We start from the raw sequence: 115,343 nt of genomic DNA, 5'->3' as shown, positions 1-115,343 counted from the left end.
GACCGCGACTACTGGGACGAGGCCGCCCCGTGGGTCTCGGCCTGTGCGGACGTGGGGCACTCACGAACCCGGTCGGTCAGCTGTCGAGTGGTCGTGGCCGTGCGGCGCATCTGTGGCATCGCGCTGGCTGTGAGTGGTGCAGGTCCGGTCAGCGGCCCGGCATCGCCAAACCCACCACCGCCGGGCGGGCTGTGGCGGACTCCCAGGCCAACACAATCACCGAGACGCCGCGACCGCCCGCGGGAGGCCATCGTCCGCGCCTCGTTGTGATGGCCTGGCGATCCGGTCGACGGCGCGCAACACCCACGGAACCGACCAAAGCGCCGGATATCCCGTCAATGGCGTGCAGGGCAGGTACGGCGGGTCACTCAGGGCGGGGATTGCGGCGGCGTCCGGGGCAGCGGGCTCGGCTGGGACTCGGACGGCGGCGTCCACGGGATCAGGCTCTGCTCGGATGCGGCGGCGGCGCCCGCAGGGTCAGGCTCGGCTGGGACTCGGGCAGCGGCTGTGCACGGGGTCTGGGGACAACTCGACAGGACGTGTCTGCGTCGGGCCGGCGGAAATAGGCTCACCCGACCCGCCGCCGGCTCCCGAGTGGACGTATACGTCCTGTCGACCTGCACATGCGGTGCGTCTGCGGATCCGGGGTCACTCCCGCCAAGAGTGTTGCGGCTCGTAGCCGAGGAGCCGGCGGGCCTTGTCGATGGACAGGAGCGTCTCGTTCGGGCCGAACGGCCGCTTCACCGGTACGCCGGGGAACACCTCGGCGAGCAGTTGCTCGTTGGGCCGGGACATCACCGTGTCCGCGTTGGCCACGATGAACACGTCCGTCCCGGTCACGCCGTACTCGAGCGCCTTGCGGACCGCCTGGGCGCCGTCGCGGGCGTCGATGTAGCCCCAGAGGTTCCACTTGCGGGCGTGCGCGTCGGCGTTGAAGGACGGGAAGCGGACGTAGTCCTCGGGATACATCACGTTCGAGAACCGCAGGCCGATCAGCTTGAGGTCCGGATGCCACCGGCACAACTGCCGGGCCAGCTCCTCCTCGAGCGTCTTCACCAGGGAGTACGTGCTGTTCGGCCGCGGCGGGTAGTCCTCGTCCACCGGCACGTACGGCGGGAACTCGTCGAACGGCAGTCCGAGCACGGTCTCGCTGGACGCCCACACGATGTTCCGGACGCCGGCCCGCAGCGCCGCCGAGAACACGTTGTAGGTGGCGGTCATGTTGTTCTGGAACGTCGCCGCGTTCGGCCGCAGCCCGGGCGCCGGGATCGCGGCCAGGTGCACCACCGCGTCGACCCCGTCATGCCGGTCGTCGATCCCGGCGATCGCCTCGTAGGTCTGACCGAAATCTGTCAGGTCGAGCCGCGTCGACACAACATCGGCCCGCGCCGGCGCGGCCTGGTCGAGGGCGACCACGTCCCAGCCGTGGTCCGTGAGGTGATCGACCACCGCCCGGCCGAGCTTGCCGCTGCTCCCGGTCACCGCTACTCGTGTCATGCGTTCAGACTAGGGTGGAGCCTGTGAAGCTTGCTGGGCGGATGGAACGTCTCGGGACCGAGTCTGCGTTCGAGGTGCTGGCCAAGGCGAAGGCGCTGGAGGCGAGTGGGCGGGAGGTCGTGCATCTCGAGATCGGGGAGCCGGACTTCGACACCCCGGAGCACGTGATCGCCGCCGCGCAGCAGGCCCTGGACAAGGGCTTCACGCACTACGTGCCGGCGCCCGGGATCCCGGAGTTGCGGACCGCCGTCACGGAGTTCCTCGAGCGCACCGGCCGGATGACGACCACCCCGGATCGGGTGCTGATCACGCCGGGCGCCAAGCCCATCATGTTCTTCACGATCATGGCGTTGTGCGAGGAGGGCGACGAGGTCCTCTACCCCGACCCCGGCTTCCCGATGTACGCGTCGATCGCCGCATTCGCCGGCGCGAAGCCGGTGCCGGTGCCGCTGCGCGAGGAGAACGGGTTCGTCATCGACCCCGACGAACTGCGGTCGCTCGTCACCGACCGGACCAAGCTGCTGATCCTCAACTCCCCGCACAACCCGTGCGGCAGCGCGTCGACCCCCGAGCAACTGCGGGCGATCGCCGAGATCGCGATCGAGCACGACCTCGTCGTCCTCAGCGACGAGGTCTACTGGGCGCTGCGCTACGACGGCGATCACCACAGCGTCCTCGACCTCGACGGGATGGCCGAGCGGACCATCCTCCTCGACGGCTGGTCGAAGACGTTCGCGATGACCGGCTGGCGGCTCGGCTTCGGCGTCTTCCCGCAACCCCTGGTCGAGCCGGTGACCCGCCTGCTGATCAACTCGGTGTCCTGTACGTCGGCCTTCAGCCAGTACGCCGCGATTGCCGCGTTGGAAGGCCCGTGGGACGACGTCGACCGGATGCTCGCGGCCTTCCGCGAACGCCGCGAGGTCATCGTCTCCGGCCTGAACGCCGTACCAGGCGTTTCCTGCGTCGAGCCCGGCGGCGCGTTCTACGCCTTCCCCAACATCAGCGAGCTCGGCGTGTCCGCGGCGACCCTGGCCGACCGCCTGCTCGACGAAGCCGGCGTGGCCTGCCTCCCCGGTACGTCGTTCGGCGGGTACGGCGAGAACCACCTGCGCTTCTCCTACGCGAACTCGGTCGACAACATCCGCCGCGCTCTCGACGCCTTCACGGCACTCGTCAGCTGAAAGCCTCCTCCGGGTGGATGAGCCGTTGTCCCGACGGACGCTCAGGGCTGGGCGTGATGGCCGGGACGCTCTCTCCCGCCTCGGTCATCCGCCGCGCGAGCCGCTCGCGCAGCCGCTCGGCGACGTGCACGTGCGACTGGTAGCCGATCAGGTTGTCGAGCTCGTCCGGATCCGCCATCAGGTCGTAGAGATACGCCTCGTCGTACCGGTCGGCGCCGGGACCGTCGTCCGCCGCGGTCACGCCGTACTTCCACCGCTGGGTGCGTACGGCGCGAGCCGTCTCCGACTCACTGACCTGCACGAAGATGTCGTCGGGCCAGTCCGCGGTGCGATCCTGCAGCAGCGGCACCACGGACCTGCCCTGCAGCTCGTCCGGCACCGGTAGGCCGGCCGCGTCGAGAAGTGTCGGCACGAGATCGATGTGGCTGATCAGCTGGTTCACCTGACCGCCGCCGGTGAAGACCCCGCCGGTCGCCACCGTCGGCACCCGGATCGACGCGTCGTGGACCGACCGCTTGTACTCGTCGTTGCGGGTCTTGAAATGATTCCCGTGGTCGGAGGTGAACAGCACGATCGTGTCGTCGCGCAGCCCGGGACTTGTCATTGCCTCGAGCAACCGTCCGTACGCCTCGTCGATCCGCTTGATCATCCCGTAGTACCCGGGCAACTGCCGGTGCGCTGTCCCGCCTAGGGTCGCGAGGTCCGGCGGCGTCCACGCCCCGCGGTAGCGCTCGGCGTACCCCTCGGGCGCGGGATAGTCGTCCCGCCGGTTCTGGTGATGCGGTTCGAGCAACGACACGAACAGGAAGAACGGTTGCTCCCGCGGTACGGCGACGTACCGGATGGCCGCGTCCGTCACCGCGTCCACCCGGTACCCGGGCAGCTTCACCCGCGCCCCGGTTCCGTCGTACACGATCGTGTCGTAGGCGTCCGACGTGTGCTCGAGCGCGTTGGCCGCGAGCCAGTACTCGTAGCCGCCGCGGTAGCGCGGGTCGACCGGTCCACGCGACGCCGGGTCACCCAGATGCCACTTGCCGATGTACGCCGTTTCGTAGCCGGCGGCACCGAAGTGGTGCGCGATCGTCGTCGAGTCCTCCGGCAGCGGGATCCCGTTGCGCCATGGCCCGGCCGTCGTCGGATAGAGGCCGGTCTGCAGCGTCGCGCGGGCCGGTGTGCACAGCGGTTGGCAAGTGAACGAGTTGGCGAAGTGTGTCCCGGCCCGGCCGATGCGGTCCAGGTTCGGGGTGAGGTCCAGTGGATTGCCGTGCAGGCCGGTGGTGTCCCAGCGTTGCTGATCGGTGAGGAAGACGACGACGTTCGGACGGGAAGGCATGCGGGCCATTCTCAGCTGCCGGAGAACGCTTGCCTAACCTTTCGGGCCGCGGTGCCGATATCGGCCAGCGCTTCCTCGCCGGCCATCAGCATGCTCTGCCGGATCCAGACCACCGAGTCCGCGGCCGCCTCGGCCACTGGGCACGGCTGCAGGTCGGTGTACGCCGAGAGAGCGCCCTCGCGAGACAGCGAGCGGTAGCCGGTGTCGAGGGGGATGCCCTCGGCCGCCATCGCGGCGATGAAGTCGGCTTTGCTGCGGCCCCGGAAGGCTCGCGGGTCGTAGCGCACCAACGCGAGGTGATGACTGCTTCTGGTCGTACCCGCAGGTGCCGGAAGGATTTCGAGTTCCTGGCGCAGGTAGTCGACCGCGCGCTCCCTGGCCCTGATCTGCTCGTCGAGCACAGCGAGCTGCGGGAAGAGGACCGCGGCCTGGAACTCGGTCATCCGCAGGTTCCACCCGACATCCGGATGCTCGTACCACCCGCCCTCGATGCTCCGGCCGACGTTGTGCAGCGCCCACAGCTTGCGGTACACGGCCTCGTCGGCCGTCACGACCAGCCCACCCTCGCCGGCCGTCATCGCCTTGCTGGACTGGAAACTGAAGCATGCCGCATCACCCAGCGTCCCGACCGGCCGGCCATGCCACGTCGCCCCATGCGCCTGCGCCGCGTCCTCTACGATCGGTGCGCCGTACCCCTTCAACGCATCGACATCCGCCGGGGCGCCGGCGAGATGCACCGGCATGATCGCCTTCGTGCGCGGCCCGATCAGTCGCTCCACTGCGGCCGGATCGAGATGCAGTGTCTCCGGCGTGACGTCGGCGATCACCGGGCGCGCACCGGCGAGCACAACCGCGGTCGCGCTGGCGACGAACGTGTACGCGGGCACGATCACCTCGTCGTCCCGTCCGACCCCGAGCGCCCGGAGCGCGAGGAAGAGCGCGACCGTGCCGTTCACGACCGAGACGCCGTACGGCGCTCCGATCGACGCGGCGAACGCCTTGGTGAACTCGCCGACCTTCGTGCCGGACGTCGCACCCCACGCGCCACTGTCCAGCACCTCGAGCAGGAGTTCCCGCTGCTCGGCGGTCGCGGGCGGCGGCCACGACGGCCAGCCGTCCGTGCGAACCGGCGTACCGCCATCGATTGCGAGTGTCACGGACGTCCCTCCAGGAGCCGAGTCATCGTGCCGAAGAGCAGCTGGTCGCGATCGGGCTGAGAGATCGGCGCGAGCTGTACCCGGCCGAGGCCGACGCGGAGATCGAGGAACAGCGCGTCGGAGCCGAAGACCATCCGGTCCGCGCCGACCTTGCCGACCAACCAGGCGAGGTGGCGTGCGGTCATCCTGGAGCCGCAGACCTCGAGCGTCACGTTCGGGTACTGCGACGCCACCTCGGCCGCCGCGGGGAAGCCGGCCGGGAGGAGCCCGGCGTGTCCCATCAGCACCTCGACCGACGGGTGCCGCGTTGCGACGACCGCGAACCGCTCGGGACCACACCACGGCGACCCGAACATCCCGTGCGCGAGGACGATGCAGCCATGCTCAGCCGCGAGCTTGAACGCAGGCTCGTATCCCGGCCCGTCCACCGGATGCTCGTGCGTGTCTGGGTGCAGCTTGAGGCCGACGACTCCCGATGTCGCCAGCAGGTCGGCCGTTCGCTCCACCGCCTCCGAGTCGTGCGGGTCGAAGACGGCGTACCCGAGGAAGCGGCCGGGGTGCTGCGCCATCTCCTCGAGCAGCAAGGCGTTCCCGGCCCGAGAGTCGGGGCCGATCGCGAGGAGATGCGAGACGCACATCGTCGCCACGCCGCAGCGGTCCATCACCCGGACCAGGCTCGCGGTCGAGCTGTCGGGGATCGCGAACGCGAACCACGACCCGAGATGCCCATGTGCGTCGATGATCATCGGAGCAGCTCCAGAACGTTGCCGCTGGCAATCAACGCGACGTCGTCCACGGGCAGCTCGAGATGGTCGAGCTGGAACCGCGGCCCGGCGTCGTCGGTCAGCGGTGCCCCGGTGCCGAACAGCACCCGGTGCGCGCCGTACCGCCGTACCACCCACTCGACCGACAAGTGCCCGCACAGCGTCGCGGTGTCCACGTTCAGCTCAGGATGGACCTCCAGCAGATCCGCGAGCTCGCGGAGCGCACGGTAGCCGGTGTTGATCAGCACGATCCGCAACGCCGGCACCTCACTCGCGAGCCGATGGATCTCCCCCGGATCCTCCAACGTGAGCAGCACCGTGATGCCACGCTCCGCCAGCTCGCGCGCCGCCTCGATCCCGTGCGGGCCGGTCAGCCTGAACCGGTGCTCGGACGGACACATCCGCACCAGCTTCGCCGTCTCCGGCACGGCCGTGCCCAGCGGCCCAGGTACGACGACTGGCACGCGGACCAAGCGTGGATCGTCCGGTACCTCAGCCGCTGTCGTCGGGTCGTAGTACAGGTCACGCGAATGCACGACGCACGCGGCATCGATCGCCAGCCGGTCGAGCTCGGCCAGCAGTCCCGCAGCGTCGGTGCTCGGCACGTCACCCGTCGGCACCGGACCGACGATGCGGTTGACGTCGATCACTCTCATGCGGTCAGCGCTGTCTGGACAGCAGATCGTCGGACTGCTTGGCTGCGGCGTCCAGGGCCTGCTGCGGCGTCTTCTTACCGGTCAGGACTGCCTGGATCTCGACGGCGAGCAACGCCATCACCTGACGGGCCGCCGGGTTGACCTCGCCGGAGTACGCGTACTGCAGGGCCTCCTCGAACTTCTTCGCCTGCTCGTCGTTGGCCGGCACCGGCGCGTCGGTTCGCGGGGACAGGAAGTTCGCCGCGGTCCCGAGGCTGATGACCTGCTTCGGCTGCGTCATGAAGGTGAGGAACTTCTCCGCCGCCTCGATGTCCTTCGACCCGGCGTTCACGGCGAGCCCACCGGGCAGGCCGAAGCCGACGCGCTTCTTGTTCTCCAGCGGTACGCCGACGATCACGTTCGCGGCACCCCAGCTCGCGGTCACCGTCTTGGCGTCGATCAGGGTGTTGGTGAAGCCCATCGCCACCTGCTGCTTGCCGAGCGCCTGGTCGGCGACCACGTTGGCGTTGCTCAAGGCACTCTTCGGGATCGCGCCCGCGTCGTACAAGGTCTTGAGGAACGTGAGCGCCTCGACGCCCGGCGCTTCGTTGAATGCCACCTTCTTGCCATCCGAGGCGAACACCGAGCCGCCGGCTTGCCAGAGCAGCGGGTAGAAGCTGAGGTTGAGCGAAGTCTCCGGCGAGGCGGAGTAGTCCAGCGTCGCGACGCCCGCCTGCTTGAGCTTCGGCGCGGCCGCCCTGATCTCATCCCAGGTCTCCGGCGGCTTCGTGATGCCGGCCTTGGCGAGCAGCTGCTTGTTGTAGATCGTCGTCGTGACTGTGTGGTAGATCGGCGCCGCGTAGAGCTTGCCGTCGACGGTCAGCGCGTCCAGCGCACCCGGCAGGAACTTCGCCTTGTCCGCCTCCAGCACCTTGTCGATCGGCTCGAGCGAACCACTCCTGACGAACTGCGGAATCTGGTCGGGACCGAGCAGCAGCACGTCCGGCCCCTTGCCACCGGAGAACGCGGTCGCGAGTTTCTGGTCCCGGTTCGCCCACGGCTGCTGCTCGATGCGCAGGTCGATGCTCGCGTTGGCCGCCTCGAAGTCCTTCTCGACCTGCCCCCAGTACGCCGTCGCCGCCTGATCGTCGGCGATCACCGGATACATCCACACCGTCACAACCGCCTTGCCCGACGACTCCCCCGAACCGCCACACGCACTCACCGCGGCCACCGCCAGCACCCCGAGCACGCCCACCAACCGTCTGACCTTCATCGGACCTCCCAGGTTCGCTTTACGGCCATGACCGAAACTACCGCGCCGACGGGAGGTCACGTCAACCCTTCACGCGGATCCGGCTGTGGCAGAGTGCGGTCATGGAGCTGCATGGGCATACGCATCGGCTGGACCTCGAGGATGCTTCGGTGCGGGAGTGGGATGCGACGGTGGTCGGGGTCGATCCGGAGCGTGGGATCGTGCTCGACCGGTCTGCCTTCTATCCGGGTGGGGGCGGGCAGCCGCCGGACGAGGGTGTGCTGTTGTGGGGCGGGGTGCGGGCCCGGATCGTGGGGACGGTCAAGGGGGACGATCTCTACCTGGTACCACAGGAGGGCGACCCGGTGCCGCCGGTCGGGACCGCCGTCCGTGGGGCGCTGGACGACGAGCGTCGCACGGCGTTGATGCGGACGCACTCCGGTCTGCACGTGCTGACGGGCGTGGTGTTCCGCGACTACGGCGCGCTGGTCACGGGCGGGAACATGGAGCCGCTCACCGCCCGGATGGACTTCGACCTGTCCGAGGTGCCGCCGGACTTCAAGGACCGCGTCGCCGAGGCGGTGAACGCGGAGATCCGTACCGACCGCCGGATCACGGTGAGCAACCTGCCCCGGGACGAGGCGTTCGCGATCCCGGACATCATCCGCACCGCCACGAACCTCTTGCCACCCGACATCGAGGTCGTGCGCATCGTCGACATCGACGGTCTGGACACCCAGGCCGACGGCGGTACGCATGTCGCCTCGACCGCGCTGATCGGCCGGATGGACGTGGTCAAGATGGAGAGCAAGGGCCGGGGTTTCCGCCGCCTCCGCGTCCGCCTCAGCTGACCCGCGTACGACGAGACGACTGCCTCGTCGCCGCCTGCTCGCCGGAGGTTGGTCAGGAGCGCGTCTTCTTCTTCAGCTCGGCTTCTTGCCGGCGGACCTCGGCCTGCGTTGCACGTTCGTGCTCCAGCCAGTCCGGGTTCTCGGCCCGGATGGCCTCGATGTCGTCCGTGGTCAGCGCCTCGGTGATCCCGGCGCGAGCGAGGCCACTGATCGAGACTCCGAGCCTGGCCGCCACCACCGAGCGCGGGTGCGGTCCGGTCCTCCGGAGCTCGCGCAGCCATTCGGGCGGATCCGCCTGCAGCGCATTCAGCTCGTCGCGCGACACGACGCCCTCCTGGAACTCGGCAGGGGTGGCCGGGAGGTACACGTCCAGCTTCTTCGCCGCCGTCGCGGGCTTCATCGTCTGGGGTGTCTTACGCGCTGTCATGGCAGCAGCGTAGTCCGTGCCGTGATCACGCCCGGTAACCTGACTGCCGTGACCGGACAATCCTCCTTCCGGCTGGGCTACGTGCCCGGCGTGACACCCACCAAGTGGGTGCGGATCTGGACGGAGCGGTTGCCCCGGGTCCCGCTGGAACTGATCCAGGTCACCGCCGCCGACGCGCCCGCGCTGGTCCGCGGCGGCGAGGCCGAGGCCGTCCTGCTCCGGCTGCCGATCGACCGCGACGGCCTGCACGCCATTCCCTTGTACGTCGAGCAGACGGTGGTCGTGGTCCCGAAGGACCACGTGGTCACGGCGGCCGACGAGGTGACCACCGCGGATCTCTCGGACGAACTCATGCTGCACCCGCTGGACGACGTCCTCGGCTGGGACCGCCCACCGGGGCGGATCATCGGCGAACGTCCGGCCGGCACCGCGGACGCGGTCGCGTTGGTTGCCATGGGCACCGGGTTGCTCGTCGTACCGCAGTCGCTGGCCCGGCTGCACCATCGCAAGGACCTCACCTACCGGCCGCTCACCGACGCACCGGAGTCACAGGTCGCGTTGTCCTGGCGTGACGACGACTCCTCGGAGCTGGTGGAGCAGTTCATCGGCATCGTCCGCGGCCGGACGGTCAACAGCACCCGCGGCCCGGCTCCGGCCGAGAAGCCGGCCACGACCGCGGCGAAGAAGTCGGCCCAGAAGGGCGCGCAGAAGAGCGGGCAGAAGAGCGGCAAGCAGGCGCCCGCGGGCGGGCGGCGGAAGCCGTCGCGCCGGCGCTAGTATCAGATTGAGTTCTCAACTACCATCGCCTCATGGCGATCTTCCGGTTGAATCACGCGGTGCTGTACGTCCGGGACGTGGCCGAGAGCGTCGCGTTCTACCGGGACGTGCTCGGCTTCGGCTACACCGAGGGCGGTGACGCGATGCAGGGCGCGGCCTTCCTCCGGGCGCCTGGGTCGACCAACGACCACGATCTCGGGCTGTTCCAGATCGGATCGGAGGCCGGTCCGTCCGGTGCCGGCCGGTCGACGGTCGGCCTCTATCACCTCGCCTGGGAGGTGGACACCCTCGGCGACCTCGAGGATCTGGCCACGACGCTGAGCGAGCACGGCGCCCTGGTCGGCGCGTCGGACCACGGTACGACGAAGTCGCTGTACGGCAAGGACCCGAACGGACTCGAATTCGAGATCGTCTGGATCATCCCGGCGGACCTGCTCACCGACGAGGACCGGCAGAAGGCCGGCGTCGCGCGGCTGGACCTGCCCGCCGAGGTCGCCAAGTACGGCCGCGACGCCCGCAGTGGCGTCGGCATCTCCCGCATCCTCGGCTGACCCCCCAGCCGTCTCCCGTCGCCGTGTCTCCCGTCGCGGCGTCTCCCGTCGTTGCGTCCGAAGATCCGAGGGTCAGGAACCTCACTTCTTCGGACGTAACGGGATTTCGGTGAGGTGGTGGGCGATTCGGAGTGAGCCGGCCAGGACCGTCAGCACTGGGTTCACTCCTCCGTTCGTCACGTGCAGCGACGCGTCGGCGATCCAGACGTTGTCATGTCCCCACACCCGCCCGTACGGATCGGTGACCGACCGGGCCGGATCGTCGCCCATCCGGCACGTCCCGGCCTGGTGCTGCCCGCTGCTCGCCCGTCCCAGCGTGCCGACCTGACCAACGGCCGTCCGCACCGCACCGGCCTCCTCCAGCCACTGCCGGGCCTTCGCGCTCATGAAGCCGTGCGCCCGCACATCCTCCGGATGGATCGACCCACTGATCACGACCACCGGGTTCCCGAAGCGATCGAGGACGCGGGGATCGACCCGGACCCGCGACTCCGCCGACGACACCTCCTGGATCGGCCCGACCACGCGCAGCATCCGCCGCGACTCGCGCCGCATCGCCGCCTTCCCCGCCGCCCCGGCGCGCGGGATCAGCCCGGCACCGGCCAGATAGTCGTACGTCGCGGCCGGCGTCGGCACGAACTCGTTGGCCAGCATCCCGCCACCGATGATCCCGTCGTTGCCATGCCGGAAGTCGCAGGTCGCGATCGACGCCCCGGGCCCGACCAGGTCCATGACCTCGTCGTCGAACAGTCCGGCCGCTCCGGCGTACACGTGGGCCTGGAGGTGCCTGCCGACCTGATCCTGGTTGTTTCCGAGGCCGTTCGGCTCGTGCTCGTGGGCGCTGTTCAGCAACAGCCGAGGCGTCTCGGACGCACCCGCGGCGACCACAACCTCCGCGCACTGCACAGTCCGTCGCCAGATCCCGCCGTACCCGTCATCGGCGACCAGTGCGACTCCGGTGACCCGGCCGGACTGGTCGGTGACCAGACGCTCGGCTGTCGTCTCGGTGACCAGCGTGCAGCGACCAGTCGCCAGTGCGGCCGGCAGCGCGGTGTTGTGAGTGCCAGCCTTCGCCTCAACCGGGCAAGCGAAGCCGACGCACTGCCCGCATCGGACGCAGCCGGCCCGCCCTTGGTAGTCGACCGAGTTGATCAGCAGCGGTACGTCGAGAATCCCCCAACCCAACCGGTCAGCGGCCGCGGCGAGGCGGTCAGCCGGACCGGTCCGCGGCAGGGGCGGCATCGGCAGCGGGATCGACCGTGGCTCGTGCCACGGATCCGTTCCACCGCCGCTCACGCCGAACCGTTGCTCGGCCAACGAGTAGTACGGCTCCAGGTCGTCGTACGTGATCGGCCAGTCCGCCAGCGCGCTCCCCTCGGGGACGCCGTACGTCGTGGCCATCGTGAAGTCGCGCGGAACGAACCGCCAAGCCTGCGCGCCGTACACCCGGGTTCCACCGCCGACCGTGAAGGCGTTGTTGCCCCAACCACCATCCGGCGGCAGCACCTGACTCGGTACGCCGTCGACCACGGCGATCCGTGGTCGACCGTGCGGATCGGGGTCGGTCACGGCCGGCAGCCCGGCCACCGAGCGAGGGTTCCGCAGATGGTCGTGCGTCAGCGATGCCGTGGTCGGGTAGCGCCCGGTCTCCACCACCAGCACGGACCGTCCGGACTCGGCCAGCACCTGCGCCGCCGCTCCCCCGCCCGCACCCGAGCCGATCACGACACAGTCGTACCGGTCCGCGAGCGCCGACCGCGGTGTGATCGTCAACTCGGTCTCGACTGCCGGAAAGTCGCCTGTCTGCCAGCCGACCATCGCCCACGCCGCCGGATCCGCGTAGTACCCCTGCTGCACCAGCCGCACGAGCCAAGCACCGTCGTCGTCCGCGAGTACCGCCTCGAGATCCGGCTCCGGCCCGGCCACCTCCAGCGCCCGCTCGACCCGCGCACGCCAGTCCGGCCGATCGAGCGTCAGCACCCGCTCGATGAACTCCACCGCCCCGGCCTCCGCCGCCGACGGGAAATCGTCCCTCGGTACGGCGACCTCCGCCAGCCGCTCCAGCACCATCCGCTGCTGCTCAGACAATCGCACGGACCAACCCAACCAGACGTAGCCTCAGCTGTCGTGGGCGATCTCTTCGTCCGGACAAGTTTGTACTTGCCGGTCCATTTTCGCCGAGCCACTCTGTGGGCATGGCACTTGATGACTATTACCTGCTCGGCCGGTCGGGGCTCCGCGTCAGCCGGCTGGCCCTGGGCACGATGAACTTCGGCACGGCCGGCTTCCACGCGCCGTACGGGAAGACCGAGGACGAGGCACGGGCGATCTTCCGCGCGTACATCGATGCCGGCGGCAACTTTCTCGACACGGCCGACTTCTACACCGCGGGCGAGAGCGAGCGGATCCTCGGCAAGCTGATCGCGGAGTCCGGGATCCGCGAGCGGATGGTGCTCACCACCAAGGCGACCAACAGCGTCGATCCCGGCGACCCGAACGCGGGCGGCAACGGCCGCAAGCATCTGATCCGCGCCGTCGAGGCGTCCCTGCGCCGCCTCGGCACCGACTACCTCGACCTCTTCCTGCTGCACACCTGGGACCGGATCACCCCGGTCGAGGAGGTCCTGCGCACGCTCGACGACCTCACCCGGGCCGGCAAGATCCGGTACGCCGGGCTGTCCGACGTACCGGCCTGGTACGCCGCTCGCGCGCAGACCCTCGCGGACGCGCACGCGATGACGCCGATGGTCAACCTGCAACTGCCGTACTCGTTGGTCGAGCGGACGATCGAGACCGAGCATGTCCCGGTCGGGCAACAACTCGGGCTCGGGATCACGGCATGGAGTCCGCTCGGCAGCGGGTTCCTGACCGGCAAGTACCGGCGGGACGACGCACAAGGCGTGGCCGGCGACGGGCGTCTCACCGGCGATGGCGCGCCGGTGCGGGCGTGGTCCGATCGGCACTGGGACCTGTTGAAGACAGTGGAGTCGGTGGCGGACAAGCTCGGCGTGACGATGGCCCAGGTCGCCATCAACTGGGTCGCGACGCAGCCCGGGATCGCTTCCGCGATCGTCGGTGCGAGCAGCCCGGAGCAACTGCAGGCCAGTATGAAGGCCCTCGACTTCGAGCTGCCGGACGAGCTCCGGACCGCACTCGACGAGGCCAGCGCCGTACCGCCGGAGTCGGTCTACCGGATGTTCACACCGGCGTACCAGGGCTGGCTGGTCAACCCGGATGCAAAGGTCGCCGACAAGCCGGTCGGCTATCGCCCGCCGGTGCTCAATTGGAACTAGCGCGCAGGTAGTCCAGGCACAGATCCAAGGCGTACTCGAGATGCTGGGCCGAGCCGCTTGACATCAGGATGGCGACGCCGCCTTGGATCGAGGCGACCAGCGCCGCGGAGGCACGGGCGGGATCCACGTCGGACCGGATCTCGCCCGCGGCCTTCATGTCCTCGATGCCGGCCTCGATCCGGCCCTGCCACTGCGAGAGCAGCTTGGCGGTCACCGCCTGCGCCGCCGGGGTGTGCCGGCCGATCTCGGTGATCAGTACGCCGAGTGGGCAGTTCACCCCTTGGCGCCGGTACTTCTCGACGACGGCGTCACGCCACTCGTGCCAGGCGTGCCACGAGGTCAACTGCCCGAGGTGCGGCTGCTGATCCTCCAGCACCTGATCGGCCTCGCGCTCCGCCACCGCCAGCAGCAACTGCTCCTTGCCGTCCGGGAAGTAATGGAACAGCTGGCTCTTGCCGGTCCGGCTCCGCCGCCCGACGTCGTCCAGAGTCACCGCGGAGACCCCGCGCTCCCGGATCTCGGCCGCGGCCGCCGCCACGATCCGCTCCCGCGTCGCCACACCCTTCGCCGTCAGCATGCCACCGACTGTACCCTCTAGTCCAATAAGCGACACCCCTCCGGACTCGGCGAACCCTCCACCGTGATGGGCATCCCACCAGTTGGAGGGTTGCCCACTGAGAATCCGAGGGGGCAACCCTCCAGTTCGGTAGGCAAGCCGGGCCGGTCAGGCGCGGGCCGTCAAACGCCGGCCGTCAAGCGCGGGCGAAGGCTTGGCTCGACCACCGTCCTACGGCGTGACCGGATGCGGCCGGTACGGCGCCTCCACGCGAGCGCGCTCGTCGGAGGTCAGGGTGAGGTCAGCCGCGGCGACCGCGTCCTCGACGTGCTGGAGCTTCGTGGCTCCGACGATCGGCGCGGTCACGCCGGGAGCGCCCATCAGCCAGGCGAGCGCGACCTGTGCGGGTGCTACTTCGCGCTCGGCCGCGACCGCACGGACGGCCTCCACCACCGCCAGGTCGCTCTCGCCGTACAGGTCGTCGGCGACCGGGTCGGCGCCGGATCTCGCCGTACCTCCGGTCCGGGCGAGCAGGCCGCGGGCCAGCGGGCTATAGGGGATGACGCCGACGCCCTGGTCGATGCAGAGCGGGATCATCTCGCGCTCTTCCTCGCGGTAGACCAGGTTGTAGTGGTTCTGCATCGAGACGAACGGGATCGGCGCCATCCGCTGCGCCTTCGCGAACTGCCAGGCGAACATGCTCGACGCGCCGAGATACCGGACCTTGCCCGCGCGGACGACGTCCGCGAGCGCGTCCATCGTCTCCTCGATCGGCGTCTCGTCGTCCCACCGGTGGATCTGGTAGAGGTCGACGTACTCCGTGCCGAGCCTGCGCAGCGACGCGTCGATCGCGTCCAGGATGTGCTTGCGGGACAGGCCGCGATCGTTCGGGCCCGGGCCGGTCGGGTAGTACACCTTGGTCGCCAGCACGTAGTCCTCACGCCGGCCGAAGAACTTGCCCAGCAGCCGCCCGGTCAGCTCTTCCCCGGTCCCTTTGGAGTAGGCGTCGGCGGTGTCGAAGAACGTCACGCCGCCCTCGACCGCCCGCCGGACGATCGGCTCGGCAGCGTCTTCACCGAGATGCCACTCCCGCGCTCCGCCGGTGCCGAAGCTCATCATCCCCAGGCAGATCCGCGAGACCCGCAGACCGGTCGCCCCGAGCCGGACCTGCTCCATCTCAGCGCCGCCCGTCGTTCAGCTCGGCGAGCTTCCCGAACACCCGCTTCGGCGTCCACCGGCCGTCGTCGCCGACCGCGACCAGGCCGTACGACGACAGGTCGAGGTCGTGCCGTGGATCGTCGGGACGGTGCTGCAGTTCGTAGCCTGCGAAGCTGAACCAGAACGCGGCCGCGAGCTCGATCCGGTCGAACTCCTCGACGAGCTCCAGCAGGTACTCCACTTGTTCCTCCTCGTCGCGCTCGAAGGTCCCTTTGATCGCCGGCGGGTCGGAACTCCGGTCCACGATCATCCAGCCCGAACCGCCGCGATCGCCCGCACCGCGGTAGGCGCAGCAGCCGAACTCGGTGACCGCCACCGGCTTGCCCCACTTCAGCCGGGCGTGCAGTTCGTCCCGGAAGTTCGCCGCGTTGGCGGCGTCGCGGTAGGCGTCGACACTGACGATGTCGAACAGCTCCCAGTTCACGTCCTCCCACATCCCCGCGGCGTAGGTGATCCGGCCGCCGAACACCCCGCGGGCCGCCGCCACCAACTGCTGCTGGACCTCGCCCCAGCGCGCCAGCCCGGCGAACAACTGCGCCATCTTCTCCTGATCGGTCCAGGTGGCGGGGTCGGCCATCGTTGCCAGCCGCTCCCCCGAGGTCTCGCCCGGGACGAAGCCCTTGCAGAACACGGACAGCTCGCACCCGAGCACCAGTACGACGTCGCCCCGGCCGGACTGCCGCAGTGTCTCCGCCCGGGCGGCGCACTCGGTCAGGAACGCGATGAAGTCGTCCGGCTCCAGATCCATCGGAACCGGCGAGAACCACAGGTCGAGCCCGGCCTCCAGGGCCGCCTCCCCCGCGATCACCAGCCGGTCCGGGTCGTTGCCCGACACCCGGACGGCCGGGGCGTGCAGGTCGTTCGCGATCACCCGCAGCTCGTCCCGGACCGTTCCGGCGTCGAACCGCGTGCGCGTGCTGCGGCCGTCGTACCGCAGGCCGGTGTCGTAGTTCACCCCAACAGGAAGCATGGTCAGCAGCCTAGCAACCAATCTCATACTCAGTACATCTTTTTATCGGGTATGACTCCCCCTATCCTGACGCCTGTGGACCAGCACGCACCGCCCGGCCGCCGGGAGCGGAAGAAGGCCGAGCTCCGGACGCGGATCTCCGAGGTCGCCACCACGCTCTTCCTGGAGCGTGGCTTCGACGACGTCTCGGTGTCGGAGATCGCCGAGGCCGCCGACGTGGCCCGGCCGACCGTCTTCGCGCATTTCGCGCGCAAGGAGGACATGCTGTTCGATCGCTATCCAGAGGCGGAGTCCCTGGTGGTTGCAGCGGTCACCGACCGGGCGCCCGGCACCTCCGCGGTGGCGGCGCTCTCCACCCTGCTGGTCGACCTGGCCGACGCGGGGCATCCGCTGGCCGCGATCCGCGGCCAGTTCGCCCGCTTCTGGGAGGTTGTCGCGTCGTCACGGGCTCTGCAGTCCCGGGCCCGCGAACTGCTCGACCACCTGGAGCAGGCGATCGCCGCCGCGATGGATCGCACCGAGGTGCCCGACGCGCGGCTCACCGCGGCCCTCACGGTCGCCGCCTACCGCACCGTGCACCTCGAGTCGGTACGGCGAATCCTGGCCGGCGACGACGCCGACGAGGTCGCCACCGATCACCGCCGGCGCATCGGCACCGCACTCGGGCGGGTGGACTACCTGAGGTAGCCGGCGATGGTACGGGCGCAGTCGATCGACTCGGCGTGCGCACTGTCGACCTCGACGTCGTACTTCACGCCCTCGTGGACGATCAGCGCCTGCTGCGCGCCCATGCCGACGGCCCGGTCGCCCCGGGCGAGCTCGCGACCCGCCACGACCTCGGGCGCGCACCGGACGCCGACCCAGAGCGTCTCGAGGTCACCGATCGCGTCGCGCCACCGCTGCTGTGAGGCCGCGCCGCCCAGGAAGACGTCGTCGATGATCACCCGGCCACCCGCCCGGCAGATCGCGACCATCCCGGTCACCCACGCCGCCTCCAGCTCCCGGAACGCCGGCCCGACAGAGACCGCGCCGTCCGGGCCGATCTCGATCCCGTCCGCCGCACCTTCCATCGCGGCCGGCATCGCATCGACGAAGTCGTCCACGCTGAAGGCCAGCCACGGCTCGTCCAGCACCGCCTGAAGACACCGCACGATCCCGGTCTTCCCGGAGCTGGATCCACCGTTGATGATCACCAAACGAGCTGCCACGGCGGCAAGGCTAGCTGTTCATCGGTGGTCTCTTCGACGGATTTGCGCCGGCCGGCGACTCCGAACAACGGCTGGAAGCCCGCTGTCCGGGGTCGACCGCGATCAGCGGATCAGCTGATCAAAGGCGAGCCGGTCAGCTGCCAGGTCGTCGAGCCCAGTCCGTCGTCGGTGATGTCGTACCCGACGGTTGCATCGGCGCTCCACCCGCCGGCGGCCAGGCTGCCCGTCTTCTGCGCGCCGATGGAAACGCTGCCCGAGTACTGGGCGTCCACCGATGAGGTGTAGTAGCTGCTGTCACTGGCCTGTACGACGTCGTAGCGCTCGAGGCGGATCTGCAGCCACATCGAGTTCAGGCGTGTCCCGCCGATGTAGCCGTAGTGGCCGGACCAACTGAAGTAGGCCATGGCCTGCCGGTAGGAACCTGACCCACTCACGCACAACGTGATGTTCAGGGTGATGTCCGGCTTGCCGGGCAGGTCCAGACTCCTGGCGTTCGTGTTGCACTGCTCCGCGGCATTGGCCGGTGCGACTCCCACGGTCGCCGCGCCCACCAGGGCCAGGGAGCCCGCCACCATCGCGGTTCCCAGGGACTTGGTAATTTTCTTCCTCACGAAGACTCCTTCGTCGGTAATTGGCTACACCTAAGACGAGGCAGCACCCTGGAATGTGACCGCAGCATGGTTGCCGTCAGCGGCGGGTCCGCTGTGCTTGCGCCCGCGGCGGATCTCCAGCGCGAGGAACGGCAGCGCGAACAACTGGATGACGGCCGTCAGCAGGTACGCCGGGCCGTAGCCCCAGACGTCCGCGGCGCGGCCGAGGGCGGGCTGGATCACCACGCCGCCGGCGGAGCCGAGCAGGTTGTCCGACGACAGCACGGTCGCCCGCTGCGCCGACGGGATGTGGCTGTTCAGGTACGCCTGCCGGACCGGGCTCATGGCGGCGAACATCGTGCCCCACACCATCAGCAGCCCGAGAGCGGCCCAGAACGAGGTCACCAGACCGATCAGCGCGATCACAGCGCCGGAGGTGGCGATGGCCACGACAAGGGTCAGGATCCGGTCCCGGAAGATCCGGGCGATGTACGACGCCGAGGCGCCACCCGCGATCTGGGCACCGGCGACGATCCCGGCGGACAGCCCCGCGATCGCATAGGAGTCGGCGTGGCCGCAGAGCTGAAGGAGATACGGCTGCGCGGCGTAGAAGCCGTACACGCTCGCTCCCGCAGTGAACGGGCCGGCGAGCATCACCCAGCGGACCGACGGGTTCAGCAGGCCGTGCCGCAGCGAGGCCCGCAGGATCCCGCCCATCTCGGCGCGCACCGAGACCCGCGGCTTCGGCGTGAAACCGATGTCGTGCATCGCCCGCCACGCCACGGCGAAGGTGATCACGAGCAGCACCGCGCGAGCGACGTACGGGACGCCGAGGTTCGTCACCTGGGCGAGCAGGCCGCCGCCGATCGAGCCGGCCATCATCGCGATCCCGCCGGCCACCTGCCCTTTGGCGAAGGCCTCGTCGAGCGATCCGCGATAGCCGGTCGCGTGCAGTCCGTCCACCAGCCACGCCTCGGTCGCACCGCTGAAGAACGTGAACCCGAGCCCGAGCAGCGCCGACACCACCGCCCAGGCCGCGAATGGCGCGCGCGTCTGCCACAACAGCAAGTAGAGCACCGTGGACGCGATCAAGGTCACCGTCCCGAGCAGGTACGACGTACGCCGTCCGATCGTGTCCGCCACGACGCCGGTGGGGATCTCGAACAGCACCATCCCCGCGGTGAAGAACGCGTTCGCGGCGAACGCCTGCCCGATGCTCAGCCCCGCGTCGAGCAGGAACAGGGTGTTGATCCCCCAGATCATCGAGGACGCACCCGTCGAGACGACGACCAGCTTGATGTAGGTCCGCAGTACCCGCTCCGGTGTCATCCCGGCACCTCCTCCTCAGTCACCGGGTACGTCGGAACCGGACGTCGCGTCTCGACACGGCTGCATCCCGGGCGCTGTATCGTCCGGTCCCGTGACGGATCATCAGCGGACGGACGTGGGCCATGGCCCGACCGCCCACAACACGGCCAAGCTCGCGGTCGTGATCGGCGCGCTCGGCGTGGTGTTCGGAGACATCGGGACCAGCCCGATCTACGCGCTGCAGACGGTCTTCAACCCCGAGGACCCGCACCCGGTGCCGGTCAGCGATTCGAACATCTTCGGGGTGGTGTCGCTGATCTTCTGGTCCGTGATGATCATCGTCACGGTCAGCTACGTCCTGCTGACGCTGCGCGCCGACAACGAGGGTGAGGGCGGCGTCACCGCGCTGATCACGCTGCTGCGCAGGTGGAGCACCACGCACCCGGGCCGCCGAGGGGCGATCGTGCTGGCGTCGGTGGGACTCTTCGGCGCGTCGCTGTTCTTCGGCGACAGCATGATCACTCCGGCCATCTCGGTCCTCTCCGCGGTCGAGGGGCTCAAGGTCGTCGAGCCGTCGCTGGCGGACTACGTCATACCGATCACCGCAGTGATCATCATCGTGCTGTTCCTGGTCCAGCGCCGCGGCACCGAGACGATCGGCCGGGTGTTCGGGCCGGTCATGGTCGTCTGGTTCGGGGTCATCGGCGCGTGCGGCGTCGGTGGGATCGTCGAGCACCCGGGGATCCTCAAGGCGCTGTCGCCGACGTACGCGATCGGTTTCCTGGCCGGCCATTTCGAGGTCGCGTTCTTCGCGCTGGCCGCGATCGTACTCGCGGTCACCGGCGCCGAGGCGCTGTACGCCGACCTGGGTCACTTCGGGCGCCGCGCGATCACCCGCGGTTGGCTGGGGCTCGTCCTCCCGGCCCTCGTGCTCAGCTACATGGGCCAGGGTGCGCTGATCCTGAAGGATCGGGCCAACATCAGCAGCCCGTTCTTCCTGCTCGTCCCCGACTGGGGGCGGTTGCCACTCGTGCTGCTCGCGACCGCGGCCACGGTGATCGCCTCTCAGGCCGTGATCACCGGAGCCTATTCGGTCGCCTCACAGGCGGCACAGCTCGGTTATCTGCCCAGGCTGCGGGTCGCGCACACGTCCGCGACCACGATCGGCCAGATCTACGTGCCGTGGATCAACTGGCTGCTCTTCGCCTCGGTGCTCACGTTGATCTTCGCCTTCCGCAGTTCGGCCGCACTGGCCTACGCGTACGGCATGACGGTCACCGGCACGATCACGATCACGACGCTGCTGTTCTTCTACGTCGCGCGGTATCGGTGGAACGTCCCGAAGTGGCTGATCGCTCTCGGGGCCGTTCCACTGCTCGCGGTCGATCTGCTGTTCGTCGCCGCGAACCTCACCAAGCTCCTGCACGGCGCCTGGCTGCCGCTGCTGATCGCGATCACCGCGTTCACGATCATGACCACCTGGCAACGCGGCCGCGAGGTCGTCACCGCCGAACGCGAACGCACCGAGGGCCCACTGCGGGAGTTCGTCGACCAGCTCCGCTCCGGTGAGCTGACCGCCCGCACGGTCCCCGGTACGGCGATCTTCCTCAACCGGGGCAACGTGACCACGCCGCTGGCGCTGCGGGCCAACGTCCAGCACAACCAGGTCAGGCACGAGCACGTGGTGATCCTGTCGATCGAGACCCAACCCGTCCCCCGCGTCAGCGCAGACCAGCGGGCCGTCGTCGACGACCTCGGGTACGGCGACGACGGGATCACCTATGTCACCGCGAAGTTCGGTTACATGGAGACCCCCGACGTACCGGCCGCCCTGGCCACGCTCGCCCCGGACGCCACCGAGGGCCCTCTCGACCTGGACAAGGCTTCCTACTTCCTGTCCAAGATCGAACTCCGCCGGGGCGAGGCCAAGACGATGGCCCCCTGGCGCAAGCAGTTGTTCATCGCGACCTCTCATATCACCGCCGACGCGGCCGAGTTCTTCAACCTCCCGCGCGATCGCACCGTCATCATCGGATCCCACATCGAGGTGTAAGGCGAACGATTCGTCCAAGCGTCGCAGGCGATTGCCCGGTGTGCGTCGGTCGAGGACGTAGTCGAGGCGCTCGCGTACGCCAGGCACGCCGGGGCGCACGACTGGCCCAGGTGCTGGGGCCTGAGACAGGAACTGGTGGGCTGCTACAGGCTATTTCTTGTCCCCACCCACCAGAACGTGTCCCATCCTCCGAGAGCCGACCAGCTGTACGGCCCCTCCAGAGCCGGCTGTCTGGCGCAATGGGCCAACTCTCGCTCCGCGACACAGTGTGCGGGTTTTGACGCTTTCCGGAACTTCGCGGTCACATGGCGCACTCTTGTTTCCGGAGATCGCCTGGGGTCCCACCGATCTCACGAGCGAGTGCAACTAGAGCCAGGGCGGCAGCGGCTCGGCCGGTTTCCCGTCCGCTGCGAGCACACCGTCGTACGACCGCCCGGCGAGATACGCGGCCACCTCCGGCAGCGGACCCGTCACCTCGGCTACGTCGCCACGCTTGGCCCGGATGTCCACGGACAGGGCTTCGAGGAAGTCGGCCGGCAGATCGGCGAAGGTCACGCCCGTGCCGAGGTCGACCGCGTGGATCATCACCTCCCGGCTGCGCATCCACGGGGTATCGGACGCAGGGATGTCTCGTCCTTGGGCATTGACCAACGGCCGCTGCCACTGCTCGTCGGTCAGCTCGGTCATCGCGTCCGCGAGCACCCGCGCGGACTCCTCGAACCAGGCGAGCAACTCGTCTGCCGGCCGCACCGCGGCCGCCTCGATGTCCGCGCCGCGCTGCTCGGGCGACGCGTACATCCGGCGCTCCTCGCCGGTCCTCGCCCAGTGCACGAGGTTGCCGATCGCCTCCGCGTTGAGCGACAGATGAGCCGCCACATGCTTGCGGGTCCACCCCGGCAGCAGCGATGGTCCGTCCAGCTCCACGAGCGCTCCCCGGCACAGCGCCGTACCCGCGGCAACCCACTCGTGCGATCGCATCAGCCTGCTCATGGTCGAAACGTAGCGGACCAGGCCAACCTCCGGGTCCGGCGTACGGCGCGGGTTCTTGCGGCGGTGCGGCGATCTGGTGAAACTGAGCCGAACGAAAGAGGGGGCTCCATGGTGACGACGATCGGGGTGGTCGGGCCGTCTGATCTGGTCACCTCCAGCAGCCGGATCGTCGGGGCGCTGCGCGGGGTGGAGGTCGTCCCGCTGCGCTACCGGCGCGAGACCGACACCCCGAAGGTGATGGCCGAGGCGCCGCCGAGCGTCGACGCGTGGCTGTTCACCGGCGTGGTCCCCTATCAACTCGCGGCCGCGCACGGCCTGCTCGACCGCCCGGCGGCCTACGTCGAGTACACCGGCGCCACGCTGATGCGGGCGTTGGTCCAGCTGCTCCGGGAGGGCCGCGACGTCACCTCGATGAGCATCGACGTGCTCGACGAGGCCCAGGTCCGCGAGACGCTCGACGAGGTCGGGTTGCCGACCCGCGGGATCCGCGTGCTGCCGTATCGCCAGGGGCTGAGCTCCGACGACGTGATCGCGTTCCACCGCAAGGCCGGCGCCACTGTCGCGATCACCTGCCTGCGATCGGCGTACGAGAAGCTCCGGACCGAGCAGACCACCCTCCGGCTGGCGCCGTCGGTCCACTCGGTGCGGGCGGCCGTGAACAGTCTGCTGCTCGTCCATGACGCTTTGCGCAGTGACGATGCGCAGATCGCGCTGGGTCTGGTCGAGATCGCCGCCGACGGCGAGAGTGCGCTCAGGCGCGAGGCCGGCTCGCTCGGGGGCAGCGTCATCCGGTACGACGACAAGCGGTATCTGGTCGTGACCACGCGCGGACCGCTCGAGCAGGCGACAGCTGCGTTCACCGAGCTCGGCATGCTGACCAGGCTGAAGGAGCAGTTCGGCCCGGTGCGGATCGGATTCGGTATCGGCGGCTCCGGGACCGAGACGGAGGCGCTCGCCCGGCGGGCGCTCGGCCGCGCGAAGACAGCCGGCCGGACCGCGGCTGTGGTCTCGTTGCGCAACGACATCGATCTCATTCTGGTCGGCGGCGCGGCACCGCGAGCGCAGCAGCGCTCGAAGCTGCAACTTCTCGCCCAGCGAGCAGGGCTGTCCAAGGCGACGCTCGAGCGCCTGCAGGAGCTCGTGCACGCCACGCCGGAGGACGGACTGACGACCCGGACCGTCGCCGACTACCTCGGCATCCAGCCCCGCACCGCCCGCCGGGTTCTCAACCGGCTGGAGCGCGCCGGGCTCGCCGACGCCACCGGCACCCAGCTCGGCAACGGCAGCGGCCGCCCGCTGGTCGTCTACCGCGTTCATCTCTGATCTTTTCCCGGCCTGTTGACGCACTAACGCACGTCCGGCTAATTTCAGCCATGACCGTAATTCGGTGCGCCGCGTCCCGGGAGGCCTTGTGGACAAGCGATTCACACGGGGATTGAGCAGTCTCGTCGTCATATGTGCAGGCCTGGTGAGCGTTTCGGCGTCGGCCCAGGCAGCAATTCCGGACTTGACCGAAACCACCGTCACCAACCTGGGACCCGCCTCCGCGGTGACCTCGACCAGCGTCGCCGAGCAGGTCGGCGACCGGATCTGGACCATCACGTCCGGCGTCTCGCCGGTCCAGGTCGGCGCCTTCGACCCGGCCGGCCGAACGATCGACCGCAAGCTCTCCCTGCCCACCGGCGCCGGCGCCTGGGCGATGACCCATATCGGCACCGATCTGTACGTCGGCCTCTACACCCCCGGCGACGTCTACCGGATCGACACCACGACCGGGATCGCCACCAAGGTGGCTCGGTTCGGCTCGTTCATCTGGTCGATCGCCGCGACACCCGACGGCAAGATCGTGGCCGGCACGTACCCGGACGGTGCCGTGCACGAGTACGACCCGGCCACCGGCGCCACCAAGGAGTACGGCGCCGCCATCGCCGGTGAGCAGTACGTCCGCAGCATCGCCGCCGACGCGACCACGATCTACGCCGGCGTCGGCACCAAGGCCCACCTGATCGCCATCGACCGCACCACCGGTGAGCGCCGCGACGTCCTGCCTGCGAAATACGCCGATCGCACCTTCGTCGCCACGCTGACCCTGGAAGGTACGACGCTCGCCGCCGGCCTCTCGCCGACCGGCACGATGCTGCTGTTCGACACCGCCGACCTGAGCAACCCGGTCGAGGTCCAGACCCCGGGCGGCGATCAATACGTCACCGCGATCACCATCGACTCACCGACCGGCGACATCTACCTCGGCACCCGGCCGTCGGGCACCTTGTACCGGTACCGCGACACCACGCTCAGTCGACTCGGTTCGCCGTACGACGGCGCCTACTTCAACCGGATCTTCGTCGACGGCTCGGCCATCCGTGCGGAGCTGACCAGCCAGGTCGTCGACTTCGACCAGGCATCCGGGACGTTCACCGGCACCGATCTCGGTCAGGCCGGACTGCCGCCCGCACCGGAGCAGGCGATGGCGATCGCCGCCACCGCGACCTCGGTGCTGGTCAGTGGCAAGGCCGGCGTCCAGGTCCACGACCTGGCGACCGGCACGAGCACACGAACCTTCCTTCCGGGCGAGGCGAAGACGCTGACCCCGGTCGGCCGGGACGTCTACCTCGGCGTCTACACGCTGGCCCGGCTGTGGTCGATGAAACCGGACGGCACCGCCCTGCACGAGCTCGGCCAGATCGGCAACGAGCAGACCCGGCCGACCGACGACGCGTACGACGCGCGGTCGCGGACCTGGCTGATCTCGACAGAGCCCGACTACGGCAAGTACGACGGGACTCTCACCGAGCAGCACCTGGATACCGGCGTACGCGAGGTGCACCGGGGCGTCGTACCGCAGCAGTCCGTCCGATCCGTGGCCACAGACGATGGCATCGCCTATCTCGGTGGCGCGACCCGGAACAGTCTGGGGACCGACCCGATCTTGCCGGAGGCAACTGTCGTCGCGTTCGACCTCCGCCGCAACCGCACGTTGTGGGAAGTCGCTCCGCTCCCGGGTGCGCAGAGCTACAGCGATGTGCTGATGTATCGCGGTCGGCTCTATGCGACCACCGACGACGGGCGGCTCGCCGTCCTGGATCCCCACACCGGCAAGGTGCTCGCCACCGCCGTGATCGGGGCCGCGCAGAGCCGGCTGTCGGTCGCCCGAGCCGGGCTGTTCGGGACCGACAGCCAGCGCGTGTTCCAGGTCGTCCCGAGCAAGACGGGCGCGCCGACGGTGACGACGGTCGTCGACGGGCTGGGTGCGCAGATCTACAGCTATCCACTGATCACTGCGTCGCCCACGGGTGACGCGCTCTACACGATCAAGGGCCGCGACCTGGTCCGGATCGAGGGGCTGCGATGACTGTCTCCCGCCGTACGGTGCTGGCCGGCGCGCTCGTGACCACCGCCGCCACCGCGCTGCCCACGACGGCCGCTCATGCCGAGGACGCTCCGATCGACGGCACCACGCTGCCCAGCTTCGGGCCCGCCTGTCTGACCGCGGCCGTGGTCGCGATGGCGGTCCACGACGGCCGCGCGTACGTCATCAGCCGGGGCATCGTGCCACCGCGACTGACCGAGATCGACCTCACGACGAGGCGAGTCACCAGGACGGTCGAGCTCCCGGTCGGTGAAGGCGGCTGGGGTATCACGGTCGCCGCCGGCAAGGTCTACGTCGGCCTCTATCCGGTCACCGACGTCTACTGCTTCGACCCGATCACCGCTGAACTCACCCGGGTCGGCAGCCTGGCCGGAGCCGGCGGCTTCGTCTGGGACCTGGTGACCTCACCCGACGGGCAGGTCTTCGCGGTCAGCTACCCGAACGGCACGATCTGGCAGATCGACCCGGCCACCAACGCCCTCACCCGAATCGGGACTCCGGTGGCGGGCGCGCAGTACGGGCGGTACGTCGGTGCCGCAGGCAACTTCGTCTACGCCGGGATCTACGCCCCGTCGCAGCTGGTCTGCTACGACCGGACGGACGGCAGCTTCCGCGACCTGACGCCGGAGGCGATCCGCGGGCAGAAGTTCGGGCCGTTCGCCGCTTCCGACCGGATCTACGCGGGCACCGATGGCTCGTTGGTGAGCATGGCGCTCGACGGCAGCGACGTACGGATCGTGCCGCTGCCGGCCGGCGAGACGAGTATCGACGCGCTCACGGTCGCTCCGGACGGTACGGCGTACGCGACGACGCGGGGCTCGGGGACCGTCTGGTCGTGTGGGCCGGGCGACACGAGCCTGACCGCGATCGCCACGCCGGCGCCTGCCGATGAACATCGCAAGCTGGAGCTGCTCGATGCGAACACCCTGCTCGGCTCGACCGGGTCGGGCGTGCTGTGGTGGCTCGATCTGGTAACTGGTGAGTTCGAGCTGCTCGATCTCATCGACGCGGGCTTCATCCCCGAGGCCGACAAGCCGCAGTCGATCACGCTCGGCGACCCACACCTGTATGTCGGCGGCCACTGGGTCATCAGCGAGCACGCCGTCGCGACCGGCACCACGCGGCGGATCCGCGTCGCTGGCGAGGCGAAGACGCTCACCTGGCTGCGTGGCGAGCTGTACTCCGCGCTCTATCCGAGCACCGAGGTGGTCCGGGTGAATCCGCGCACCACGGAGGTGCACAGCTTCGGCACGATCGGCCATGACCAGCTCCGGCCTTGGCAGGCGGCGTACGACGCGAAGTCGAAGCTGCTGGCGATCGCATCGGCACCCGGAACGGGGAAGCTCACCGGAGCGCTGACACTGCTCGACGTACGGACCGGCGAGCTGGACGTGCACTACGGCATCCTGCCCGACCAGAGCGTGATGACGGTCTCGATCGTCGACGGCATCGCCTACCTCGGCGGCGACGTGGTCGGCGGGGGCGGCATCACCCCGATCCGGACGTCGGCCGCGATCGCCGCCTTCGACCTGTGCAAGCGGAAGCTGCTGTGGACAGTCGAACCACTCGCCGGTGAACGGTCCATCCAGAGTGTCGCAGTGCGCGACGGGGTCTTGTACGGCGTACTGAAGCGGACCAGCGGCGGCTGGTTCACGTACGACCTCCGGACCAAGACCGTCGTCCGCGGCACGAACAAGCTCTCCGGTTACGGCCAGCTCCACACGGACCGCACCGGGGTCTACTGTGAGACGAACTTCGGCGGGAACCTGTACCAGCTCGGGCCGGGGCTCACCGAGGCGAAGCTGCTGGTGAACAAACTCGGCGACGGGTGGTACACCGTGCCCCAGCTGACGCCGGTCCGCGGCGAGCGGCACAGCGTGTGGGGACTCGCCGACCGCGATCTCGTCCGCCTACCGTTGCCGTGAGCAACATCAACTCCAGGAGGTTAGCAGCGATGGAGAAGACCGTGCTCGCCCGGGACGGCGGCACCGCGGTGCGCACGTCCCCGCTGCCGTCGGTGATGGACGCCAGTGGGCGGCGCTTCGGCGACGACGAGGTCAAGGCAGTGGAGCGGGTCCTCCGCAGTGGCATGCTGTCCGCGACCTGGGGCACCGAGGCGCCTGCGCTCGAGCTGGAGTTCGCCGACCTGCTCGGCGCCGGGTACGCGGTCGCGTGCAGTTCAGGCACGGCGGCTCTGCACCTGGCCGTGGCCGCGGTCGACCCCGAGCCCGGCGACGAGATCATCACCACGCCGATCAGCGACATAGGCACGGTGTTTCCGATCATGATGCAGAACGCCGTACCGGTGTTCGCCGACGTGGACCCCATCACGGGGAACCTCGACCCGGCCGCGGTCGAGGCCGCCATCACGCCGCGGACCAAGGCCGTGATCGTCGTCCACCTGTTCGGCAAACCGGCGCCGGTGCGGGAGTTGCGCGAGCTCTGCGATCGGCACGGGATCCTGCTGATCGAGGACTGCGCGCAGGCCTACCTCGCGCCGGTCGGCGACACATTCGTCGGTCGGATCGGGCACATCGGCTGCTTCAGCCTGCAGCAGACCAAGCACATCAGCGCGGGTGACGGCGGGCTGGCAGTCACCGACGACGCAGCGCGGGCCCGGCGGATGCGGTTGTTCGCGGACAAGGGCTGGCCGCGCGACACCGACGAGCGGACGTATCTGTTCCTCGCCCTCAACTATCGGATGACCGAGCTGGTCGCGTCGGTGACCCGCGCACAACTGACGCGACTGCGTGGCGTCGTGGCAGATCGTCGTACGGCGGCTGCCCGGGCGTCGGCGGGGATCGCGGACCTGGCCGGGATCACGACTCCCCCGGATGGCGGCGATCACGTCTATTGGCAGTACCCGTTGATCCTCTCGCCTGCGGCCGGCGAGCTGCATGAGTGGGCTGCCGCACTCACCGCTGAGGGTGTGCCGGCGAACGGCGGATATCTGACCGGCCCGCTGTACGCCGCGCCGGCGGTCCGGGAGCGGATCACCTACGGACAGTCCGGCTTCCCGATGCAGGACGTCTCGTACCCGGTCGGTCTGTGTCCGAACGCCGAGGAGCTGATCAACAGCCGGCTGCTCGTCCTGCCCTGGAACGAGAACTACACCGAGGCCGACGTCGACGACATCGTCGCCGCGATCCGCAAGGTCCACAGCGCACTGGCCCAGGAGGCCTGATGACCGAGTTGAATGCCGCGCCTCCGGCGCGGGGGTCATGGGGCTTTAACTCCCGCCCTTCCCTCGTCGCTCCAGTCGCTTCGCTCCTCAGTCCAGGCCGGGAGGCCCCATGACCGACGCTCCCCCGCTGCTCGACTGCGACGTACTGGTCGGGCACGACGTGACGACCGGCCGCTGGGGCCGGGCCCAGACGGTGCAGGAGGTGTTCAAGGCCACCGGCATCTCGGGTGGGGTCGTGTCCGCGTTGCGGGCGGTGCACTTCGACGTACCGTCCGGGAACGACGAGGCCCAGCAGGTTGCCGAGAGCAACGGCTGGCCGCTGTGCCCGGTGCTGGACCTGCGCGATGCACTCGGTGCCGAGCGGGAGCTCGAGCGGCAGTTGTCCGCGGCGTCGCCGCCGCGGGCGATCCGGCTGGCGCCGACCGCGCAGAGCGTCGAGCCCGGGTTCCCTTCCTTCGGCCACGTGGTGAAGCTGCTGGTGGAGGCCGGTCTGACGATCTTCGCCGAGGGCGACGTACGGCGGGTCGGCCCGGCGCTGCGTGGACTCGGGGCGCGAGTGGTGTTCCTCGACACGCACTTCTACTACCTCGGCGACTTCGTGATCCTGGCCCGCTCGGAGCCCGGGTTCCACACCTCGACCCGGATGCTCACCGGCCCGGACTCGCTGGAGATCGTCGCCGGCGAGGTCGGCGCGGACCGGTTGGTCCTCGGCTGCCGGACGCCGTTCCACGAGACCCACTCCGTCGTACGCCGGCTGCTCACGTCCAAGCTCACCCCCGCGGAGATCGCCCAGACCGGCAGTCAGAACCTGACCACCCTCCTGGAGCCGACATGCTGATCGCCGTACCCGCCCACTGGTGCCCGAACCGTCTTTTGGAGCCATCGTGCTGATCGACGTGCATGCCCACTGGGGGCCCTGGTTCTTCTCCATGGACGTCGGACCGGTCGACGTCAACATCGAACTGATGGACCGCTTCGGCATCGACATCCAACTGGTCTCCGCGATCGAGGCCATCGTGTACGACGCTCCCGTCGGCAACCGGTCGCTTGCGGCACAACTGCCCGCCGATCCACGACTGCGCGGGATGATCGTGGTCGACCCGCGCCGGCTCGACGAGGCGAAGGCCGACCTGCGCGAACTCCTGGCCGGGGACGGCCGGACGCGGTGGGTCGGCGCGAAAATCCACACCGAATACAGCCGGACGCCGATCGACTCACCCGCGATGCAGGCCGCGATCGAGCTCACCACCGAGTACGGGCTGCCGACACTCGTCCACACCTGGGCGGGCAACGTCGTCGACCTGGCCGACGTCGCGGACCGCGTCCCGGACGCCCGGGTGATCGCCGGCCACATGGGCGCCCCGGGCTGGCCGCTCGTCCCCGAGGCCGCGTCCCGCTCGGACCGCATCTGGTTCGAACCCTGCTGGTCGGCCCCCGACGCCAACCGCATCCGCTGGATCCTCGACCAGCTCGGCCCGTCCCGCCTGATGTTCGGCACCGACGCCACCCTGATCGACCCCTCAGTAGCCATCGGCGCCTTCGAAGCCGCCAACCTCACCCCCACCGAACACGAAGCCATCATGTGGCAAAACGCCACCACCCTCTTCAGGCTCTGACCCCTCACCCCACCCGCCCACGCCCCCACCCCGCCCCCACCCCGCCCCCACCCCGGCCCCGGCTCTGTCCCGGCCCCGCCCCGCCCTGCTCTGCCTCCGCCTCCGCCTCCGCCTCCGCCTCCGCCTCCGCCTCCGCCTCCGCCTCCGCCTCCGCCTCCGGGCGAACCCTCCACCAGAGCGGGCACGCCCTCACCTGGAGGGTTGCCCCTTGGAAATCTCAGGAGGCAACCCTCCGGGTCAAGGGGCAGGCCGGGGCGGAGGTACCAGGTCGGGCCCGGGACAACTGGCGGCGCTCAGCAGCCGCGGTTGACGCCGTGCGGCGGCCGGGACGGCTGCCGGCGCGCAGCAGCCGGAACGACTGGCGCCGCACAGCAGCCGCGACGGCCGCCGGACGGCAGCCGCGAAGACTCCCGGCACACAGCAGCCGGGACGACTGCCGGCGCACAGCGCCGGGGACTTCGGACAGGAGCAGGGGCCTGGAACAGGATGTCGGGACTTGGGACATGTCATGAGGTGTCCTAGGTCCCGACATGGTGTCCGCGCCCCCGCCCGCCAGACGGCACCCGGACGGCCAACACGGATATCCATTCGCGTGCTGGGTTCTCTGGTGGTGTACGAGGAGACAGCGCACCACTCGTGCGGATAACCAGCTCTTCTGCTGGATGTGTGGGCGAGGCCGGCTGGGCGTGCCAGCTCGACAGGTGGTGTCGGTCCAGGGGTACTGGTCGCAGGAGGCATTCACGCCTGGCTCCGGCCGGCCACGCCGGGGCCGGAGCGGACACCTCCTGTCGCGCCGGCACGCCCACCCTCCGGCCGCACCCTCGACAGCCTCCGCAGCCGGACCGGCCGTCGGCCGTGTTCTGTCGGTTGCCGCTGGGGGTGCAGGTCCGGTCAGCGGCGCGGCATCGCCAAACCCGCCACCGCCGCCGCGGCGTGGGTGGACTCCCAGGCCATCACAATCGCCGAGACGCTGCGATCGCCGGAGGGAGGCCGTCGTCCTCGCCTGGTTGTGATGGCCTGGCGATCCGGTCGACGGTGCGGGCAACACCCACGGAATCGTCCGGAGCAGGGGATATCCGGTTATCCCCTGAATGGGCACGCGGTTGGACGTGGCGTTCAGGTGGGTGGTGTTCAGGCGGAGTGGTTGAGGGGTGGCTCGGGCGGAGTGGCTGGGGCCGGCGGGGTGGGGCGATGGGGTGGTGGTCAAGGAAGGTCGGCGGAGGTCGGGGCGGGGGCAGGCGCGGAGGGGTCAGGCCGCCTGGCTGGTTGGGGGCGGAGGGATTAGGCGGCGCCTGGCTGGTTGGGGGCGGAGGGATTAGGCGGCGCCTGGCTGGTTGGGGGCGGAGGGATTAGGCGGCGCCTGGCTGGTTGGGGGCGGAGGGATTAGGCGGCGCCTGGCTGGTTGGGGGCGGAGGGATTAGGCGGCGCCTGGCTGGTTGGGGGCGGAGGGATTAGGCGGCGCCTGGCTGGTTGGGGGCGGAGGGATTAGGCGGCGCCTGGCTGGTTGGGGGCGGAGGGATTAGGCGGCGCCTGGCTGGTTGGGGGCGGAGGGATTAGGCGGCGCCTGGCTGGTTGGGGGCGGAGGGATTAGGCGGCGCCTGGCTGGTTGGGGGCGGAGGGATTAGGCGGCGCCTGGCTGGTTGGGGGCGGAGGGATTAGGCGGCGCCTGGCTGGTTGGGGGCGGAGGGATTAGGCGGCGCCTGGCTGGTTGGGGGCGGAGGGATTAGGCGGCGCCTGGCTGGTTGGGGGCGGAGGGATTAGGCGGCGCCTGGCTGGTTGGGGGCGGAGGGATTAGGCGGCGCCTGGCTGGTTGGGGGCGGAGGGATTAGGCGGCGCCTGGCTGGTTGGGGGCGGAGGGATTAGGCGGCGCCTGGCTGGTTGGGGGCGGAGGGATTAGGCGGCGCCTGGCTGGTTGGGGGCGGAGGGGTTAGGCGGTGCCTGGGTGGTTGGGGGCTAGGAAGACGATGATGTCGTGTTCGGGGCCGCGGGTTTCGGGCTCCTTCCAGCCGATGCGGCGGTAGAAGGCGATCGTGTCGTGGGCCTGGTTCCAGGTCAGCAGCCAGGCGCGCGGGTGTTCCGCGATGGCCAGCGAGAGGAGCCGCCGGCCGAGGCCGGCTCCCCGGGCGTGCTCCGCCACGCCGAGCTCGTCGATCTCGAACGCGCCGATCAGCAGTTCCCTGACCTGCTCCGGACCCAGCCGGTCGAGCACGCTCCCGTACGCGCGATCCCGGCGGAACGGCGCCGGCGTTGTCCAGCCGCTCACGAACCCGGCGATCCGCCCGTCGTCCGACCGCTCGATCCAGGCGCGGAACCCGTGCCGGAGTGCATCGCTGTCCAGGCGCTTCCGGAACGCGATCCGGGTCTGCTCGGGATCCCGGTGGTCCCACGGCGGGGCCGTGAACACCTCGACGTACGCGTCGGTCAGTTCATCCGCGATCCCGAGGATGTCCGCGCCATACGTCTGCATCACCTCAACCGAGCCCTGGGCACACCGGCCGCACCGGCGGCAGCCAGTCCGCGGCCGGTCGGCTCGTGGCCGGACAGTCCGCGCCCGGTCGGTCCGTGGCCGGTCGGCTCGTGGCTGATCAGGTTGTGGCCGGAGTGGGGGTGGGCTCGGCGGGCGCAACCGGCCCCGCGAGGGGGCCGGACGCATCCGGTGCGGCGAGTGGGGCGGGCGCAACCGGCGCAGCGAGTGGGCCGGACGCGACCGGGGCGGTGAGGGGGGCGGAGGCGGTCGGCGCGGCGAGTGGGGCGGACGCGACCGGGGCGGTCCGGGTGGCGGGCGTGGGCAGGGTGGCCGGGGCGGCGGCGATCGACTCCAGCTCGGTGCGGAACTGGGGCAGCATCCATCGGAACGGCTGGTCGAGCACGCGGGCGATGGTTGCCTCGTCGACGCGGAGCAGGCCTCCGATCCGGGTGAGCGCGTCCGGCTCGTCGGTCGCGGCGTACAGGAGATGGACGACCTCGTGCCGGTGTGCGAACACGGCCAGCGCGGCGGCGGCCAAACCTGCATCGATTTCGGGCGGACTGGTGATTTCCCCGTTAACTGTCACGACACCATCAACCCGCGAATGGCCCGGTCGGTTACGTGTCAGTCGTTTCGGTGACCTCGCGCCAGGCTCAGCTCGGCAGCCAGGACACCTTGCCGAGGAGGTAGGTCGCGCCGATCAGGGCGGTGGTGTCCATCAGCGTATGGGCCACCACGAACGGCATGATCCGGCCCCAGCGGCGGTACAGGTAGGTGAAGATCACGCCCATGATCACGTTGCCGGCGAAGCCGCCGAGGCCCTGGTAGAGGTGGTAGGAGCCGCGGAGCAGCGCGCTCGCGGCGGTGGCGCTGCGGACGGACCAGCCCAGCTGGTCCAGGCGGTGGTTCAGGTAGCCGAGGACGATGACTTCCTCGAGGATGGCGTTCTGCGCGGAGACCGCGACGAGGATCGGGATGCGCCACCAGTAGTCGGGCAGTTGGGACGGGTCGACGGTCAGGTTCACGCCGGAGGCGTGTGCCGCGATGTAGAAGAGCAGGCCCGCTCCCCCGATACAGGCGGCAACCGCCGTCCCCCGACCGAGATCGCGCCACCGATCCCTCAGATCGAATCCGATCGCCCGGAGCGACTCACCACCGCGCGCGAACAGATGCGCCACGAGTGCGACCGGCACCAGTGCGGTCACCACCGCGAAGATCTGCCAGGAGAGATCCAGCCAAGGCCGCCCCGGGGCCCGCGACCCCACGATCACGGCCGTCTGCCCACTGATCGGCTTCGCCGACGTCAGCACCCCCACAAACGAAATCAGCGCCGACACCCCGGAAGCTCCCAGGGACAACGCCAGCACCAACCAAACCTCCTGCGTCAGCAATCGCCGACTGACCCCGACCGGCATCGCGACAGACGACGGATCGCCGGAGTCGGAACCGGCGCGCGCTGGGGACGCGGGAGGAGTCGCGGCGGAAGACAGATCGCCGGTAGCGGCGCGGGCTGGGGATGCGGGAGGAGTCGCCGCGGAAGACGGATCGCCGGCACCAGCGCGCGCTCGGGAGGCCGGAGGGGTCGCTGACGGACCGCCGGGACTCGCCGCGTCGGAGGCCGGATCACCGGCGTGGGTGCCGGACGATGACGAGTCGACCCGAGTCGGCGGGGCGGACGATGACGGGTCGGCCGAGGTCGGCGGGCCGGGCGGGTTGAGCTCGGCGGGATCGGCGGATTCGTCGGCGGATCTCGTCATGCGACTACTATCCCCCCGCCAGCCCTCGGACCGCCCTTCAGCACCCAGAGCCAGAATGGGCCGGGTGACAGGTGAGTGGTGGTCGATCGTGGCGGGTGCCGCCGCCGGCATCTTGCTGTTGTGGATAGCGCTGATCGTAGCCCTGTGGTTCGCCCGGCCCGACGAACTGCGAATCCGCGACGCCCTGCGGCTCCTGCCTGACCTGGTGCGACTGCTGCGGCGCCTGGCGGCTGACCGAACGCTGCCCCGCGGGGTCCGGGTCCGGCTATGGCTCCTGCTGGTCTACCTCGCACTACCGTTCGACCTCGTGCCCGACTTCATCCCCGTGATCGGCTACGCCGATGACGCGGTGATCGTCGCGTTCGCACTCCGTTCGGTCACTCGCCGAGCCGGTCCTGCCGCGTTGGACCGGCACTGGCCCGGTACGCCGGACGGCCTGGCCGCCGTACGACGCCTCGCCGGCCTCCCCGCGGCCTGCTGAGACATGCTCACCGATTTCGTGCCCACCCTGCTCGCCGCGTCGGCGGCCGCGTTCGCGTTGGCCGCGCTGTCCGCGGTCGCCGGATTCGGCGGCGGCGTACTCCTGCTGCCGGTGTTCACCGCGCTCTTCGGTCTGCGTGTCGCGGTGCCGATGCTGACCCTGACCCAACTGTCCAGCAACGCCTCCCGGGCCTGGCTCAACCGGCATGAACTCCGCCGGCCGCTGATCGGCTGGTTCGCCCTCGGCGCCGTGCCCTGCGCGGTCGCCGGCGGCATCCTGCTCACCCACGCGCCGCTCGCCGCACTGCAACGGCTGCTCGGGGTGTTCTTGATCGCCGTGGTGGTCTGGCGGCGGTTCAATCGGCGTACCCGCAAGCCCGCCGATCCGGCCTTTGCGGTGGTCGGCGCGGCGTCAGGCCTCGGCTCGGCACTGCTCGGCTCGGTCGGCCCACTCACAGCACCGTTCTTCCTGGCCTACGGCCTCACCCGCGCCGCCTACATCGGCACCGAAGCCGCGAGCGCCCTCACCATGCATCTCACGAAGATCGCCACCTACGGAGCCGGTGACCTGCTCACCCGCCAGGTGCTGCTCTACGGCGTCGCTCTCACCCCGGCGACCCTGCTCGGCGCCTGGACCGGCAAGCAGATCGTCGGCCGCATCAGCGATCGCGTCTTCGTCCTGCTCGTCGAACTCGGCCTGCTCGCCGCTGGAGCACTCTTCCTCATCGGACTCTGACCCGGCACGCCCACGATCAGGGGTGGAGGAGCTGGATCAGGTCGTCGAGGAGGTCGGCGGGCTCGGCGCTCAGGTCGAACTGGGACTGGATCTGGAGGCCGTCGGAGAGAGCGATCACGAGGGTGGCGATGGTGCCGGGGTCGGCGGACGGGTTGATGCTGCCGGCGGCCTGACGGACCCGGACGGACTCGGCCAGGGACTCACGGAGACGCGCGTACCGATCGACGAAGTAGTCGTGGGCGGGGTGCTGGGGATCGCCGGCTTCGGCCGAGAAGGTCGAGTAGAGCTGGACCAGACCCGGTACGTCGCGGTTGTGCCGGATGATCGCGATCAGTTTGCCGATCAGCTCCGACTGCTCGAACCGCTCGACATCCGCCTCGTCCCGCGCCCGGAGAACGGCCTCGAACAGCTTCTCCTTGGACCCGAAGTAGTGCAGCAGCCCGGCCTCGCTCAGCCCGACCGCGGCCGCAAGCTCCCGCGTCGAGGTGTTCCGGTAGCCGTGCCGGGCGATCACCTCGAGCGCCGCCCGCAGGATCTCCTCCCGCTTTGCGACACCTTTCGCGTACGGACCTCTGGAAGCCATGACCAAAACCTAGCACTACTCGGTTTTCGCGCGTACAGTCGTCGCCATGATTCCCGCCGACTTCGACGACCTGCTCGGGCAGCTGACGCTCGAGGAGAAGGTCCGGCTCCTGACCGGACAGGACTTCTGGTCCACCCATCCCCTGCCCGGGATCGGCCTGCGTTCGATGGTGCTGTCCGACGGCCCGAGCGGCGTCCGTGGCGCCGTCTGGGACGAGCGCGACCCGTCGCTCAACCTCCCGTCGGCGACCGCGCTCTCGTCGTCCTGGGACCTCGGCATCGCCCATCGGTACGGCGTCGTCTCGGCCCTCGAGGCCCGGCGCAAGAACGTGGACGTCGTGCTCGGCCCGACCATCAACCTGCACCGGTCACCCCTCGGCGGACGGCACTTCGAAGCGTTCAGCGAGGACCCTGTCCTCACCGCCGAGCTCGCCGCCGCGTACGTCGCCGGCGTCCAGGAGCTCGGGGTCGGCGCCACCCCGAAGCACTACGTCGCCAACGACTTCGAGACCGAGCGCTTCACCGTCGATGTGGTTGTGAGCGAGCGCACCCTCCGCGAGGTGTACCTGCTGGCCTTCGAGAAGGCGGTCACCGAGTCCAAGGCGTGGCTCGTGATGAGCGCGTACAACTCCATCAACGGCGCCACCGCCTCGGAGAACGATCTGCTCGAGACACCACTCAACACCGACTGGGGTTTCGACGGGGTCGTGGTGAGCGACTGGACCGCCGTACGCAGCGTGGAGAGCGCGAAGCACTCACAGGACCTGGCGATGCCCGGCCCGGTCGGCGCGTGGGGTGACGCGCTCGTCGAGGCCGTGCGGTCCGGCGAGGTCAAGGAGGACGCGATCGACCGGAAGGTGCTGCGCCTGCTCGCGCTGGCCGCCCGGGTCGGCGCACTCGAAGGCTTCGAGAAGCCGGCCGACGTACCGCAGGTCGATGGCGTCGCATTCACCCGTACCGCCGCGGCTGAAGGCTCGGTGCTGCTCAGCAACAAGAGCGAGCTGCCGTGGAGCGCCGACGCGCTGCAGCGGGTCGCGGTGATCGGTCACAACGCCCGCGACGCCCGGACCCAGGGCGGCGGCAGCGCGACCGTCATCCCGTCGTCCGTGGTCTCGCCCCTCGCCGGACTGCAACAGGCCCTCCCGAACGCCGAGATCACCTACTCGATCGGCGCCGTGGTCCAGGAAGGCGTCGCCGAGCTCCCGCTCGCCACGATGACCAATCCGGTGAACGGCCAGCCGGGCGCGCGCGTCCGCTTCCTCGAAGCAGACGGCATGGAGCTGTTCGCCGAGAACCGGTTCTCCAGCGCCCTCGTCTACCTCGGCGGCAACGCACCGATCACCGACACCGCGGTCTTCGAGTTCCACACCACCTACACCCCGGCCGAGAGCGGCGACATCCTGCTCGGCTTCGCCTCCGTCGGCCGCGGCCGGATCTTTGCCGACGGCAACCTCCTGCTCGAGGAGACCGCCGTACCGGTCGGCACGGATCTGGGCGCCGCGCTCCTGTCGCCGCCGTCGGTCACGGCTCCGCTCGCGGTGACCGCCGGCCAGCCGATCGACGTCCGCGTCGAGCTCGATCTCCCCGATCGCGAGGGCGGTCTGGGCAACGCGCTGAGCATCACCGTCGGCGTCGAGCCGGACCGCTCGGACCCGCAGGCGCTGATCGACGAGGCCGTCGCTGCCGCCCGAGCTGCGGACGTCGCCCTCGTGGTGGTCGGCACCAACTCGAAGGTCGAGTCCGAGGGCTACGACCGTACAACGCTCGCCCTGCCGGGCCGCCAGGACGACCTGGTCCGGGCCGTGGTCGCGGTCAACCCACGCACAGTCGTGGTCGTCAACGCGGGTTCACCGGTCCTCCTCCCCTGGCGTGACGACGTCGCGGCCTTGCTGGTCACCTACTTCGGCGGCCAGGAGTACGGCAACGCGCTGGCCGATGTACTGCTCGGCGTCGTCGAGCCCGGCGGCCGCCTCCCGACCACGTGGCCTCGCGAACAGGACGACGTACCGGTCATCGACGTCACACCGCAGGACGGCGTCGTCCGGTACGACGAAGGCGTGCACATCGGCTACCGCGCCTGGCTCCGGGCCGGCACCGAGCCCGCGTTCGGCTTCGGTCACGGCCTCGGCTACACCAGGTGGGAGCTCTCCGATCTCCGCGCCAACGACCCGTCGTCCGTCGCCTTGATCGTTCGCAACACGGGCGAGCGCGACGGCAAGCACGTCGTCCAGGTGTACGCCGAACGCCCCGAAAGCACCGTGGATCGCCCGGTCCGCTGGCTGGCCGGGTTCGCCGTCGTACGCCTGGAGGCCGGTCAGGCCCGCGAGATCACGGTCCAACTGCACGACCGCACCTTCGAGCACTGGGACAACGGCTGGACCACCGAGCCCGGTGCCTTCACTCTCCGGGCCGGCTCGGCTGTGTCGGATCTGCCGCTCTCGACCGAACTGCGGATCCGCTAGCTGCCCGGCCGGCCGAGCCTGGCCCGGACTGGTTCGACACCGGTCGTCGTACGACGCGACGGCCGGTGTCGGACTGCCAGTAGAGGACCGAGCGTCCGGACCGCCGTCGCTCCAGCAGTCCGGCGCCGGTCAGCACGCGAAGGTGGTCCGACACCGTGGCCAGGGACAGGCCGGTCGTTGCGACGAGCAGCGTCGTACTGACCGGGCCGGCGGCCTCGACCAGGATGCGCGCGCGGTTGCGGCCCAGCAGCTCGACCAGCGGCTCGTCGGGCGTCTCGGTGCCGGCGAAGATCCCGGTCACCGGATAGGTCAGCGCGAACCGGTCCGGCAGCCGCCAACTGACATGGCCCCGGTTCGTGTGGGCCGCGATGAACATCAGATCGCGGCCACGCACATCCGTCCGCGGGTAGTCCCAGCGGTTCACCTGGATCCGCCCTTCACCGAGCCAGCGGACATCCGGCCCGAGCCCCCGCAGTACGCCGGACCACCCCTGCTCGCTGAGCCGCGACGTACGCGACACGATGTCGGCCTGCAACACGCGCAGCCGTCGCGGCCAGTCAGGCTCGACCGTGGTGGTCCACACCCACCGCAGCAACCCGGCCGCCTGCTCGGCCAGTCCCTGCGACTCGAGCAGCAAGGATGGCAGCGTCGTCCGTACGACGCTCAGGTCCGCGCGGATGTGGTCGTCGTCGAGCGAGGTGAGCAGCTCGAGTTCGTCGGACAACTCGAGGTCCGGCTCGAGCGGTGGCACGGTGAGGAAGTCGGCGAGCCAGCTCCGGCCGAAGGCGTTGTCGAGGATCGCCGCCCAGATCGGATTGTCCGCCAGCTCGCGCTGGAACGCGGTGACGTGGGCGTCCTTCCACGCGCGGTACCAGGGCTCGGCGGGCGTGCTCAGCATCTGCAGCGCCGACACCGTCTCGGTCAGCTGCGAGGTGCCGAACCGGGCGTTCGCCAGCGTGTCGGCATCGACCAGGAACTCGGACAACGTTTCGCCTCCACCCGAAACTGTAGGCCTGGAAGAAGGCTACGCCGAGGCTTCGGGACATGAAGGAGCGAAGCGAGTTCATCTTCAAGCACAGCGCATCTCGTGTCTCATCCGCGCCCGGAGCGAAGCGAGGACGTGGATGAGCACCTATGCGGCGATCTTCGCCAATCGCGAGTTCCGCAATCTGTGGATCGGCAGTGCCCTCGGCAACGCGGCGTCGACGATGACCAGCCTCACGCTCGCGATCATGGTCGACGCCACCACCGGGTCCGCGCTGCTGGCGGCGATGATCATGTTCGGCCCGTCGCTCGCCCAGGTCCTGGGCGTCTCCACGCTGATGTCGGCGGCCGACACCGCCCGGCCGCGCCGGGTGCTCACCCTGCTCGCCGGACTCTCCACGGTCGCGATCTGCGCCCAGGCTGCCCTGGATCTCTCCCCGGGACTCCGGCTCCTGCTCGCGCTCGCGGTTGCCTACGGACTCTCGATCGGCTCCGGCGTCCGCTGGGGCCTGCTCGGCGAGGTGGTCGGCGAGGACCAGTTCATCCTCGGTCGCTCGGCGATGAACCTGTCCGTCGGCGCGATGCAGATCGCCGGCTTCGGCATCGCCGGACTGTTGCTTCAGGCAATCAGTCCGTCGGCGGTGCTCTGGCTGGCGACCGGCTTCTCCGCCCTGACCGTTCCGGTGCTCCGCTTCGGGCTGCGCAACCGCGCGCCCCGGCGAGTCGCGCGGACCGGCCTCGGCGAGACCTGGCGCGGCAACCGTCGTCTGCTCGGGCAGGCGAGAACTCGCCCGCTGCTCCTGGCACTGTCCATCCCCAACGGCCTGATGGTCGGCTGCGAGGCCCTCTTCGTCCCGTACGCCGGTCCGCGCGCCGGCTGGCTGCTGGCTGCCGGCGCTGCCGGCATGATGACCGGCGATCTGGTGGCCGGGCGGTTCCTCACCCGCACCGGCCGCCGGCTCGCAGGCCGCTGGCTGCGGTTCCTGCTGGCCGTGCCGTTCCTCGGCTTCGCCTTCGACCTGCCGATCGCGGTCCTGGGGGTGCTCGTCGCGGTCGGCAGCAGCGGCTATTCGGCGTCCTTGTCCCAGCAGGAGGTGCTGGTCGACCTCACCCCGTCCGATCTCCGCGGCCAGGTCCTCGGCCTGGAGTCCGCGCTCCGGATGACCGCCTTCGGCGTCTTCGCGATCCTGGCCGGCGCCCTCGCCGACCTGACCTCCGCGGCACCGGCCATCACCGCCTTCGCCGCCGCCTCGCTCCTGGCTTCCGCGGTCCTCACCCGCCCGCTGGCACGCGTGATGACCCCCAACGCATGGATAGGCTCGCCGCATGGAAGTAGTACGGCTCCGGAAGGTCTCCAAGCGGTACGGCCGGCGGGAGATCCTGGCGGACGTCGACCTGCGGGTGAACGCGGGTGAGCTGCTCGCACTGGTCGGCGCCAACGGCTCGGGCAAGTCCACCGTGCTCAAGCTGATGGTCGGCCTGTCCCGTCCTTCGACGGGCACGGTCCGGCGCACTGCGCGGGTCGTGAGCTACGTGCCCGACGTGTTCGCGTCGCACGATCGCTTGTCGGCTTCGGCGTACCTGCGGCACATGGGACGGATCCGCGGCCTCAGCGACCGGGTGGCCCGGGACCGGGCCGGCGAACTGCTGGATCGGCTCGCGCTGTCGGGTGGCGCGGACACGCCGATGCGGAAGTTGTCCAAGGGCAACGCGCAGAAGGTCGCGCTGGCCCAGGCACTGCTCGACCCACCGCAACTCCTCGTCCTCGACGAACCCTGGTCCGGACTCGACTCCGCCGCTCACGCGACACTGCGCGAGCTCCTCACCGAGACCGGCGAGCAGGGTGCTGCGGTCGCCTTCACCGAGCACTCCGACCTGGTCGTCCGCTCCACCGCGACCCGAGTCTGCGAACTCCGCAACGGACAGCTTCACGCCACCGAAGGCAGGCCACCGGCCATGCTGACCGAGATCTCCCTGATCGCCGGGGCCGAGCTTGATTGGACCCGGCAGCCAGACGTCCTCGAGGTACGCCGCCACGACACCGGTGTCACGTTGATGCTGCCGACCGGCCGCCACGACGCGGCCCTGCTGACCGCGCTCAACCACGGCTGGTCGGTCACCACGGTCCGGCAGGTGAAGCCCGAGTGACCGCTCTCTACCGCTACCTCATGGCCAGCGTCCTGCTCTCCCAGCGCTACCTCCCGCCGACGCTGATCTTCCTCGCCGCAATGGCCGTCGGTACGACGTCCGACAACGGACCACTCCAGTCGTCGTACGCGTTCTGCGTTCTCGCGATGCTGGTCTGCACGACCTGGCTGACGGTGAGTCTCGTCAACCACGAGGACCCGACCCAGCACAAGATCACCCTGGTCATGATCGGCAGCTCCCTGCGCGTCCTCGTGATCACTGTCACCGTCGTCCTGACCTGGTGCGTCCCGCTGCTCGTGGTCGGCATCGTCTACCCGATCGTCACCGGGAAGCACGTCTTCACGGCCGGCGATCTCGTGGTCGGCTCGGCCGCCCAACTCGCAGCGGCGATGATCGGCATCGCCATCGGACTGCTCTGCTCGCGCCTGGTCATCCCCCGCATCGGCATCGCGATGCTGACCGCGGCCGCCGCCATCCTCGCCGTCCTTCTGCTCCGCTGGATCTCCCCGATCCGTCCCCTGATGACCCTCCTGTCGGATGGACGCACGCCGGGCGGCACCGCCGTACCGCTCACGCTCCTGACCGCCTTGGCCGCGGCCATCCTGATCGCTGCCCTGTTCGCCACGAAGGCGCTCGCCGACCGGAGGGAATGAGTCAGGAGGCGGCGACGGATGAGATGTGGATGGGGGCGGCCGAGCCGCGGATGATCAGGGAGGTGGCGAGTTCTACGTGGTGGGAGGCGACCTTTTCGCCGGCGGCGAGTTGGAGGGCGGTGCGGAGGGCGACGGCGCCCATCTCGCGGAGGGGCTGCTTCACGGTGGTCAGTGGCGGGGACGCGAGGCGGGCTACCTCGGTGTCGTCGAAGCCCACCACGCTGAGATCCTCCGGGACGCGCAGACCGCGCGCTCGAGCCGCCTCCAGAATGCCGAGTGCCACCTCGTCGCTGCCGGCGAAGATCGCGGACGGACGGTCCGGCAGATCGAGGAGCGCACAACCTCCGGCCAGGCCATCGTCGTACAGGAAGTCCTGCAACCAGATGTGCTCGGCCGGCACGGTCGCACCGACCGCCTCCATGGCGCTGCGAAAGCCACTCATCCGGGCTTGGTTGCAGCCCGACGTCGGCGGACCGCCGACGTAGCCGATCCGCCGGTGCCCGAGCGACAGCAGGTACTGCGTCGCTGCCATGCCGCCGGCGAAGTTGGTCGAGCCGACGCTGGTCACATCCGGCTGCGCGATGTTCATCGGGTCCACCACGACGAGCGGCAGCCGGGCCCGCGACAGCGCGGCCAGGTCCGCGGCGGACAGTTCGCTGGTGATGCCGATCGCGGCGCGGCGGCGGTTGCCGATCAGTTCCCGGATCCACCGGGCCGCCCGGCCGACGTTCGACGTCCGCGGATGCCGCGGGTGTGCGTTGAGGATGACATCCACACCGGCCGCCTGACCGGCCTCGACCACGCCCTGGATCACCTCGACCGAGTACGCGTTGACAACGCCCTGGTAGAACAACTCGACGGTGTCGCGCTGGACCGGGTTCGGCCGGCGGCCGACGTACCCGTGCCGCTCCAGGATCTCCTGCACCCGCGCCCGGGTGGCCGGCGCGACGTCGCTGCGACCGTTCAGCACCTTGGAGACCGTCGCCACCGAGACGCCGGCCGTGTCCGCCACCGTCGCCAGGGTGACGCGACCCTTCAACCGCGACATCTCATCACCCTCCTCCGGGATCCTGGACCGTCACCGGCGTCGTCAGCACGCGCTGGTGCCCGACCACCCTCACATCCCCGGTGATCCGGACCGTGGCACGACACGGCAGGTCCAGAGACGACGTGCCGAGCATCACTTCGAAGTCTCCGGGCTCGACGATCCGCCGCAGGTCGGGACCCGTGTACGCCGTCCGATCGGCATGCACCCGGAACGTCACGTCGGCCGCGGCCCCCGGCTCCAGCGACACCCGCGAGAACCCGGTCAGCAACTTCAACGGCCGCGCCACCCGCGCCACCACATCGCGCAGATACAGCTGGACGACCTCGTCGCCGGCGCGTTCACCGGTGTTTCGCACCCGCACCGTCGCGGCGAACTCGCCGTCGTTCCCGATCTCGGTCGCACTCAACCGCAGATCGTCCACCGCGAAACTCGTGTACGACGCGCCGTACCCGAAGGGGAACAGTGGCCGGACCTCGAGGCCGCTGATGCCTGCACTCTCCACGCTGCCGAGAGCCGGCTGCAGGTAGGTACCGGGCTGCCCACCGACGTGCCGTGGGATCTGCACCGGCAGCTTGCCACTCGGCACGATCCGCCCACTGAGGACGCCGGCCATCGCGCCGGCACCCTCCTGGCCGGGAATGAACGCCTGCACCAGGCCGGCGACCCGATCCGCGATCCCGCCGAGCGAATAGGGACGACCCGAGACCACCACGACCACGACCGGTGTGCCGCTGTCGAGCAGCGCGTCGAGCAGGTCGGCCTGGACCCCGGGCAGCCGCAGGTCCTCGGCGTCACACCCTTCGCCCGAGGTGCCGTGGCCGAACAGTCCGGACAGGTCGCCGACGTACGCGACGCAAAGGTCCGCGGCACGCGCTGCCTCGACCGCCGCCGTGAAGCCGGAGCGGTCCTCGCCCATGACCTCGCAGCCCTTCACATGCAGGAGATCCACGCCGGACAGTTCGTTGCGCAGGGCATCGAACGGGGTGGTCACCTGGATGCCGAGATCGCGGTCGGGATACCGCGGCAGGACATGGTTCGGGAACGCGTAGCACCCCATCAGCGTGCGCGCGTCGCCCGCGCACGGACCGACCACCGCGACCTTCGTCAGCTCGCGCGACAGCGGCAACGCCGAGCCGGCGTCGAGCAGCACGACGGACTTCTCCGCGAGCTCCCGCGCGATGGCCCGGTTCTCCGCCGAGTCGAGGTCGACCTCGCCGGTACGGACCGAACCCTCCGGAGTCCACCCCGGATCGAGCAGACCCAGCTCGATCTTCTGCAGCAGCAGTCGCCGCGCCGCGCGATCGATCAGGTCCTCGGACACATCCCCCGACTTCACCTTGTCGAGCAGTCCGGCGAAGCCGATCGTGTCCGGCAGTTCGACATCGGTGCCGGTGGTCAGCGCCAGCACGCCCGCATCGGCGTTGTCGGCCGCGACCCGATGCATCGAGGCGAGGAACGGCACCGCCCAGTAGTCCGACACGACCGTGCCGCCGAAACCCCACTCGTCACGCAGTACGTCGCCGAACAGCCACGGATCCGCACTCGCGGGCAGCCCGTCGACATCGGCGTACGAACTCATCACCGACGCGGCGCCGGCGGTCGCGATCGCGGTCTCGAACGTCGGCAGGATGATGTCGAGCAACTCGCGCCGGCCCATCGACACCGGCCCGTGGTTGCGCCCGGCCCGGGACGCAGAGTAACCGGCGAAGTGCTTCAGCGTCGCCAGCACGCCCGCACTCTGCAGGCCCCGGACGTACGCCGAACCCAGCAGCGCGACCAGATACGGATCCTCGCCGATCGTCTCCTCCACGCGACCCCAGCGATAGTCGCGGACCACGTCCAGCACCGGCGACAACCCTTGGTGTACGCCGACCGCGGCCATGTCCCGCCCGATCGCGGCGGCCATCCGCTCGACCAGTCCGGGATCGAAAGTCGCACCCCACGCGATCGACGCCGGGTAGACGGTCGCTCCGTACGTCGTGAAGCCGGTCAGGCACTCCTCGTGGACCAGGGCCGGGACGCCGAGCCGGGAGTCCTTCAGGACGACCTCATGCTGACGGATCAGCTCGGCCACACCCTCCTCGACGGACAGCGGGACGCTGCCCCAGACCCGGGTCAGGTGACCGAGGCCGTCGCGGCTCGCCTCGGCCAGCGACAGCGAGGCGCCGGTGGCGAACACATCCTCCATCGGCGCGACGTTGATCGTTTCGTCCGCGGGCAGCTCGGTGTCGGCCATGTCGTTGCCGGCCCAGCGGCTCCCCAGCTGGGCGATCTTCTCCTCCAGCGTCATCGCCTGCAGCAGCAGGTCGGCGCGCCGGGCGGCGGACAGCGCGGGATCGCGCCACGGCCGATCACTCGAGGTGGACAAGAAGTTCTCCCTAAATCAGAACTCGGCATGGTGACAAAGTATCGAAAACTTTCGACGATTACGGCTGCTGGTTGCGGTCCGCGGCGGCTTTCGTGATTCTCCTGTGACCACAAGCGAATCCGTGACCTCACTGTGACCCCCGAGTGCCACTAGTTCAAGTCTTGACAGCAGTATCTCCGAAATCTATGTTTCGAAAACAAGTCATATCGACAGGTGCTTCCGCAACCTGTGGGGGCAGCACGGAGTACGGAGATCACAGTGGATCCCATGACGACATCTCGGCGTACCTTCCTCGGCCTGGTCGGTGGCGGCGCACTGGCGGCCGGTCTCGCCGCGTGCGGCAGCTCCGGCCCGAAGAGCACGTCCGGTTCGACCACCGGCGGCGCGGCCGCCGGCAGCGGGACGACGACGTACTGGTTCCTGACCGGTCAGCCGCAGCAGGCGATCCGGGAGGCTCAGGTCAAGCGGTTCAACGACGCGAACTCGAGCAGCACGATCAAGACCACCGAGTTCCAGAACGACGCCTTCAAGCAGAAGATCAAGACCGCCATCGGCGCCGGCCAGGGGCCGACGCTGATCTGGGGCTGGGGCGGCGGCGGCCTGAAGTCCTACGTCGACGCCAACCAGGTCGAGGACCTGACCGGTTGGTTCGGTGACAACGCCGACCTGAAGAACTCGATCTTCCCGTCCGCGTTCGGAGCGGCCACCGTGGGCGGCAAGATCTACGCGATGCCGGTCGAGACCGTCACGCCGATCGTGCTGTTCTACGACAAGCGCTCGTTCGAGAAGGTCGGCGCCGAGCCCCCGAAGTCGTGGCAGGACATCATGAACCTGGTGCCCAAGTTCAACGACAAGGGCATCGCGCCGTTCTCGCTCGGCGGGCAGTCGCGCTGGACCAACATGATGTGGCTGGAGTTCCTGTTCGACCGGATCGGCGGCAGCGAAGTCTTCCAGAACATCTATGAGGGCAAGGCGAACGGCTGGTCCGACCCGTCCGCGCTGAAGGCGCTCGAAGAGATGCAGAACCTGATCAAGGCGAACGGCTTCATCAAGGGCTTCTCCTCGATCACCGCCGACTCCAACGCCGACCAGGCCCTGCTCTACACCGGCAAGGCCGCGATGATGCTGCACGGCGCCTGGACCTACGGGAACATGAAGGCCTCTGGTGGCGACTTCGTGACCGGTGGGCACCTCGGCTACATGAACTTCCCGCCGTACGACGGCGGCAAGGGCGACCCGACCGACACCGTCGGCAACCCGGGCCAGTACCTGTCGATCTCCTCCAAGGCCAGCCAGGCCGACAAGGACAACGCGAAGAAGTTCCTGGCCAACAACACCCTCGACAAAGACTCGGTCGACGCGTGGGTGAAGTCGGGCAACATCGCGGTCGCGAAGAGCTCGAAGGACAGGCTCTCCTCGATCACCGACACGAACGACAAGGACTGGCTGAACTTCGTCTACGACACCTCGGCGAACGCGAAGACCTTCGCCCAGTCCTGGGACCAGGCGCTCAGCCCGACCCAGGCCGAGACGCTGCTCGACAACATCGCCAAGCTGTTCCAGCTGTCGATCTCCCCGCAGCAGTTCGCCGACCACATGAACGCGGTGATCGGCCAGTGACTGTACTTTTGACCGCGCCTGCGCTCCTCGATCAAGGCTCGGAGATCCCATGACCGTGACCGCTCCGCCCGTCGCATCGTCGACTGGCCGCCGCCTGTCGTTTCACTCCGGCTCGACCCGCGTCGGGCGGAGCGGTCCGGTCGCCTGGATGGTGCTGCCGGCCCTGGTGATGTTCGTGGTGTTCGGCGTCGTCCCCCTGGTCGGTGTGTTCGTGCTGAGCTTCACCCAGTGGGACGGACTCGGCCCGATCCATCCCGCCGGCGTGACGAACTGGCAGGTCGCGCTCAAGGATCCGGGGCTGTACCACGCACTGTGGGTGACCTTCGAGATCATGATCCTGTCCTGGCTGGTCCAGACCCCGATGAGCCTGCTGCTCGGGGTGTTCCTGGCCGGCCGGCAGCGGTACCGCGCGTTCCTCGCCGTCCTGTTCTTCATCCCGCTGCTGCTCAGCTCGGCGGCGATCGCGATCACCTACAAGGCGCTGCTCGACCCGAACTTCGGCCTCGGCCCGGGGCTGCACCTCGGCTTCCTGACCCAGGACTGGCTCGGCCAGGCCAACCTCGCCATCGCCGTGATCATCTTCATCGTGTCCTGGCAGTTCATCCCGTTCCACTCGCTCATCTACCAAGGCGGCGTCCGGCAGATCCCGGTCTCGATGTACGAGGCGGCCGCGATCGACGGCGCGGGGCGGGTGCGGCAGTTCTTCAGCATCACCGTGCCGCAGCTGAAGTACACGATCATCACGTCGTCGACACTGATGGTGGTCGGTTCGCTGACCTTCTTCGACCTGATCTTCGTGCTGACCGCCGGTGGACCGGGCGACTCGACCCGGGTACTGGCGCTGCTCATGTACCAGCAGGGGTTCATGTCCAACCAGATGGGTCTGGCCAGCGTGATCGCGGTCGTTATCGTCGTCCTGGGCCTGCTCCTGGCGCTGCTGCTCCGCAGACTCGGCGGCAGCACGACGGCCAGCCAGTTGGAAGGAATGTGACATGGCCGTGGTGATCGGGGAAACGCCGGCGACGACGGCGCGACCGGCCGGGCGCGGTGGCGCTCCGGTCGGGCGAAAGCTGCGCCAGATGAACTGGCTCGGCGGGATCGCGGGCTGGCTGTGGCTCCTGGTCGTGATGATCCCGCTGTACTGGATCGTCGTCACCAGCTTCAAAGACCAGACCGTGTACTTCACCCACAACCCGCTCTCGCTGCCGACGGAGCCGACGCTCGCCAACTACCGACTGGTGATCGAGTCCGATTTCCCGCGGTACTTCGTGAACAGCGTGATCGTTGCCGCCGGCACCGTAATCCCGGCGGGCGCGATCGCGTTCATGGCCGCGTACGCGATCGTCCGCGGTGCGGGCAGCCGGTTCCTGGGGGCGACGAACGGGTTGTTCCTGATGGGCCTCGCGATCCCGCTGCAGGCGACCATCATCCCGGTCTACCTGCTGATCATCAAGATGCACCTCTACGACAGCCTGATCGCGCTGATCCTGCCGTCGATCGCGTTCGCGATCCCGCTGTCCGTGCTGGTGCTGACCAACTTCATCCGGGACGTACCGAAGGAACTGTTCGAGTCGATGCGGGTCGACGGCGCCACCGAGTGGGGAATGCTGCGGAAACTCGCGCTGCCGCTCACCCGGCCGGCCCTCGTCACCGTCGGCATCTACAACGGCCTCGCGGTCTGGAACGGCTTCCTGCTTCCCCTGATCCTGACCCAGAGCCCGGAGAAGCGGACACTTCCGCTCGCACTCTGGACCTTCCAGGGCCAGTTCAGCGTGAACGTCCCGGCGGTGCTCGCCTCGGTCGTGCTCACCACTCTGCCGATCGTCATCCTGTACGCCGTCTTCCGTCGGCAACTGCTCAGCGGCCTGACCGCCGGCTTCAGCAAGTAGCTACAACCGCCTCGTCCTGGGCCGGAGGGCCCAGGACGTCAGCGTCAGGACGGCGAACGCGGCAGGCGCGATCATCGCGGTGAACTGGTGCACGGCGGCGTTCGACGCCGCCGCGCCGGTCATGTTGATCATCACGCCCGCGTACGCCCATTCCTTCAGCCGCGGCAGCCGGGGCGCGAGCAGCACGACCGCGGCGGCGAGCTTCGCCGTCCCGAGAATGGTGGCGAAGTAGCTCGGATACCCGAGATCGATCATCATCGGGTAGAACGGCGCCAGCCGCAGCAGGTCCATCGTGCCGCCGACAGCGCTCTCCGTCACCACGATCGCGGTGGCGACCCAGTACGCAGTTCTCCTCATCGGATCACCAGCTATCGAAACGATCCCGTACTCTTATCTATCGATACGATAGCGTTTCGATGGAGGTGGATCAATGGCAGCTGCGTCCCGCGGCGACGGCGCCCGGCAACGGGTGCTCGCGGCCGCGCTCGAGGTGCTCGACGAGTCCGGCCTGGCCGGCTTCACGATGGAGGCGGTCGCGCGGCGGGCCGGGGCGAGCAAGGCGACGCTGTACCGGCGCTGGCCGACCACCGGCGCGCTGCTGATCGACGCGATGGACGCCACCTTCCGGCCGTTCCCGCAGCCCGACACCGGCCGGGTGACGAGCGATGTCGCCGAGATCCTGACGGCGTTCGTGGCGATGCTCGAGCACACCCCGTTCCCGCGACTGCTCGCCGCCTTCATCGACGCGGCCGAACGCGATCCGGCCTTGTCCCGCCTCCACACCGACCTGACCAACCGCCGCCGCGAACCACTTCTCGCCGTCCTGAAACGCGGCCGCGAGCGCGGTGAGCTCGGCGCCGACACCGATCCCGAGCTCACTACGGATCTGCTCACCAGCCCGTTCTTCTACCGTCGCTTCGTTGCCCACCGCCCCATTCCGCGCGGCATGGTCGACGAGGTGATCTCCCGGGTGCTGTCGCCGTAGAGCCGGCGCGTGCCGTCGCTGAGGATCACCAGGCCGGTACGCCTGGGGCGGGACCGGAGCCAGGTCAGTGCGTCAGACCCCAGGGCGAAGGCCGCGGTGGCGTCGATGTCGGCTTGGGTCAGGGTCGGGTAGATGACGGTGACCGAGGCCAGCGTGGTCGGCGTGGTACCGGTACGCGCGTCGGTGATGTGGTCGCCGCGCCGGTGCAGGGCCGAGGTGGCGATCGCGCCGTTGCGGATCGGGACGACAGCGGCCAGCTTGTCCGGGTCGTGCGGATCCTCGATGCCGATCCGCCAATCAGGCGAGTCCGGCGTGGCGACGTGACATGTCATGTCACCGCCGGCGGACAGGCAGTAGTCCGTTTCCGGCAACTTGTCGAAGGCGTGCGCGGCGCGTTCGACCGCCCATCCCTTCACCACCCCACTCGGGTCCAATCCGTGCTCGCGCCGCACGTCGAACGCACCGCCGGACTCCAGTCGGGCGCGTTCGCCCAGCTCGAGGACTTCGGCGACCTCGGGCGGACAGTCCGCGACGGCCAGCTCGCCGCGGTTGAGGCGGGAAATGTATGAGTCCGTGCGGTAGGTGCTGAAGACGCGGTCGGCTGCGCGGAGGATGTCGAGCGCGTCGGCCCACGCGTGCGCGGCCAGGTCGTCGTCGGTGTGGCGGCCGCGCAAGGCCAGGCTGATCGGCATACCCATCACGTGGTCGACGTACCGGCTGGTGGTCATTTCGCCTGGTCCAAAGCGCTTTGCAGGGAACGGATGTAGCCGTCACTGGTGACCGTCGCGCCGCTGACCATGTCGATCTGCGCGCTCTGCGCCTGCTTGGTCTCGTCGATCAGGATCGGCAACGCATAGTCGTTGATCTCGGCGTCACGGTGATTCCCGTTCGGGTACTGCAGGACGCTGACGTCGGTGATCTTTCCGCTCTGCAGAGTGAGCTGGACCTGGACGGGTCCCCACTGCGTCGAGGCGACGTCCCCGGTGACCGTGGACGAGGACGACGAAGGCGTTGCCGACGGCGAGGGCGTGCCGCCGGTATCGGTCCCATCACCGCCGGACCCGGCGCCGGCCGCGGGGCTGGGCGTCGGCGTGCTGCTCACCGAGCCGCTACCGATCGGCGGCGCCACGGCCTGCGGCCCGGAGGTCGAGGTGTGGTAGCCGAACAGCAGCACGACAACAGACGCCGTACCGAGGAACCAGAAGACGATGCGTTTCACGGGGCTCACCACTTGAACGTTTCGAGATGGAGGCGTTCGGGCGGCAGCCCGGCGGCATCGAGGGTGTGTTTCACCAGTTGGGTCCAGTTGTCGGGGCCGCACAGGTAGACGTCGCGCTCGGCGATGTCGGGGATCCAGAGCAGCAGGGCCTGCAGGTCGTCGAGGCCGTCGACCCCGGGGCCGAGCCACGAGTCGGGACGCCGACGATGGCCGGGCACTGTCAGCAGGTCGAGACCGCGCTGGTGGCGCAGTGCCTGGAACTCAGAGGAGAACAACGGCTCGTCGGTGTACCGCTGGACCAGGATCGCGTCGCGCGGGGCGTAGCTCAGACCCTCGGCGAGAGCTCGCAGCGGCGTGATGCCGACGCCGGCGCCGATCAGGGCGATCTTCCGCTCGGTCCGGGCTCGCGGACTCAAACGCCCGTACGGACCCTCGACAAAGACGCGGGTGCCGGGCCGCACCGCGCGGAGTGCCGCGCTGCCGTCACCTGCCTCCTGGACGGTGATGCGCAGACCGCGCCCGTCCGGCGCGGCCGACAAGGAGTACGGGTTGGCCCGCGTCCAGCCGGGCCGGCCGAGGAACCGCCAATGGAAGAACTGCCCGGCCTCGGCTCGCAGCCGGTCCAGTCGCCGGCCCGCGACGTACACCGAGACCACGCGATCGGCCTCCGGTACGACGGCTGTCACGCGCAACCCGTGCCGTACGTTGCGCCAGATCGGCACACCGACCCGGTAGACGAGGATCGTCGCTGCCGCGACCGCCCAGGCCGTCCACCAGAACACGGTCCGGCCGGTCGACGACAGGAACTCCTGGCCCGTCCAGAGCTGGTGCGGAAGCGCGAGTCCGACCCCGAGATAGGCATACAAGTGCAGGAGGTGCCATGACTCGTACCGGATCCGCCGTCGCGCGGCCTTGATACTCGTCACCACGGTCACACACAGGCAGACGGTGCCACCGACCGCCAGCAGCATGCCGGGATAGTCGACGGTCAGATCCCACAGCATCGCGGGTGTCCTGCCCAACTCCCCCGCGGCGTACCCCCAGGTGATCGTGACAAGATGCGCCAGCATCAGATTGAACGACGTGAATCCCACCAGCCGGTGAATGCGCGCCAGGCGGTCCTGGCCGAACGCGGCCTCGAGCATCGGCACACGGGCCATCAGGACAACCTGGGCCAGCAGCAGCACCGCGGCCACCAACCCGGTCAGCCGGCCCAGCGAGGTGAGCCCGGTGGCCCAGCCGCCCAGCTCCTGCACCCCGCCGCCGGCCACCCACCAGTAGCTGACCAGCAACAGGCTCAGCCACAGCACGGCGAGGGCGCCGAGCCGCACCGCACCGTCGTTGCGAGCCCGTCGTCCTGGCAGCACGAGGACGGGTGTCTCGATCATGGCGGCTCCTGGGATGTGGCGGGTCCACCCCAGTGTCGAGTGGCCGTCTGAGCACAACCTTCGGCTTCCCTGTGAGCCTGCTGTGAAACGGTCGTTCCACATCGGCGGGCATTGCCCGTGGCGACGGAATTCGCTACCGTTGAGTGTTTTGTGGCGTAAAACAAAAAAGATGCCCTGGAAAGGCATCTGGCAACAGATTATCAGGAATTCGGGGATTCTGCAATCACGAATCGGGGGCAGGATGACGGATCAGGTGCTGGCGCGCGAGATCGCCGCCGAACAAGGCCTGGTGACGGCGATGTACGACCGGCTCGACGTGCTGCGGGAGCGGGCCCGGGCGGAACTGCACCGTGTCCAAGGCGAGGAAACCACGCAGAACAATCAGTCCTACACGGAGCGCGAATCGTTCACGGACTTGTTCTCCGGCCGACTCTCCCAATTGTCGTCGGTGGAGCGCGGATTGTGTTTCGGGCGGATCGACGAAACCGCCGGCGACCGGTTCCACATCGGCCGGATCGGATTGTTCGACGAGAACTACGACCCGATCCTGATCGACTGGCGGACGCCGGTCGCGCAGGTCTTCTACCGCGCCACGTCGGCCGACCCGCTGGGCGTCAAGCGGCGGCGGCACATCCGGCTGCACGGCCGGACGGTGGCCGGCGTGGACGACGACGTCCTCGCCCTCGCTGCGCTCGGTGACGCCGAGCGCAGCACCCTGATCGGCGAGGCCGCGCTGCTGTCGTCGCTCGGCGCGAGCCGCACCGGCCGGATGAACGAGATCGTCGCGACGATCCAGTCCGAGCAGGACGAAATCATCCGCTCCGGACTCCCTGGCGTCCTCGTCGTCCAAGGTGGTCCGGGCACCGGCAAGACCGTGGTCGCGCTGCACCGGGCGGCGTACCTGCTCTACACGTATCGCGAGCAGCTTGCGCGCAGCGGCGTACTGGTGGTCGGGCCGAACAGCACGTTCCTGCGCTACATCGACCAGGTGCTGCCCTCACTCGGCGAGACCGGCGTGGTGCTGGCGACGATCAGTGAGCTGTACCCGGGTGTGGTGGCGACGGCGCCGGAGTCGGCGGCGGCCGCCCGGATCAAAGGTGGCGTGGCCATGGCCGACGTCATCGCGCAGGCGGTCCGCGGCTTCCAGCTGGTCCCGGGCGCGCCGATCAGGCTCAAGGTCGACCAGCACGAGCTCGTGCTGCGGCCGGACGTCGTACGCAAGGCGCAGACCAAGGCCCGGGAGTCGGACGAGCCGTACAACCAGGCGCGCGGGATCTTCGTCGGGCGGATCCTCAGGACGTTCACCAACCAGATCGTCGACCGGCTCGGACGCCAGTACGTCGGCGCGGAGGACATCGAGGACATCCGCAAGGAACTGACCGAGGACGACCGGGTCCAGGCGCTGCTCGACCGCCTCTGGCCCGAGCTCACTCCGCAACTCCTCGTCTCGGTGCTGTTCTCCTCACCCGAGCGACTGGCCGCGGCGGCACCGCACCTCACCGACGAGGAACGCGCCGCAGTGCTCCGGCCGCTGGACGCGGACTGGACGGCGTCCGATGTCGCGCTGCTCGACGAAGCGGCCGAGCTGCTCGGTGACACCGACGCAACTGTTGCCGCACGCAACCGTCAGGCTTCCGATGCGGACGCTGCCGAGGCGGCCAACCGGGAGTACGCCCGCGGCGTCGTCGCCATCGAGCTGACCGCGGAGCGGATCGAGATCATGCCGTGGGAGATCGAGCAGTTCGCCGATCTGGTCGCCCGCCGGACCCAGCTGATCGAGAACCCGGTCACCCTGGCGGAGCGCGCGGCCTCCGATCGCACCTGGGTGTTCGGGCATGTGATCGTCGACGAGGCGCAGGAGCTGTCCGAGCTGGACTGGCGGATGCTGATGCGCCGTTGCCCGCGTCGCTCGATGACACTGGTCGGCGACATCGCCCAGACCGGGTCGGCGGCGGGCGTGCGGTCGTGGGCCGACCTGCTCGACAAGTACGCGCCGCGGCGGTGGCGCAGCGCGGAGCTGACCGTCAACTACCGCACACCCGCGGAGATCATGACCGTCGCGGCCGACGTCCTCGCCGCGATCGACCCATCCCTGCAGCCGCCGGCCTCGGTGCGCGAGACGGGTATCGAGCCGTGGACCCGGAGCGTGTCTACCGAGCAGTTCACCGATGCGCTGATCACCGCGATCAAGGCCGAACGCGAGTCGATCGGCGACGGCCGTCTCGCCGTCATCGTCCCGGCGCCCCGGTACGACGAACTGGCCGCCGTACTCACGGATGTTGCCCACGGCCACGATCCGTCCGTCCTCGACGCGGACGTCGCGCTCCTCGACGTACTCCAGTCCAAGGGACTCGAGTTCGACGCCGTGCTGATCGCCGACCCGGCCGGCATCATCACCGAGTCCGACCGCGGCCTCTCCGACCTCTACGTGGCGGTCAGCCGCGCTACCAAACACCTCGGTATCCTCAGCCCCGGCGACCTCCCGGAGGTGCTCACGCAGGTACGACGTACTCGGCTTCCGTGACGTGGTCGCCCCACTCCGTCTCCGGTTCGTCGGAGCCGGTGCCTTCCCAGATAGCGGTGTGGACCATGAAGTTGTCCGGGGCACCGCCGTGCCAGTGCCACTCTCCCGGCGGGGTGTAGATCACGTCACCGGGGCGGATCAGGGTGACCTCGCCACCGCGGGACTGGATCAGGCCGACGCCGTCGGTGACGTGGAGGGTCTGGCCGTTCGTGTGCCGGTGCCAGGCGGTCCGGGCACAGGGCGCGAACCGGACGGTGTTGACCCGCACCCGGGACGGCGCCTCGCCGCGGATCACGACGTCGAACCAGACGTCACCGGTGAACCACTCGGCGGGGCCTTTGGCGGTGGGGGTCTTGGGGAGGATCTGCACAGCTATTCCTTGTCTTGAGCAACGATTTCGGTGGGCCGATCCTGGGTGGCGGCCCAGCTGGCCAGCAGCTTGAGCGCGTCCGCGGTCGGCGTACCGGCCGGCGCGGTGTAGACGAGCAGGATCAGGCCCGGGTCGGACGGGAACTCCATCGCCTCGAAGTCGAGGTCGAGGTCACCGACGACGGGATGGTGCAGCTTCTTCTTGCCGGTCCGGTGGAAGCGGACGTTGTGCGCGGCCCACCGGGTCCGGAAGGTCTCGCTCCGGGTGGACAGCTCGCCGATGAGCTCGGTCAGCGCCTTGTCGTGCGGGTTACGGCCGGCCTCCAACCGCAGGATCGCCGCGATGTCGTCGGCCGCGCGCTCCCAGTCGGCGAAGAACTCCTTCGACGCCGGGTCGAGGTAGACGAACCGGGCGGTGTTCGCCGGGCGGCGTGGGTCGGCGAGCATCGGCGCGTAGAGGGCCTGCGCCATCGGGTTCGCAGCCAGCAGGTCGTGGCGTCCGTTGCGGATCCAGGCCGGCGCGTCGGTGATCGCGTCCAGGACCTGCTGGATCGCCGGCCGCACCCCCTTCGTCGCCGCACGCCGCCGGACCGTGGGACTGGGATCGGACTCGCGGGCGAGGGTGAACAGATGGGCTCGCTCGGCATCGTCGAGTTGCAGGGCGCGGGCGAGCGCCTCGAGCACACTCTCGGACGCACCGGCCAGGTGCCCTCGCTCGATCCGGACGTAGTAGTCCACCGAGACACCGGCCAGCAGCGCCACCTCTTCCCGCCGCAACCCCTTCACCCGGCGGTTGCCGCCGTACACGGGCAGGCCGGCCTGCTCCGGGGTCAGGCGTGCACGCCGGGAGCTGAGGAACTCCTTGATCTCGGCTCGGTGGTCCATGCCGCCAAGGTTACGGACCGTCGCCGGGAGGAGGGAGGCACTGGCATTACCTGGATCCGCAGTGACTCCCGCGCGGCTGGAACGTGACCTTTACTGAGACCATGCGAGCGACTTACATGTACGGCGCCGGAGATGTGCGGGTCATCGACGTACCGGATCCGGTGATCCAGCAACCCACGGACGCCCTGGTGCGGGTGGTCAGGTCCTGCATCTGTGGCAGCGACCTGCACCCGTATCACAACCTGCCCGCGACGCCGGAGGGGAAGTCGATGGGCCACGAGTTCGTCGGCGTGGTCGAGGACGTCGGCGGTGAGGTGACGACGGTCCGCGCGGGCGACTTCGTCATTGCGCCGTTCGCCTGGTCCGACGGCACGTGCGACTTCTGCCGCGAGGGCCTGCAGACCTCCTGCCGGCACGGCGGCTTCTGGAACGCGAACGGCGTGTACGGCGGCCAGGCCGAGGCCGTCCGGGTACCGCTCGCCGATGGCACGCTGGTGAAGGTGCCAGTGGGTGAGGACTCCGCGTTGGTCCCGTCCCTGCTGACCCTGTCCGATGTTTACGGCACCGGCTACCACGCGGCGATCAAGGGTGGCGTGTCTGCACGGACCTCAGTCACCGTGATCGGTGACGGCGCGGTCGGTCTGATGGCTGTCCTGTCGGCGAAGCAACTCGGGGCCGAGCGCATCATTCTGATGGGCCGGCACAAGGTCCGCACGGATCTCGGCCTCGAGTTCGGCGCGACCGACGTGGTCGCCGAGCGCGGCGAGGAGGGAATCGCCAAGGTCCGCGAGCTCACCGGCGGCGACGGCACCCACGTCGTCCTGGAGGCCGTCGGCCACATGCCGGCGTACGAACAGGCCATCGGCGTCGTCCGTGCGGGTGGCGTGATCAGCCGCGTCGGGGTCCCGCAGTACCTCGACGCACCGGTGGGCTTCCCCAGCCTCTTCGGTCCCAACATCACCCTTACCGGCGGCCCCGCCCCGGCGCGCGCATACATCGAGCCTCTCCTGCCCGGCGTACTCGAGGGGAAGGTCGACCCCGGCAAGGTCTTCGACCGCACCATCGACCTCGCCGACGTCCCCGACGGCTACCGCGCCATGGACGACCGCAAGGCGCTGAAAGTGCTGGTCCGCTCATGACCGAACCCACGCCCGCACAGAGGATGATCGGCGACTTCGCGCCGAAGCTCGTCGCGCTCACCGACGAGGTCCTGTTCGGTGATGTCTGGGAGCGCACCGAACTGTCGCCGCGCGACCGTAGCCTGATCACCGTCGCGAGTCTCATCAGCGGCGGGAACACCGAACAGCTCCGCGGCCACCTGGCTCGGGCGAAGCAGAACGGGCTGACCGAGACCGAACTCAAGGAGGTCATCATCCACCTCGCCTTCTACGCCGGCTGGCCCAAGGCTATGTCCGCGATCACCATCGCCCGTGAGGTGTTCGAGTCATGACGACCTGGACAGCCGAGGAACTGCAGCGCATCGGCGATGCGACCGAGCTCCGCGTCTCGTCGTACCGCACGGACGGCACACTCCGGCCTTACGTGACGATCTGGATGGTCCGGGCCGGCGACGACATCTACATCCGGTCGATGGAAAGTGCCGGCACCCCCTGGTACCGGCGCGCGAAAGCCAGCGGTACCGGCCGCATCAAGGCCGGTGGTGTCGAACGGGATGTGACATTCGCCGACGCCGCCGCGGACGACCACGCGCGCATCGACAACGCTTACCACGCGAAGTACGACCGCTACGGCCCCGGTCCCGTGGGCGCCGTGGTCGGTCCCGGCGTCGCGCCGGTGACGTTGCGCCTCCTCCCCCGCGACTGAAGGAAGAAACAAGCTGATGGAGTACACACGTCTGGGCAAGTCAGGGCTCAAGGTCAGCCGGATCGCCTTGGGGTGCATGAGTTTCGGGGACACCTCGCGAGGGTTCAGCGAGTGGGCGTTGGACGACGCCGCGGCTGAGCCGATCTTCCGGCAGGCGGTCGAGCTCGGCATCACGTTCTGGGACACCGCCAACGTGTACGGGTACGGCAGCTCCGAGGAGATCGTCGGCCGGGCGATCACCGAGTACAGCCGGCGCGAGGACGTCGTACTGGCCACCAAGGTGCACTTCCGGATGCACGACGGCCCGGGCGGATCCGGCCTGTCCCGCAAGGCGATCCTCGAACAGATCGACGCGTCGCTCACCCGGCTGGGGACCGAGTACGTCGACCTGTACCAGATCCACCGTTTCGACCCGGATGTCCCGGTCGAGGAGACGATGGAGGCACTGCACGACGTCGTCAGGGCCGGCAAGGCGCGGTATCTCGGCGCGTCGTCCATGTGGGCCTGGCAGTTCGCGAAGCTGCAGCACGCGGCCGACCTGCACGGCTGGACCCGGTTCGTCTCGATGCAGAACCAGTACAGCCTGATGCAGCGCGAAGAGGAACGCGAGATGTTCGGCCTGCTCGCCGACCAGGGCGTCGGCAGCATCCCGTGGAGCCCACTCGCCAAGGGCCGCCTCGCCCGGCCGTGGGGCATCCAGACGCGTCGCGGCGACACCGACCCGCTCGTCGCACAGCGCTTCGTCGCCGCCAACGACGAGCCCATCGCCGACGCCGTCCAGGCGGTCGCCGAGGCCCGCGGCGTCCCGATGGCGCAGGTCGCGCTCGCCTGGGTCCTGCACAACCCGGTCGTCGCCGCTCCCATCGTCGGCCCCACCAAACCGAACCATCTCGCCGACGCCGTCGCCGCCCTCGACATCACCCTCACCCCGGAGGAGCTCACCACCCTGGAGTCGGCCTACACACCCCGCCCACCCACCGGCTACTGACCCACCGGCTGAGCCGTGACGCACGCCACGCCGTGGTGCTCGCGGGGGCTGGAGTGATCGCCGGGGAGTGAGCCCGCCGTCACAGTTGGTGAGATCGCCGCGTGGATGTGTAAATTCCGTAACGAAAAGGGTCCCGGAAACCCCTCTCCTGCCGTAATCTGCCGGACCATGCACAAAGGCGAGCGGGCTCGACGGCCCAACGTCGTTCAGTCGGTGTTCGTTTTCCTCGTGGTGAGTGCGCTGGCGGGAGCTCTCGTCGCCGGCCTGGCGCTCCCCCTGGCGGGTCTGGCCGGGGTGACCACGGCCAAGGCCCACGACACCGTGCAGTACCTGCCCCAGGACCTGAAGACGGAGCCGCTGGCGCAGAAGACGATCATCCAGGCGGCCGACGGTACGACGATCGCCACGCTGTACCAGGAGAACCGGACCCCGGTCACGCTGAAGCAGATCAGCCCGATCATGCTCCAGGCGATCGTCGCGATCGAGGACGACCGGTTCTACCAGCACGGCGCCCTGGACGCGAAGGGCACCCTGCGCGCCATGCTGCGCAACCAGTCGTCCGGCGGCGTCCAGCAAGGTGGCTCCAGCATCACCCAGCAGTACGTGAAGCTGACCCTGATCAACAAGGCGCGCACGCCGGAGGAGGTCAAGGCGGCCACCGCCGAGACGTACGAGCGCAAGATCGCCGAACTGCGCTACGCCATCGCGGTCGAGAAGCAGTACTCCAAGGACGAGATCCTCAACCGGTACCTGAACCTGGCCTTCTTCGGCGACCGCTCCTACGGCATCGACGCGGCGGCCATGCACTACTTCGGCGTCCACGCGGCGAAGCTGACGCTGCCGCAGGCGGCGATGCTGGCCGGCCTGGTGAAGAACCCGACCGGCTACAACCCGATCGACCACGCGGGGCGGGCCAAGGAACGTCGCGATGTCGTGCTGCGCCGGATGCAGGAGCTCAACGTCATCACGGCCAAGCAGGCCCAGGACGCCATCAAGACGCCGGTGATCAATCCGGCCAGGGTCATCAATGTGCCGAGCGGCTGCGCGAGCTCCAGGTACCCGTTCTACTGCGACTACGTCGTCGCGAAACTCAAGGAGAACCCGGCCTTCGGCAAGACCCCGGAGGACGCGGAGAACTACATCGAGACCGCGGGCCTGGTGATCCGCACCTCGCTCGACCCGAAGATCCAGGCGGCGGCCGAGACCTCGATCAAGAAGCACTCCAAGCCCGGCGACCAGGCGGTCGCGGCGATCACGATGGTCCAGCCGGGCACCGGCCTGGTGAAGGCGATGGCGCAGAGCCGGGACTACGGCAGCAAGAAGGGCCAGACGACGTACAACTTCAACGTCGAGAAGTCCTACCCCGGTGGGTACGGCGGCTTCCAGAACGGCTCGACGATGAAGGCGTTCACGATCGCCGCCGCGATCGGCAAGGGCGTGCCGCTCACCTACCGGATCAACTCCCCGCAGACGATCAGCCTCGGTGGCAAGAAGTTCAGCACCTGCACCGGTACGACGTCGGTCGACGAGTACAACCCGAGCAACTCGACCAAGACGATGATCGACCCGTCCATGATCGACGCGGCCCAGGCCTCCACCAACACCTACTTCCTGCAGTTGTCCGAGCAGATCGGCCTGTGCCCGATCGCCACCATCGCCTCGAAGCTCGGCATGTACGACGCCCAGACGATGAAGCCGCTGGAGCAGGTGGTGTCCTTCACCCTCGGGTCCGCCGGTCTGATCACGCCGCTGATGCTGTCGAACGCGTACGCGACGTTCGCCGCGCGCGGGATGTACTGCACGCCGGTGGTCGTTACCGCGATCACCAACAAGGGCAAGGCGATCCCGACCCCGGGTCCGGGCTGCCGCCGCGCGCTCTCACCGACGGTCGCCGACGGCGTGAACTACGTGCTGCACAAGGTGATGGAGCCGGGCGCCACCGGCGGCAAGCTGAAGTTCGGCAAGAGTGATCTGGGCGGCAAGACCGGAACCATCCAGAACAACCACGCGGTCTGGTTCGCCGGCTACTCGTCCAAGCTCGCCGCCGCGTCGGTGGTGGCCGACGCCAACCCGCCGTACAAGGATCTGATCGGTCAAACCCTCAACGGCAAGAAGATGGGTGACGCGTCCGGTTCGGGTACCGCCGGTCCGATCTGGGAGACCGCGATGCAGTTGGCGCTGCGCGGACTGCCGACCAGCAAGTTCGTCCAGCCGGACGACAAGACGATCCGCGGCAACGTGAAGGACCTCCCGTACCTGAAGGGCATGACCCCGGTGGACGCCACGGCCAAGCTGCTGTCGATGGGCTTCAAGGCCGCGATCTCTCCGACCCCGGTGGACTCGGACGCGCCGGCGGGCACGGTCGCGTCCACCACGCCACGGCAGGAGGACGGTGCGCCCGAGGGTGCGACGGTCACGCTGGTGCTGTCCAACGGCAGCAAGGCGCCGCCGCCGACCGTCCCCACACCGCCGATCACCCCGCCACCGCCGGGTACGCCGCCGACGATCAAGCCGCCACCCGGATTCCCGACCTGCCCGCCCTGGGACCCCAGGTACCCGAAGTGTGGCCGCGGCGGCCGCTGACCACTCCCTGTTTCTGCACGCGGTCGGGTGATCACTAGGCTGGGGCCCAACACCTAGCACCGTGAAAGGACTCCCCCGTGAGTGTCGAAGAGTTGACCGCCCAGCGTGACCGTGCCCGGCAGGACTATGAGGCGTTGGTGGCGAAGGGGCTGAAGCTCGATCTCACCCGCGGGAAGCCTTCGCCGAAGCAGCTGGATACGGCGAATGGAGTGCTGGGGCTGGAGGGGGATCCGGTCGCGGCCGATGGGACCGACCTGCGGAACTACGGTGGGCTGAACGGGCTGCCGGAGTTGCGCGCGATCTTCGCCGAGGATCTGCAGGTGCCGGTCGAGCAGTTGCTGGCCGCGGGGAACTCGAGCCTCGAACTGATGCACGACGCCGTCGTGTTCGCGCTGCTCGGGAAGGTGCCGGGGGCCGAGCAGCGGTGGGCCGACGTCGACGGGCTCGCGTTCCTGTGCCCGGTGCCGGGGTACGACCGGCATTTCGGGATCTGCGAGCGGTTCGGGATCCGGATGATCCCGGTGCCGATGACTGCCGACGGACCCGACATGGACGTCGTCGAGCGGCTCGTCGCCGAGGACGCGCGGATCAAGGGCATCTGGTGCGTGCCGAAGTACAGCAACCCGGACGGCACTGTCTACTCCGACGAGACCGTCCGCCGGCTCGCCGCGATGGAGACGGCGGCACCGGACTTCCGCATCTTCTGGGACAACGCGTACGCCGTCCATCACCTGACCGACTCGCCCGCGGCGATCGCCGACGTACTCGCGCTGTGCGCCGAGAACGGTCACCCGGATCGGGCCTTCGTGTTCGGCTCCAGCTCGAAGATCACCTTCGCCGGCGCCGGCGTCGCATTCTTCGGATCGTCAGCGGCCAACCTCGAGTGGTGGCTGAGCCACACGGTGAAGCGGAGCATCGGTCCGGACAAGATCAACCAGCTGCGGCACGTTCAGTTCCTCCGCGACGCCGACGGGCTGCACGCGCACATGCGGACGCTGGCCGAGCTGATCCGGCCCAAGTTCGACGTGGTCGACAAGATCCTCACCGCCGAGCTCGGCGGTACCGGCCTGGCCTCGTGGACCAACCCGGCCGGCGGCTACTTCATCAGCCTGCAGGTGCCGGAGGGTTGCGCGCGCGAGGTCGTCGCCAAGGCCAAGGCGGCCGGCATCGCCATCACCCCGGCCGGCGCCACCCACCCGTACGGCGCCGACCCCACCGACCAGACCATCCGCATCGCCCCCACCTACCCCGAACTCCCCGAGGTGGAAGCCGCCATCACCGGCCTCGCCACCTGCGTCCGCCTGGTAGCCACCGAGAAGCTGCTCGCCGATCAGGCCTGAGGCACCTCGAAGATCAGGCACGTAGAAGTCGCCTGGGCCAGCAGCGTGCCGCGTTCGTCGAACAAGCGGGCTTCGGCGACCGCGGTACGGCGGCCTCGGTTGATGATGGTGCCTTCGCAGCGGAGCAGACCTGACTTGGTGGTGACCGGCTTGATGAACCGGGTCATCAGGTCGAGGGACGTGTAGCCGACGCCGGCCGGCAGAGTCGAGTGCACGGTGCAGCCGGCCGCGGTGTCGAGGAGTGTCGCGATGATCCCGCCGTGGACCGTGCCGAGCGGGTTGTAGTGGAACTCGGCCGCCGGCATGAACACCGTCACGCGCCCCTCCTCCGCCTCCAACCCGGTCGCGCCGACCAGCTGCAGGATCGGTGGCGCCGGGATCTCCCCGCCCTGCATCGCCCGCAGCATCTCCAGGCCCGGGGTGCTCCCGATCCGCGCCGCCGTCAGCGCCGGGTCCGTCCACGAGAAGGTCCGGCTGCGGCTCGTCGAGTCGTCCGCCACCCCGGGCGCCTGCTCCTGCGTCTCAGTCATGCACCGAGCCTCACATCACCCCGCTGGGTCTGTCAACGAGACTTAGCCCTCACTACGTCGGCCCACCTCCGTGGGAACAGCGGTCAAACGCATGAAACACAGCGGATTCCTGGCCCCGGCCTTCCCTCTCTGCGTGCTGTCGCTAGGCTGCTGCACGCACTGGGGAGGTTGGGAGTGAGGCAGTTCAATGCACCGCCTGGTTGGCCCGATCCGCCGACGGCGCGGTGGCGACCACCGAAACGTTGGCGGCCCGCGAAGACATGGCCGCCCGCGCCGGACGGCTGGGCGTTCTGGGTCGACGAGAACGGCGACGCCGTGCGCGGTCCGCTGGGCCGGTTCGGCGGCACGAGCATGGCCAAGGTCGGCGCGATCGCGGCGATCCCGCTCGCGCTGATCGCCTTGGTGCTGTTCAACCCGTTCGCCGGCGGCGAGTCGGCCAGTACGGCGCCCACTCGCGCAGCGACGAGCGAGGCCGGGACAACTCCGGCGCCGGGGAGTACGCCGACCGCATCACAGACCGAGGCGCCGACGACAGCACCGACCACCGAGCCAACGCACGAACCGACCCGGACGCCGACCGAGACTCCGACGCCGACGCAGGCACCGAGCCCTACGCCGACGCAGACGCAACCATCGGAGCCGGCGCCCACATCGACCGAGCCGGTGCCGACCACCGAGCCGACCGCGCCCCAGGCCACCACCACGACCGTGGTCTACAAGAACTGTGCCGAGGTGCGCGCCGCCGGTAAGGCACCGCTCCACCGGGGCGACCCCGGCTACTCGACCGAACTGGATCGCAACGGCGACGGCGTCGCCTGTGACCGCGGCAATTCCTGACGGATGCCGTCGTTCCACAGTTCCTGGGTCTGACTCACCCAGAAGGCGGCGAACAGCAGGATCAGTGTGCCCTCGATCCACAGGACGGCGTGCTGCCAGCCGAAGAGCGCCTTCCAACCGACCATCACGAGCGGCGCGATCACCATCAGCAGCGCGATCACCGAGTACCGGTTCGCCGGCGAGTGCGGGACCGCGTGCTTGCGCTGCTTGCGCCGGAACTGCTCGGCATTCAGCAGGACCACGGCGACGATGCACACGAACATCGTGATCGCGGCCGCATAGTGCGCGTTGTCGATGAAACCCTCGCGGTCGACGAAGAACCACACGAGCCCACCACCGAAGATCAGCGTCGACACGGCCAGACCGACCACGTACATCCACGTCCACTGGTTCGGGTGCTGGATGCGATCGCGGATGATGAAGATCGCGGCGACGACCAGGCACGGTACGGCGATGATGAACAACGCGAGCATGTTGTTCGAGACGTTCGCCGCCGCATCGCCGAGGTCCACCGGCACCGAGTGGCAGGTGCCCCGCCCCGGCGTCGGGACCAGCGCGACACCGGGCGCGAGGATGCCGGCCACGTTGAGCAGGATGTCCTCCGGCTCGGTGTTGCCTTTCAGCACCACCATGCACACGCCGATGGTGATCAGCGAGCCGACGAAGATCGCGCGTACCGGCGTGTAGTAGTAGGCACTGATCGAGTTCTGCAGGCAGTGCGGATCGGTCTTCGACCACTCGATCACCAGCGATGCGCCGAGCAGGACGATCATGGCGATCATCGCCATCCGCAGATAGCGATAAGTCTTGATGGAGTAACCACCGGGCACAGGCATCGTCGGCCCCCCTGATACGAGCTCCCCCTACATCTCGCAGTATGCGCTCGCCGTGGCCACCCGGCATGCCGTGCGGGCCTCCGGGCGTGTCAGCCGGCGGCCCCTCGCGCCAGTTCGGACAGTTGACCAACGTTCGGTCGTCGGCTACGACGGCACCTACGGGCGTTGGTGGACTATGGCGATGGGGTGGGTGGTGTGGTGCAGGACGCCTCGGGCGGTGGAGCCCAGGAGGTGTTCGGCGAGGCGGGAGCGAGGGCGGCCGCCGACGGCGAGGAGTTGGGGGTTCAAGTCCTCGGCGGCGGCGAGGAGGCCTTCGACAGGGTGGCCCTGGTGGACGTCATGGGTGATCTCGAGGCCGGGGCGTTTGGCGCGCCACTCCTCGACGAGTTCGGCGCCGCGGGCATCAGCCATGTCGTGCCACTGGTCGATATCTTCGGCGGAGGCGGGCTGGTCGGTGGCGACCTCCCAGGGGAAGTCCCAGACCAGGACGAGGGTGAGCTGTACGCCGTGCGCGGCGGCGTGGTCCGCGGCGAACTCGATGGCCGGCTGGTCGGGCTCGGACTGGATCCAGTCGACGCCGACCAGGACCGGGGCGGTGCGATGCTCCTGCTGCAGCCAGCCGCTCGGTACGACAACCACCGGGCCGCGGCCGCGGTTGCCGACCGCGTCGGAGGTGGAGCCGATCAGCAGGTCGGCGAAGACGCCGTGCCCGCGCCGGCCGAGCACCAGCATCGTCGCGGTCGCACTGAGGTCGACCAGCACGTCATCCGGCTTCCCGACGCGCAGGTCGACGCCAAAGTCCAGCTCGGTGTCGAGTCCCGCCAGGTACGGGCGCACTTCGTCGACCACCCGGGCCGCCGCCTTGTCGATCCTCACCGGGACGACCGATTCCCCGTCGAGCCGCACCGGAGCGTGGGCGTCGCTGTAGCGCCTCGGCTCCTCGACGCTGTGGATCGCACGCAGCGGCAACTCCCGCAGCAGCGCCTCGGTCACCCCCCAGTCGAGTGCCTTGCTGCGCTGCCACGCGGCGTCGATTCCCACGATGATCACGTCGTCGGCCATCTCCGGCCCCTTTCCCGATGCTGTGATTGTCCGCCTGCCCCGCGCCGATTCCACCCCCCGGGCTCGATGGTTGCGGAAAACGCCGGGCTCGGTGACGCAGGGGAAAACCGCCGTGTCGGCAGCCCGTGAAAAGGGCATGCTGACGGGCAAAATCCCGATCCGTTATCCGCCCTCGTCGATCGGACACCGCCCGTGCCCAACCTCCGGAAGTCCCGTTTCGCCGTACGGCTGGCCGCCGTGCTCGGCGCCGCAGCCGTCGCAGGCGTGGCCCTGACCGCACCTGCTCCCGCGACCACCGACGCGGCGGCCGCTCCCCCGGATCCCGTGAATGCCTGGCAGTATCCGCACTGGCCGCAGAAGCAGCCGTGGCAGGAGTCGGGCCAGGACCAGCGGATCGCCGCCACCACCTCCCAGGGTCTGCCGGGTCCGATCGACCCGCAGAACTGGGAGAACCCGGACCACATGACCTGGAGCGACTACGTCAAGCCGCCCGGGACCGACTGGGCGAACCCGGCGACGAAGGGCTCGGTCCGGACGTTCAAGGGTGCGCTCGTGCTGCTCGACTATCCGAACCAGGACTTCGTCATCACCAAGTCCAAGGGCTCGACCGTGTTCGGCAACCCGAGTGCCGAGGCGAACGGCGTACCGCGGGACCAGGTCGGCGAGTTCTACAAGAACTTCCTCAACACGCCCAACGCGCTGAACCGCGGCCACACCCTGCACGAGTACTGGATGGAGGACTCCGGCGGCCGGTACGGCGTCGACCTGACCGCGTTCGGCCCGTACCGGATGCCCGGCAAGTCGCACGAGTACGCGATGGAGTTCCAGGGTGGCACCGCCTGCCCGGCCGGTGACAACTGCACGAAGAACATCCGCACCGACGGTCGCGCGGCGTGGGTGGCCGATCAGGGTTCCGACGTACCGGCCGGGTTCGATTTCGTGTTCTTCCTGAGTGCCGGCCAGGACGAGTCGTCCACCTGGCAGGAGTTCGGGATGATGAAGTTCCCGACCAAGGAGGACGTCACCGACGACTTCGGGCCGCCGGACCCGAGCCTGCCGAACTGGTCGAACACCCGCTACGTCGACTGGACCTCGTGGGCCGCGGGAGCGTCGATCTGGCCGAACGCCGGCGGTGGTTCGTCGACCCAGGCGGAGAGTTCGGGCATGGCCGTGTTCGCCCACGAGTTCAGCCACATCCTGGGCATCGGCGACAACTACAACAATCCGTACGGCGTTCCCGCCCGGCGCGCGTATACCGGGATCTGGGAGATGCTCAGCCGGGGCAGCTTCAACGGACCCGGCGGACCACACAGCCGGTGGATGATCCCGGCGACCGGCGGAGCCTCGATGGGCGCGCAGCACATGCTGCGCAACAAGATCAAGCTGCAGATGGTCGACGAGCAGAACGTGCTGCGGTTGTCGCGGGAGGCGCTGGCGACGTCGGGCGTGGTGATCGCGAACGTCACCGCGCGGACCGCGCAACCTGGGTCGACGGGCTTGTCCGGGATCAACATCCAGCTCGGCGGTACGGGCGATCTGGCGCCGCCTTGTGATGTGAACACGGACCCGCTGTGTGACGGGCGCGGGTACCAGAACTACACGGTCGAGGTGGTGGACCGGATGGGCACGGACTCGTTCACGCCCGATTCCGGCGTACTGCTGGCGAAGACCAAGAACCAGGATCAGGCGCCGTTCGAGTGGGTCGTCGACGCCAACCCGCAGGACATCAACATGACCGACTACGTGCTGCCGGACGGCACCAAGGTCCCGATCACGATCGGCGACTACCGCCAACTGTCGGACGCGCTGTTCCACGCCGGCACGAACTCGGGCAGCGAGTACGAGTACACCGACACCGCCAACCGGCTGCACTTCTACATCACCAACGTGCACCGGGACCGCGCGGGCGTGCTGTCCTACACGGTCGCGGTCCGCTCGCTGGACGGCTCCGGCGCCCAGAAGCGTGGCGTCCGCGTCCTGCCGACCGTCGCCAAGCCGGCGTCCAACGGTGTCCAGACCTGCAACTTCTCACTCACCAACACCGGCACGGCCGGCACCGTCTCCGAGCACCCCGAGGACATCACGCCGTACCTGAAGGGCGACGTCTACCGCGTCTCCGCCGAGGTGAACGGCAAGGACTGGTCAATCGCTCTCCCCAACGCCCTGACCACCGCCAACGCCGGCCAACAGGTCACCGTCCCCGTCTACACCAAGCCCGGCACCACCCCCCTCGCCAAGATCACCCTCACCGCCACCTCCGAAAGCGACCCGTCAAAGCACTCCACCGCGACCTGCGTGGCCGTCAAGCGGTAAGCAGGTCCGTCAGCGCGGCGGGCGTCCAGGCTTTCTGGATGCCCGGCGCGACCTGCAGGTATTCCACGACCTGCTGCGTGTTCCAGCCGTGGGCTTCAGTCAGGCCAGCGGCGATCCAGCGGAGGTACGGCGCTGTGGGCGCGGCCGGCTCGAGGTCGGCGACTGTGTCGTGGGTGACGGTGAACATGGGAAGGCCGTCGTGGTCGCCCAGGCGCACCACGGTTTCGTAGCGGCCGGGGCCCATCGTGTGGACCGCGTCGACGTCCGGCAGCAGGGCGGCCAGGTCGCGGGCGAACTCGCCGCCTGGTTCTCGGCGCATCTCTTGAGCCGCGACGTCGCCGAGCTGGTCGGCAGTCAGCAGGTAGGCGCGGCCGGCGACCTGGCGTGGGGCGGCGAGGTCGTAGAAGGCCGAACCGCCGCCCCAGACTCGCGACTCGCCGGCGAAGACGAGCCCGCCGGGTATCTGGACGCCGACGATCCGCCCCGGGTCGCTGTGGTCGCGGCAGCCGACGTACACGCGGGCGCCGCCGGCGGGGCGGCCGCCGGCCAGGTAGCAGCGGAATCGGTCGAGCGCGAGGTTGGAACCGTAGGCGACGTACCAAACTCGCTGCATCGAACCTCTCAGACCGGGAGCGGACGTTCGACGAAGGCCTGCTCGGCCTCCGCCAGCACAATGCGGGAAGCATCACGGTACCGGCGATCCGCGTCGGCCGGCGTGTTGCCCACGGCCGTCAGGCCCAGCCGGCCCTTCTCGGTCAGGCAGCTGATCATGTGGAACACCACGCCGACCTGCCGGGACTGGTCGAAGTGCAACTTGTTCCGCGCCACGATGTCGAACAGGTCCGCCGGCGTCAGGCCGGTCAGCAGTTCCGACTCGAGGTGGTCGGTCGCGACCAGATGTTTCTCGTCACCTCCCGGCGTCAGGAAGAGTGCGGTCCGCGGGTCGTAGCGGCCGTCGGTCAGGAACTGCAGGGTGAGGAACGGATGGGTCGTCCCGCCCTTGCGCAGGTTCAGTTCGATCGCGTACGGCGTCCAGCCGCCGGCCGCGTCCTTGACCACGACGAAGTCGATCGCGAATCGCCCAAGCGCACCCTCGCTCGCCAGCCGCCGCCCGATCGTCGCGGCATGTTCGGTGATGAGCCGCGCGTACTCCGGCGCCGCCGGGAACACGCACCCCAGGTAGCTCTGACCGCTCGCCCCGCCGAGCAACTGGTCGTGCGTCGACAGCAGCTCGACCTCGCCACCGGGCAGCACGCGCAGCTGGACACTCGGGCTTTCCAGATCGGTACCGACGATCCGTTCCTCGACGATCCCGGCGTTCTCGGCGAACTTGGCGATGTACGTCTCGAACGACATCTTCTCGGACTCCAGCTCCATCGATCGGAGTCGTTCGAGCACTTCGTCCCGCTCCCCCGCCGAGCCCGACGCCGGTAGGCCTTTCAACCGCACCACCGCGTTGCCCTCGCCGGACACGCCTTCGTTGAGCTTCACGATCGCGCTGTCCATCGCCGGCCGCTCGGCCCGCATCGCGAGCAGCGCGTCGGCGAGGTCGTCGAGCGTGTGCAGGTTCTCCGCGCCGAGCGGGTGCGGTACGCCGACCTCCGCGAACATCCGGCGGCACCCGGACTTCGAACCCAGCGGGGCCAGCCGCGGATCGGCGGCGTACATCGGGATACCGAGACTGATCGCGACATCCCGCTCGAGCTCGGTCGTGTTGTAGGGAATCAGATGCGAGCGCATCCGGTTCGGGATCAGGTCCGCGATCCGCTGGAGCAGCCGCGGCCGGGCCAGCAGCTTCTCGCTGAGCGAGATGGGCCTGGCGTCGTTTACCGCGATCAGCGACAGTCGGGCGCGGGCGTGGCTCGGGATCACCCCGGGCAGCAGCGCCAGGTAGTACTCGACGATCTCGGGCGTGATCGGCAGCGACGTCACGTAGATCATCCGCAGCCGCGGTTCCCGCAGCAGGATCAGGAGGAACAGGAACCGTTCCTCGTAGGCCTGCATCATCGTCCCGGTGCCGATGGCCTCGGTCCGGTCCAGCGTGAGGGACGGTACGACGACCACCGACTCGTCGCTGTAGTTGAGTCCGATGGCCTCCCACACCCCGACCAGCCGCGACTGCAACTGGTCGAAGTAGTGGTACCGCTCGTCCTCGGTCATGGCGGACAGTCGACGGGCCGCCTCGCCCGGAGCGGTCCACAGGTCGCCGGTCATGATGCGATCCGGGAGTTGTCGAGACCACGAATGCTGTAGGCATGCACGGTCCGGCTGAAACCACGGACCTCGCGGAGTCCGGCGTCCTCGCCGATGACCGCGCCATCGGCGGCGCTGTAGACGCGTTCGGTGGCCAGGATCTGCCAAGGTTCGGCGACGTCGCACAACCGCGAGGCCAGGTTGGTCACGCTCCCGATCGCCGCGTAGTCGAGCCGTCCGTCGAACCCGATCGTGCCGAGCGTCGCGTAGCCCTGGGCGACCCCGATCCCGAGGCCGAGGTCATGCCCATGCCGGCCCCAGGTCTCGGCCAGTCCGCGGACCCGGGTCCGCATCGCGACGCTCATCCGCAGCGCCCGCAACGGGCCGTCCTCGCAGCGCACCGGATCGTTGAAGAACACCATCAGGCCGTCGCCCGCGAAGCGTTCCAGCGTGCCCTCGAACCGGAAGATCAGGTCGCCGAGCGCGTGGTGGTACTCCTCCAGCACGCCCATCACCTCCTCCGGCTCGCTCGCCTCCGCGAACGTGGTGAAGCCGCGCAGGTCGCAGAAGACCACGACGATCTCGCGCCGGTGGCTGGCCAGGAACGACTCGTCCCCGGAGTCCACGATCAGCTCGGCCAGCTGCGGGCTGAGGAACCGGCGTAGCCGGCCCATCCGCTGCAGCTGCGACACCTGGCCCTCGACCCGCGTCTCCAGTTCCTGGTTCCACGCGGTCAGCTCGGCAGCCTGCCGTTTGATCGTGTCCTGGTACCGCTTGATCCGGGCCAGCGACGCCACCCGGGCGAGCAGTTCGCTCTGGTTGACCGGCTTGGTGAGGAAGTCGTCCGCCCCGGCCTCGAGCGCCTTCACCTTCTGCTCGTCGCCACTGGCCGTCACCATCACGACCGGCAGGTACGCCGTGTCCACCTGGTCCCGGATCCGCCGGCACACCTCGTACCCGTCCATCCCCGGCATCAGGATGTCGAGCAGGACGAGATCGATGTCCTCGGCATCGATCAGCTCCAGCGCCTGCTCACCCGACGACGCGGTCAGTACGTCGTACCCGCGCGGACTGAGGATGGCCTCCAGCAGCCGGACGTTCGGTGGCTGGTCGTCGACCACGAGCACCTTCGTCATGTCGCACCGCCCAATCTGAGGAAGTCCCTGACCTGCTGCGGTAACCGGCGCACGCTGATCGGCTTCTCGACGTACCCGGTGAAGCCGGAGTCGAAGGCGCGCTGCCGATCGTGGTCCATCGCGAACGCCGTCACCGCGACCACCGGTACGGCGCGGGTCTGCTCGCCGGCCCGGATCCGGCGCAACGCCTCGGCACCGTCGATGCCGGGCAGCTGCGGGTCCATCAGGATCAGGTCGGGATGCTCGGAAGCCGCGAGCCGGACCCCGTCCTCACCCGAGGTCGCCTCGATCACCTCGTACCCGGAGAATCTCAGCACGTCCCGTACCAGCTTGAGGTTCTTCGGATTGTCTTCCACCACCAGGATCCGGCCCGGATTCATCGATTCTCCCCCTCGAGGCCGGCCACCACGCCGACCGATCGCAGTGCCTGCAACAACGCGTCCCGACTGACCGGCTTGACCAGATACGCGGCGGCCCCGAGCGCCGCGCCCCGAGCCCGTTCCTCGACGATCGACACGATGATCACCGGGATGTCGCGGGTGGCCGCCTCGGCCTTCAAGGCCTGCAGCACGGCCCACCCGTCGATTCCCGGCAGCCGGATATCCAGCAGCACGGCGGCCGGCCGGACTCGCCGGACCGCGTCCAGCCCGGACTGACCGTCGGCGGCGACCGTGACCTGCAGAGCCGCGCCGGACAGATAGGCCGTGATCAGGTCGAGCGATGGCCGGTCGTCCTCGATCACCACGACGTCGCCGACGGTCCGGGCCGGGTCCGGCCGATCCACGTTCTCCCTGCTGCGTAAGGAGAATCCGAACGTGCTGCCGACCCCGACCTCGCTCTCCAACCACATCCGGCCGCCGAGCAGCTCCACGATCCGCCGCGACAACGTCAGCCCGAGACCGGTGCCCTCTTCCTGCGACGGACCGCGACCGCCCTGCTGGAACGACTCGAAGATCCGCTCCCGGTCCTCCGGCGGTACGCCGCGACCGGTGTCGGTGACCGCGATGTGGACCTCGGCCCCGGACCGGGTCGCGCTGACCACCACCGAGCCGCCGTCGCCGGTGAACTTCACCGCGTTGGTCATCAGGTTCAGCACGACCTGCTTCAGCCGCAGCTCGTCGGCGTACACCTCGTCGATGTCGGGCCCGACCTCGACCCGCAGGTCGATGCCGTGCAGGGTGGCCCGCTCGCGCAGCATCGCCGCGGTGTTGTCGAGCAACCGGCGCAGCGGGAACGTCGTGTACTCCAGCTCCATCCGGCCGGCCTCGACCTTGGACAGGTCGAGGATCTCGTTCAGCAACTCGAGCAGGTGCTTGCCCGAGCCGTGGATGTCGCGCAGGTATTCCTCCTGCCGCTCGTTGAGGTCCCCGAACATCCGCTCCAGCAGGACTTCGGAGAAGCCGAGGACGGCGTTGAGCGGCGTCCGAAGCTCGTGCGACATGCTGGCCAGGAACTCGGACTTGTGCCGGCTGGCCACCTCCAGCTCCGCACTGCTCTGCTTGAGCTCTCGGTACAGCTGCGCGTTCAGGAGCGCGAGCGTCGACTGGTCCGCGAACATCTCCAGGAGCGCGAGCGTCTCCGCCGAGAACTCCCCGGGTCGCTTCCGCCGGACCACCAGCGAACCGACGATCTGCCCCTCCCGGAGCAGTGGTACGGCGACCAGCGAACGCCAGCCGGCCTCGTACAGCACCGCGAGATGTGGATCGCGTTCCGCGGTACTGAGGTCGGGCACCGCCAGCGGCCGGCCCAGCTTGGCCGCACGACCGACCAGCGTTTCGTCGAGATGGATCCGGGTCGCCCGCAGCCGCTCGATCACACTCTGGTCGGTCCGGTAGACGCTGCGGACCAGGAACTGTCGCTGGACCTCGTCGTACTCCATGATCGAACCGCCGTCGGTGGCGGAGATCCGGACCGCGTGTTTGGCGATCGTCGCCAGCACCTTGGACACGTCGAGGCTGGACGTCACCGCCTCGCCGACCTCGCGCAGCGCCTCCAGCTCACCGACCTTGCGGGCGAGTTCGGCGCCGCGCGCCTCGAGCTGCTGCACGAGCTTCACGCTGTTCACCGCCATCGCCGCCTGCCCGGCGAACGCGGTCACCAGATCCCGCTCGCGCTGGTCGAACGGACTGACCTCGTTGCGCCAGACCACCAGCGCGCCGACCACCTCGTCGTCGACGAGCATCGGCGCGCCCATCGTGGTGCGGAATCCGGACAGCCGCTGCAGGTCCCGACGGTTGTAGTCCGGATCGGCCAGTACGTCGGGAATCTGCTGAGTGGTGCGATCGAGACCGGCCCGACCGACCAGCGAGCCACGATCCATCGCGGGCGGATGCTCGGTGAGGTAGCGGATCGACTCCGCCGACATGCCGACCGCCTTGGACAGCCGGTAGTAGCCGTCCTCCAACAGGTAGAGCTGGGCCGCCTGCGAGCGGCAGAGCCGGCGCACGCTCTCGACGATGGTAGTGAGGACGGCGTCCGGGTCGCCGGCCGAGCGGCCGACCGCGGAGAGTACTTCGTTGGCGGCGGCGAACTGGTCGGTCAAGGCCGCGAGCTGCCCTTGGAGCCGCTGCCGCTCCACCTCTGTTGCGGCGCCCCCAGCGAGCGCCGGCCCGCCCATCGCAGCCTCCCCCAACCCCCAGGCCGCGCGCTAGTCCAGTCTCCCGCCGAACGTCGCGGAGAGCAATCGCTGCCGGTGATCGAACTACGGATGCGGCGTTCGGAACAGTTTGAAGATCACCGGGAATGGACAGCAGAGTTCATCTTCCGGGTGTTAATCGTTCAGACTAGGGTGCCCGCGACGCAGTCCTGGTGTTCCAGACTCCATCCGCCCCACCGCCCGTCAGGAGACCCGTATGCCAGACATCAACCGCCGGAGGTTCCTGCAACTCGCGGGAGCATCGGCCGCGTTCGCCGCCATGACGAACAGTATCGAGCAGGCCGCCGCGATCCCGGCCTATCGCCGGTTCGGCGACATCAAGGACGTCGAGCACATCGTCGTACTGATGCAGGAGAACCGATCGTTCGACCACTACTTCGGCACCCTCAACGGTGTCCGCGGCTTCGGTGACCCGCGGCCGGTCGCCTTGCCGAGCGGTCAGCCGGTATGGCATCAGAAGGACGCCGCCGGCCGGGAGATCCTGCCGTTCCGGCCGGAGGCGGACAACCTCGGCCTGCAGTTCATCCAGGACCTCGCGCACAGCTGGCCCGACGCGCACCAGGCGCACAACAACGGCAAGTACGATCAGTGGATCCCGGCGAAGAGCTCGACCACGATGGCGTACCTGACCCGCGAGGACATCCCGTTCCACTACGCGCTCGCGGACAGGTTCACCGTGTGCGACGCCTACCACTGCTCGTTCATGGGTTCGACCGACCCGAACCGGTACTACATGTGGACCGGTTACACGGGCAACGACGGCACCGGCGGCGGCCCGGTCCTGGGTAACGACGAGGCCGGCTACGGTTGGACGACGTACCCGGAGCGGCTCGAGCAGGCCGGCGTCTCGTGGAAGATCTACCAGGACATCGGCGACGGCCTGGACGCCGCCGGCGGCTGGGGCTGGATCGACGACGCCTACCGCGGCAACTACGGCGACAACTCGCTGCTGTACTTCAACACTTACCGCAACGCCCAGGCGGGGAATCCCTTGTACGACAGGGCCCGCACCGGCACGAACGCGAAGGCCGGCGAGAGCCTGTTCGCCCAGCTGACCGCCGACGTGAAGCGCAACCGCCTGCCGAAGATCTCCTGGATCGCCGCGCCGGAGGCCTTCACCGAGCACCCGAACTGGCCGGCCAACTACGGCGCCTGGTACATCTCCCAGGTCCTCGACGCCCTCACCTCGAACCCCGAGGTCTGGAGCAAGACCGCGCTGTTCATCACGTACGACGAGAACGACGGCTTCTTCGATCACGCCGTACCGCCATACCCGCCGATGTCCGCGGCGCAGGGCCTGTCGACCGTCGACGTCGGGCCCGACCTGTACACCGGGACCAAGGTCGCCCCGGGCCCGTACGGTCTGGGTCAGCGCGTGCCGATGCTGGTCGTGTCGCCCTGGAGCACCGGTGGCTACACGTGCTCGGAGGTGTTCGACCACACCTCGATCATCCGGTTCATGGAGCAGCGGTTCGGCGTGCACGAGCCGAACATCTCGCCGTGGCGGCGGGCGATCTGCGGTGACCTCACCTCGGCCTTAGACTTCGGTACGACGGCCACCCGGCCGGCGCGGCTCCCGGACACCTCGGCCTACGAGCCGCCGGACGACAAGCGGCACCCGGACTACGTGCCGACGCCGCCGGCGGTCGGCCGGATCCCGGTTCAGGAGCGCGGCAGCCGCCGTACCAGGCCGTTGCCCTACGCATCGATCGTCGACGGCGTGGTTGCCGGAGGCAAGTACAAGCTGACCTTCAGCTCCGGCGCGCAGGCCGGCGCCCAGTTCCTGATCACGTCCGCGAACCGGACCGACGGCCCGTGGACCTACACGACCGAGGCCGGTAAGAGCGTCGCGGACAGCTGGAACACCAGCTACTCCAACGGCATCTACGACCTGACCGTGCACGGCCCGAACGGCTTCCTCCGCACCTTCAAAGGCAAGCCCGCCACCGGCCTGGAGATCACCGCCCGCGAGAACACCCGCACGGGCAACGTCGACCTCACCCTCACCACCGACACCGCCCGCCGCCTCACCATCACCGACGCGTACGGCGGCAAGCCGAAGCGGCTCGACCTCCGCCCCGGCAAGACCACCCACACCATCACCACCACCAGCCGCTGGTACGACGTCTCGGTCGCCATCGACTCGGAGCCGTCGTACCTGCGCCGCTTCGCCGGCCACGTCGAAACCGGCACCCCCGGCATCAGCGACCCAGCCATCAAAACCATCTGACCGCACCCTCGCCCCAAGCCGTGGCGTCCCCCCCCCCGGGTTTAGTCGTCGGGCGTGCACAGGGATCGTGGTTGTGTCTTGGCGAGTCGTGGAGCGAGGTGTCAACGGCAGGACGGTCGTCGAGTCGTGGATCGGGGTTGTCGACACGCTGGTTTGATCGCCTGGATCCACGACTCAGCGTCCGCTGAGGTGGGTTCGGATCGTGGATCGGTTGGGTCCGCTCCGAGCGGCCGTGGACTGGTGCCCAGCTCCGGGAGGTGGGTGGACTGGGGAGGGAAATGTCCTCTCACGGGGGTAAAACCCTCCCCGGACTGGGCCGGGGGCGGAGGCGGGCGCATCGCTGGCGCCGAGCACGGGTCCTGGCCGCAGGGGAGGCGTTCAGCTCACCTGGGCGGTCCGGGTGGCCGTGAGCTCTCGCCGGCCCAGCGACCAACCAGACCCCCCAACACATCGCGCAGTAGAGCCCCCTTTGAGGGGTCGACCCCTCACCTGGTGGGTTGCCCCCTGGGATTTCGAGGGGGCAACCCACAGGCTCGGGGGTTGACCCGTGAAACGGTTGCTCAGAGGATCGGGGCTTCCGGCTTGGTGGCGTCGGCGGGGGTGTTGTCGTCGACGCGGTCCAGTTCGTCGACCTGGATGCGGGTGGTCCAGCGGTTGTCGGGGTCGGGTTGCGGGATCGAGTCGAGCAGGAGCTCGGTGTACGGGTGGGACGGCTCGTGCATCACGGTGGAGACCGGGCCGCGTTCGACGATCTGGCCCTTGGTGATGACCATGACCTCGCCGCCGAGGTAATAGACGGTCGACAGGTCGTGGGTGATGAAGAGCGTGGTCATCCCGTGCTCGCGCTGGAAGTCGAGCAGGATGTCCAGGAAGTGCTTGCGGACCTGGGCGTCCAGCATCGACACGGGCTCGTCGGCGATGATGAACGACGGACGCAGCATGTGCACCCGGGCCAGCATGATGCGTTGCCGCTGGCCGCCTGACAGTTGATGCGGATACCGGCCGAGGACGTTCTCCGGTTCCAGCCGCACCGCCCGCAGGGACTCCTCGATCAGCTCCAGACCGGCTGACCGCGTGGAGGCCAGCCCGAACTTCTTCACCGCCTTCCACAGCGCGCGATCCACGCGATAGAAGGGGTTGAAGATCGCATACGGATCCTGGAACACCGGCTGGACGTCGCGCCGGTACTCGTCGTACTCCGCGCGACTCAGCCGGAAGATGTCCTTCCCGCCGTACCGCACCGAGCCGGCGGTCGGCTTCTGCAGGCCGAGGACGTTCCGCGCGATCGTGCTCTTCCCACTGCCACTCTGACCGACCAGACTCACGATCTGCGGCGGCGACGCGGCGAGCGTGAAGCTCACGTCGTCCACCGCGGTCACATACCCGCCGGCCACACCGCGCGCATGGAATCGTTGCTGTACGCCACGAAGTTCGAGCTCCAACGTCACGATGCCCTCCGTCCCAGTCGTGGGATCGACTCGATCAACTGCCGGGTGTAGGGATCCCGTGGATTCTTGAAGACCTGACGTACGCCGCCGACCTCGACCAACTCGCCGTCGTACATCACCGCGACCCGGTCGGCCAGCTGGGCGTGCACACCCATGTCGTGCGAGATCACCATCAGCGTGACCCCGAAGTCGGTGCGCAGGTCGGCCAGCGACTGCAGGATCACCCGCTGGATCGTCACGTCGAGCGCGGTGGTCGGCTCGTCCGCGATCACCAGATCCGGTTCGAGCGCGACCGCGATCGCCATCAGCACGCGCTGCTTCATCCCACCGGACAGCTCGTGCGGATACATCGAGGCGACCCGCGGCTCCAGCCCGACCTGTCCCAGCAGCCGCGGGATCAACTCGGACAGCGAGTCGCGTCGCCCCGGCGCATGCTCCAGGATCACGTCCTTGAACTGGTCGCGCACCCGCATCACCGGGTTGAGCGAACTCATCGACCCCTGCGGCAGGTACGACAAGGCCGACCACCGCAGCACCCGGAGCTCCTCGCCCTGCACCTTGAGCAGGTCCACCGGCGACCGCCTGGCCGGGTGGAACATCGCCGACCCACCGGTCACCTTGCCCGGCGGCTTCAGCAGCCGGAGCAGTGCGACCGCGAGCGTGCTCTTGCCGCTGCCCGACTCCCCGGCGATGCCGAGGATCTCGCCGCGCCGTACGTCGAGGTCGATCCCGCGGACCGCCTTCACGTCGCCACGGTTGGTCGAGTAGGCGACCTCGAGTCCCATGATCTCCAGCACGTTCGCCGAGTCACTCACCGGCCACTCCCCTCAGTCGCGGGTTGTAGACCTCTTCGAGGCCGATGTTGACCATGTTCAGCGCCGCGAACAACAAGGTCAGCAGTGCGATCGGCACGACGAACATCGGCCAGGCACCCAGCGTCAGCGCGCCGGTGCCGATCGCGTTGAAGATGATCTGGCCGAGGTCGATCACGCCGGCCGGCCCGAGGCCGATGATCTCCAGGCCGACGAGGCCGAAGATCGCGCCGAGCGCCGACGCCGCGAACCCGACGCCGATGAAGGGCAGCAGGTTCGGCAGCAGCTCGGTGGTGATGATCTCCAGGTCGCGTGCCTTGCTGACCCGCGCCAGGTCGACGTACGGACGGGTCCGCAGGCTCAGCACCTGCGACCGGATCGTCTTGGCCGCGAACGGCCAGGCGAAGATCGAGATCATCACGCCGACCTGGAACAGACTCACGCTCTTCGCGTACGCCGACAGCGCGATCAGCAACGGGAACGTCGGGATCACCAGCAGGATCCCGGTGAACGTCGAGAGCACGTTGTCGATCCAGCCGCCCTTGTACCCGGCGACGAACGCCACGATCACACCGATCACCGTCGAGATGACACCGGCGATCGCACCGATCTGGAGAGACACCGCGAGTGCCTTCACCACCATCGCGAACACGTCCCGCCCGAACTGGTCGGTGCCGAGCAGGTGGTCCGGCCCGGGCACCAGCCACTTGTCGTACGCCGCCAGCTCGATCGGGTCCTGGCCACCACCGATGGCCTTGGTGATCAGCGGGCTGAACAGCGCGATCAGGATCAACAGTCCGAGGATGACCAGCCCGATCGCCAGCCGTCTGCTGTGCCGGATGGTCCGTAGTACTGCAGCAAGTGCTCTTCTCATCGGGTTGCTCGCGGGGAGGCCCCGGCCCTCGGGGCGGGGCGGACCCGCGACTGCCTCCCTTCGGAGGTCGGGGACTGTCGGTCCCGGCTGATTGGGTAGGTGGCATGTCCCGGTTCCGGATGTACCCGACTCCCGCACAGCAAGCTGCGTTGCTGGAGCAGTGCGGGCATGCCCGATATGTGTGGAACCTGGCGCTCGAGCAGTGGTCGATGTGGACCCGCGACAAAGGCCCGACGCCAGACTTTCCTGCGCAGTGCCGGCAACTGACCGCGGCACGGGCCGCGTGCGCCTGGCTGCGATCCGGATCTCAGACCGTCCAACAGCAGGCCCTGCGAGACTTCGACCAGGCCATCAAGAACTTCCACGCACGCACCCACAGGCGCCCGACGTGGCGCAAGACCGGGCGGCACGAAGGGTTCCGCATCGTCGGTCCCCAGGCATCCCGGATCGTCAGGCTCAACCGGAAGTGGGCCAAGGTCAACGTGCCGAAGGTCGGCTGGGTCCGGCTCCGGCTGTCCCGTGCCATTCCCGAGGCGAAGTCGTACCGCATCACCTGCGACCGGGCGGGTCGCTGGAACCTCGCGTTCGCCGTCATCCCTCCGCCGATCCCCGCACCCGGCACGGGGGAGATCGTCGGCGTGGACCGCGGCGTATCTGTCTCGGCGGCCCTCTCCACCGGGGAACTCCTGTCGTGTCCCGGCCTGTCGAGGCGTGAGGAGGACCGGCTGAAGCAGCAGCAGCGCCGTCTCGCCCGGTGCCGCCGCGGCTCCAACCGGCACCGACGGGTCCGAGACGCGATCACCAAACTGCATGCCCGCGCCGCTGACCGCCGCAAGGACCGGGTCGAGAAGACCAGCACCGACCTCGCGCGGCGATTCGACATCATCCGCGTGGAAGACCTGCGCATCGCCCCGATGACCCGACGCCCCAAACCCAAGCCCGATCCCGCACAGCCAGGCGCGTACCTGCATAACCAGCGCCATGCAAAGGCCGGACTCAACCGCGGCATCCTGGCCAACGGGTGGGGCGCCCTGGTACGTCGTCTGGAGCACAAGGCACCCAGACGCGTCGAGAAGGTCAACCCTGCGTACACGTCGCAAACCTGCAGCGTCTGCGGGCATAGCGCACCGGAAAACCGCGAGAGCCAAGCGGTGTTCCGGTGCGTGGCCTGCGGACATCGGGCGAACGCCGACATGAACGCTGCAGTGAACATCGCGGCCGGACGGGCCGTCAGCGCACGCCGAGAGACGTCCGCACGGGTCTCGCCGAAGCGTGAACCTCAACTCGCTACCTCCGCGTAGTAGTTGGAATCCCCATCCTTCACGGGCGGGGAGGACGTCAATTCCAGTACTTGACCCGCGGGTCAAGCAGCGGGAGCACGAGGTCGAGGAGCAGGACGGCGGTCAGGACCGAGAAGATCGCGATGTCGGTCACGCCGAGGATCGTGTTGAAGTCGAGCTGCTGGATCGCGGTGACCAGCGTGGTGCCCAGTCCCGGGTAGTTGAACAGCTGCTCGACCAGCACGTTCCCGTTGAAGATGAAGCCCAGCGAGATCCCGAACGCGGTCACCTGCGGGAGGTAGCAGTTCCGCAGCGCGTACCGGGTCAGGATCCGCCGGCCCTTCAGTCCCTTCGCCTCGGCGTACACCAGGTAGTCCTCGCCGAGAATCGGAACCATCAGCATCCGGGTCGACAGGATCCAGCTGAACGTCCCGATGATCACGATCGACAGCGCCGGCAACAACCCGTACTTCAGCACACTGCCGACGAAATGCGGACTGATCCCCGGATTGATGTTGGAGTCGTACGCCGATCTGGCCGGCAGCACACCCATCGAGTAGGCGAAGATGTACACCAGGACCAGCGCGACGAAGAAGTACGGCACGTGCGACAGCGCGATCGACAGATTGGTGGCGATCGCGGAGCCGGCCTTGCCGCGCCGCCAGCCGGCCACCGCGCCGATCGCGATGCCGAGGATCCAGGCCAGTACGGCGGAGATGCCGAGCAGACCGATCGTCCAGGGCAACGATCGCAGGATCACCGTCTGGGCCGGCGTCGGGTAGTTGATCAGGCTCGGCCCGAGATCGCCGTGCAGAATCAGCTTCTGCATGTACGTCAGGTACTGCGTCAGCAGGTTCCCGTCCAGCCCGAACTCGTGCTTGTAGCGGGCGATGATCTCGGCACTCGCCTGCGCGTTGTAGATGTAGTTCTGCTGCAGGGTCTGGATCAGCGTCTGGATCGGGTCACCCGGCATCAGCCGGAAGAAGAAGAACGCGATGGTCAGTGCGCCCCAGAGCTCGATCAGATACAGCCCGAACCGGCGGATCGCGTACGCCGCCAGCGGATGCCGCGACAGCCAGGCCCGCACCCCCGAGACGGGTGCGGAGTCCTGGCTCTTGTCGACAGCTACCGCAGGCGGGGCCTCCGCCGTCACGCCGGTCCCTTCTGCCCGGTGGGCTCGATCTTGCCCAGCACGAAGATGAAGTGCTGCCACCAGTTCAGCGGGACCTCGTACAGGTCTTCGTCGGTCGGCCAGCCCTTCCAGAACGTCGTGTTGAAGTACGACGGGTAGCCGGTCTGGATCACCGACAGCATCGGCAGGTCCTGGAAGTAGATCTCCAGCGCCTGGTTGAGCAGCGGCTTGGCTTCCTCGCTGTTCGGGTCGAGCTGGGCGAGCTTCTCGGAGATCGCGTCGAACTTCGGGTTCCGGTACCGCAGCTTGTTCTTGCCGGCCGCGTTCTTGCCGACCGGCTGGTACTTGTCGCTGGTCCAGTCCGAGTACAGCTGCTCGGGGTCGACCGCGATCCCGGCCCAGCTGGAGTCGATGTCGTACAGGCCGCGCTGGAACTTCTCGTCGTGCACGTTGCCGGCCAGGCTGCGCAGGGTGGCCGGGACACCGACCTTGGCCAGCTCGGTCTTCAGCACGTTCGCGATCGCGTACTCACCGCCGTCGACCGGCGAGGGCGTGATGATCTCGAGGTTGATCTCCTTGCCCTTGTAGGTGCGCTTGCCGGCGGCGTTCTTCGGCGCGATCTCGTCGAGCAGCTGGGTCGCCTTGTCCGGGTTGAACTCGAACTTGTACTTGTTCGCGAGTTCGTCGTTCTTCCACTTGTCGTTGGTCGGGTAGTCGGCCCACGGATACTGCGCCGGCGGCACCGGGACCGGCCAGATCGACTTGCCGATCTTCTCCCGGTCGAGGCAGTAGTTGATCGCCCAGCGCATCTTCGGCTCCGAGATCACACCCCGGGACGGGTCGCAGTTCAGCCACATCACCCGCGGGTTCGGGTCGTGGAACCGCGTGGTCTGCAAGGCCGGGTAGCCGGTGTTGCGCAACTGCTTGGCGTGCTGCTCGTCCACCGAGCCGACGTCGAACTCCGCGCGCTCGAACGCCAGTGACGCCTGGTCGAGCTGCTTCGACGTGCTCTGGTAGACGACGTACTGCGGCTTGACGTCGAGCTTGTCCTTGTTCCAGTAGTTCGGATCCTTCTCCCAGACGAACATCTTCTGGTTCCGGATCGCCTGCTTCAGCTTGTACGGACCGCTGTGCACCGGCGGGTTGTCCTTGTACTTCGTCGGGTCCTGCGACTTCCAGATGTGCTCGGGCATGATCCCGAGCGGCGGACCGGCGATCGCGGAGATGAAGTTGTAGTGGAACCGTGGTCCCGGTTTGGTCATCTTGACCACCGCGGTCTGAGCGTCCGGGACCTCGATGTCCTTGACGAACTCCTTCAGCTCACCGCCGCCGCCGAACAGGTCCGGGCGATCCTTCAGCAGCATGATGGTGAACTTGAAGTCGTTCGCGCCCAGCGGCTGTCCATCGTTCCAGTGCGCCTTCGGGTCGAACTTGAAGGTCACCTCGGTGTGGTCGTCGTTGTACTTGTACTCGGTCGCCAGCCACGGCTTCATCTCACCGGTGGCGAAGCTGAGGTAGAACAGCGGCTCGGTGCTCAGCTCCACGCCGGCACCCGACGGCGAGCCGTTCGGGATCATCCCGTTGAAGCTGTCGAAGACCGTGTACTCGACCTGGCCGACGATGACCGACTGGTCCCGTGGGACCGGGATGTTGGCCTTGCCGATCTGGATCGACTTGGTGGCAGCGGGCTTGTTGTTGTTGGCGGGCTTGTCGGAGTACGAGCCGCCACCGCCGGAGCAGGCCGCCAGGAAGGCGGTCATCGCGGCCGCGGCACCTCCTCCGACCAGGCTTCGCCGACTCAACTGATAGCGAACGACATCCTCGACATCTTCGAACTGGGGGCGCGGCGCTTCGTTCATGACGAAAGTCACCTCCGTTTCCGTTGCGCGGACAGGGCGGTCACCGACCGAGAGGTGTGTCGGACTATAAGTAGCGATGACAACGTTGGCAAGAGTTCGTTGCCACGTTGGAAAGATGAAGTCATATCCGCAGATCAGTCGATATACCAACCTATGACAACGATGTTTTGCTCTGTGTGACCAGTGCGGGTGTTGGTCCCGTCGTACGACGCCGTGCGTCGTCACACGCCGCGTCACACGGTGACCGTTTTGGCTGGGATCCAGATGGCCAGATCCGGCCACCGAAGTGGTAGTGACTTCCAGGGGGAAACAGATGACGAGTACGGCCGTGGACTTCGAGGCGATCAAGGACAAGCAGCGGACCGGGTGGCAGACCGGCGACTACCCACGGGTGGGCAACACGTTGCAGATCATCGCCGAGCTCTTGGTCGAGGCCGCCGACGTCCGGGCCGGGCAGCGTGCCCTCGACGTCGCCTGTGGTCAGGGCAACGCGGCACTGGCGGCGGCCCGGCGGTTCGCCGAGGCGACCGGTGTCGACTACGCGGCGAACCTGCTGGAGCAGGGCCGCGAACGGGCCGCGGCGGAGCACCTTCCGGTCACCTTCACTGAAGGCGACGCGGAGAAGCTGCCGCTCCCGGATCGAGCGTTCGATCTCGCGCTGAGCACGGTCGGCGTGATGTTCGCGCCCGATCACCAGCGCGCGGCGGACGAGCTCGTCCGGGTCGTCAAGCCCGGCGGCAAGATCGCACTGGCGAGCTGGACGCCGGCCGGGATGATCGGTCAGCTGTTCAAGGTGGTGTCCAAGTGGGCGCCGCCGCCGGCCGGGGTGCAGTCGCCGACGCTGTGGGGTACCGAGGAGCATCTGGTCGAGCTGTTCGGTGATCGGGTCGAGTGGACGGCGCTGACCAAGCGTGAGTACGTGTTCCGCTACCACTCGCCGGAGCACTTCGCGATGTGGTTCATGGACTTCTACGGACCGATCACCCGCCTGGCCGGGTCGCTGGACGGTGAGGACTATCGCCACTTCGCCACGGATCTCGCCGACGTACCGCGAGCGTTCGACTACGCAGACGACGGTACGGTCGCGGCGCGCGCGGAGTACCTGGAGGCGGTCGGCCTACGACGCTGACACGGGTGACGCACCGGGCGACACTGGAGGTCTCACGCGAGGGGGTGAGACCTGTGCCGCTGATCCGATTGCTCGGACCGCCGGTGATCGAGAAGCCGGGGCGTCAGCCGCGGGGGAAGAAGGCTTGGGGGCTGCTCGGGTATGTGTTGCTGGCCGAGCGGCCCCCCAGCCGCCGCCGGCTCGCCGAGCTGTTCTTCGCGGATGCCGAGGACCCGCTCGGCGCACTCCGCTGGACCCTGGCCGAGCTCCGCCGGGCGATCGGCGTACCGGAGGTGCTGACCGGCGATCCGGTGTCCGCCGGGCTCGACGCCACGACGGTGGATGTCCTGCAGTTGGACGACTTGTTGCTGATGTCGAGCGGCGAACTGCTGGAGGGTGTGGAGCTCGAGTCATGTCCCGAGTTCGAGTCGTGGCTGCTGGTCGAGCGTCGCCGGGTCGCCGGCGCCATCGAGGCGCGGCTGCGGCAGCACGCGATCGCCTTGCTGGCAACCGGACAGGCTGCCGACGCGATCCCGTTCGCGGCCAAAGCGGTTGCCGCCCATCCACTCGAGCAGGGCAATCACGAACTGCTCGTCCGCAGCCTGGCGCAGTCGGGCGACGAGGCCGGCGCGCTGCGCCAGATCACGTTGTGTGAGGACCTGTTCCGGAACGAGCTGGGGGTCGAGGTGACCGAATCCTTGCGCGGAGCCGCCCTGATCGGGACCCAGCAGGGGCCACCGCTCAGCAGTCGTGCGGCGGCCGTGAGCCAGCTCCAGGCCGGACGCGCCGCACTGGTGGCCGGTGCCGTGGACGCCGGCATCCTTTGCCTACGGCAAGCAGCTGCGTCGGCCGTGCGGTGCAACGACAAGACGCTGCAAGCCCGTGCGCTCACAGCTCTTGGCGGCGCGCTCGTGCACGCGATCCGCGGCCACGACGAGGAGGGTGCGATCATCCTGAACGAAGCGCTCCTCGTCGCCGATCAAGCCGGCGAGCGAGCGACCGCGGTGCTTGCGATGCGCGAGCTGGGATTCATCGAGGTGCAGGCCGGACGGCGTGGTACCGCCGACGAGTGGCTGGGCAAGGCACAGGCGGTGGCCGAGACCGACGACGAGCGGGCCGCGATCCTCGGTGTCCGCGGCATGAACTCGTCCGACCGGTCCGACTATGCGCTCGCGTTCGAGCAACTGCACGCATCGGTCGAACTCGCCGCCCGTTGTGGCGATCGCCGCCAGCAGGCGTGGTCGTTGTCACTCGTCGGGCGCGCACATCTGCTGCGTTCGGAGTACAGCGAGGCAGGGGCTGCACTGGCCGAGACGCTGGACCTGGTCCGGCAGGAACGCTGGATCGCCTTCCAGCCTTGGCCGCAAGCGCTCGCCGCCGAGCTCGACCTGTACGCCGGGAAGCTCGACACGGCCACGGACGGTTTCGAGGAGGCCTGGGCCTTGAGCTGCCAACTCGGCGACCCTTGCTGGGAAGGCATGGCCGGCCGGGGTCTCGCCCTGCTGAACGCCCGGCGAGGCGACTACTCGGCCGCGACGAAGTGGCTCGACGTGGCCCTGACCCGGGCCAGCACCGAGCCGGACCGCTACCAATGGGTCCACGCACACGTGCTGGACGCCGCGATCACGGCTGCCCTGGATCGATCCGAGACCGAACGCGCGCTGACCTTGACCACCAGACTCTCCGCCCTGGCTGCTCGGTGCGACCTGCGCGAACTCCTGGTCCACGCTCAACTCCACCTCGGCCGCCTGGGCGACCCCCGAGCCGCAGCCTCGGCCCAGTCGCTCAGCACCTCGATCGACAACCCCGCGCTGCGGTCAGTCGTAGGCGGCGTCGATCAGGAGCTCTGAACTGCGGTCCGGTTCGTTGAGCACGGCGCGGATCACATGGCGCTGATCCCAGCGGCCGCTCGCCCACGCCAGCGCTTTCGCGAGGCCGTCGAACGTCGCCGCGTGCGGTGCGCCGCCGGCGTCGACCCACCACGACACCTCGACGCCATCGACGGTGAGCTCCTCGTGCTCCCACCACGTCGGCGGGACCTCGGGGACCAGCTCGCGGACGATCGCCGGCACGCCGGCCGCCGTACCCGGACCGTCGATCTTGCCCTCGGCAACTTCCTGCGCCATCGGTACGTCGAACAGGTCGCTCAAACCGTCCGCCGCGGCACCCGACGCCACCACGAAACCGCCCAGATCCGCACGCTGCAACCACATCGGGCCGTCGACGACGACCGCGCGCCCGGCATCGGTGACCCGGGTCAGGCCGTCGTCCGCGAGGACCCGGACGTGGTCCGGCGCGTCGCCCGGAAACAGCGACAGCGTGCCGAGATGACGCCAGAGCCGCAGCAGATCGACCTCCTCCACCTCTCGGTCGGGGTCCGCCAGCCGTTCCAGCAACAGGCTGAGGCCGTCGGCGTCGAGATCCCCGACCTCGCGGACCAGGCCGACCGCCGTACGCACCTCGGGGTCGAGGCCGGCCGTCCACTCGGGCGCGTCGTCCAGGAAGGTCGCCAGCACGGGCTCGGCGGCCGGATCGGCCCGCCCGGCCAAGGGTTCGCCGTCGTCCAGCAGCACGCGGTCGCGGATCCACCAGGCCGCGTACGACGGTACGCCGAGGGGACGGTCGTCCGGCCCGACGACGCGGACCTGGGTGACCAGGGCGCGCCGGAGTTCCGGTGACGATCCGAGCAGTTCGAGGACGCGCGGCCAGGCGTCGTCGGTGATCCAGTCGAGGTCGCGGATCGCCAGGAGTTCTCCGACGGTTGCGCCGTACCGGGATCCGTCGGGCGCCACGTCGTACGCCCAGTCCTCGATGCCGTCGAGGTCTTTGAGTGCCTCGGGCAACTGATCGAGGGCGACGTCCGAGGACGTCACCAGGCCGAGGGTCGCGAGTACGCCGACCGCCTCCAGCGCGGGCTGTCCGTAGCGGTCCAGCACCTCGCGGGCGACCGGCGCGACCTCCTCGTCGTCGAGCACCGCCTCGGCCTCGGATCCGGGGACGACGAGCGCGTTCGCGGGGACGTGGTCGCCGTCGGCGTCGCGGAGGACCAGGTCGGAGAGCCACCACAGCCCTTCGGCTTGGGACGGGTCGGCCGCGACCAGGCCGAGGACGGCGTGCGCGATGGCGTCGGGATCGTCAGCCTCGATCGAGTGCTCGACGGCCGTGCGTACGGCGCTGTCCTCGAGCAACGTCCGTGGTGTCGCCGGGAGCGCGCCCAGTCGCTCGAGCGCCGGGTCGACGGCCTCCGGGTGCACGACGCGGACGCCGTACTCCCCGAAGGCGGCCAGGTTGTCGGTGGGGATCTCCGGGCCTGGGAGGAGCAGACCGCGGGCGCCCCGGACGAGCCTTCCGTCGGCGAGAGGGACGGGCAGAGTGCCGAGAGACTCACGCAGCAAGGCATCCGTCACCATGCCGGCCAGCGAGCCGTAGAGGTTCCGCCACCACTCGGGTGGCTCGTCGGCCGCCACTCCCCCGAGCTGATCCACCACCTCCGCCAGCTCGAGCCGCCGTACGTGAAGCGCATCCAACGCCAGGCTGTCCTGTCGTGCCGACCGGATCAACCCGCGCACGATCGGTGCCAGCACCCGGTTGAACGCGTCGTCCGCGCCTTCCACCACCACGGCATCTCGCGGCCTGAGCAAGACATCGTCCTCAACCGCCCGCACCATCGGCGTGCCGGGCAGCACCTTGCCGATCTCGTCCCTCAACGCACCATCAAGAGCACCCGCCGCCAGCCCGGTCGGCACCAGATACAGGACGTCACCCCCGGCTTCAGCCCGCTCCCGCACCAACTCGCCGTACGCCCTGGCCGCCTCCCACACCAGCCGATCCGCCAACGGCCCCTTGGCCACATGCCGCCGCGTCGGATCCAACGGAAAACTGGCCAACAGCAACGCAGGCAGCGACAACGGCTCGTCCGTAGGTGTAGGGGCCTGGACAACCCCTGGCAACTCCACACCGCCGCCCGACGATTCTTCTCGCACCGCGACCTCGTGGCGTGGAAGGGCCCACAGGACCGACCAGTTGGGGCGGGAGCGTTCTTCTACGGGGCGGTCGGCGAGGAGCGTTTCGCGTTCTAGGTCGTCGAAGACTCCGGCGGCGCGGTGGATCCACCAGCGGGACTCGGCGTCCTGCAGGACCCGGCGTCCCTCGTCGGTCTCGATCTCGATGCGTTCGAGACCGGGTAGTGCGAGCAACAGCGCGTCTCCCGCCTCAGCCAGCAGTCGACGGACGAGTGCGGCGGCGGCCTCGTCGCGGAGGGGCAGGATGACCGCGGTGTCGTAGCCCTCGGGTGGTTCGCCCTCGGCCTCGAACGGGAGCCGCAATACCGGCACCTGCCCGTCCCGCCGGCGTACTTCGGTGTCGAGGCCGGCCGACCCGAGCCCGGCGATCGCGGCCGCCGTGTCCGCTTTCGAGAACCGCACCCCACCGGTCCGCGACAGGATCACCGGCTCATCCGTCACCGCGAGTACGGCGGAGAACCCCACCCCGAAACGCCCGACCGTCGGCTCGTCCCGCTTCGCCGAAGCACGCAGCGTCGCAAGTGACTCGACTCCCTCGGCCGACAGCGGCGTACCGGTGTTGGCAACCACCAGCGTGCTGCCGCGGAACTCGTACAGCACCCGGCCCGGCACCCCCGCCCGCGCGGCCGCATCCGCGGCGTTCTGCGCGAGCTCGATCACGAGCCGGTCGACGTACCCACCGAGCGCCAGATCCTCCTCGGCGTTCGCGTCCTCCCGGAACCGCACCGGCGCCGCCGACCACCCGGCCAGCACCCGCTCGCGAATCCCCGCCGTACCGAACACGTCGTCGCTCACCGGTGCAGTATGCCCCAACGCCGCCGGCCTGCCCGCCGGCCCGGCTATCGTGGTCCGGTGATCTCTCCCGGCAGCCGGTACGTCGCCCTCGGAAGTTCGTTCGCCTCCGGTCCGGGGATCGACCCGATCGTGTCTGCCCCGGCGGGCCGATCGGGCAACAACTACGCCCACTTGGTCGCGGCGGAGCTCGGGCTGGAGCTGACCGACGTCACCTACTCCGGTGCGACCACCGCGCACCTCCTCGACACCCGGCAGGACGAGGCGGCCCCGCAGCTCGACGCCGTCACCCCGGAGACGGCGCTCGTCACGATCACTGTCGGCGGCAACGATCTCGACTACGTCGGGACGTTCATCCGCGGCAGCTACCTCAACCTGCTGGCCAAGCCGGCCACCATCTTCGGCCGGCGCGTCGCGAACCGGATCCGGGCGCGGGTCAGCTACCTCAAGGACGACGCGGCCTACCAGGCCGTCACGGATTCCCTCGTCGCCGTGGTCGAGCGCGTCCGGGAGCGTGCGCCGGACGCCCAGGTCGTGCTCGTCGACTACCTCACCCTCGTCGGGCCGAGCACCCGTCCGCGTCGCGACGTACCACTGAACGAGGAACAACTGCCGAGCGTCGCCCTGATGGCCGACGGCCTGGCGGCGGCGTTCGCGAAGGCTGCGGCCAGCACGGGCGCCGAGCTGATCACGGCCTCGGCCGCGAGCCGCGACCACGGCATCGGCTCCCCCGAGCCGTGGACGACCGGGTTCAGTCGGGGCCCGCTCGGCCGCCTCCGCGGCTTCGTCCCGTACCACCCGAACGCGGCCGGCATGCGCGCCGTCGCCGACCTGATCGTGCACACGCTCCGATCATGACCGAAAAGGTGCGCCAGGCAACGACCTCCGACATCGACGCGGCGGTCCGGACCCTGACGCAGGCGTTCGAGGACTACCCGATGACCCGGGCCGGGCTCGACCCCGACGACTACCTCACCCGGCTCTCGCAGTACAACCGCCACTTCCTCACCGGCATCGGCATCCCGCACGGCCGGGTCTGGGTCACCGACGACGTCGGCGCCGTGGCCATCTGGACGACGCCCGCCACTCCCCCGGATGCCTTGGGCAAGCTCGCCGACGCCTTCAACGAACTCGCCGGATCACGCGCAGCCGTCGCCGCGGAGTACGGCCAGGCGATGGGCATCTTCCGCCCACGCACTCCACTCTGGCTCCTCGCCATCCTCGGCGTCGCCCCCGACCGGCAGCACCAGGGTCTGGGCCGAGCGGTCGTCGCGCCCGGCCTGGCCGCCGCGGACCGCGAGCACTTACCCGCGTACCTGGAGACCCAGGACCCGGCGAACCTCTCGTTCTACGAGTCTCTGGGCTTCACCACGATCGCCGAACTGGAACTCCCCCACAACGGCCCGATGCACTACGCCCTCTACCGCCCACCCAGCTGACTCACGGGGTGTAGACGTACGGCGTGGTGGTGGTGACCGCGAGGAAGCCGAGGCGCTGCAGGATCGGGGAACTGTCGTCGGACGCGTCCACGTGGAGGTATTTGTAGCCGAGCTCCACCGCGCGGGCGGCGCGGACCGCGACGAGGGCTTTGTAGATGCCCTTGCCACGCCACTCCGCGAGCGTCGAGCCGCCCCACAGACCGGTGAACTCGGTGCCCTTCTTGTAGACCGCCCACGCTGCGGAGACGACCTCGCCGTCCGCCTCGGCTACGTAGATGTCGGTCAGCCCGGTCGCGTGACGGCGGACCAGATCGTCGGTGAGCCAGGACCAGTCGTCGTTCCAGACGGTCGACTCCATCGCCGCGATGCGCTCGAAGTCGGCGCGGTCGTTCACGAGGCCGATGGTGATGCCGTCGACGGACGTGCGTCCGCGCAGCCGCTCGACGATGTCCGCGCTCTCCGCGACCAGGACGGTCTCCTGCTCCTCGGGCTCGAACCCGGCCGCGCGCAGCCGCTCCTGCAGATCCGCCGGCAGGTCGTGACCGCGCAGCTTCCATTCGACCGACTGGCCCATGGCCGCGAAGTAGTCCCGCTGGCGGGCGATCAGCGCGTCGACCTCAGCGCCGTCGAGCCCCTCCAGCGATCGGTAGCTGACGAACCCACGGTTCGGGTACTCGACCCGGATCACCGGCCCGTCCATGCTCGTCGGCACGTCCGCGCTCTCGCTCGTCCCACGCAGCTGGTCGTCGTACACCGCCAGCAACTGCCGGGCCTGCTCACTCTTCGCATCGGTCACGAGAGGACTCTTCCACGACTCCCCGGAATCCGCCCTGTATTTCACCCTGCTGAAATGCCAGCCCGTCACCGCGTGGCTGTCCTCGCCACTCCTTGCAGCCGAGCCCCACCATCCGTGACCACCGGCCTCCCGCCGCTGCGGCTCACCGCGTGGCGATCCTCGCCACCCCGTGCAACCGGCTCCGCCACCATCCGTGCGTACGCTCCGGCTGCGGACGCTCCTCACCCCGCCGGCCGCGCCCGACCCGCTCACTCAGCCCGCGCTTGTTCTTCGGCTTCTGGTTCGCGAAGTGACTCAGCGACACCATCAGGTTCAGCGGTTCCATCACTCCGTCCTCCGATTCTCTGGTCCGTACAACCAGAGGTCGGAGCCGCGGACGCGATCTTGACATCCCGTGCGTGAATCAGCCGTCGGATTTCTCGGTCGCCATGAGTAGCCGGCGGAGGAGCGCCTCGAGGCGGATGCGGTCGCTGGAGGACACGCTGTGGATCAGGTCCTGTTCGACGTGCTGGATCTGGCCGATGCCGCGCTCCCAGATCTCGTGGCCGGACGGGGTGAGCGTGGCGACCACCTTGCGGCGGTCGTCGCGGTCGTGCGAGCGCTCGACATAGCCGCGGCGTTCGAGTGCGTCCAGGCGGTTGGTGAGCGCCGCCGCCGACATCCCCAGCTGCTTGGCGAGCTCGCCCGGGGTCGCCCGGTATGGCGAACCGCCGCGGCGGAGCATGTGGAGCGTCTTGAACTCCCACCACTGCATCCCGAACTCCGCCAGCACCGCGTCCCGATGCCGATCCAGGTAGCGCGCCAGCGCCTGCAGCCGGACCGCGATGCCCTCGACTCGGCGATCGAGCTCCGGCCACTCCGCAGACCAGAGGTCGACATGGTCATCCACCCAATCCTTCACCCGTCTAACTTTTCATCCGCTGAAGGTTAGTTGTCAAATATTTCGACGTCGAAATACCCTGCTGCTCCAGCCTCCAGCTCATCGTGAGGAGCACCCCCATGACCCACCTCGCCGCCACCGCCGTCGTCACCGCCGCCACCCACCTCATGCGCGCCGGCCAATGGACTGCCGCCACCGAACTCCTCCGCGCCAGCCAAGCCGAGAACCCCGCCGAGCACCAAGCCCTTGCATTGGCCCGCGCCGAGGTCGCCGTCGACCAAGACTTCGCCCAACAGACAACCCATGCCCCCGCGGCGCTCACCGCCATCACCCAACTGATCGGCGAATCGACCGATGCAACAGTCACCTGGGACGTCGAGATGCTGCGATTGCGCAAGGACTACGGCACAGCCCTGGTCCAGTCGGGCGATCTGAGCTTCGGCCCAGAGGGGCGTGACGAGGCTACGTCGGCCGCTCTCGCCAGCCGCGCGGAACGGCTCGGCGAGAACGCTCCCGGTGACCCTCGACGCGGTGCGGTGAGTTTCTACGCCGGCCTGATCGCCGACAATCTCCGGGGCCGCAGCGACGAGGCGTTCATCCACTTCACTGCCGCGATGCAGCTCGGCGAGAAGAGCGGCGACGAACTGCTCGCCTCGCTCGCGCTGCGGCATCTCGGCGATCACGCTCATACTGCCGGCGATCTCGTGCTTGCGCGGGAGCAGTGGGAGCGGTCGACGGAGCTCCGGCAGAAGGTGGGGCATCTGCTGGGTGCGCTGGCTCAGCAGGCTCTGCTCGCCGTACTGCTTCGGGATGAAGGGGACCTCGCCGGATCCCGGGCGCTCGCGACCGAGGTCAACCGCTGGGCCCGCCAGGTCGAACTCCCGTTCCTCGTCAGCCAGACGGACGCCCTGCTGAAGTAGCCCTCGGCGGCAGGCCGAACTCGGCAGGTACGCCGGGGCTGAAGGCGACGTGATCGGGAGGTCGGCCCGGCGCGGTCAGGCCGACCGAGGTCAGGACGTCGTCGGCATCCAGCCCAACAAGCTCGGCGGTGTGGAGGATCCAGGGTGGGTGGTGGTTGGGGAGGTACCAGGTGCGGCCGGCGCGGTGGGTGTGAAGGGCCCAGCGGGCGGTGAGGAAGTTTTCGAGCGGCCCGAGTTCCAGGCGAGCGCCGACCTCGACGTCGATGGTCGCGCTCGCCTGAACGCCGGGCCAGCGGAGAGTCGATGTGTAGGTGTGGTGGTTGCCGTCGCGGATGTGCGTCATCCGAGCCCAGCGGTATGGCAGGCCGAAGACGGTGCGGGCCGCGGTGACGACAGCCAGGCGGTTCGCGTCGAGGCTGAGGAAGACGACACCACGCCGGCCGGCCTCGTCGACGGAGTACAGGCGCACGTTCGTCTCCAGGAACGTGCCCACATACGGTACGGCGGGTCCGTGCGGCAACCCGGTGTCGACCATCCGGAACGGAACGAGGCCGACGTACGTGCGTCCCTCGAAGGTGTCGGGACGGGTGCCTGCCGGGAAGAACTGCGCGACGTCAGCCGGTTCGACGGCCCAGTGCAGGAACGTCAGATCGAGCCACCGCTGCCGCAGGATCCGCGGCCGCCGCAGCTCCGGCGCCGCCGGCCAGATCGCGTCGGCCATCAGTCAGCAGACCGCAGGTCCCTACGCCGCCGGCACGCCATCAGTCGGCGGTCGGGCGGACCTCGCACGTCGGGCGCCCGTCGTTCAGCGCGCAGACGATGTACGGCGTAGCACCGCCGTCGGCCGGTCGCCACGGCATCACGGCGTCACCGCTCAACAACGTGTCGAGTGTCTGCAGCTCCGGATCACGCTGCTCGGCGTGATGCCGATACCCGGCCGCACCGAGCGCCAGCGCGATCGCCATCCCGAGGAGGTTCACCTCGGTCGGCTCCTCCGGCGTGACCGAACCCTCCGCGGGCTCCAGCTTGATGCCGTGATCCGGGACCTCGACGATCCGCGCGACGTACCTGCCAGCAGTCATGCCACAGAGCGTAGCCCCCAGTGGTCAGCGGGCGTCGTCCAGCGTGAGGATCAGTTCCACCTCAACAGGGGCGTCCAGCGGGAGCGACACCACACCGACTGCGGTGCGAACGGGCAGGCCTGCGTCCGGGAACGCCGCCGCGATGACTCGTGATGCGCCGTCGGCAACCGATACATAGTCGGTGAAGGCCGGCGTACCGGCGACGAAGACGCGCAGTGAGACACAGCCGCGGGCTTCGGCGAGGTCGATCACCTCGGCCGCCGCCGCGAGAGCGTTCAGAGCCGCCGCCTGTGCGCACAACGCTGCGACGCCGGGCTCGACCTCCTGGCCGACCTTGCCTTGGGCAAGCAGTTGCCCATCGGCCAGCGGGACCTGGCCAGAGGTGAAGAGCAGGCCCCTGTCGAGGGTGGCGGACCGATAAGCCCCAGCCGGCCCGGGTGGGTGCGGGGGCAGCTCCAAACCAGCTCTGGCGAGGTGGTCCTGTGGTCGGTTCACCCGAACGCGCCCCCGCTCCACACCGGAAGCGGGCGGCGCCCGAGCGCCACCTCGGCGGCCGCGCGGCCGAGGAGGCGGGTCGAGTCGAGGACGGGGATCGGGGAGGTGGAGGAGTCGATGGCCAGCGGGATCTCTGTGCACACAGCGGCAACCGCGTCGCAGCCTTCCTCCGCCTGCATCCGCTCGGCGATGCTGTGGAAGGTGCTCCGCACGCTCTCCGGCACCCGCCCGTAGACGAGCTCGGTGAAGATCGCGTCGTGGATACGTTCGCGTTCGGTCTCCGCCGGGATCACCGCTGTGATGCCACGCTTGGCCAGTTCGCGCGGATAGAGGGGACCATTCATCGTGAAGCGCGTACCCAGGATCGCGACTCGCTGGTAGCCGGCAGCCTGGGCGGCGTCGGCGACGACGTCGACGATGTGCAAGCCCGGAAGCGGAAACTCCGGCCCGGCGGCCTCGAGCGCCAGGTGCGCGGTGTTGTCGGGGCAGACGAAGAACTCCGCGTCGGCCTTCGCAAGTCTCTCGGCGCTGGTGCGGAGAACGGCCCGCACCGTTGCGAGATCGCCCGCCTCCCAGGCCGGCATCACTCGTTCGAACGAGATGCAGTCCATCGTGATGTCAGGATGCTGGGGCTGCCCGAGCTTCGCGCTGTGGCGGGCGACCTCGGTCCAGCACAACGCCGCGCCTTCGATCGTGTGGCCGAGAACGCCGACATGGGAGGCAGTGGTTGGCACGCTCATGATCCGGAGCCCTTCCTCGCTTCCGCGTCGAACGAGATGTCGTGAGTTGGTGTTGCGGCGGAGCGGGTCACCGGGAGTCGCACGGTACCCAACTGCCCGAAGCCCGCGGTGATCGAATCACCGACGTCGACGCGAACAGCCCGCGTCATCGCGCCGGACAGGATGAGATGGCCGGCCCCGAGCCGGACCCCGCGGCGCCCCAGCTCGTTGGCGAGCCAGGCAACAGCCTCTGCGGGATGACCGAGGACGTCCCGCCCGGTGCCGCCGGCACGCTCGACCCCGTTGACCAGGAGGGTGCAGGTGACATCGGTGAGCGTGATGCTGCCCGGGGAGTGCCGGCTCGCACCGAGGTAGACGCCGCCCGAGGAGGCGTTGTCCGCGACGGTGTCGACGATGGTCAGTTCCCAGTTGCTGATCCGGGAGTCGACGACTTCGACGAGCGGTACGACGTACGCCGTGGCGGCGAGGACATCGTCGGCGGTGACGCCCGTACTGGGCAGGTCAGCGGCGAGGACGAAGCCGAGCTCTGGCTCCACCAAGGGTGCGACGTATCCGGCCCGGTCCAGCTCCGTCGACGGCCGATGGATCGAACTGGCCATCACGTGCCCGAAGTCCGGCTCGTGGACTCCCATCTGCTGCTGCATCGCTTCGGCCACCAGGCCGATCTTGAATCCGGCGATCGTGTCGCCGTCGAGGCGCCATTGATCGACCTGGTGAGACTGGATGGAGTAGGCGTCGTCGATGTCGAGCGCCGGGTGCGTTCTGGAGATCGGCGGCATCGGCAGGCGTCCTCGCCGGGCCGTCAGTAGCTCCTGGGCGATCTGACTCGCCGCCTGGTGATCGCGCGATGCCACTGTCATCGGGAGGCCTCGCGCTGCCCGGCCAACTCGGCCGCGACGTCGATGATCATGTCCTCTTGACCGCCGATGATGTTGCGTCGGCCCAGCTCCAGCAGAATGTCACGCACGGGTGTGCCGAACTTGGCGGCGGCACGTCTCGTCGGGTGGAAAAAGGTGGAGTAGACACCGGCGTAGCCGATGAGGAGCGCGGCCTCGTCGATGATCTGGGGAGCCTTCATGCAGGCCGCGACCACCTGCTCGGCGAGTTCGGCGAGGGCGAAGGCATCGACATCCAGCTGGAAGCCCGACCGGGTGAGCGCTACCGCCAGCACTTCCGTCTGCGCGTTCCCCGCGCTGGCACCGAGCCCGCGCAGCGAGCCGTCGATGTAGGTCGCTCCGTTCTCAGCGGCAGCGAGTGAGTTCCCGATCGCGAGACCGAGATTGTTGTGAGCGTGAAAGCCCACTGGGATGTCGACAGCGCCGCGCAGGGCGGCAACGCGTGCCGCTGCCTGAGTGGGGACCATGGCTCCGGCCGAGTCAACAACGTACACGACCTGCGCGCCGCGGCTCTCGAGCTTGGATGCTTGCTGCGCAAGCTCAGCCGGCTCGATCTTGTGACTCATCATCAGGAAGCAGATGGCGGTGAGACCATCCTGGCGGGCCCGTCGCACGGCCTGCTCCGCGCAATCGGCCTCGGTGCAGTGGACCGCCACCCGCAGAGTGGTGGCTCCGGCCTGCTCGATGTCGTCGAGGTCGGCAAAGGTCGAGATGCCGGGGACATAGAGGGCGGCGATCGACGCTCCGGGAGCCGCTTGGACAGCGGCTTCGACGTACTCCTTGTCAGTGGCGGCAGCACGACCGTACTGCAGCGACGAACCGCCGATGCCGACACCATGGGCGACCTCGATGGTCCGGACGCCGGCGCGGGCGAGGCCACCGGCGATCGCCGCGACCTGGTCTGTGCTGAACTGGTGCGAGACGCTGCTCATGCCGTCGCGCAGGCTCGTGTCCACGAGGTTCAAGGTCATCCCACGGTCTCCTTCTGCTCGGATCGGGTGAGGGCGATTCCGTCCGCGACCGCAACCGCCGCGGCGGTGATGATGTCCAGGTTTCCGGCATAGCGAGGCAGATAGTCGCCGGCACCCTCGACGTTGACCATGCACGTGACGACGTCGCGGTCGACGTCGAGCAGTTGCAGTTCATAACCGGGGACGTACGTCGCCACCGAAGCGACCATCGCCGTCACGGCGGCCTCGATCGCGGATTCGTCCGAGTCGGTCACGGAGGCGTAGACGGTGGCCCGCATCGTCATCGCGGGCTCCGCCGGGTTGATGACCGAGATCGCCTTCGCACGCGGAATGCCGACCACAGTCCGCAGGGCGTCCGCCGTCTTGAGGCAGAACTCGCTGAGGTTCTGCCGGGTGCCAGGTCCGGCCGACGCGGAGGCGATCGAGGCGACGATCTCGCCGTACGTCACGTTCGCGGCGGACTTGATCGCGGCGAGCATGGGGATGGTCGCCTGCCCGGCGCAACTCACGAGATTCACGTTCGGGGCCTCGAGGTGATCGTCGAGGTTGACGGCCGGGATCACGGCAGGCCCGACACCGGCCGGCGTCAGGTCGATCGCCGTGATACCGGCCGCGGCATAGCGAGGCGCGTTCGCCGCGTGAACCGCGGCCGAGGTCGCCTCGAACACGATGTCGGGCAGTTCGGACCGGCCGAGCAGCCAATTCACCCCCTCCGCGGTCGTTTCCAGCCCGGCATCGCGGGCGCGGGCCAGGCCGGCGCTCTCGGGATCGATTCCCACCATCCATCGAGGTTCGATCTGTCGCGAGCGCAGCAGCTTGAACATCAGGTCCGTGCCGATGTTTCCCGAGCCGACGATCGCGGCGGTCAAGGTCTTCGTAGTCACCGTATGTCGCTTCCCTCCGGCGTGTCGGTGGTCGTCACGAGGATGCGGGACCGCGGACAGGCTCGCGAGCAAAAGGCATGACTTAGCATCTGAGCCATGCCTTTCGTCTATACCCTTCGCCTGCTGTCGTACGTGTGCGCGATCGCCGACGAGGGATCGATCACCGCGGCGGCGGAGCGGCTCACCATCAGCCAGCCGTCGCTGACGAGACAGGTTCGCGATCTCGAGCGGCGGCTTGGCGTGGCGCTGCTGGACCGGACGCCTCGAGGGGTCACCCTGACCGCCGCCGGGGATGTGTTCGTCGCACGGGCGGCTGACATTCTCCGCAGTGTCGACAACCTCGACGCCGAGGTCCGCGCCGTCGCCCGCGGGCACGCCGGACGCCTGCGGATCGGCTTTGTCGGATCTGCCATCAATGGACCGTTGGGTCCGGCCATCGCGCGGCTGCGCAGCGAGCTGCCAGAGGTCGAACTGCAACTGCGGGAGTCCTTCGACGACATGTCGCTGATGGCGGAGATCAAGGCCGGCGACCTCGACCTCGCGGTGCATCGCCTCCCGATCAGGGCCCCGGAACTCCTGAGCATCCCCTGGGCGCAGGAGCCGTTGAGTGTCTTCCTTCCCGACAACTCTCCGCTGGCGGCCGACACCGGGCCGCTCGCATCAGAGGCGCTGAGGAACTTGGACCTGGTGATGTGGCCGCGCGAATCCGCACCCCAGGCCTATGACGAGGTGATGGCCATCTACCAAGACCTCGGTGCGGTCCCCCACTGCGTTGCGACCGCTCACACGGTGCAGGCGATTCTCGCACTTGTCGCGGCCAGGGTCGGTGCCGCGTTGATGGCACAGTCGTATCGCTCGCTCCGACGGGTCGGCGTACGCACCCGGCCGCTGGCCGACTACCACGTGACGCACTTCATCACGATCGCCAACGGCAACAGGTCGGCCGTCCTCGAGCGCTGCCTGACGATTCTTCAGCGGCATCAAGCCCGGCACCTGACCGCGTCGGCCACTTCGCCGCCCTGGAAGCCCCCGACCATGTGATCAGGGACCTCCAGGACTTCTTCGCCAAGCTCTAGGACGAGAAGGCCGCGTCGAAGGAGGCGGTGGGTGGGTCGAAGGCGAGCGAGCGGACGAACTGGACGGCTTCGGCGGCGCCGACCAGGCGGTCCATCCCGGCGTCTTCCCATTCCACCGAGATCGGGCCGGCGTACCCGATGGTGTTGAGCATCCGGAAGCAGGCCTCCCAGGGGACGTCGCCGTGGCCGGTGGACACGAAGTCCCAGCCGCGGCGCGGGTCGCCCCAGGCCAGGTGCGAACCCATCCGGCCGTTGCGCCCGTTGCCGACCTGGCGCTTCGCGTCCTTGCAGTCGACGTGGTAGATCCGGTCCTTGAAGTCCCACAGGAAACCGACCGGGTCGAGGTCCTGCCAGACGAAGTGCGACGGGTCCCAGTTCAGCCCGAACGCCGGCCGGTGACCGATAGCGTCCAGGGTCGCCGTCGTCGACCAGTAGTCGTACGCGATCTCCGACGGGTGCACCTCGTGCGCGAACCGGACCCCGACCTCGTCGAACACGTCGAGGATCGGGTTCCACCGGTCGGCGAAGTCCTGGTACCCGGCCTCGATCATGGCCGGCGGCACCGGCGGGAACATCGCGACCGTCTTCCAGATCGACGACCCGGTGAAGCCGACGACCACGTCCACCCCGAGCGCGCGGGCGGCGCGGGCCGTCGTCTTCATCTCCTCGGCGGCGCGCTGCCGGACGCCTTCCGGCTCGCCGTCGCCCCAGATGTGCGCGGGCAGGATCGCCTGGTGCCGCTGGTCGATCGGGTCGTCGCAGACCGCCTGCCCGAGCAGGTGGTTCGAGATCGTCCAGACCTTCAGGTTGTGCTTCTCGAGGATGTCGAGGCGGTCGCGCACGTACGCCTCGTCCTCGGCGGCACGCCGTACGTCGAGATGGTCACCCCAGCAGGCGATCTCCAGCCCCTCGTATCCCCAGGACGACGCCAGCCGGGCCACCTCCTCGAACGGCAGGTCGGCCCACTGGCCGGTGAACAACGTGATCGGTCGAGCCATCTGGTCCACTCCTCAGGCGATCATGGTCAGCGGACACCGAGCAGGTGCTCCATCGCCAGCTGGTCCAGCTTCTCGAAACCGAGACCGCGGTCGGCCAGCGCCTCCCGGTCGTACTTCTCGCTGCGGAGGTCGGCCAGCGTCTCACCCTCGGCCAGCGTGGGCTCGGACAACTCCGCGACGCGTGCGGCGGCAAGGGCCTCCGCGACCTCGGGGTCGGCCCGGAACGCCCGCGCCTTGTCGCGCAGGATCAGGTAGTTCCGCATGCAGGCCTTCGCGGTCTCCCAGACGCCTTCCTCGTCCTCGGTACGCGGCGGCTTGTAGTCGAAGTGGACGTGCCCGTCGTACGCCGGGTAGCTTCCGGACCCCTGCAGGACGTCGACCGTCCAGAAGGCCTCCCGCAGGTTCCCGGCCCCGAACCGAAGGTCCTGGTCGAACCGCGGACCGTGCTGCCCGTTCAGGTCGATGTGGTACAGCTTGCCGTGCCACAACGCCTGCGCGATGCCGTGCGCGTAGTTCAGCGAGGCCATCTGCTCGTGCCCCACCTCGGGGTTGATGCCGACCAGCTCGGGATCCGCCAGATCGTTGATGAAGGCAATCGCGTGACCGATCGACGGCAGCAGGATGTCACCGCGCGGCTCGTTCGGCTTCGGCTCGATCGCGAAGCGGATGTTGTAGCCCTGCTCCCGCACGTACGCGCAGAGCAGATCCATCGACTCCTTGTACCGATCGAGCGCGGCCCGCACGTCCTTCGAACCGCCGGACTCGGCGCCCTCACGCCCACCCCAGAGCACGTACGTCGCCGCCCCCAGCTCGGCCGCGAGGTCGACATTGCGGAGCACCTTCGCCAGGGCGTACCGCCGGACCTGGCGATCGTTCGCGGTCAGGCCGCCGTCCTTGAAGACGGGGTGGCTGAACAGGTTCGTGGTCATCATCTCGACGCCCAGGCCGGTGTCGGCCAGCGCCTTGGTGAACCGCTCGAGCACCTGTCCGCGAGTGGCGTCGTCGGGTACGACGTCGTCGTCGTGGAACGTGACCGCGGCCGCGCCCAGTTCCGCGAGCTTCTCCACCGCGTGGACCGGGTCCATCGCGGGGCGGACCGCCGTACCGAAGACGTCGACGCCTTGCCAACCGACGGTCCACAGACCGAAGGAGAACTTGTCGTCCTTGGTCGGGGTGTAGCTGTTCATTCGGCAATCTCCTGCCATTGTCGTGTCGTGGAACTGGACTCGACCGCGGCCAGCACACGCTGGACCTGCAGCCCGTCGGCGAACGACGGTGCCGGATCGGCTCCTTCGGCGATCGCGGTGACCAGGTCGACGACCTGATGGGTGAACCCGTGTTCGTAACCGAGCAGGTGGCCGGGCGGCCACCAGGCGGCGACGTACGGGTGGGCGGGTTCGGTGGCGAGGATGCGGCGGAAGCCGGCTGTCCTCGAGTCCTCGGTGGCGTCGTAGAAATGCAGGAGGTTCATGTCCTCGAAGTCGAACGCGAGGCTGCCCAGGCTGCCGTTGATCTCGATCCGGATCGCGTTCTTGCGGCCGGTGGCGAACCGCGTCGCCTCGAAGACGCCCAGCGCCCCGGAGCGGAAGGTGGCCAGGAACACGGCCGCGTCGTCGACTGTGACCGGTCCGCGTTCGGTGCCCGCCGTACCGGCCAGGCCGGAGTGCTCGGCGGCGACCGGGCGCTCCTTCACGAACGTCTCGAGCCGGGCGCTCACCTCGCCGATGGTGTCTCCGGTGATGTACTGCGTCATGTCGATGATGTGCGCGCCGATGTCACCGAGCGCGCCCGAGCCGGCCTTCTCCTTGTCCAGCCGCCACGACAGCGGCGCCTCCGGGTCGGCGATCCAGTCCTGCAGGTACTGCGCCCGGACGTGCCGGATGGTGCCGAGCTTGCCCTCGGCAACGAGCTGGCGAGCCAGCCCGATCGCCGGCACCCGGCGATAGGTGAACCCGACCATCGACCTGATCCCGTTCGCGGCCGCTGCCTCGGCCGCGGCGGTCATCGCCTCGGCCTCCTCGACCGTGTTCGCCAGCGGCTTCTCGCACAGCACGTGCTTGCCCGCCTCCAGCGCCGCGATCGCGATCTCGGCGTGACTGTCGCCCGGCGTGCACACGTCGATCAGCTGGATGTCGTCGCGGCCGAGCAGCTTGCGCCAGTCGGTCTCGGTCTCCTTCCAGCCGAGCTTCGTCGCGGCCGCCTGGACGGCCTCGGCGTTGCGGCCGCAGAGCACGTTCATCGCGGGGTCCAGCGGCAGGTCGAAGAAGCGCGGCGCGCTCCGCCAGGCCTGCGAGTGGGCCGCGCCCATGAACGCGTAGCCGATCAGGCCGATGCCCAGGTTCGTCATTGCTCTCCTCTTAGCTCTCGAAATCGGTCATTGGGCCATCCCCGTGGTCACGCGGCCGACCAGGGTCGGATCGACGAAGACCTGGTCGAGCGAGATCTGCGCGCCGCCCCGGACCGCGGCGGCGAAGCCGAGCTCGGACCGGACCACCCGGCAACCGCCGCCGTCCGGGGCGATCACGCGGTCGCGGACAGCCTTCTCCAGTGGCTCTTGCAGCCACGGTCCGAGCACCGCGAAGTAGCCGCCGAGCACGAGCACGTCGGGGTTCAGGATGTTGACCAGGATCGCTCCCCCGATCCCCAGCCAGGTGCCGACGTCCTTCAGCGCGGTCAGTGTCCGTGCGTCACCCGCCTCGGCGCGCCGCACGATGCCGGCCAGCCGTTGCTCCACGTCCAGGGACGGATCGCGGACCGGATCGTCGCCGTCCGTTGCCTCGTGCAACAGTGCGGGCAGCCCGACGACGGTCTCCCAGCAGCCGGTCCGGCCGCAGCCGCAGACCCGGCCGGGCGGCGCCACCGGCATGTGCCCGACCTCACCGCTGAACCCGTGCCCGCCGCGGAGCAGGTGCCCTCCGGTGACCACCCCGCCGCCGACACCGACTGCCCCGGTCAGCAGGACGAGATCGTGCACCTGGTCGTGCTGCCGGATCTCGGAGTACGCCGCGAGAGCCGCGAGGTTCGCCTCGTTGTCCACATGCAACGGGTACGTCGGCTCGCCCAGCCGGGCGCGCATCTCCTGAGCGACCGAGAGCTCACCCCACCCCAGGTTGGGAGCGAGCTTCAGGTCACCGGTCTCGCCTTCGACCAGACCGGGCACGGCGAGCGTCACCCCGGCGAGCTGTCCACCGCGTGCATCCACGGCCGCGACCGCCTCACCGACCAGGCCCGCGAACCGGTCGAGCGTCGTACCCGGGTCGAGGTGGGCGACGTCGAGCGGGATCCGCTTCTCGAGGACGACGTTGCCGGCCAGGTCGAGCGCGGCGACGGCGAGATAGTCGACGTTGATCTCGGCGCCGACGCCGCAGACGCCGGTGCCGTCGAGCTCGACGAGTTGGCCGGGGCGGCCGAGGGCGCGAGTGGAGTCGGCCGGGCCTTCGCGGAGCAGGCCGCGCTCGACGAGCTCGGCGACCAGGCTGCTGACGGTCGCCTTGTTCAGGCCGGTGTCGGCGGCGATCCGGGCGCGCGATCGCGGACCGAGGTCGCGAACGTGCCGCAGGACCACCGACAGGTTGTTGCGGCGGAGCGAGACGTGATCGGCAGCGACCCCCCGGTTCCCCGGGCGACGACCGTCGGTCAGCGTCATCTGCCACCCCTCCCCGACTTTGTCTGTTGCCCCAACAAACTAAGTTCACGCGAGAACGGCGTCAAGAGCTTGCGACGATCGCTTTCTTGCAAGAGTCTGTTCAAGATTTCCTACCGCCCCCACAGGAGTCAGCCATGAAGCTCGCTGGCCGGCTCAGGGATCCGCGCGCTGGACGAGGACGGTACGGCGTGCTCCGCCGACTACTACCTGCGGTTGACCAACGATGGCGGTCGGATGTTCAAGGGGCAGGCACCGGTGACGTCGGTCCGGCCGACGGTCCCGATGCCGAACCAGGGCACGGGTGGCGTGATCTTCTACGAACGCGTCGACTACGGCGGCGCGTCCGGCGTGGACCAGGACCTCGGACACGCCGAACTTCATCGCGCTCTCGCCGAACGCGAGTGACCAGCTGACGTCCTGCCGGATCTCCTAGAACAGTTCCATGCTGTCCGCGGCGGCGGAGATGACCGGGTTGTCCAAGTAGAGGCGGCAGGCGATCGCGTGGCCGGCGCAGGTGAGGAGCGCCGGGCCGGCCGCATCGACCACCCGGTACGCGACGGGGTGCTGACAGCGCTCGACAGCGCCCTCGTTCGTGTGCTCGCAGCCGAGGATGTGGCACGTGACGGTCTCACCGACGTTCATCAGGGTGAGGCCGTGCTTGGGACAGACACCCCAGCCGACACCGCAGGCCTGGCCTTCGTTCGCCGCCAGGCGGATCAGCTGACCGGCGGTGACCTCCAGTTCGCTCGCGATCGTGCGGAAGGTGCTCGCGGCCTGGTCGAGGTCGCGGCGGAACCGCCGCAGTTCGACGGTCTCGGGCATGCCACGGGTCGCGGCCTGCAGGTTCTCGGACAGGGCCATCGCGGCGACGGCGATCTCGTCGACCCGGACGGGCGTGTTGAACTGGCCGAGCGTACCGTTCGGCACCCTCGGGCGGTCGCGGACCTCCTTGGTCCAGTCGCTGCGCGGCGGACCCTTCCGGCTTGGGTCCTGGGCCTGCTTCTCGCCCGCGTCCTTGACCTGGGCCTCGCCTTCGCCCACCGGGATCTCGGCGATCTGCTGGTCGGCCTGCCAGCCGGCGCCGGCCGGGTCGTCCGCCGGGACTTGTCCGAGCCGGGCTTCCGGTTGCGGACCGTGACCATTGGTCCCGTTCGCGGCCGCGGCCCCGTTCACCGGGACTCGGCTCTCCTGCGCTGTCCGCCCGTTCATGCAGCCTCACTCGTCAAGTGCCTGGCCATCGCCATGCGCGCCCCCTGAAGTGCCTCCGGTGGCCGATCGTGCCATGCCTGCGGCGCTTGAGACCAGAGGAAATGCCCGCGCGTCACCCACCGCGCCCCCGCCCTTACACTCCGCAACAATTCACCCCAGCTACAGCAAGCCTCCCCCACGCAGCGTCCACTGAATCACACGCTCTGCAATCCTCAACGTTGCTTTAACATTTCCACACTGACAGTCACCAGCGGCTGTCAGCCGGTAGCTGTGAGGTGCTGCCGGAGGAATTCGACCATCCGGGCGCGGGCGTGAAAGGCCGTGTTCGGCGGGTCCTCCCGCAGGTCCCGGGTGAGCACTGCGTGAGCGCTCCTGCCGTACCGCTCCGGATTGCCAGGCGCGGAGTCGAGCTCGATCACCTCGAACGCGTCACCGAGTTGCGCCCGCAAAGTGGTGAACCGCTCGGACGGCGACATCCGGTCGTGGCTGAACCGCATGCCGAGCACGCACAGCCCGTCGGTGCGGGTCCGCTCCTTGACGACGTCGAGCTCGGCGTCGGACAAACCCGGATCGCGCCGCAGCCGCGCAGACACCGGGAACGGCGTCGACGGCTGGCTCAGCACCGGCGCCTTGACCGCGTCCTCGACCGCCGCGGCGAGCGCGAACCCACCGGTGAAGCACATCCCGATCACGCCGACCCCGCGTCCCGGCGTCCGCGCGGCCAGGTCGTTGGCGACGGCACCCAGGTACTTCGTGATCGGACGCTCGGCGTTGGCCGCGAAGCACCGGAACTCCTTGGAGACACACAGGCGAGCCACCATGCCCAGCGTGTACCCCATGGTCTCGGGGCGCCCCGGCGTACCGAAGGGCGACGGGATCACCACGGTGAATCCCTCGGCGACCAGGTGCTCGCCGAGACCCAGCACCTCGGGCGTCAGACCGGGGATCTCCGGGATCAACACGACCCCCGGGCCTGCACCCTTCTCGAAGCAGTCGAACGTCAGGCCGGCGCCGGTGAACGGCGCCCGCCGCCAGCCGGCCAGGTCGGAGCTCGGTGCCGCAGTCATGAGCGCAAGCTTAGAGTGCGCGATCGGCAACAAGCTGTTGTCGGGCCGACGCCGGTCCTCACTCTCGGAGGTCCTCGACGATCGCGCGGATCTCGACCATGCCGAACTCGGCGACCGGGTGCTTGGAGGCGATCTCGATCGCCTCGTCCAGGTCCCGGCAGTCGATCAGGTCGAAGCCGCCCATCTGCTCCTTGGACTCGGCGAACGGGCCGTCGGTGGTCACCACTTTGCCCGCGCGGCGTCGTACGCCGGTCGACTCGGCCGGCGGCTGGAGGGCGGCGCCCTCGCGACGGATGCCGCGAGCCGTCACCTCGGCCACCCAGGCCTCGGTCCTCCGGACCATGTCCTCCGGCACGCCGTCGGCGTAGTCGTCATCCGGCCGGATCAGCAACATGTACTTCATCGATCACCTTTCGTAGTGTCCAGCGCCGTACGTCGGCACTCAGCCGGGACGTCGTTGCACGATTGCAGCTTTTGACATCTGGTCCGGCACGCACAGCGGTCCAGACCTCTGACATACTCCGGGCGACTATCACTCTGAGACCCTTGGGGGGGTCCCCTTGTCCTTCCGCCCCGCCCACTTGCTACGCGTGGGCTTACCCGCCGCCCTGGTCGCGGGCGGACTGGTCGTCCTGACCAGTTCCTCCGGTTCCGCGGCCCAAGGCCCGTACCGGCCGCCCTTGACCGCTCACCACAACGCCGCGAAGACCGAGTTCGAGCCGAACGCGGTGATGGTGAAGTTCAAGAAGAAGGCGACGTCCTCGGCCAGGAAGGCCGCGGTCTCCAAGTTCCGCGCCACTACCGAGGACTCCGTCTCGTCGGATGTCGTCAAGCTCACCGGCGACCTCCCGGCCCCGGACCTGCTGAAGAAGGTGAAGGCCGACCCGACGGTCGAGCTCGCCTCGCTGAACTACAAGCGCAGCATCTCGGCCGTCCCGAACGACGAGTTCTACAGCACCGATCAGAAGACCTACCTGAACACCGTTCGGGTTCCGCAGGCCTGGGACCTGTCGAAGTCGACCGGCAGCCAGATCGTCGCCGTCCTGGACACCGGCGTCGACGCCGGTCACCCCGACCTCGTCGGTCACCTCGTGCCCGGCTACAACGCCACCTCACCCAACCGCGGGCCGATCGACGACAACGGCCACGGCACCATGACGCTCGGCATCATCGCTGCCGGCGCCAACAACGGCGTCGGCGTCGCCGGCGTCGGCTGGTCCACGAAGGCGATGCCGGTCAAGGTCCTGGCCGCCAACGGCACCGGGTACGACGTCGACATCGCCGAGGGCATCGACTGGGCGGTCGCCCACGGCGCCAAGGTCATCAACATGTCGCTCGGCGGACCGGACGACAACCCGGTCCTGCACGACGCGGTGCGGCGGGCCGTGGCCGGCGGCGTCGTGGTGGTCGTGGCGGCCGGCAACTCGGGCAACTCGGACTTCCAGTTCCCCGCGGCCTACCCCGAGGTCATCGCCGTCGCGGCGACCAACGCCGGCGGCGTCCTGACGGACTTCAGCTCGTACGGCGACTGGGTGGACATCGCCGCCCCGGGCTGGGACATCCTCAGCACCGGCGCGCGGTCGCTGACCCCGCCCGGCTTCCTGCCGTACTGGTACTGCACCGGCACCTCCTGCTCGGCGCCGATCGTCGCGGGTGTGGCCGCGCTGGTGAAGAACAAGTGGCCGACGTTCACCCCCGCCCAGGTCGCCCAGCGACTCAAGGTTCTGGCACGGGACGCCGGACCACGCGGGAACGACCCGTACTACGGCGCCGGCATGCTCGACGCGTACGCCGCTCTCGGCGGCAAGTGGACGACGGACTTCCCGGTCAACGCGGCGGACGGCAACGATCAGCCTGAGCGGGCGATGCCGGTGTCGACCGACACCGGCTCGATCAGCTCGACCATCGGCGTCGAGGGTGACGTCGACTGGTACGAGGTGACCTCGGCGGCCGCGCGCAACCTCAAGGTGTCTCTGACCGGGCCGCAGTTCAACTGTGCCTTCTCGTCGAACTTCGGGCCACGGGTGGCGGTGTACGACGGCGACCTGCTCCCGCTCACCGATGCGGTGAACCCGTACCCGACGACGCCGATCGACCCGGATACGGGGTGCAGCGCGCCCGTACAGCTGACCGCGACCGCGAACGTCAGCGTGCAGGCCGGCAGCACGTTCATTGCCGTGCGCAACGACAATGGGTCGCGGGACACGCGGGCATACACGTTGACCGTCAGCGCGGAGGGCCCCGGTGGCTCCAGCTGGGGCTCGCCGTACCCCGTGCGTGACGTGTCTCCGGCGGACCTGTCGACGTCGGCAGCGGTGTCCGTCAAGCCGACACTGACGTTCGCACGCGACATGGATCCGGCGACCGTGATCCCGGCCACGGTCAAGCTGCTGAACGGCAAGACGGACGCCGTCGTTCCGGCAACCCTCACGTACGACGCGGCAACGCGGAAGGCAACGATCACGCCGACCGCGCCGCTGCTGGACAACACCGCGTACAAGATCATCGGCGAGACTCTCAAGGCTGCCGACGGCACGGGGCTGCCATTGGTCAGGACGGTGTTCAGCACGGCCGACCTCGCACCGCAGGCGGTGGGGACGTTCGACGCCACTGGCGCCTACCTGGCGGCGAACCTGTCGTGGAAGGTGCCGGCGACCCCCGACCTCGATCAGGTGATCCTGCGGCGGAACGCCGGAAGCAAGGCGCCGACGATCACCACCGGGGTGCTGGTCTACGCGGGGTCCGGGTCCGCGGTGAAGGACACCGGGTTGCTGCAGGGGACGACGTACACCTATGCGGCGTGGGTCAAGGACCGCGGTGGGAAGGTCAGCCCGGTCGCGACCACGCAACTGCTCGGCATGAAGTCGGGGATCGCCGTCACGTCGACGCTGATCAATTACGGCGGGTCGATCACCATCAAGGGCAGCACGCTGCGTATCGACAACAAGGCGTACGCCGGGCTGCCGGTCAACATCTACGTACGGCCGAAGAACGTGACGGCGTTCAAGTTGCTGGCGGCGCTGAAGACGTCGTCGACCGGCACGCTCAGCTACGCGTACAAGCCGGCCGTGTCGTCGGTGATCATGCTGACCTTCCCGGGCAACGGTGACCTGATGGGGACCCGGACCGCGGACGTCACGGTGCAGGTGGCGCCGACGATCTCGGCGACGCTGGCGCCGGCGTCGGTCCGGCTGGGCGGTGTGACGAAGTTCAACGGGTACGTCGCACCGGCGCATTCGGGCAAACTGGTGTACCTGCAGCAGTACGGGAACAAGGTCTGGACGTCGATCGCCTCGGTGAAGCTGAGCACGTCCGGTGCTTACGCGTTCGGCATCAAGCCGGCCATCCGTGGCCAGATCGCCTACCGCGTGTGGTTCCCGGCCGACGCCGACCACGCCCAGGCGTACACCGTGAACAAGATCCTCACGGTGAGCTGACAGCTCGACCCACGCACACCCCGGCCATTCCTGGCCGGGGTGTGCCGGCTTATCGGTCAGGCCCGTATCGGCGTTACAGGAAATGCAGCAAGCTGCAGATCAGGTCTCCGTTCGGTCTCGCTGCCTTGACGCCCGTGCGGACTAGGCCTGTATCGTTCAGGCCGCCGCTGTTGACCAATCGTCAACGTGGCAAGGATTTTAACGTTCGAGCTGCGGGGGCGGGGGCCTTCCTCACAGTTCTTGTCTGGGGGGAATCACTATGAGACCGAATCGACGGCATGTCCTGATGGCCGGGGCGGTGGCGGCGGTTTCGACCGTTGTAGCTGCCGAGAGCGCTACCGCGGCCGACCTTTACGGATCCGGCGAGCTCGTGAACTGGACCGTCCTCAGCCGGGCGATCGCGAGCGAGGCGACGATCACCTTCGTCCGCGACCACGACGGCGTGTACATGTTCGGCGACAGTATCGCGGTCCAGGACGGCAAGGCGCTGGCCACCCGGCTGCTGAGCCGCTCCGGCGCAAGCTTGGCGGTCAACAACTGGTCGGGGCGGCCCACCGCGCCCGCGGTCGACGCGCTCCAGAGCTGGGCCTCCAGGTACGGCCTGCCGCGACGGATCCTGATGGCCACCGGCACCAACGACATCTTCAATCCACCGGCGTTCGCCGCCCAGGTGGACCGCACGATGAACATCGTCGGATCGCACCGCACCGTCGTCTGGGTCAACACCCAGATCGCCCGGACCACCAAGTCCGCGACCGTTCAGCTCGCGGATCAGCGCAACAGCGCCTGGGTCAATTCCCAACTGTCCGACGCGCAGAAGAAATACCCGAACCTCCGCATCGTCCGCTGGGCCGAATACCTCGCGGCCAAGCCGGCGCGCCTCACCATGTACCTGCGCGAAGGCGTCCACACCACGGTGCCCGGCGGGCAGGATGCACGCAACGAACTCATCGTGCAGGCGCTCACAGCCCAGTAGGCCAGTCGTGGGCGTCGTACGGCAGTCTCGTGGACAGTCGGGCCATCGGATGCAGTGCTACATGACTCGCTGCTCACCAACCACGACGATCCGCCGAGGTTGCACCTCTCGGTCCGGTCCTCCAGCCGAGATCACCCTCGCGGGGTGGCTCATCTGTGGCACAACTTGCCTACATTCGGCCTGGAACCAGAACACCGGCGTCGCCTGCGGCGGTCTGTGGCGGCGGTGCTCTATCGGGAGATCAGGAGTCTGGGATGGCGGGTCAGAGCAGGGACAACGCGCTTGATCACGTGGTCGTGGTGCTGTTCGAGAACCGGTCACTGGATAACGTGCTCGGTCGCCTGTACGGGCCTGGGGACGGCAAGACATTCGAGGGCGTGCTCGGCAGGGACCTTTCCAACCCGATCCCGGAGTGGGCCGAGCATGGTGCCGATCGCAAGGTGGTGCCGTACACGGTGGCCACCGACATGGACAGCCCCAATCCCGACTCCGGCGAGGAGTACCCGCACACCAACACCCAGCTGTTCAACATCCAGAACGAGCAGAACCGGTTCAAGCTCGGCGAGGAGATCACGGCGCCCTATAACGCGCCGGCGCCCGGCCAGATGCCGACGATGGACGGCTACGTCACCGACTACATCAGTTGCTTCACCGCCGAGATGGGCCGCCAGCCCACTTACGAGGAGTACTCGCAGATCATGACCGGGTTCACCCCGGAGCAGATCCCGGTGCTGAGCGGGCTGGCGCGGGGGTTCGGGGTGTTCGATCACTGGTTCTGCGAGGTGCCGTCGCAGACGCTGCCCAACCGGTCGTTCTGGACCGCCGCAACGTCCTCGGGATTCTCCGTGAACTCGCCGGTCAAGAACTTCGTGCAGAAGAACACTGCGGAGACGATCTTCAACCGGCTCGAGGACCACGGCAAGACCTGGAAGGTGTACGTCCGCTGGCGCATGTTGCCGCCCATCTTGCCGTCGCCGAGCCGATGCAGCTCTCCGCCACGGGCCTGATCCACTTCTCCCGGCTGAAGGACCGGTTCGCGACACACGTCGTGCCGTTCGCCCAGTTCGTGGCCGACGCCGCTCACGGGGACCTGCCCGACTTCTCGTTCCTCGAGCCGTCCCTGGGGGTGGGGCACAACGACTACCACCCGGCGTGCGGGCGAGCCCTGGGGCACGGGATCGCGGTGCAGAGTTTTGACCCGCCGTCCTCGATTCTGGGCGGTGAGGCGCTCCTGGCACGGATCTACAACGCCTACAAAGGGATGCAGTCCCCCACCGGGTCCAACGTCTGGAACACGGCCCTGCTGATCGGCTGGGACGAGCCAGGCGGCACCTACGACCACGTTGTGCCCCCTTCGGTGCCGTCACCGGACCCGTCCGCTCCGGCAGGCCAGGACGGCTTCACGTTCGACCGCTCGGGCTACCGGGTCCCGGCCATCATCGTGTCGCCATGGGTAGCCGAAGCCGAGGTGTTCAACGAGGAGTACCGGCACACCTCCCTGATCGCCACGCTGCGGGAGCAGTGGGGTCTGGGAGACCCGTTCACGGCGCGTGATGCTGCTGCCCGGACGTTCTCCCACGTCTTCACCCTCGACACTCCGCGAGACCCGGCCACCTGGCCCGTCCCCGATCCGCGACCGGTGCCACAGTTCATGGAGGATGCGGTAGCCCTGGGCACGAGCCTGTCCACGCTGGGCAAGACCCTGTACCAGGGGATACGGGAGCACGCCGATCAAAACCACATCGAGATCGAAGGCCTGCCCAAGGACCCCAAGGCCGACGTGCCCCCAGAACAGGCGCTGAAGGTGCTGCGCAACTTCCTCGCCACCATCTTCCCTCTGCTGGCTCCGGCCGCTCCGGGACCAGGCGCCCCGGGCACCGCCTGACTCCGGCCGCGCTGCAGAAGACCGACGGGCCTCCTGAAGAGCGTTGCCGTCGGCTCACTCGCCCTTGTAGCAAAGGCAGAACGGGTGGCCGGCGGGGTCGGCGTACACGGGGCAGCTGCCGCCCTGCGGCGGTAGCCGTGCCGCTCCGAGCCCGAGGGCGAGGCGTTCCTTCTCGGCCCGGTCGTCGAAGCCGATGTCGAAGTGCATCTGCGGCGGGTATTCGGGGTCGGGCCAGCGTGGTGGTTGGTAGTCGGGGACGCGCTGCAGGGCGAGCATCGGCAGCCGGTCGTCGGCGCGGGCGATCACGATCCGGTCGGGTGAGTCTTCGACCGTACGGGGCATGTCCAGCAAGGCGCCCCAGAACCGCGCCAGCGGTGGTGGATCGGCGCAGTCGATCACCACGCGGACGAGCGTGCCGAATCGGTCCGTGGGTTTGGTGAGGCCGGGGTACAGGCAGAAGGGATGGCCCACCGGGTCGGCGTACACGCGCCAGCCGGGGAAGTCCTCCAGCTTCGTCGCGCCGCGCTCCAGCACCGCGCGCTCGGCGGCCTCCAGGTCGGCGACGTGCACGTCGAGGTGGATCTGCGTTGGGTTTGCCGGGTCGCGCCAGCGTGGAGGGCGCATCCGGCCCTCGCCCGGCCCGATCCGTCCATGGGTGAGCATCGTGTAGAAGGCGCGCAGCTCGTCCTCTCGCTCCTGGGGGCAGCCCACGACGACCCAGAATCGTCCGTCCTGCTCGTCGG

General features: G+C 68.9%; 105 protein-coding genes (1 of these 105 cut by a window edge). 45 read left to right on the top strand and 60 right to left on the bottom strand.

Features of this window, described 5'->3' with window-relative positions; genetic code table 11:
• Positions 1-648 precede the first annotated feature (648 nt).
• Positions 649-1,497 carry an NAD-dependent epimerase/dehydratase family protein gene (locus OG555_RS32465; RefSeq protein ID WP_329476365.1) on the bottom strand — a complete coding sequence of 283 codons (849 nt, stop codon included), beginning with the start codon at positions 1,495-1,497 and terminating at the stop codon, positions 649-651.
• A gap of 23 nt (positions 1,498-1,520) precedes the next feature.
• Here OG555_RS32465 and OG555_RS32460 point away from each other — a divergent pair, with 23 nt between their 5' ends.
• Positions 1,521-2,678 carry a pyridoxal phosphate-dependent aminotransferase gene (locus OG555_RS32460; protein ID WP_329476364.1) on the top strand — a complete coding sequence of 386 codons (1,158 nt, stop codon included), beginning with the start codon at positions 1,521-1,523 and terminating at the stop codon, positions 2,676-2,678.
• Here OG555_RS32460 and OG555_RS32455 read toward each other — a convergent pair.
• From OG555_RS32455 to OG555_RS32435, 5 genes are read right to left on the bottom strand one after another with little or no spacing between them, the layout of a single operon-like run.
• The gene (locus OG555_RS32455; RefSeq protein ID WP_329476363.1) at positions 2,671-4,011 is read right to left on the bottom strand and encodes a sulfatase-like hydrolase/transferase; all 1,341 of its coding nucleotides are present in this window, start codon (positions 4,009-4,011) and stop codon (positions 2,671-2,673) included. The genes OG555_RS32460 and OG555_RS32455 overlap by 8 nt on opposite strands.
• Before the next feature lie 11 nt (positions 4,012-4,022).
• Entirely contained in the window at positions 4,023-5,168 is a 1,146-nt protein-coding gene (locus tag OG555_RS32450) for a DegT/DnrJ/EryC1/StrS family aminotransferase (protein WP_329476362.1), read from the bottom strand.
• A complete protein-coding gene (locus tag OG555_RS32445; protein WP_329476361.1) occupies positions 5,165-5,914 on the bottom strand; it encodes an amidohydrolase family protein in 750 nt (249 codons plus the stop codon). The genes OG555_RS32450 and OG555_RS32445 overlap by 4 nt, the downstream gene beginning before the upstream one ends.
• The gene (locus tag OG555_RS32440; protein WP_329476360.1) at positions 5,911-6,588 is read right to left on the bottom strand and encodes an amidohydrolase family protein; all 678 of its coding nucleotides are present in this window, start codon (positions 6,586-6,588) and stop codon (positions 5,911-5,913) included. The genes OG555_RS32445 and OG555_RS32440 overlap by 4 nt, the downstream gene beginning before the upstream one ends.
• Positions 6,589-6,592: 4 nt before the next feature.
• Positions 6,593-7,843, bottom strand: coding sequence for an ABC transporter substrate-binding protein (locus OG555_RS32435; RefSeq protein ID WP_329476359.1), 1,251 nt, complete (start codon positions 7,841-7,843; stop codon positions 6,593-6,595).
• Positions 7,844-7,944: 101 nt separating this feature from the next.
• On the opposite strand from OG555_RS32435, the gene OG555_RS32430 reads away from it, so the two are divergent.
• The gene (locus OG555_RS32430) at positions 7,945-8,673 is read left to right on the top strand and encodes an alanyl-tRNA editing protein (RefSeq protein WP_329476358.1); all 729 of its coding nucleotides are present in this window, start codon (positions 7,945-7,947) and stop codon (positions 8,671-8,673) included.
• A 52-nt stretch (positions 8,674-8,725) separates the two neighbouring features.
• Here OG555_RS32430 and OG555_RS32425 read toward each other — a convergent pair whose 3' ends face one another.
• Positions 8,726-9,100, bottom strand: a complete 375-nt coding sequence (locus tag OG555_RS32425; protein WP_329476357.1) for a DUF5997 family protein — start codon at positions 9,098-9,100, stop codon at positions 8,726-8,728.
• A gap of 48 nt (positions 9,101-9,148) precedes the next feature.
• Between OG555_RS32425 and OG555_RS32420 the strand changes: the two genes are divergently transcribed.
• A complete protein-coding gene (locus OG555_RS32420; protein ID WP_329476356.1) occupies positions 9,149-9,877 on the top strand; it encodes a LysR substrate-binding domain-containing protein in 729 nt (242 codons plus the stop codon).
• Positions 9,878-9,909: 32 nt separating this feature from the next.
• Positions 9,910-10,428 (top strand): VOC family protein, encoded by a 519-nt coding sequence (locus OG555_RS32415; protein WP_329476355.1) that lies wholly within the window; start codon positions 9,910-9,912, stop codon positions 10,426-10,428.
• Between the two features lie 81 nt (positions 10,429-10,509).
• Here the strand turns inward: OG555_RS32415 and OG555_RS32410 are convergent, their stop codons facing one another.
• Positions 10,510-12,522, bottom strand: a complete 2,013-nt coding sequence (locus tag OG555_RS32410; RefSeq protein ID WP_329476354.1) for a GMC oxidoreductase — start codon at positions 12,520-12,522, stop codon at positions 10,510-10,512.
• A gap of 101 nt (positions 12,523-12,623) precedes the next feature.
• Between OG555_RS32410 and OG555_RS32405 the strand changes: the two genes are divergently transcribed.
• Positions 12,624-13,721: an aldo/keto reductase gene (locus tag OG555_RS32405; protein WP_329476353.1), complete on the top strand. Its 1,098-nt coding sequence runs from the start codon at positions 12,624-12,626 to the stop codon at positions 13,719-13,721.
• Here the strand turns inward: OG555_RS32405 and OG555_RS32400 are convergent.
• The 3 genes from OG555_RS32400 to OG555_RS32390 all read right to left on the bottom strand — a co-directional run bounded on the left by OG555_RS32400 (position 13,708) and on the right by OG555_RS32390 (position 16,465).
• A complete protein-coding gene (locus OG555_RS32400; RefSeq protein WP_329476352.1) occupies positions 13,708-14,298 on the bottom strand; it encodes a TetR/AcrR family transcriptional regulator in 591 nt (196 codons plus the stop codon). The two genes, OG555_RS32405 and OG555_RS32400, sit on opposite strands and share 14 nt — an antisense overlap.
• A gap of 210 nt (positions 14,299-14,508) precedes the next feature.
• Positions 14,509-15,453: an aldo/keto reductase gene (locus tag OG555_RS32395; protein ID WP_329476351.1), complete on the bottom strand. Its 945-nt coding sequence runs from the start codon at positions 15,451-15,453 to the stop codon at positions 14,509-14,511.
• 1 nt (position 15,454) lies between these two features.
• A complete protein-coding gene (locus OG555_RS32390) occupies positions 15,455-16,465 on the bottom strand; it encodes a hypothetical protein (protein WP_329476350.1) in 1,011 nt (336 codons plus the stop codon).
• Between the two features lie 75 nt (positions 16,466-16,540).
• On the opposite strand from OG555_RS32390, the gene OG555_RS32385 reads away from it, so the two are divergent.
• Positions 16,541-17,152, top strand: a complete 612-nt coding sequence (locus OG555_RS32385) for a TetR/AcrR family transcriptional regulator (RefSeq protein ID WP_329476349.1) — start codon at positions 16,541-16,543, stop codon at positions 17,150-17,152.
• On the opposite strand, the gene cpt is transcribed toward OG555_RS32385, so the two are convergent.
• From cpt to OG555_RS32370, 3 genes are all read right to left on the bottom strand, one after another.
• Positions 17,140-17,673, bottom strand: a complete 534-nt coding sequence (cpt, locus tag OG555_RS32380; protein ID WP_329476348.1) for a chloramphenicol phosphotransferase CPT — start codon at positions 17,671-17,673, stop codon at positions 17,140-17,142. The genes OG555_RS32385 and cpt overlap by 13 nt on opposite strands.
• A 110-nt stretch (positions 17,674-17,783) precedes the next feature.
• A complete protein-coding gene (locus OG555_RS32375; protein ID WP_329476347.1) occupies positions 17,784-18,284 on the bottom strand; it encodes a hypothetical protein in 501 nt (166 codons plus the stop codon).
• Between the two features lie 30 nt (positions 18,285-18,314).
• Entirely contained in the window at positions 18,315-19,592 is a 1,278-nt protein-coding gene (locus OG555_RS32370; RefSeq protein WP_329476346.1) for an MFS transporter, read from the bottom strand.
• A 91-nt stretch (positions 19,593-19,683) separates the two neighbouring features.
• Here OG555_RS32370 and OG555_RS32365 point away from each other — a divergent pair, with 91 nt between their 5' ends.
• A complete protein-coding gene (locus OG555_RS32365) occupies positions 19,684-21,624 on the top strand; it encodes a potassium transporter Kup (RefSeq protein ID WP_329476345.1) in 1,941 nt (646 codons plus the stop codon).
• A 366-nt stretch (positions 21,625-21,990) separates the two neighbouring features.
• Here the strand turns inward: OG555_RS32365 and OG555_RS32360 are convergent, their stop codons facing one another.
• Positions 21,991-22,614, bottom strand: a complete 624-nt coding sequence (locus tag OG555_RS32360) for a maleylpyruvate isomerase family mycothiol-dependent enzyme (protein ID WP_329476344.1) — start codon at positions 22,612-22,614, stop codon at positions 21,991-21,993.
• 108 nt (positions 22,615-22,722) lie between these two features.
• On the opposite strand from OG555_RS32360, the gene OG555_RS32355 reads away from it, so the two are divergent.
• From OG555_RS32355 to OG555_RS32330, 6 genes are all read left to right on the top strand, one after another.
• Complete coding sequence (locus OG555_RS32355; protein WP_329476343.1) at positions 22,723-23,937, top strand: helix-turn-helix domain-containing protein; 1,215 nt, start codon at positions 22,723-22,725, stop codon at positions 23,935-23,937.
• A 145-nt stretch (positions 23,938-24,082) separates the two neighbouring features.
• Positions 24,083-25,966: an outer membrane protein assembly factor BamB family protein gene (locus OG555_RS32350; protein ID WP_329476342.1), complete on the top strand. Its 1,884-nt coding sequence runs from the start codon at positions 24,083-24,085 to the stop codon at positions 25,964-25,966.
• Positions 25,963-27,909 (top strand): hypothetical protein, encoded by a 1,947-nt coding sequence (locus tag OG555_RS32345; protein WP_329476341.1) that lies wholly within the window; start codon positions 25,963-25,965, stop codon positions 27,907-27,909. Before OG555_RS32350 ends, OG555_RS32345 begins: the two co-directional genes overlap by 4 nt.
• Before the next feature lie 29 nt (positions 27,910-27,938).
• The gene (locus OG555_RS32340) at positions 27,939-29,168 is read left to right on the top strand and encodes a DegT/DnrJ/EryC1/StrS family aminotransferase (RefSeq protein ID WP_329476340.1); all 1,230 of its coding nucleotides are present in this window, start codon (positions 27,939-27,941) and stop codon (positions 29,166-29,168) included.
• Positions 29,169-29,277: 109 nt separating this feature from the next.
• Positions 29,278-30,006: a hypothetical protein gene (locus tag OG555_RS32335; RefSeq protein ID WP_329476339.1), complete on the top strand. Its 729-nt coding sequence runs from the start codon at positions 29,278-29,280 to the stop codon at positions 30,004-30,006.
• A gap of 46 nt (positions 30,007-30,052) precedes the next feature.
• Positions 30,053-30,784, top strand: coding sequence for an amidohydrolase family protein (locus tag OG555_RS32330; protein WP_329476338.1), 732 nt, complete (start codon positions 30,053-30,055; stop codon positions 30,782-30,784).
• A gap of 1,927 nt (positions 30,785-32,711) precedes the next feature.
• Here OG555_RS32330 and OG555_RS32325 read toward each other — a convergent pair.
• From OG555_RS32325 to OG555_RS32315, 3 genes are all read right to left on the bottom strand, one after another.
• Positions 32,712-33,251, bottom strand: coding sequence for a GNAT family N-acetyltransferase (locus OG555_RS32325; RefSeq protein ID WP_329476337.1), 540 nt, complete (start codon positions 33,249-33,251; stop codon positions 32,712-32,714).
• A 118-nt stretch (positions 33,252-33,369) separates the two neighbouring features.
• Complete coding sequence (locus tag OG555_RS32320) at positions 33,370-33,789, bottom strand: hypothetical protein (RefSeq protein ID WP_329476336.1); 420 nt, start codon at positions 33,787-33,789, stop codon at positions 33,370-33,372.
• Between the two features lie 115 nt (positions 33,790-33,904).
• The gene (locus tag OG555_RS32315; protein WP_329476335.1) at positions 33,905-34,588 is read right to left on the bottom strand and encodes a CPBP family intramembrane glutamic endopeptidase; all 684 of its coding nucleotides are present in this window, start codon (positions 34,586-34,588) and stop codon (positions 33,905-33,907) included.
• 484 nt (positions 34,589-35,072) lie between these two features.
• Here OG555_RS32315 and OG555_RS32310 point away from each other — a divergent pair, with 484 nt between their 5' ends.
• Positions 35,073-35,489 carry a YkvA family protein gene (locus OG555_RS32310; RefSeq protein ID WP_329476334.1) on the top strand — a complete coding sequence of 139 codons (417 nt, stop codon included), beginning with the start codon at positions 35,073-35,075 and terminating at the stop codon, positions 35,487-35,489.
• A gap of 3 nt (positions 35,490-35,492) precedes the next feature.
• On the top strand, positions 35,493-36,224 hold the full coding sequence (locus OG555_RS32305; protein ID WP_329476333.1) for a sulfite exporter TauE/SafE family protein: 732 nt from the start codon (positions 35,493-35,495) through the stop codon (positions 36,222-36,224).
• Between the two features lie 16 nt (positions 36,225-36,240).
• Here OG555_RS32305 and OG555_RS32300 read toward each other — a convergent pair whose 3' ends face one another.
• On the bottom strand, positions 36,241-36,807 hold the full coding sequence (locus OG555_RS32300; RefSeq protein ID WP_329476332.1) for a TetR/AcrR family transcriptional regulator: 567 nt from the start codon (positions 36,805-36,807) through the stop codon (positions 36,241-36,243).
• A 46-nt stretch (positions 36,808-36,853) separates the two neighbouring features.
• On the opposite strand from OG555_RS32300, the gene OG555_RS32295 reads away from it, so the two are divergent.
• Positions 36,854-39,268, top strand: a complete 2,415-nt coding sequence (locus OG555_RS32295; RefSeq protein ID WP_329476331.1) for a beta-glucosidase family protein — start codon at positions 36,854-36,856, stop codon at positions 39,266-39,268.
• Here OG555_RS32295 and OG555_RS32290 read toward each other — a convergent pair.
• Positions 39,204-40,253, bottom strand: coding sequence for an ArsR/SmtB family transcription factor (locus OG555_RS32290; RefSeq protein ID WP_329476330.1), 1,050 nt, complete (start codon positions 40,251-40,253; stop codon positions 39,204-39,206). The two genes, OG555_RS32295 and OG555_RS32290, sit on opposite strands and share 65 nt — an antisense overlap.
• Positions 40,254-40,392: 139 nt before the next feature.
• Between OG555_RS32290 and OG555_RS32285 the strand changes: the two genes are divergently transcribed.
• From OG555_RS32285 to OG555_RS32275, 3 genes are read left to right on the top strand one after another with little or no spacing between them, the layout of a single operon-like run.
• Positions 40,393-41,667 (top strand): hypothetical protein, encoded by a 1,275-nt coding sequence (locus tag OG555_RS32285; protein WP_329476329.1) that lies wholly within the window; start codon positions 40,393-40,395, stop codon positions 41,665-41,667.
• A complete protein-coding gene (locus OG555_RS32280) occupies positions 41,579-42,400 on the top strand; it encodes an ABC transporter ATP-binding protein (RefSeq protein ID WP_329476328.1) in 822 nt (273 codons plus the stop codon). Before OG555_RS32285 ends, OG555_RS32280 begins: the two co-directional genes overlap by 89 nt.
• Complete coding sequence (locus OG555_RS32275; RefSeq protein WP_329476327.1) at positions 42,397-43,053, top strand: hypothetical protein; 657 nt, start codon at positions 42,397-42,399, stop codon at positions 43,051-43,053. Before OG555_RS32280 ends, OG555_RS32275 begins: the two co-directional genes overlap by 4 nt.
• 1 nt (position 43,054) lies before the next feature.
• On the opposite strand, the gene OG555_RS32270 is transcribed toward OG555_RS32275, so the two are convergent.
• Both OG555_RS32270 and OG555_RS32265 read right to left on the bottom strand, forming a co-directional pair.
• On the bottom strand, positions 43,055-44,101 hold the full coding sequence (locus OG555_RS32270; protein WP_329476326.1) for a LacI family DNA-binding transcriptional regulator: 1,047 nt from the start codon (positions 44,099-44,101) through the stop codon (positions 43,055-43,057).
• 4 nt (positions 44,102-44,105) lie between these two features.
• Entirely contained in the window at positions 44,106-46,469 is a 2,364-nt protein-coding gene (locus OG555_RS32265; RefSeq protein ID WP_329476325.1) for a glycoside hydrolase family 3 N-terminal domain-containing protein, read from the bottom strand.
• Between the two features lie 267 nt (positions 46,470-46,736).
• On the opposite strand from OG555_RS32265, the gene OG555_RS32260 reads away from it, so the two are divergent.
• From OG555_RS32260 to OG555_RS32250, 3 genes are read left to right on the top strand one after another with little or no spacing between them, the layout of a single operon-like run.
• Complete coding sequence (locus tag OG555_RS32260) at positions 46,737-48,089, top strand: extracellular solute-binding protein (RefSeq protein ID WP_329476324.1); 1,353 nt, start codon at positions 46,737-46,739, stop codon at positions 48,087-48,089.
• A 49-nt stretch (positions 48,090-48,138) separates the two neighbouring features.
• Positions 48,139-49,080: a carbohydrate ABC transporter permease gene (locus tag OG555_RS32255; protein ID WP_329476323.1), complete on the top strand. Its 942-nt coding sequence runs from the start codon at positions 48,139-48,141 to the stop codon at positions 49,078-49,080.
• 1 nt (position 49,081) lies between these two features.
• Positions 49,082-49,978 carry a carbohydrate ABC transporter permease gene (locus tag OG555_RS32250; protein WP_329476322.1) on the top strand — a complete coding sequence of 299 codons (897 nt, stop codon included), beginning with the start codon at positions 49,082-49,084 and terminating at the stop codon, positions 49,976-49,978.
• Here the strand turns inward: OG555_RS32250 and OG555_RS32245 are convergent, their stop codons facing one another.
• On the bottom strand, positions 49,979-50,335 hold the full coding sequence (locus OG555_RS32245) for a DoxX family protein (protein WP_329476321.1): 357 nt from the start codon (positions 50,333-50,335) through the stop codon (positions 49,979-49,981).
• 73 nt (positions 50,336-50,408) lie between these two features.
• Between OG555_RS32245 and OG555_RS32240 the strand changes: the two genes are divergently transcribed.
• On the top strand, positions 50,409-50,963 hold the full coding sequence (locus OG555_RS32240; RefSeq protein ID WP_329476320.1) for a TetR/AcrR family transcriptional regulator: 555 nt from the start codon (positions 50,409-50,411) through the stop codon (positions 50,961-50,963).
• Here the strand turns inward: OG555_RS32240 and OG555_RS32235 are convergent.
• The 3 genes from OG555_RS32235 to OG555_RS32225 are packed head-to-tail and all read right to left on the bottom strand — an operon-like array spanning position 50,885 to position 53,570.
• The gene (locus tag OG555_RS32235; RefSeq protein ID WP_329476319.1) at positions 50,885-51,691 is read right to left on the bottom strand and encodes an FAD:protein FMN transferase; all 807 of its coding nucleotides are present in this window, start codon (positions 51,689-51,691) and stop codon (positions 50,885-50,887) included. The two genes, OG555_RS32240 and OG555_RS32235, sit on opposite strands and share 79 nt — an antisense overlap.
• Entirely contained in the window at positions 51,688-52,182 is a 495-nt protein-coding gene (locus tag OG555_RS32230; RefSeq protein WP_329476318.1) for an FMN-binding protein, read from the bottom strand. The genes OG555_RS32235 and OG555_RS32230 overlap by 4 nt, the downstream gene beginning before the upstream one ends.
• A gap of 5 nt (positions 52,183-52,187) precedes the next feature.
• A complete protein-coding gene (locus OG555_RS32225) occupies positions 52,188-53,570 on the bottom strand; it encodes a ferredoxin reductase family protein (protein ID WP_329476317.1) in 1,383 nt (460 codons plus the stop codon).
• A 241-nt stretch (positions 53,571-53,811) separates the two neighbouring features.
• On the opposite strand from OG555_RS32225, the gene OG555_RS32220 reads away from it, so the two are divergent.
• Complete coding sequence (locus tag OG555_RS32220; protein WP_329476316.1) at positions 53,812-56,094, top strand: HelD family protein; 2,283 nt, start codon at positions 53,812-53,814, stop codon at positions 56,092-56,094.
• Here the strand turns inward: OG555_RS32220 and OG555_RS32215 are convergent.
• The gene (locus OG555_RS32215) at positions 56,063-56,464 is read right to left on the bottom strand and encodes a (R)-mandelonitrile lyase (protein ID WP_329476315.1); all 402 of its coding nucleotides are present in this window, start codon (positions 56,462-56,464) and stop codon (positions 56,063-56,065) included. The two genes, OG555_RS32220 and OG555_RS32215, sit on opposite strands and share 32 nt — an antisense overlap.
• A gap of 2 nt (positions 56,465-56,466) precedes the next feature.
• Positions 56,467-57,348, bottom strand: coding sequence for a helix-turn-helix domain-containing protein (locus tag OG555_RS32210; RefSeq protein ID WP_329476314.1), 882 nt, complete (start codon positions 57,346-57,348; stop codon positions 56,467-56,469).
• Between the two features lie 101 nt (positions 57,349-57,449).
• On the opposite strand from OG555_RS32210, the gene OG555_RS32205 reads away from it, so the two are divergent.
• From OG555_RS32205 to OG555_RS32180, 6 genes are all read left to right on the top strand, one after another.
• Positions 57,450-58,487: a zinc-dependent alcohol dehydrogenase family protein gene (locus tag OG555_RS32205; RefSeq protein ID WP_329476313.1), complete on the top strand. Its 1,038-nt coding sequence runs from the start codon at positions 57,450-57,452 to the stop codon at positions 58,485-58,487.
• Positions 58,484-58,798: a carboxymuconolactone decarboxylase family protein gene (locus OG555_RS32200; RefSeq protein WP_329476312.1), complete on the top strand. Its 315-nt coding sequence runs from the start codon at positions 58,484-58,486 to the stop codon at positions 58,796-58,798. The genes OG555_RS32205 and OG555_RS32200 overlap by 4 nt, the downstream gene beginning before the upstream one ends.
• Complete coding sequence (locus OG555_RS32195) at positions 58,795-59,172, top strand: DUF2255 family protein (RefSeq protein WP_329476311.1); 378 nt, start codon at positions 58,795-58,797, stop codon at positions 59,170-59,172. The genes OG555_RS32200 and OG555_RS32195 overlap by 4 nt, the downstream gene beginning before the upstream one ends.
• 16 nt (positions 59,173-59,188) lie before the next feature.
• Positions 59,189-60,160, top strand: coding sequence for an aldo/keto reductase (locus OG555_RS32190; protein ID WP_329476310.1), 972 nt, complete (start codon positions 59,189-59,191; stop codon positions 60,158-60,160).
• Positions 60,161-60,328: 168 nt separating this feature from the next.
• Complete coding sequence (locus OG555_RS32185; protein WP_329476309.1) at positions 60,329-62,743, top strand: transglycosylase domain-containing protein; 2,415 nt, start codon at positions 60,329-60,331, stop codon at positions 62,741-62,743.
• 77 nt (positions 62,744-62,820) lie between these two features.
• Positions 62,821-64,083 (top strand): aminotransferase class I/II-fold pyridoxal phosphate-dependent enzyme, encoded by a 1,263-nt coding sequence (locus tag OG555_RS32180; protein ID WP_329476308.1) that lies wholly within the window; start codon positions 62,821-62,823, stop codon positions 64,081-64,083.
• On the opposite strand, the gene OG555_RS32175 is transcribed toward OG555_RS32180, so the two are convergent.
• Positions 64,074-64,613, bottom strand: a complete 540-nt coding sequence (locus tag OG555_RS32175) for a PaaI family thioesterase (RefSeq protein WP_329476307.1) — start codon at positions 64,611-64,613, stop codon at positions 64,074-64,076. The genes OG555_RS32180 and OG555_RS32175 overlap by 10 nt on opposite strands.
• 174 nt (positions 64,614-64,787) lie before the next feature.
• On the opposite strand from OG555_RS32175, the gene OG555_RS32170 reads away from it, so the two are divergent.
• Entirely contained in the window at positions 64,788-65,450 is a 663-nt protein-coding gene (locus OG555_RS32170) for an excalibur calcium-binding domain-containing protein (protein ID WP_329476306.1), read from the top strand.
• Here OG555_RS32170 and OG555_RS32165 read toward each other — a convergent pair.
• Both OG555_RS32165 and OG555_RS32160 read right to left on the bottom strand, forming a co-directional pair.
• A complete protein-coding gene (locus OG555_RS32165) occupies positions 65,390-66,286 on the bottom strand; it encodes a hypothetical protein (protein WP_329476305.1) in 897 nt (298 codons plus the stop codon). The genes OG555_RS32170 and OG555_RS32165 overlap by 61 nt on opposite strands.
• A gap of 156 nt (positions 66,287-66,442) precedes the next feature.
• Positions 66,443-67,348: a universal stress protein gene (locus OG555_RS32160; protein WP_329476304.1), complete on the bottom strand. Its 906-nt coding sequence runs from the start codon at positions 67,346-67,348 to the stop codon at positions 66,443-66,445.
• A gap of 192 nt (positions 67,349-67,540) precedes the next feature.
• Between OG555_RS32160 and OG555_RS32155 the strand changes: the two genes are divergently transcribed.
• The gene (locus OG555_RS32155) at positions 67,541-69,661 is read left to right on the top strand and encodes a M6 family metalloprotease domain-containing protein (protein WP_329476303.1); all 2,121 of its coding nucleotides are present in this window, start codon (positions 67,541-67,543) and stop codon (positions 69,659-69,661) included.
• On the opposite strand, the gene OG555_RS32150 is transcribed toward OG555_RS32155, so the two are convergent.
• The 5 genes from OG555_RS32150 to OG555_RS32130 are packed head-to-tail and all read right to left on the bottom strand — an operon-like array spanning position 69,651 to position 75,607.
• Entirely contained in the window at positions 69,651-70,274 is a 624-nt protein-coding gene (locus OG555_RS32150) for a histone deacetylase (RefSeq protein WP_329476302.1), read from the bottom strand. The two genes, OG555_RS32155 and OG555_RS32150, sit on opposite strands and share 11 nt — an antisense overlap.
• An 8-nt stretch (positions 70,275-70,282) precedes the next feature.
• Positions 70,283-71,875, bottom strand: coding sequence for a peptide ligase PGM1-related protein (locus OG555_RS32145; protein ID WP_329476301.1), 1,593 nt, complete (start codon positions 71,873-71,875; stop codon positions 70,283-70,285).
• Positions 71,872-72,990 (bottom strand): response regulator, encoded by a 1,119-nt coding sequence (locus tag OG555_RS32140; protein WP_329476300.1) that lies wholly within the window; start codon positions 72,988-72,990, stop codon positions 71,872-71,874. Before OG555_RS32140 ends, OG555_RS32145 begins: the two co-directional genes overlap by 4 nt.
• Positions 72,987-73,370: a response regulator gene (locus tag OG555_RS32135; RefSeq protein ID WP_329476299.1), complete on the bottom strand. Its 384-nt coding sequence runs from the start codon at positions 73,368-73,370 to the stop codon at positions 72,987-72,989. Before OG555_RS32135 ends, OG555_RS32140 begins: the two co-directional genes overlap by 4 nt.
• Entirely contained in the window at positions 73,367-75,607 is a 2,241-nt protein-coding gene (locus OG555_RS32130) for a GAF domain-containing protein (RefSeq protein ID WP_329476298.1), read from the bottom strand. Before OG555_RS32130 ends, OG555_RS32135 begins: the two co-directional genes overlap by 4 nt.
• Before the next feature lie 235 nt (positions 75,608-75,842).
• Here OG555_RS32130 and OG555_RS32125 point away from each other — a divergent pair, with 235 nt between their 5' ends.
• Positions 75,843-77,876: a phosphocholine-specific phospholipase C gene (locus OG555_RS32125; RefSeq protein ID WP_329476297.1), complete on the top strand. Its 2,034-nt coding sequence runs from the start codon at positions 75,843-75,845 to the stop codon at positions 77,874-77,876.
• Positions 77,877-78,436: 560 nt separating this feature from the next.
• On the opposite strand, the gene OG555_RS32120 is transcribed toward OG555_RS32125, so the two are convergent.
• From OG555_RS32120 to OG555_RS32110, 3 genes are read right to left on the bottom strand one after another with little or no spacing between them, the layout of a single operon-like run.
• The gene (locus tag OG555_RS32120; protein WP_329476296.1) at positions 78,437-79,324 is read right to left on the bottom strand and encodes an ABC transporter ATP-binding protein; all 888 of its coding nucleotides are present in this window, start codon (positions 79,322-79,324) and stop codon (positions 78,437-78,439) included.
• On the bottom strand, positions 79,321-80,139 hold the full coding sequence (locus OG555_RS32115; RefSeq protein ID WP_329476295.1) for an ABC transporter ATP-binding protein: 819 nt from the start codon (positions 80,137-80,139) through the stop codon (positions 79,321-79,323). The genes OG555_RS32120 and OG555_RS32115 overlap by 4 nt, the downstream gene beginning before the upstream one ends.
• Complete coding sequence (locus tag OG555_RS32110; RefSeq protein WP_329476294.1) at positions 80,132-81,010, bottom strand: ABC transporter permease; 879 nt, start codon at positions 81,008-81,010, stop codon at positions 80,132-80,134. The genes OG555_RS32115 and OG555_RS32110 overlap by 8 nt, the downstream gene beginning before the upstream one ends.
• Before the next feature lie 104 nt (positions 81,011-81,114).
• Between OG555_RS32110 and OG555_RS32105 the strand changes: the two genes are divergently transcribed.
• Positions 81,115-82,311 (top strand): RNA-guided endonuclease InsQ/TnpB family protein, encoded by a 1,197-nt coding sequence (locus OG555_RS32105; protein WP_329476293.1) that lies wholly within the window; start codon positions 81,115-81,117, stop codon positions 82,309-82,311.
• A gap of 37 nt (positions 82,312-82,348) precedes the next feature.
• Here the strand turns inward: OG555_RS32105 and OG555_RS32100 are convergent, their stop codons facing one another.
• Together OG555_RS32100 and OG555_RS32095 are read right to left on the bottom strand one after the other, a co-directional pair.
• The gene (locus OG555_RS32100) at positions 82,349-83,443 is read right to left on the bottom strand and encodes an ABC transporter permease (protein ID WP_329476292.1); all 1,095 of its coding nucleotides are present in this window, start codon (positions 83,441-83,443) and stop codon (positions 82,349-82,351) included.
• Positions 83,440-85,281 (bottom strand): ABC transporter substrate-binding protein, encoded by a 1,842-nt coding sequence (locus tag OG555_RS32095; protein ID WP_329476291.1) that lies wholly within the window; start codon positions 85,279-85,281, stop codon positions 83,440-83,442. The genes OG555_RS32100 and OG555_RS32095 overlap by 4 nt, the downstream gene beginning before the upstream one ends.
• Before the next feature lie 313 nt (positions 85,282-85,594).
• Here OG555_RS32095 and OG555_RS32090 point away from each other — a divergent pair, with 313 nt between their 5' ends.
• Both OG555_RS32090 and OG555_RS32085 read left to right on the top strand, forming a co-directional pair.
• The gene (locus tag OG555_RS32090) at positions 85,595-86,410 is read left to right on the top strand and encodes a class I SAM-dependent methyltransferase (RefSeq protein WP_329476290.1); all 816 of its coding nucleotides are present in this window, start codon (positions 85,595-85,597) and stop codon (positions 86,408-86,410) included.
• Between the two features lie 53 nt (positions 86,411-86,463).
• Entirely contained in the window at positions 86,464-88,239 is a 1,776-nt protein-coding gene (locus OG555_RS32085) for an AfsR/SARP family transcriptional regulator (RefSeq protein WP_329476289.1), read from the top strand.
• Here the strand turns inward: OG555_RS32085 and OG555_RS32080 are convergent.
• The gene (locus tag OG555_RS32080) at positions 88,207-91,206 is read right to left on the bottom strand and encodes a sacsin N-terminal ATP-binding-like domain-containing protein (protein WP_329476288.1); all 3,000 of its coding nucleotides are present in this window, start codon (positions 91,204-91,206) and stop codon (positions 88,207-88,209) included. The genes OG555_RS32085 and OG555_RS32080 overlap by 33 nt on opposite strands.
• A 57-nt stretch (positions 91,207-91,263) precedes the next feature.
• Between OG555_RS32080 and OG555_RS32075 the strand changes: the two genes are divergently transcribed.
• Both OG555_RS32075 and OG555_RS32070 read left to right on the top strand, forming a co-directional pair.
• On the top strand, positions 91,264-92,061 hold the full coding sequence (locus tag OG555_RS32075) for an SGNH/GDSL hydrolase family protein (protein WP_329476287.1): 798 nt from the start codon (positions 91,264-91,266) through the stop codon (positions 92,059-92,061).
• Positions 92,058-92,642, top strand: coding sequence for a GNAT family N-acetyltransferase (locus tag OG555_RS32070; protein ID WP_329476286.1), 585 nt, complete (start codon positions 92,058-92,060; stop codon positions 92,640-92,642). Before OG555_RS32075 ends, OG555_RS32070 begins: the two co-directional genes overlap by 4 nt.
• Position 92,643: 1 nt before the next feature.
• Here OG555_RS32070 and OG555_RS32065 read toward each other — a convergent pair whose 3' ends face one another.
• The 3 genes from OG555_RS32065 to OG555_RS32055 form a co-directional block, all read right to left on the bottom strand.
• Positions 92,644-93,438 (bottom strand): GNAT family N-acetyltransferase, encoded by a 795-nt coding sequence (locus tag OG555_RS32065; protein WP_329476285.1) that lies wholly within the window; start codon positions 93,436-93,438, stop codon positions 92,644-92,646.
• A gap of 142 nt (positions 93,439-93,580) precedes the next feature.
• Positions 93,581-93,763 carry a hypothetical protein gene (locus OG555_RS32060; RefSeq protein WP_329476284.1) on the bottom strand — a complete coding sequence of 61 codons (183 nt, stop codon included), beginning with the start codon at positions 93,761-93,763 and terminating at the stop codon, positions 93,581-93,583.
• Between the two features lie 78 nt (positions 93,764-93,841).
• Positions 93,842-94,327, bottom strand: a complete 486-nt coding sequence (locus OG555_RS32055) for a MarR family winged helix-turn-helix transcriptional regulator (RefSeq protein ID WP_329476283.1) — start codon at positions 94,325-94,327, stop codon at positions 93,842-93,844.
• 110 nt (positions 94,328-94,437) lie between these two features.
• Between OG555_RS32055 and OG555_RS32050 the strand changes: the two genes are divergently transcribed.
• Positions 94,438-95,238, top strand: coding sequence for a hypothetical protein (locus OG555_RS32050; RefSeq protein ID WP_329476282.1), 801 nt, complete (start codon positions 94,438-94,440; stop codon positions 95,236-95,238).
• On the opposite strand, the gene OG555_RS32045 is transcribed toward OG555_RS32050, so the two are convergent.
• Genes OG555_RS32045 through OG555_RS32015 form a run of 7 tightly spaced genes read right to left on the bottom strand, consistent with a single transcriptional unit; the run spans position 95,210 to position 100,306 of the window.
• A complete protein-coding gene (locus OG555_RS32045) occupies positions 95,210-95,959 on the bottom strand; it encodes a YqjF family protein (protein WP_329476281.1) in 750 nt (249 codons plus the stop codon). The genes OG555_RS32050 and OG555_RS32045 overlap by 29 nt on opposite strands.
• 40 nt (positions 95,960-95,999) lie before the next feature.
• Positions 96,000-96,320 (bottom strand): hypothetical protein, encoded by a 321-nt coding sequence (locus OG555_RS32040; protein WP_329476280.1) that lies wholly within the window; start codon positions 96,318-96,320, stop codon positions 96,000-96,002.
• A gap of 24 nt (positions 96,321-96,344) precedes the next feature.
• Positions 96,345-96,815 (bottom strand): RidA family protein, encoded by a 471-nt coding sequence (locus OG555_RS32035; protein WP_329476279.1) that lies wholly within the window; start codon positions 96,813-96,815, stop codon positions 96,345-96,347.
• Positions 96,812-97,555, bottom strand: a complete 744-nt coding sequence (locus tag OG555_RS32030; RefSeq protein ID WP_329476278.1) for an aspartate/glutamate racemase family protein — start codon at positions 97,553-97,555, stop codon at positions 96,812-96,814. The genes OG555_RS32035 and OG555_RS32030 overlap by 4 nt, the downstream gene beginning before the upstream one ends.
• Complete coding sequence (locus OG555_RS32025; protein WP_329476277.1) at positions 97,552-98,415, bottom strand: 2-keto-4-pentenoate hydratase; 864 nt, start codon at positions 98,413-98,415, stop codon at positions 97,552-97,554. Before OG555_RS32025 ends, OG555_RS32030 begins: the two co-directional genes overlap by 4 nt.
• Positions 98,412-99,422, bottom strand: coding sequence for a 4-hydroxy-2-oxovalerate aldolase (gene dmpG / locus OG555_RS32020; RefSeq protein WP_329476276.1), 1,011 nt, complete (start codon positions 99,420-99,422; stop codon positions 98,412-98,414). Before dmpG ends, OG555_RS32025 begins: the two co-directional genes overlap by 4 nt.
• Positions 99,419-100,306: an acetaldehyde dehydrogenase (acetylating) gene (locus tag OG555_RS32015; protein ID WP_329476275.1), complete on the bottom strand. Its 888-nt coding sequence runs from the start codon at positions 100,304-100,306 to the stop codon at positions 99,419-99,421. Before OG555_RS32015 ends, dmpG begins: the two co-directional genes overlap by 4 nt.
• A gap of 96 nt (positions 100,307-100,402) precedes the next feature.
• Here OG555_RS32015 and OG555_RS32010 point away from each other — a divergent pair, with 96 nt between their 5' ends.
• Positions 100,403-101,347 (top strand): LysR family transcriptional regulator, encoded by a 945-nt coding sequence (locus OG555_RS32010; protein WP_329476274.1) that lies wholly within the window; start codon positions 100,403-100,405, stop codon positions 101,345-101,347.
• A 31-nt stretch (positions 101,348-101,378) separates the two neighbouring features.
• On the opposite strand, the gene OG555_RS32005 is transcribed toward OG555_RS32010, so the two are convergent.
• Genes OG555_RS32005 through OG555_RS31990 form a run of 4 tightly spaced genes read right to left on the bottom strand, consistent with a single transcriptional unit; the run spans position 101,379 to position 106,026 of the window.
• The gene (locus tag OG555_RS32005) at positions 101,379-102,380 is read right to left on the bottom strand and encodes a sugar phosphate isomerase/epimerase family protein (protein WP_329476273.1); all 1,002 of its coding nucleotides are present in this window, start codon (positions 102,378-102,380) and stop codon (positions 101,379-101,381) included.
• 26 nt (positions 102,381-102,406) lie between these two features.
• Entirely contained in the window at positions 102,407-103,567 is a 1,161-nt protein-coding gene (gene xylA, locus OG555_RS32000; RefSeq protein WP_329476272.1) for a xylose isomerase, read from the bottom strand.
• The gene (locus OG555_RS31995; RefSeq protein ID WP_329476271.1) at positions 103,564-104,727 is read right to left on the bottom strand and encodes a Gfo/Idh/MocA family protein; all 1,164 of its coding nucleotides are present in this window, start codon (positions 104,725-104,727) and stop codon (positions 103,564-103,566) included. Before OG555_RS31995 ends, xylA begins: the two co-directional genes overlap by 4 nt.
• A 27-nt stretch (positions 104,728-104,754) precedes the next feature.
• The gene (locus OG555_RS31990) at positions 104,755-106,026 is read right to left on the bottom strand and encodes an ROK family transcriptional regulator (protein ID WP_329476270.1); all 1,272 of its coding nucleotides are present in this window, start codon (positions 106,024-106,026) and stop codon (positions 104,755-104,757) included.
• A gap of 234 nt (positions 106,027-106,260) precedes the next feature.
• Here OG555_RS31990 and OG555_RS31985 point away from each other — a divergent pair, with 234 nt between their 5' ends.
• The gene (locus OG555_RS31985; protein ID WP_329476269.1) at positions 106,261-106,431 is read left to right on the top strand and encodes a hypothetical protein; all 171 of its coding nucleotides are present in this window, start codon (positions 106,261-106,263) and stop codon (positions 106,429-106,431) included.
• Between the two features lie 24 nt (positions 106,432-106,455).
• Here OG555_RS31985 and OG555_RS31980 read toward each other — a convergent pair whose 3' ends face one another.
• The 3 genes from OG555_RS31980 to OG555_RS31970 all read right to left on the bottom strand — a co-directional run bounded on the left by OG555_RS31980 (position 106,456) and on the right by OG555_RS31970 (position 108,705).
• Complete coding sequence (locus OG555_RS31980; RefSeq protein WP_329476268.1) at positions 106,456-107,235, bottom strand: hypothetical protein; 780 nt, start codon at positions 107,233-107,235, stop codon at positions 106,456-106,458.
• 257 nt (positions 107,236-107,492) lie between these two features.
• Positions 107,493-108,302 carry a dienelactone hydrolase family protein gene (locus tag OG555_RS31975; protein WP_329476267.1) on the bottom strand — a complete coding sequence of 270 codons (810 nt, stop codon included), beginning with the start codon at positions 108,300-108,302 and terminating at the stop codon, positions 107,493-107,495.
• A 58-nt stretch (positions 108,303-108,360) separates the two neighbouring features.
• Complete coding sequence (locus OG555_RS31970) at positions 108,361-108,705, bottom strand: YciI family protein (RefSeq protein WP_329476266.1); 345 nt, start codon at positions 108,703-108,705, stop codon at positions 108,361-108,363.
• 187 nt (positions 108,706-108,892) lie between these two features.
• On the opposite strand from OG555_RS31970, the gene OG555_RS31965 reads away from it, so the two are divergent.
• From OG555_RS31965 to OG555_RS31950, 4 genes are all read left to right on the top strand, one after another.
• On the top strand, positions 108,893-111,739 hold the full coding sequence (locus OG555_RS31965) for a S8 family serine peptidase (RefSeq protein WP_329476265.1): 2,847 nt from the start codon (positions 108,893-108,895) through the stop codon (positions 111,737-111,739).
• 259 nt (positions 111,740-111,998) lie between these two features.
• Positions 111,999-112,715 carry a hypothetical protein gene (locus OG555_RS31960; protein WP_329476264.1) on the top strand — a complete coding sequence of 239 codons (717 nt, stop codon included), beginning with the start codon at positions 111,999-112,001 and terminating at the stop codon, positions 112,713-112,715.
• 254 nt (positions 112,716-112,969) lie between these two features.
• Positions 112,970-113,722: an alkaline phosphatase family protein gene (locus OG555_RS31955; RefSeq protein ID WP_329476263.1), complete on the top strand. Its 753-nt coding sequence runs from the start codon at positions 112,970-112,972 to the stop codon at positions 113,720-113,722.
• Positions 113,698-114,600, top strand: a complete 903-nt coding sequence (locus tag OG555_RS31950; protein WP_329476262.1) for an alkaline phosphatase family protein — start codon at positions 113,698-113,700, stop codon at positions 114,598-114,600. The genes OG555_RS31955 and OG555_RS31950 overlap by 25 nt, the downstream gene beginning before the upstream one ends.
• 54 nt (positions 114,601-114,654) lie before the next feature.
• On the opposite strand, the gene OG555_RS31945 is transcribed toward OG555_RS31950, so the two are convergent.
• On the bottom strand, positions 114,655-115,343 hold the 3' portion of the coding sequence (locus OG555_RS31945; RefSeq protein WP_329476261.1) for a VOC family protein. The gene runs 292 nt beyond the window's last position; only the last 689 of its 981 coding nucleotides appear in the window; the start codon falls outside the window, past its right edge — the gene reads right to left on this strand; its stop codon occupies positions 114,655-114,657.

This window comes from Kribbella sp. NBC_01484, assembly GCF_036227145.1.
Classification (GTDB): domain Bacteria; phylum Actinomycetota; class Actinomycetes; order Propionibacteriales; family Kribbellaceae; genus Kribbella.
This window is presented reverse-complemented; position numbering and strand designations above follow the sequence as displayed.

Coding starts and splice junctions, on each gene's coding strand:
- OG555_RS32465 (WP_329476365.1), bottom strand. CDS start 1,497: ATGACACGAGTAGCGGTGACCGGGAGCAGCGGCAAGCTCGGCCGGGCG.
- OG555_RS32455 (WP_329476363.1), bottom strand. CDS start 4,011: ATGCCTTCCCGTCCGAACGTCGTCGTCTTCCTCACCGATCAGCAACGC.
- OG555_RS32445 (WP_329476361.1), bottom strand. CDS start 5,914: ATGATCATCGACGCACATGGGCATCTCGGGTCGTGGTTCGCGTTCGCG.
- OG555_RS32440 (WP_329476360.1), bottom strand. CDS start 6,588: ATGAGAGTGATCGACGTCAACCGCATCGTCGGTCCGGTGCCGACGGGT.
- OG555_RS32435 (WP_329476359.1), bottom strand. CDS start 7,843: ATGAAGGTCAGACGGTTGGTGGGCGTGCTCGGGGTGCTGGCGGTGGCC.
- OG555_RS32430 (WP_329476358.1), top strand. CDS start 7,945: ATGGAGCTGCATGGGCATACGCATCGGCTGGACCTCGAGGATGCTTCG.
- OG555_RS32425 (WP_329476357.1), bottom strand. CDS start 9,100: ATGACAGCGCGTAAGACACCCCAGACGATGAAGCCCGCGACGGCGGCG.
- OG555_RS32415 (WP_329476355.1), top strand. CDS start 9,910: ATGGCGATCTTCCGGTTGAATCACGCGGTGCTGTACGTCCGGGACGTG.
- OG555_RS32405 (WP_329476353.1), top strand. CDS start 12,624: ATGGCACTTGATGACTATTACCTGCTCGGCCGGTCGGGGCTCCGCGTC.
- OG555_RS32400 (WP_329476352.1), bottom strand. CDS start 14,298: ATGCTGACGGCGAAGGGTGTGGCGACGCGGGAGCGGATCGTGGCGGCG.
- OG555_RS32395 (WP_329476351.1), bottom strand. CDS start 15,453: ATGGAGCAGGTCCGGCTCGGGGCGACCGGTCTGCGGGTCTCGCGGATC.
- OG555_RS32390 (WP_329476350.1), bottom strand. CDS start 16,465: ATGCTTCCTGTTGGGGTGAACTACGACACCGGCCTGCGGTACGACGGC.
- OG555_RS32370 (WP_329476346.1), bottom strand. CDS start 19,592: ATGACACCGGAGCGGGTACTGCGGACCTACATCAAGCTGGTCGTCGTC.
- OG555_RS32360 (WP_329476344.1), bottom strand. CDS start 22,614: ATGAGCAGGCTGATGCGATCGCACGAGTGGGTTGCCGCGGGTACGGCG.
- OG555_RS32355 (WP_329476343.1), top strand. CDS start 22,723: ATGGTGACGACGATCGGGGTGGTCGGGCCGTCTGATCTGGTCACCTCC.
- OG555_RS32345 (WP_329476341.1), top strand. CDS start 25,963: ATGACTGTCTCCCGCCGTACGGTGCTGGCCGGCGCGCTCGTGACCACC.
- OG555_RS32340 (WP_329476340.1), top strand. CDS start 27,939: ATGGAGAAGACCGTGCTCGCCCGGGACGGCGGCACCGCGGTGCGCACG.
- OG555_RS32335 (WP_329476339.1), top strand. CDS start 29,278: ATGACCGACGCTCCCCCGCTGCTCGACTGCGACGTACTGGTCGGGCAC.
- OG555_RS32325 (WP_329476337.1), bottom strand. CDS start 33,251: ATGCAGACGTATGGCGCGGACATCCTCGGGATCGCGGATGAACTGACC.
- OG555_RS32305 (WP_329476333.1), top strand. CDS start 35,493: ATGCTCACCGATTTCGTGCCCACCCTGCTCGCCGCGTCGGCGGCCGCG.
- OG555_RS32300 (WP_329476332.1), bottom strand. CDS start 36,807: ATGGCTTCCAGAGGTCCGTACGCGAAAGGTGTCGCAAAGCGGGAGGAG.
- OG555_RS32295 (WP_329476331.1), top strand. CDS start 36,854: ATGATTCCCGCCGACTTCGACGACCTGCTCGGGCAGCTGACGCTCGAG.
- OG555_RS32285 (WP_329476329.1), top strand. CDS start 40,393: ATGAGCACCTATGCGGCGATCTTCGCCAATCGCGAGTTCCGCAATCTG.
- OG555_RS32280 (WP_329476328.1), top strand. CDS start 41,579: ATGGAAGTAGTACGGCTCCGGAAGGTCTCCAAGCGGTACGGCCGGCGG.
- OG555_RS32270 (WP_329476326.1), bottom strand. CDS start 44,101: ATGTCGCGGTTGAAGGGTCGCGTCACCCTGGCGACGGTGGCGGACACG.
- OG555_RS32260 (WP_329476324.1), top strand. CDS start 46,737: ATGACGACATCTCGGCGTACCTTCCTCGGCCTGGTCGGTGGCGGCGCA.
- OG555_RS32255 (WP_329476323.1), top strand. CDS start 48,139: ATGACCGTGACCGCTCCGCCCGTCGCATCGTCGACTGGCCGCCGCCTG.
- OG555_RS32250 (WP_329476322.1), top strand. CDS start 49,082: ATGGCCGTGGTGATCGGGGAAACGCCGGCGACGACGGCGCGACCGGCC.
- OG555_RS32245 (WP_329476321.1), bottom strand. CDS start 50,335: ATGAGGAGAACTGCGTACTGGGTCGCCACCGCGATCGTGGTGACGGAG.
- OG555_RS32240 (WP_329476320.1), top strand. CDS start 50,409: ATGGCAGCTGCGTCCCGCGGCGACGGCGCCCGGCAACGGGTGCTCGCG.
- OG555_RS32235 (WP_329476319.1), bottom strand. CDS start 51,691: ATGACCACCAGCCGGTACGTCGACCACGTGATGGGTATGCCGATCAGC.
- OG555_RS32225 (WP_329476317.1), bottom strand. CDS start 53,570: ATGATCGAGACACCCGTCCTCGTGCTGCCAGGACGACGGGCTCGCAAC.
- OG555_RS32220 (WP_329476316.1), top strand. CDS start 53,812: ATGACGGATCAGGTGCTGGCGCGCGAGATCGCCGCCGAACAAGGCCTG.
- OG555_RS32210 (WP_329476314.1), bottom strand. CDS start 57,348: ATGGACCACCGAGCCGAGATCAAGGAGTTCCTCAGCTCCCGGCGTGCA.
- OG555_RS32205 (WP_329476313.1), top strand. CDS start 57,450: ATGCGAGCGACTTACATGTACGGCGCCGGAGATGTGCGGGTCATCGAC.
- OG555_RS32200 (WP_329476312.1), top strand. CDS start 58,484: ATGACCGAACCCACGCCCGCACAGAGGATGATCGGCGACTTCGCGCCG.
- OG555_RS32195 (WP_329476311.1), top strand. CDS start 58,795: ATGACGACCTGGACAGCCGAGGAACTGCAGCGCATCGGCGATGCGACC.
- OG555_RS32190 (WP_329476310.1), top strand. CDS start 59,189: ATGGAGTACACACGTCTGGGCAAGTCAGGGCTCAAGGTCAGCCGGATC.
- OG555_RS32185 (WP_329476309.1), top strand. CDS start 60,329: ATGCACAAAGGCGAGCGGGCTCGACGGCCCAACGTCGTTCAGTCGGTG.
- OG555_RS32175 (WP_329476307.1), bottom strand. CDS start 64,613: ATGACTGAGACGCAGGAGCAGGCGCCCGGGGTGGCGGACGACTCGACG.
- OG555_RS32165 (WP_329476305.1), bottom strand. CDS start 66,286: ATGCCTGTGCCCGGTGGTTACTCCATCAAGACTTATCGCTATCTGCGG.
- OG555_RS32160 (WP_329476304.1), bottom strand. CDS start 67,348: ATGGCCGACGACGTGATCATCGTGGGAATCGACGCCGCGTGGCAGCGC.
- OG555_RS32150 (WP_329476302.1), bottom strand. CDS start 70,274: ATGCAGCGAGTTTGGTACGTCGCCTACGGTTCCAACCTCGCGCTCGAC.
- OG555_RS32145 (WP_329476301.1), bottom strand. CDS start 71,875: ATGACCGGCGACCTGTGGACCGCTCCGGGCGAGGCGGCCCGTCGACTG.
- OG555_RS32140 (WP_329476300.1), bottom strand. CDS start 72,990: ATGACGAAGGTGCTCGTGGTCGACGACCAGCCACCGAACGTCCGGCTG.
- OG555_RS32135 (WP_329476299.1), bottom strand. CDS start 73,370: ATGAATCCGGGCCGGATCCTGGTGGTGGAAGACAATCCGAAGAACCTC.
- OG555_RS32130 (WP_329476298.1), bottom strand. CDS start 75,607: ATGGGCGGGCCGGCGCTCGCTGGGGGCGCCGCAACAGAGGTGGAGCGG.
- OG555_RS32125 (WP_329476297.1), top strand. CDS start 75,843: ATGCCAGACATCAACCGCCGGAGGTTCCTGCAACTCGCGGGAGCATCG.
- OG555_RS32110 (WP_329476294.1), bottom strand. CDS start 81,010: ATGAGAAGAGCACTTGCTGCAGTACTACGGACCATCCGGCACAGCAGA.
- OG555_RS32105 (WP_329476293.1), top strand. CDS start 81,115: ATGTCCCGGTTCCGGATGTACCCGACTCCCGCACAGCAAGCTGCGTTG.
- OG555_RS32095 (WP_329476291.1), bottom strand. CDS start 85,281: ATGAACGAAGCGCCGCGCCCCCAGTTCGAAGATGTCGAGGATGTCGTT.
- OG555_RS32090 (WP_329476290.1), top strand. CDS start 85,595: ATGACGAGTACGGCCGTGGACTTCGAGGCGATCAAGGACAAGCAGCGG.
- OG555_RS32070 (WP_329476286.1), top strand. CDS start 92,058: ATGACCGAAAAGGTGCGCCAGGCAACGACCTCCGACATCGACGCGGCG.
- OG555_RS32060 (WP_329476284.1), bottom strand. CDS start 93,763: ATGGAACCGCTGAACCTGATGGTGTCGCTGAGTCACTTCGCGAACCAG.
- OG555_RS32050 (WP_329476282.1), top strand. CDS start 94,438: ATGACCCACCTCGCCGCCACCGCCGTCGTCACCGCCGCCACCCACCTC.
- OG555_RS32045 (WP_329476281.1), bottom strand. CDS start 95,959: ATGGCCGACGCGATCTGGCCGGCGGCGCCGGAGCTGCGGCGGCCGCGG.
- OG555_RS32040 (WP_329476280.1), bottom strand. CDS start 96,320: ATGACTGCTGGCAGGTACGTCGCGCGGATCGTCGAGGTCCCGGATCAC.
- OG555_RS32030 (WP_329476278.1), bottom strand. CDS start 97,555: ATGAGCGTGCCAACCACTGCCTCCCATGTCGGCGTTCTCGGCCACACG.
- OG555_RS32025 (WP_329476277.1), bottom strand. CDS start 98,415: ATGACAGTGGCATCGCGCGATCACCAGGCGGCGAGTCAGATCGCCCAG.
- dmpG (WP_329476276.1), bottom strand. CDS start 99,422: ATGACCTTGAACCTCGTGGACACGAGCCTGCGCGACGGCATGAGCAGC.
- OG555_RS32010 (WP_329476274.1), top strand. CDS start 100,403: ATGCCTTTCGTCTATACCCTTCGCCTGCTGTCGTACGTGTGCGCGATC.
- OG555_RS32005 (WP_329476273.1), bottom strand. CDS start 102,380: ATGGCTCGACCGATCACGTTGTTCACCGGCCAGTGGGCCGACCTGCCG.
- xylA (WP_329476272.1), bottom strand. CDS start 103,567: ATGAACAGCTACACCCCGACCAAGGACGACAAGTTCTCCTTCGGTCTG.
- OG555_RS31995 (WP_329476271.1), bottom strand. CDS start 104,727: ATGACGAACCTGGGCATCGGCCTGATCGGCTACGCGTTCATGGGCGCG.
- OG555_RS31990 (WP_329476270.1), bottom strand. CDS start 106,026: ATGACGCTGACCGACGGTCGTCGCCCGGGGAACCGGGGGGTCGCTGCC.
- OG555_RS31985 (WP_329476269.1), top strand. CDS start 106,261: ATGTTCAAGGGGCAGGCACCGGTGACGTCGGTCCGGCCGACGGTCCCG.
- OG555_RS31980 (WP_329476268.1), bottom strand. CDS start 107,235: ATGAACGGGCGGACAGCGCAGGAGAGCCGAGTCCCGGTGAACGGGGCC.
- OG555_RS31975 (WP_329476267.1), bottom strand. CDS start 108,302: ATGACTGCGGCACCGAGCTCCGACCTGGCCGGCTGGCGGCGGGCGCCG.
- OG555_RS31970 (WP_329476266.1), bottom strand. CDS start 108,705: ATGAAGTACATGTTGCTGATCCGGCCGGATGACGACTACGCCGACGGC.
- OG555_RS31960 (WP_329476264.1), top strand. CDS start 111,999: ATGAGACCGAATCGACGGCATGTCCTGATGGCCGGGGCGGTGGCGGCG.
- OG555_RS31955 (WP_329476263.1), top strand. CDS start 112,970: ATGGCGGGTCAGAGCAGGGACAACGCGCTTGATCACGTGGTCGTGGTG.
- OG555_RS31950 (WP_329476262.1), top strand. CDS start 113,698: ATGCAGCTCTCCGCCACGGGCCTGATCCACTTCTCCCGGCTGAAGGAC.